A 102551-nucleotide genomic window follows, 5' to 3' on the forward strand; every position below is an offset into this window, starting at 1 on the left:
GTAAACAAATGGATTAGCGAATTAAAGCAAAGTATTCACAATAGTAAAATCGCTGAAACTAAGGTTAAGTTTCTTTTACGTAGGGTTGAACATGATGTGGAACGTGAAGAAGCTTTGATGGAGTTAATAACTTTATTAGATCAAAACGATGTCTCTACTACTGAAATTATAAATTCAGTAATGCTTGATATTGTAGACAAAACTGGAACATTTAATCGTGTAGCAATAAATTGTTTCAATTCAGCCTTGTATGAAGCTGTAGTACCTCTGTTAGAGAAATCATATTCTGTGGATCCTCAGGATGAAGACACTTTATTTAACTTGGGGTACATGTTGTTCAAATTTGGAGCTTTCAACGAGGCATTGGATTTTGTGAAGCAAATTCGTAAACCGGATGAGGAAATACTAAAATTGCAACATGATATTGAGGAGTGTATTAAACATGGATGAGAAGAAAATTTGTTTCATTACATGTCTCAACGATGAGGTTTTATATGAGGAGTCTGTTCGATATATTCACTCGCTAAATATACCCAATGGATTTCAAATTGAACTGATAGCAATTCGAGAAGCCAGAAGTATGGCTGAGGGATACAATCATGCGATGAAGCAGTCTGATGCAAAGTACAAGGTATATCTGCATCAAGACACATTCATTATTAACAAGGACTTTATTTTGGACATAGTAAATCTATTCAATAATTATCATAGCCTTGGAATGCTAGGGGTAATAGGGGCTAAAAATATACCTACAAACGGTGTATGGTGGAAATCAAGTGATCGTTATGGGAAGGTATATGATAATAGTCGCTACAATGAAATAGCAATCTTTCAGGGGAATTATGTTAGAGGAGACTATGAAACTGTTGATGCAGTAGACGGATTAATATTGATCACACAATATGATTTAGGCTGGAGAGAAGACTTATTTAAGGCTTGGCAAATGTATGATATGTCCCAAGCCTTTGAATTCAGGAGAGCAGGCTATGAAGTTGGTGTGGCGAAACAAAATGAATGCTGGTGTATTCATGATTGTAATTCATTAAAAACAGAGGAATATGAATACCAAAGAGAGGTTTTCCTAGAAGAGTATTCAAAAGATGTTTTTCCTTTAGTAAGTGTACTGATTCCAACCTACAACAGACCTGAATTGCTTCAACAAGCACTTGAGAGTGTGATAAATCAGACATATAAAAATATTGAAATTATTATATGCGATGATTCAACGAATTTTCTGACTTACACAATGATGCAAGCCTATATAAATAAATATCCTAATATAATCTACATAAAGAATGAGGAAAGACAAGAGATTAATAATTGGCAGAAATGCCTCGAGCTCGCTCAAGGAAAGTATATTAACTATTTAATGGATGACGACTTATTTGCCTTAACTAAGGTGGAAAAAATGGTGGATTATTTCTTGCGATTGCCAAATCTAAAATTGGCAACTTCATATAGAAGACTAATAGACGAATTTAACAATGAATTACCTGATAGAAGAGCTAATGTATCCCCTTTCCAAGAAGACACTGTAATAAAGGGTTATGCACTAGGCAATGTTGTACTCAAGAATTTAAATAACATGATAGGCGAACCTTCGACTGTTATGTTCAAAAGGGAAGATGTGGAGTTTTTTGGAAAGTTTAAAAACAAAAGCTTCTTTATGTTAAATGACCTTGCTACTTGGTTAGCGCTGCTTTCAAAAGGCACAGCTGTATATATAGCTGAACCGCTAAGTTATTTTAGGCAGCACGCTGGTCAAAACCAAAGAAATCTAAAATACCTGGGCAAAAGTATTCCTGACTGGTATAACCTTATAGATTCTGCCCATTCCAGTGTTTATCTGAAGAATATTAAAGATTATAAAACAACACTTCAGAATTATATTACTCACATGATGAGTATTGTTCAAGTTTACAATCAAGAGCATTCTTCTCAAATGCTCTTAGAGATAAACGCAGCTAGTTATATTAGTACAGCCGCAAATAAACTATTGGAGTATCCAGATACGTATTGTTGTAATTTTTGTGAAAGTAATTTTGATGAATTTAAGGCTTGGTCAGATAAATTTGACTCAGATCGCTATGATTACGAAATGTATAATAAATTTACCGCTATATGTCCCGTGTGTGGATGCTTTGATAGAGAGCGGCTAATTAGATTTTATATAGATCAACTTGCAAGCGGCATAGATAACAAACATAAATTACTTCATATCGCTCCGGAGAGTAACTTAAGAAGATGGCTGGAAAATGAAGTCAATACTTATATAGCTGGCGATTTGTTCCCGTCCGATTTGGAAACCCAAAAAATAGACATTACGGATATTAGCTATGAGAATGATAGTTTTGATGTTGTAATATGTAGTCATGTTCTAGAACATGTTCCTGATGACACAAGAGCATTAAAAGAGTTCTATCGTGTATTAAAACCAGGTGGTTGGGGCATTCTCCAGGTGCCGATCGCCCTAAATATTGACAAAACATACGAAGATGCAAGCATAGTTACACCAGAAGATAGATTAGAAGCTTTTGGGCAGGAAGATCATGTGAGAATGTATGCTCGAGATTATGTAGATCGATTATTAGCTGTTGGTTTTTCTGTAGAAGTATTTAACATTTTTGACAGGTATGGTCTTAATGAAGCTATTAAGTATGGACTTTCAGAACAAGATAATTTGTATGTTGTACACAAATAATTAATGTGCAAATGGGGCCAATTCATATGATTAATGTGACAAAAACTTATCTTCCGGACCGTGAAAAATTCAAGCAGTATGTGGATCGGATTTTTGACTCGGGATGGATTACTAATAATGGAGAATTGGTTAAAATACTTCAGCAAAAACTTTCTGATTATCTTAAAGTTAAACATATACATTTAGTCTCAAATGGAACAACATCGCTCCAAATAGCTTACAAAGCACTTGGTTTAACAGGTGAAGTTATAACAACGCCATTTTCATTTGTTGCAACAACAAGTTCACTTGTTTGGGAGGGATTAACTCCTGTTTTCGTTGATATTGATGAACTAACTTACTGTATTAACACTGATAAAATTGAAGAGAAGATTACGGAAAGAACCTCTGCAATCGTTGCTACTCATGTTTTTGGAAATACATGTAATATTGAGGAGATAGAACGAATAGCCCGAAAATACAACTTAAGAGTAATATATGATGCAGCGCATTCTTTTGGAGTTAAGTACAAGGGCAGAAGTGTATATAGCTACGGGGATATCTCTATAGCAAGCTTCCACAGCACCAAAGTATTTCACACGATTGAAGGCGGCGCTCTTATTATGAATGATGATACAGTATATGAAAAAGTAAAAAATATGAGTAATTTTGGGATAACTGGACCTGAGCAAATAATTGGACTAGGTATCAACGCCAAGATTAATGAGTTCGAGGCGGCAATGGGCTTATGCTTGCTTGATGAAATTGATGAAAATATAAGGAGAAGAGAGAGGGTCTACTCTCTCTATAGAGATACATTCGTTGAAGAACCTCGTATTAAATTGCAAGAATGGAATGCAGATGGCAGTTATAATTATGGATATTTCCCCTTAGTGTTCGAGAATGAGGAGATTTTGTTAAAGGTAATTTCAGCTTTAAACGAAAAAGGAATAAACCCGAGAAGATATTTTTATCCTTCATTAGACAGACTTTCATATATTGACAGTGATTATATGAAAGTTTCCAATTCTATTGCTGAACGAATTATTTGTTTGCCTCTGTATGAAACCTTGTCTTTCAGGGATCAAATGAATATTATACAAACAATTCAAGAGGCATTAGATTAAAGGGGCGTTATTAAGGGGAGCATTAAATATGAATGAGTATAAAATATGTTTTATTACATGTTTAAATGATAAGATTTTGTATAGTGAGACGGTTCGATATATAAGATCTCTTTCTGTTCCTAACGGATACGAGGTGGAATTGGTATCAATATGTGATTATAGGTGTTTGAGTGAAGGATATGATAGGGGGATGCGTCAATCTGATGCTAAATATAAAGTTTATCTACATCAGGACACCCTTATTATAAATAAAAGCTTTATTTCGGATATTTTGAGTATTTTTTTAAATAATTCCAAATTAGGAATGTTAGGTGTTCTTGGAGCGAAAAAACTACCTCCCAATGGATTTTTTAGTGATGCAAAAGAGTGCTATGGAATGGTTTGTGAAAGTAATGGTCCTAGTGGAATTAAGATCTTGAATGCGAACGAAGTATTGAGTGATTACGAACCTGTTGAGGCAATAGACGGATTAATAATGGTAACTCAGTATGATGTTACATGGAGGAGTGATTTGTTTCTAGATTGGCATATGTATGATATATCACAAGCAATAGAATTTAAGCGGGCTGGTTATGAGGTCGGCGTTCCAAGACAAGAAAGTTCTTGGTGTATGCACGATCGGAGTCTATTAGATTATACTGGATATGAGGAGGAGAGATTAGCCTTTCTTAAGGAATACTCGGAGGATCTTTTTCCACTAGTAAGTATATTGATTCCTGCTTGCAATAAGCCATACCATTTGGAACTCGCTTTGCAAAGTGTATTATATCAATCTTATCATAATGTTGAGATTATTATAGGTGATGATAGCACTAACGATGAAGTGCAAAAAATCGTGGAACCTTATCTGGAAAGATATAAAAGAATAACATATTACAGAAATGAAAAAAAACCAGGTGCGGTAAATTTATATAAACTATATTCTCTAGCCAGAGGAGAATTTATCAATTTTCTGATGGATGATGATTTGTTCGTATATGACAAAATAGAGAAAATGGTAATGCAATTTTATAAACATGACACTATTTCTTTAGTTACATCGCGTAGACAACTAATAGATGAGAATGGAGAGTTCTTAAACCTAAAAAACTACTCCGAGGTAATCTTTAGTGAAAATACAATTCTGAATGGTATGGAATTGGGTTCCCAGTTGCTAAGTAAAAGTTCAAATTTGATAGGTGAACCAACTACAGGAATGTTTAGAAGAAAGGAAATAGAAAAGTACGGATTTTATTATGATAAAGATTTCAATGCTTTAAACGATGTTGCTACCTGGATAACTTTGATGGAAAAAGGGGATGTTTTGTATCTAGCCGAGTCTTTAAGTTATTCTAGACAATATTCTGAACAAAACAAGGTGACTTCCCAATACAAAATTCTTGGTATGGATGAATGGCTAAGATTAATTATAGAATCTAGAAAACATGGTTTTTTTAAAAATGATCTGATGTACAAGGAAGCGATTTCAAATTATTTGAAGCTAACTTTGGATGTCGTTTCATCTTTTCATAAGGAAGAATTAATTCAAACGTTAGATGTATCATATATTCAAGAAAATTTTGATAGGGCTATGAAGGAGTTTCTGGCATATCAAACTTAAAAAGAAATATCAAAGATATTAAGGAGTTATTTAAGATTTCAGTTGGATATCCGTAGTTGCAAAAAATGAAAGCATTGACTTTGTGTATTGGTGAATTAAACGCTGTTAACTTAGTTCTATTGGGAGAATTTATAGATGAATCATAAAAGACGCCTTGCTGTTATAGATACGAAGTTCCCCTGGATGATGAGCGGTTTTCGCTATTGGGAAAATTTTTATATAAATCAAGAACGGCCGGATACATTCTTTTTTGCTGTACAACCGCATTCTGATCCATTTCCAGCAAAAGTTTACCATTTGGAAGAATTCGAGAGTGTGGTAATAAGACATGGAATCACTGATGTATATTGTGTATTCTTAAACTTGACGCTAAGTTTACTTGGAGAAAACGTTAGAGGAAATGATAAAATACCAGGCTCGAATTCTTCATGGTCTATCAAAGAAATTATTGAAAAATATAATCTTAAACTTCATACTACGCTCTATCCCGGTGGAGGTTTGGAACCTAGTACTCCAGAAGAATATATTGAGCGCGCAGGTCGTAGCTGTGAAACGGTATTTACGAATATAAACGAGGTGTCTGATTTAATCCCGAAAAGTATATATAATCCTGGTATTATTAACAGTGAATTTTACAAAATGCAAGAGAAGGAAAATCAATTTCCGATACAACTAATATTTTGCGCGGGTAACGCCATACGAAAGGGTTTTCCTACATTAGTCGAAGCCTTTAATCGATTGAATGATGACTTTCACTTGCATATAGTGGGGAACTGGAGTAATGAATTAAGCAGCTTTACTAATCGTAATTTTACTTTTCATGGCTCATTAAATCCGTTACAACTTAGACAATTATATAAAAAATGTCATGTTTTTATTAGTTGTAGCACTCAAGATAATTTGGCGCTAGATGGTTTTCCAACAACAGCTGCTGCTGAGGCGATGGCGACAGGCTGTATTCTAGTAAGTACCAATGCAAGAAAAGACGAGAGAATGTTTCAGGCAGAGAAAGATTATTATGAGATTAAGGAAAATAGTCCAGAAATTCTTTATGAAACCTTGAACCGTATTCGTAATGATTTTCCTGCTATACAACAAATGGGGTATCGAGCAGCAAGAAAGAATCAATCTTTACTAGATGCTAAAATGAATGTTAGGAAAAAATTAGAGATAATTTTAGCGGACTCTTAATAAATAGGGGGCTATATGAAGAGAGCTATTGTAAAAGCAATAGAATATTATGTTCCTGAGAAGTATGAGGAAAACTCTACGGAAGATAGCATTACTGGTAAGATTGGAATACTCCAAAGGCCTATTACTGGGGTAGATGAATTCGCTTCTGACTTGGCAATTTTTGCTGTGAATAAGCTTTTTGATAACAATTCCACTTTACAAAAGAGTGCAGTAGATATGCTTATTTATTGTACACAATCTCCAGATTATATTCTTCCTACAACAGCATGCGTGCTCCAAGACGCTTTAGATTTGCCGCGAAATTGTGCTGCGTTTGATGTGAACTTAGGATGCTCAGGATATGTATATGGACTGTCAATTGCAAAGGCATTTATCGAATCTGGAATTGCTAACAATATTTTATTAATAACCTCTGATACGTACAGTAAGTATATTAATGAGAATGATAGAAGCGTTAAAGTTCTTTTTGGGGATGGGGCCAGTGCAACGCTTGTATCCTGGGTTGATTCAGAGCATGAACTTATTGGGCCGTTCATTTTTGGTACAGACGGAGGCGGTAAAGATAGTTTAATTATTAAGGCTGGAGGTTTAAAAGAACCCATATCTAATGAATCTGGAATTGAGGAGTTAGATGCATACGGAAATTTGAGGTCAAGGAAAAATTTATACATGAACGGTTCAGCTATCTTTAATTTTGCGTTAAAAGAAATACCAACTGCAATTGGAGATCTATTAAAATTATCAGGAACAATCCTGGAAGAATATGATCGATTTGTATTTCATCAGGCTAACAAATATATGAATGAAAGTTTAAGGAGGAGGTTGAAAATCCCAGAAGAAAAGTTCTCATTAAACATAGAACTATTTGGGAACACTGTCTCTTCCAGTATTCCGATTGCGATATGCGAAGATATTAAAAATAATAAGATCATAGGAAATAACAAGCTAATGTTAGTTGGTTTTGGTGTGGGATATTCATGGGCGGCGTGTAACCTTATAATTAATCTTTAAAAAAAGAGAGGAAAATGAAAATGAATACAGTTGAATTTGTGCAACAATTAGAAGATCAGGTAATCATGCCAGATGAAGAGGGGATGATTTCTTTAGAAACTAACCTCGATGACCTTACTGAGTGGGATTCATTAGCGAAAATCGCATTTTTAGCTTTTGCCGATAGAGAACTTGATTCCAATATAACTCCCACACAACTCGAAAACTGTAAAACAATACTTGATCTTTACAATTTAGTATCTGAAAAAAATGAGAATTAAGAAATGTTGATTAAGACAAAAAATGTTTCCATACGGGGAGTTTACGCTGCTTTACCTAATAATGAAATTGATTTGAGTGCGGATTCTCCGCATTTCAGTAATAAAGAAATCAAAAAGACTTTAAATATGATCGGAACAAAAAAAGTTTTTAGAGCAACCGACAAACAAACCACAAGTGACCTATGCTTTTCTGCCGCCGAACATTTATTGCGAGATATGGGTTGGGAAAAAGAAAGTGTAGATGCAATTATTCTCGTGACTCAGACACCGGATTTTATACTGCCTTCAACATCTTGTATTCTGCAAAGTAAATTGGGACTTTCACCAAAATGCATAGCTTTTGATATTTCGTTAGGTTGTTCTGGATATATATATGGAATGTATATTGTTTCACAACTTATTCAATCGGGAGCAATAAAACGTGCTTTGCTTCTAGTTGGAGACACTATATCCAAAATGGTATCTCCCTCTGACCGCTCTGTTTCTTTATTGTTTGGTGATGCAGGAACTGCAACAGCTATGGAGTATTGTCCAAATGCAGAAAGCATCTCCTTCTCGCTTGGAACTGACGGAAATGGAGCACAGCACTTGATCGTACCTTCTGGAGGTTATAGACAACCGAGGGACGATACATCTAATCATCGATTACTCCAAGAAGATGGTCACATAAGATCTATGGAAGATTTATTTATGAACGGGACGGAGGTCTTTAACTTTACAACTGAAACTGTTCCTGTTTTATTGAAAGAAATTACTGATTATTGCGCGTGGGAAGAGGAAGACGTTGATTTCTATTTACTTCATCAGGCAAACAGATTTATGTTAGACTTCCTTAGGAGAAAAAGTGGCATTAGCTCAGAAAAATTACTAATTAATATAGAAAAGTTTGGTAATACAAGCTCCGCATCTATTCCTTTACTATTATGCGATTTTGGAGATGTTTTTAGTAAAGACGAGAAAAGAAATATAGTTTTATGCGGGTTTGGTGTAGGTCTTTCTTGGGGGGCAGCAGCCCTGTCAATAGACAACCTCACTACATCAATTATCTATGTGTAGAGAGTGGTGATATCTTGAACAAGAGTCCTTATAGTTTAGAAGGGAGAATTATCTTAGTAACAGGTGCATCTTCTGGAATAGGGAGAGTGATAGCACGAGTTCTAGATCAATTTGGTGCTAGGCTTATTTTAATGGGGAGAAATGAACAAGCGTTGACGAGAACGCTAGAGAGTTTGGATTCGAATAAAAAGCATCTTGTGGCTCCGTTTGATTTAAATGATTTACATGAAATAAAAAAATGGATGAGTGAATTTACAGTTAAGCATTCAATCAAATTGGATGGAGCGGTACATTCAGCAGGTATTCAGTATACTTTACCTTTACGTATTAATGATATTGATCATTACGAAGACATTATACGAATAAATTTTAAGGCTGGGGCGGCTTTGTTGCAAAGTATGCTTAACAGAAAACATGCTAATTCTAAATTTTCTTTTATTTTTATTAGCTCGGTGATGGGAAGTGTCGGTGAAGCTGGAATTACTGCATATGCTTCCTCAAAAGGTGCTATTAATTCCTTTGTGAAATCTGCAGCTTTGGAAGTAGCAGCTCAAAAAGGAAGAGTTAATGCTATTGCTCCTGGGTTTGTTGTATCAGAAATGTCAGATGAATTATTTTCCAAGCTTACAGAAGAGCAGCGTAGAAAAATAATAGCTAAACACCCATTAGGAATAGGCAGTTCAGAAGATGTTGCATATGGAGTTGTCTACTTGCTTTCAGAGGCAGCTAAATGGATAACAGGAACTGTATTAACCGTTGACGGAGGGTACACATGTCATTAAGAAAACGTCTTGTTATTGTAGGTGCTGGCGTTTTAGGGAAACAGGTGTGGTGTTGGGCTAATGATACACCCTGTAATTCTAAAGATTGGGATTCTGTAGTTTTTATTAATGACGAAATAGAAAATGCACAAAAAGAGCTTTATAACTCTAATATACCCGGTCTAATTATTTCGACAATTGATGATTATGCACCGCAGTGTAACGATGTGTGCATATGTGCTATTGTTCAGCCAAAAAGAAAACTGAATGTAGTTGAACAATTGGAGAAAGAAGGGGCTGAATTTATCAATATATTCCATCCAACGGCCATTATTGGCAAGGGTTGTAGATTGGGAACTGGTATTATTTTGTGCCCTTATACTGTGTTGACCGTGAATGTTACATTAGGCAGTCATGTAATTGTCGATATTGCATCTTCAATTGGTCATGATTCTAAGATTGGTGAAGGAGTTACAATAGATTCTCATTGCGACATAACAGGATACTGTGAGATACAAAGGGGCTCTTTCATTGGTGCCGGTACAAGTGTCCTTCCCAATAGTATAGTTGAAGAGAATGCAGAGGTATGTGCTGGAAGTGTTGTGTTAAAGAAAGTTAGAGCAAACAGGATGGTTATTGGTAACCCAGCTTATTATGTTGATAAAAAGGTATTAGAATATAAATAAAGCATGTAGATAAATAGGAGAATTATTATATTTTTTAATAATAAGCAAATAAATCTATTTATTTGACGATAAATAATGATACTCAATTTAATCTTAAGTGCCCTGGTAATTATGAGCAGTGTGCTTTCGAATTTCTCGAGTCAGACCTTGTTTAAATATGAAGAGTAGCAGTATGAATTGAAATAGCTACCGATCAGGAGTGATATATTGGGGAAACGTCTTGTTATAGCCGGAGCTGGAAGTTTTGGAAGAGAGGTATGGCAGTGGTCAGAACATATTGCAATAGAAAATAAAAGCTGGGATTCAGTAGTGTTTATTAATGACATAGATACTAGTGAGAAAATCGCTGAATCTCAGATCGATTGTCCAATTATATCTAATATTGACGATTATACGCCTCTAGAAAATGATGTAGTCGTATGCGCTGTTGGAAATCCAATAGGTAAGTTGAACATAGTGAATAGGCTAAAAGAGAAAAATGTTCAATTTACGAATATAATACATCCTACAGTGATAATTGGTAGTGGAGTTCAATTAGGAATAGGAATTGTGCTTTGTCCCTATACAACTGTCTCTGTCAATGCTCAATTAAGAGATCATGTCGCTGTAAATATTTGTTGCACAATAGGTCATGATTCAAAAATAGGAGAAGGTGCAGTTATTAGTGCCCACTGTGATATAACAGGTTTTTGTGAGATTGATGATGGAGTGTTTTTGGGTTCGGGAGCAAGATTGCTTCCCAATAGCAATGTAGGCTCATTTGCAACGGTCGGGGCAGGGTGTGTAGTTCTGAAAGAAGTAGAGGCATACAAAACAGTTGTAGGTGTTCCAGCAAGATACATTTAGTGTACTTGAGTTATTTAGTGGGCTTATGGAGGTAGGATTATGGAATGCTTCAATCAAGGGAATGTTGAAAAATCTCGAAATAGTAAATTCAATCCATTCAATTATAGATAATGAAGATAACTATGCTATCGCCATAAATTCAATTGTCACTGAGTTTCTTACTCTTAATAGCTATATTAGGGAGCGTTCAGATAATTATATTTTACTTGAGGAAAAAATTATTGATCTGTTAGTAAGCATTATTGATTTGTTTAACCGAAGAGAATATGAAATATTAACTCGAAAATCGAAGCAGTTGATAGAGAACGTTTAGTAACGGTCGATAATAGTTTAAAGGGAAATAACTATTTCAGCGGTAATAGTGTGTATAAATTATTTCACCTCAAAAGTAGCCTGAGTCCTTAGAGATAATAACTATAATATTGTAGCCTATGTAGATAACACAAAAGCAATTGCAGGAGAAAATATAGGTAGTTATTCAATAATCTCGGAAGATGATCTTAAATATTATGAATTCGATTTTCTGCTGATCTTGAAGAAAGAGGATCTGAGTGATTCTTTCAAAGATAAAAATCTTTCCCAGTGCGTTGATTACTATTCTTATGGAATGCGTTATATAGATAAGTACTACGAATTGTTTAGAACAAGAATTTACATAGTATGTTGTATTCTCAATTAGAAGAGTCAAAATATAATAAAAAATTATGGGAATTTCCTATACGCAACGTGGAATTGATGAAAGATACTTTTCAAGAAACACTCTGAAACTATGTAATAGTTCTCAGGACTTGTATTTTGACTACCGAGTACAGTAAAAATAACTTTAAACATTGTATGTTAGGTCTTTCTTATTATTCATTTAATTACGACCTTTCATTGTCCAAATCACAAGAATCTTTAGTAAGGGAATTATATTATTCGGACTATTAGATTCCCACCATTTAGAGATTCAAAACGTAGACCACATTCCTATTGGTCTAGAAAGCATAGATAAAATAATACCCACCCAAGTTCTTCACGAATAAAATTCTATTTAAGGCTTTTATTAAGCACCATAGTGAGGATGAGATTTCTCGAATAGATGATAAATTTTGGAGTAATCCCACCGAAGAAAGAATAGCGGAAATCTATGATATTTTGGGTGAAGTAAGGTTGGAATATGATTTTCAGCTGATAGATATCTTTTCTTCGGCAATTATCAAGGAAGAAGATTTCTCAGATGGTGACCATCTAAATAAAAGTGGAGCAAGAAAGATGACACAATATCTTGGGCGCAATATTTTCTGGTAGGTATGCTTCATAAGTAGGAAGTTTATGGTTATCAAGATAGAAGCTCTTTTAAAAATGTTGAAATTGGGAATTATAGAATCCAGCTTAATGAAAGGGTTGACTAGATGTATCCCCTAAAAACAAGCATCATCCTCCTAACTTACAACAAACTTCAATATACGCAGGCTTGTATAGAAAGCATTCGCAAGTACACCCAAAAAGGTACCTATCAACTAATCGTTGTAGACAATTTGTCGACTGATGGAACACGTGATTGGCTAGCGGATCAGACGGATATTCTTACTATATTTAATGAAGAAAATGTTGGTTTCCCTAAAGGGTGTAATCAGGGGATTGAAATTGCTACAGGTGACAACATTCTTCTGTTAAATAATGATGTACTTGTAACCGAGAACTGGTTAAGTTTAATGAGTGAATGTTTGTACAGCTCCAATGATATTGGAGCAGTTGGGCCTGTCTCAAATAGCGCATACGGTGATCAGGAAATTGATACACCTTATTCTACACTTGATGAGATGTGGAGCTTTGCCAATAAGTACAACCTTTCTACAGCACCCGATTGGGAGCAGAAAATAAAACTGATTGGATTTTGTATGCTAATCAAAAAAGAGGTCGTTGATCAAATCGGACTCTTAGATGAGATATTTAGCCCAGGAATGTGCGAGGACGGGGATTATTCATTACGCATTATTCAGGCGGGATATAAACTGATGGTATGTCGAAATATATTTATCCATCATTTTGGATCTACTTCTTTCGGAGAGATGCCTGAACAACGCCAACAATTATGGGCACGAAACAGACAGAAATTCGCAGAAAAGTGGGGCTTCCCTACGGCATACGGCTCAAAAGAAGAACTCATTCAGTTGATTGATGAACCTGATCGGCAAAAAAATATTAGGGTACTGGACGTCAACTGTGGGAGTGGAAGCGCGTTATTAAATATTAAATACAATTACCCTGCTGCTGAAATATATGGTATTGACGAGAATGAGAAGGCCGCTGAAATTACAGGGACATTTGCCAATATTAAAGTAGGGAAGGCTGAAGAGGTTAAACTGGAAGAGAACTTCTATGATTATATTATTCTCAGTGATGTTATTGAGCGGATGGTTAACCCATGGAACTACATTTTTAATGTTAAAAGTGCTCTAAAGACAAATGGGAAAATACTTGCTAGCATTTCAAATGCCTCTCACTATGGATTTTTATTTTCTTTGTTAAAGAATAAATCTCTTTATGGGGACAATGATATATTGAGTAACACTCAATTACGCGTATTCACATTGGCCGAAATTGAAAATCTTTTTACCCAAACTGGATTTGGCCAAATCGAGTATGCGCAAGAACAGAATCATATCTCGGAAGTAGAGCAACAATTTATTGATCAGTTAGCAAGATTGAGTGGATTAAATAATTCGGATCATCTTAGAACAGCACGATATATCATAAAGGCAACGAAGCAGACATCTATATTATCCATAGATACGATCAAGAATTTATTGGAGCAACTGAGCGAAAGTAATGGACAAGGACAATCTTTAATTACTGAGCTAATTGGCATGATTAATGAGCAATCGTTAGACTCATCAATGATCATTGAAGCGATGGGGTTTCTAAATATTGATAAACAGCGTGTCTATAATTTCTTGGCTAATAAATTCTTTGAGCATGGTTTATACAATTATATTGTACCGCTTCTGAATGCGTCATTGGAAATAAATCCCAAACATCATGATACTTTATATAACTATGCATTTATTCTCTATAGCGTAGGTGCAAACGACGCCGCCTTACAATATCTGAATTTAATAGATTCTAGTGATGAAGAGACATCAAGACTTTTACAAAAAGTCCTTCAAAACCTGGAGGGAGTATAATGAGATTATCATTGGTGATGATTGTTAAAAATGGGGAATCGACTTTAAGACGTTGCCTGGAAAGTGCGGCTAAGTACGTTGATGAAATTATAATTGTTGATACCGGTTCAACAGATAACACGAAGTTAATTGCTCTCGATTACCAATCGAGAGTTTTTGATTATGAATGGACAAATGACTTTGGAGCAGCCCGCAATTATGCATTGGATAAGTCAACATGTGAGTGGAGCCTAGTTCTGGATGCGGACGAATATATATCAAATGATTGTAGAGAAGCTCTGACAAATCATTTGCATAGCGTCCCCGCTATTGGAAAGGTTAAACTGATCGATAAATTCATGGGTAAGGATGGGATCAATCATGAGCAAACATATATTTCGAGATTATTTCCTACCAATTGCCGGTATACAGGGAGAATCCATGAACAGATCGTATCGGATCTTCCACGCCATAAAGTAGATATAGAAATTCAACATGATGGTTATTTTCAAAAGGAAAAGTCTTCAAGAAATGTTCCGATATTGATTGATGAAATTTTAGACCACCCTGAAGATCCATATTTTCATTATCAGATTGCCAAAGAGTATCGAGGGATGGGGAATCATGAGGAAGCATACTCTCATCTTAGTACAGCCTACAGTAAAATCACGAGGAGAGAAGGATATGCTCCAAGTATAATTATTAATCTTATGTATTCAATAATTTCTACAGGCCATCTAGAAGAAGGCTTACATATTATTGAAAGTGAACAGAAATTTATGTGGAATTCATCTGATTTTTATTTTGTTTCTGCTCTTTTTCTGCTCGAACTTATCAATAGTAATTTAGAGATCTATGGCGAATTGCTGCCATTGATTGAGGATTATTACTTGCGGGCGTTGGAGATTGGAGATAATGAACAGGAAGGAAGCGTTATAGGAACGGGTAGCTTTGCTGCTCATCATAATTTGGGTGTCTATTACGAGGTTACAGGAAGTATTAATAAGGCACAAGAGCAGTACAGAAAAGCAGCTTTCTATAACTATGAACCATCTTTAGAACGGTTGAAAGAGCTTAAATGAGAGACATTAGTTATAACGGACAAAAGTGAAAGCAGGTATGAACATGAACAAAACAAGTATTGTCATATTGACGTATAATAAGCTTGAGTTTACCATCGATTGTATTGAAAGCATTAGAGAGTATACTACTCAGGGTACATATGAAATCATTGTGGTAGACAACGCCTCAACAGATGGAAGCAGGGAATGGCTGTCAGAACAAATGGATATTATTACGATCTTTAATGATGAGAATTATGGTTTCCCTAAGGGATGTAATCAAGGAATAGAGGTAGCTACTGGGGAGAACATTCTATTACTAAATAATGACGTCATTGTTACAACTAATTGGCTGGATAATCTATTGCTTGCGCTGAATAGTTCTGCTGAGGTGGGGGCTGTTGGAGCAATCAGTAACGAATGTACATATTATCAGAACATTAGTGTTAATTATACCAATATAGAAGAAATGCAAGAATTCGCAAAAAAGATCAATATACATAATCCGAGTGAATGGGAACAACGGATAAAACTCGTTGGTTTTTGCATGTTGATAAAACGAGGAGTTATTAATGAAATTGGAATACTTGACGAGATATTTTCACCAGGAAATTTTGAGGACGATGATTACTCTTTCCGAATAATGCAAGCTGGTTACAGGCTATTGTTATGCAAGGACACGTTCGTTCATCATCATGGGCATGCGACTTTCTCTGTCGATTCCAGAAGTTTTTATAATATTTTGGAGCAAAATGCATTGAAATTTAAAGAAAAATGGAATTTTGACTCCAGTGACTCTGCCAATATCAGATTCGATGTTGTTCAATTAGTGGATACAAGTCCATTAGAGCCTATAAAAGTATTGGAAGTTGGCTGTGGCTGTGGAGGGACCTTGCTTGAGATTAAAAATAGGTATAAGGATGCGGATTTGTATGGCATTGAGTTGAATGGAAATTCAGCAGCCATAGCCTCTCTTTTTGCAAATGTAAGTTCCTCAAATGTAGAACATCAATTGGAATATCCTGAGAATTTCTTTGACTATATAATCCTTCCTGATATTCTGGAACACCTGATTGATCCATGGTCTGTTCTGAAAAACCTGAAAAAGCATCTGAAGAATAAAGGTAAGTTGATCACCAGCATTCCTAATGTGATGCATTATAGTGTATTACGTGATACTTTACAGGGAAGATGGAAATATACAGAAGCCGGTCTTTTAGAGCGGACCCACTTACGGTTTTTCACAATATATGAAATTCAAGAAATGTTCCAAGATGCAGGTTTTGTCGATCTGAGTTATAAGGGAAATATCATTCCTATCCCAGAAGAAGATGAAGAATTCATATTAAAACTGGGTAATCTAGGAGGCTCATCCTTCGAACAACAATATAGGGTCTATCAATGGTTGGTGAAGGCGGAGAAAAATGATCCCATTTATACTATAGGGAATTCAGTAAAGGGTGTAGACCTAACATCTCTACAAGAGATGGATTTCACAGAGATTGTGGTGTTGATAAAAACAAACAACTTGAGTTCTTCAGAGATTATTACAGTAGTGGAAGAGTATGCTCAGGAGAAACAGGCGACCTATAACTTGTTAGCGATAAGCTTGTACAATGAGAGAATGTTTGATCATATTATTCCTTTATTATCACAATCCTTATCTATTGATTCATCGCATATGGAGACATTGTATAACTTGGGACATATACTCTACGAAGCCAACGAAAAAGAATTAGCTTTAGAATACCTCCAGCAAATAGCAGTTAAGGACAAAGCTACACAAGATTTAATTAACGAGATAATGTCCTTATATTAATTTATAGTGGGAAAATAAAATGTGGTAAATTTAGATATTAAGGGAGCTAGAGAACTGATTGAATCAATAATTATTAGCTATTAATATAGGGATGCAAGCCGAAATAAATCTATCAGAGATTATCACATCAGTTAAAAGCGATAAACTGAACTGTGAAACGTTAATAAATATTACTCCCTTTTTAAATGCATCTCTTGAAATTGATATTACTCATCAGCTAACATTATTTAATTACGCGTCTATACTTCATCAAATAGGAGCAAATGATAAAGCTATAGTGTTTTTAAATATGATCAAAGAAAAAGATAGTGAATCTGAACAGTTGCTATCTAAAGTAAGTGAACATCTTCATAGCATTCGATGAGAATCAGTTAAGAATTATCCCTAGATATTTATAATGTTTGTTTCAAAGTTCATCCTGCTGGTTAAATATTCTTAATCGAAATTCTATACCGCTTGTTGATAACGTCTTTTGTAGAAAAATGTAGAAAATGATTACTGAATATTGTAGTGGTAATTTATTGAATGTAATCATTTTCTTTTCCAATTGACAATTGAGAAGCAGCGATGGTATAGTCGAGTTGTGAGCAAGACTCACGTTCATCTGATGACGAAGGGAATGTTTAATCAATGGAAGGTAAAGTAAAATGGTTTAATGCAGAAAAAGGTTATGGTTTTATCGAAACTGCAGACGGTGGGGACGTATTTGTACACTTTTCCGCGATTCAAACAGACGGTTTCAAGACATTGGATGAGGGTCAATCCGTAGAATTTGATATCGTTGAAGGTGCACGTGGACCACAAGCAGCTAACGTAATCAAATTATAATCATCCGGCGAAGCCGACCTACATATATGGTAGATGGTTAGCAATTGATACAACGCTAGCGAGAACCTTGGGAATATTCCCAAGGTTCTTTTTATTGTATACGCAATCATTGGACAGTTAAGCGTACATAGATGGTTTTATATAGCTATAATTTTCCATAAAAAGGTTTCGTCCTCCCGATACTCGGGTAATGGCTTACGTTGAGCTTTTTATCTTACCTCGACGCACACTAATACTTTCTGTAGGAGGATGAACTGCAAAATGAAAAAGATGTGGCGCGGTCTTATGACCGGAATGCTGGGAGTGAGCATGTTGCTCGGCTCTCTAGGCAGTGTATCTGCAGCCCCTGTGCCCAAAGATATTCAGGGACACTGGGCTCAGGCGCAATTGCAGCAATGGCTTGATAAGGGCTATCTTGGGGGATACCCTGACGGTACAGTTAAGCCCAATAATGCGATTACACGTGCAGAATATGTTGCCTTCGTAAACCGTCTGTTCGGATTCACTGAGACAGGAACTGTTAACTTCACGGATCTTAAGGCCTCGAATTGGTCCTACCTTGAAGTAGCTAAGGCTGTCAGAGCGGGATACATTGGAGGGTATGAAAATAATACGTTCCGTCCTAATAATCCCTTAACCAGACAGGAGGCAGCTGTGATTACTGCCAAGCTGTTGAAGCTGAATACGAATGCATCTACTACTAAATTTAAAGACAACAGTCAGTTTGCCGCATGGAGCCGTGGAGCCATCGCAGCAGCTGCAGATAAGAAGATCATAAACGGCTATCCAGACGGAACATTCGGTCCTAAAAAAGCGCTGACCCGCGCCGAGGCAGTAGGTATCATAAGCAACTCGGTAGTGTATAAACCGACAGCACCAGGCGGTGTGAATCCTACGCCAGTACCTACACCAACACCGTCGGCTACACCTGTACCTACAGCCAGTCCTACCCCAGTTCCTACATCTGTTCCAGGTGGGGGCAGCGGAGGCGGCGGCGGTGGTGGCGGTGGCGGGACCATCACCACTCCAACGGTTACTGGTGCCACCTATGGTCATGTCGGATCGGTTACTGCAGATGTGTACCTCACACCTTCAGTAACAGGTGAAGTATATTATGTTGTGGTTCCATATACCAGCACGCTGATAACACCAAGTGTGGCGGAAGTAAAAGATGGACAGGGTGGTGCTGGTGTAACGGTTGTAAACCATGGAACCAAGGCAACCGCCGCTAACACAACAGTCTCCTTCTCCGTTTATGGCCTGCAAGCCAACACAGAATATGCTACATTCGCTGTAGTTACGGACACTTCCGGCAATTGGTCCTCCGTAGCAAAAGTGCAGTTGAAGACAGCCCCAGCCAATGCAGATGCCATTACGCTGGCACAACCGGGACAGATTGGAACCGTAACAGCTGATGTGTACTTCAAGTATGGACAGGCTGGCGGAACGACCCAGCAGGTTAAATACGTAGTACTTCCTGAGAACGATGCTGTACCAAGTGCTGCACAGGTGGCAGCCGGTCAGAATAGTGCAGGTACCACGCTGGCAGCACCATGGACAGGTACTGTGTCTGTGCTTCCAGGGGCAGGTCACACGCACACCTTAACTGGACTTACTGCGGGAACAGGTTATAAGGTTTATCTGGTTAGCGGCTCCGGCAGCAACTGGTCATCCGTAGAGGTTGTCCGCTTGCATACAAAGCAGCCATAGCAGAAGGGATTCAGGTAGCAGATTCATAAGTGATGAATTTAGTTACACTGACTGTGCATGAGCAATTATAGTCTGTAGCAGAATAGAATTGTAATCGTCCGGAAAGGGTCGTTTCTATGCTCTTTCCGGACTTCTTTTTTAAAGACGAATATCTTGTAGGGAATTTGTTAGCTTAATGTAAAGGCTGTCATGATTTGTTTTTTACTTAGCTCTAACAATTTGGTATAATGGAGCTGTAAACAAAGGAGGAGTGCCCCATGCAATTTAGCATTCGAGGTCAACAAATTGAAGTGACCGACGCTTTGAGAGACTATGTTGATAAGAAGCTCAGCAGACTTGAGAAGTATTTCGATGCACCCCCTACCTCAGAAGGATATGTAACGCTTAGCGTTGTACGCGGCCTTCATACAGTGGAAGTAACGATTCCGCTTGCAGGTGTGACGCTTCGTGCGGAAGATCGCAGCGATGACATGTATTCATCCATTGATGCCGTAGTGGACAAGCTGGAACGCCAAATTCGTAAACACAAGACCAAATTGAACCGTAAGTTCCGTCAGGAAGGCAGCCTGAAGACATTATTCGTGGAAGGCAATGGTAGCTCTGTAGCTGTAGAAGAACAGGATACGGACGATGATTTGGAGGTTGTACGGAACAAGCGCTTTACTCTGAAACCTATGGATGTGGAGGAAGCTATCCTGCAAATGAATATGGTAGGACATAACTTCTTTGTCTTCTCCAATATCGATACATCCGAAGTGAGTGTTGTTTACAAACGTAACGATGGTAAATACGGACTGATTGAACAGAACTAAACTTCAGCCAATTTCAATAATTGCTGCGATTTAGAAGGGATTATTATCAGTCAGATGTGAAAAATTAAACGAGCCCTTATTCGCGTGAAGCGAATAGGGCTCTTATGCGTATATATAGTTATGTATGAAAATGTGCCAAGTATTTGCTTGTATTGCGGCATCTCTTACAAACTGTTACAATTTATGAAGCAGCGGAATCGATTCTGCATTTTGGCCCTTTCAATTTAAGTGGGGATGGGCTAAGGTTCCACCATCTGTGTTGCATGAAAGGGGTTAACCATGCTAGGACTTGTAAAGAAAATTTTTGGTGATACTAATGATCGTGATGTTAAACGACTCTCGAAAACAGTCGAAATTATTAATGGATTGGAGCCGGATTTTGCGGCGCTTTCGGATGAAGCACTGAAGGGAAAGACGGAAGAATTCCGCGCCCGGATCGAAAAGGGTGAGACGCTGGAAGAGCTTCTGCCCGAAGCTTTTGCTACAGTTCGTGAAGCATCCAAGCGGGTGCTGGGCAAGCGTCATTATGACGTGCAGCTTATTGGTGGTATGGCACTGCATGAAGGCCGTATCGCTGAGATGAAGACAGGTGAAGGGAAGACCCTTGTAGGTACACTTCCTGTTTACTTGAACGCATTGCTCGGTAAAGGCGTTCATGTCGTTACAGTCAATGACTACCTGGCTCAGCGCGACAGCGCCGAAATGGGACAAATCTATAATTTTCTGGGCATGACGGTCGGGGTCAACCTGAGCGGCATGGACCATGCTTATAAACAAGATGCGTATGCCAACGATATTACGTATGGTACGAACAATGAGTTTGGTTTTGACTACTTGCGGGATAACATGGTGCTCTATAAGGAGCAAATGGTTCAGCGTCCGCTCTATTTCTGTATAATTGACGAAGTGGACTCCATCCTGATCGATGAGGCCCGTACACCGCTGATTATTTCGGGGCAAGCTGAGAAGTCGACAGAACTGTACTATGCGGCTGACCGGTTTGTGAAGAAATTAAAGGCAGAAGAAGACTACACAGTCGACATTAAGGTGAAATCCGTTGCCTTGACTGAAAAAGGTGTGGCTGTGGCTGAACGTGCTTTTGGCGTAGAGAACTTGTATGACCACAGCAATGTAACGCTGAACCATCATATCGTACAGGCACTCAAGGCGAATGTTATCATGCGCCGTGACGTGGATTATGTAGTGAATGAAGAAGAAGTGGTTATCGTTGACGAATTCACAGGCCGGCTGATGGCGGGCCGCCGTTATAGCGATGGTCTGCACCAGGCGATTGAAGCCAAGGAAGAAATTCAGGTACAGAACGAGAGCATGACGCTCGCAACGATCACCTTCCAGAACTACTTCCGGATGTACCGTAAGCTGGCTGGGATGACTGGTACAGCGAAGACGGAAGAAGAGGAATTCAAGAAGATTTATGGTCTTGAGGTTCTTCAAGTTCCAACGAATAAAGTGAATCAGCGTCAGGATATGCCGGATGTGGTCTATAAGTCCGAGAACGGTAAATTCAACGCTGTTGTGACTGAGATTGTGGAGCGTCACAAGAAGAATCAGCCGGTGTTGGTGGGTACCGTTTCAATCGAAAACTCCGAACTTCTCTCTGAAATGCTGAAGCGCAAAGGTGTTAGACACCAGGTGTTAAACGCGAAGCATCACGCGACGGAAGCGGAAATTATCACTCATGCAGGACAACCAGGTACGGTTACGATCGCTACCAATATGGCGGGTCGTGGTACAGATATTATTCTGGGTGAAGGTGTATCCGAACTCGGTGGATTGCATATCATTGGTACAGAGCGCCATGAATCACGGCGGATTGACAATCAGCTTCGCGGACGTGCAGGACGTCAGGGCGACCCTGGCTCCACACAGTTCTACCTGTCCCTCGGCGATGAACTGATGAAGCGTTTTGGTGCAGATAATGTACTGAACATGATGGACCGTCTTGGATTTGAAGAAGATCAGCCGATCGAGAGCCGGATGATTACCCGTGCTGTCGAGTCCGCTCAGAAACGGGTGGAAGGCAATAACTTTGACATTCGTAAAGTGGTCCTCCAGTATGATGATGTAATGAACCAACAGCGCGAAATCATCTACAAGCAGCGTCGTGAAATTCTGGAATCAGAGAACATCAAGGATATTGTAATGGAAATGATCAAACCGGTCGTGGACCGGGTAGTTCGTGCCCATTGTAGCGACGATATTCCTGAGAACTGGGAACTTCAGGAAGTTGCGGATTATGTGAACAGCAAATTGCTGGATGAAGGTACATTGACTCGTGATGATCTGTGGGGCAAAGAAGTTGAGGAGATCACTGACTATATCTTCGATCGTGTACTGGAGAAGTATGCAGCCCGCGAAGAACGTCTTGGCTCAGAGCTGGTTCGTGAATTCGAGAAGGTTATTGTACTTCGTTCCGTAGATAGCAAATGGATGGATCATATTGATGCGATGGACCAACTGCGTCAAGGGATTCACCTTCGTGCATACGGCGGTACAGATCCGCTTCGCGAATACCAGTTCGAAGGCTTCGAAATGTTTAATGAAATGACCGCCAACATTCAGGAAGAAGTGGCGACTTATATTATGAAGGCACACATCGAGACGAATCAGGAACGTCAATCTGTAGTGGAAGAAGATAAAATCTCCACCAACGGTGAGCCGGCTGAGAAGCGTCCGGTGCATGTGGAAGAAGCGATCGGCCGCAACGATCCTTGTCCTTGCGGAAGCGGCAAGAAATACAAGAACTGCCACGGCCAGAACGCGTAAGCTAACAAGGGACCGTGTATATACTCTTATAGTGCGTGCGGTATCAGACAATTAATGAGGATGTCTTAAATGAGAGACAGTTATCGTTACAGTGTCTGCTATACATTTTCTAGAGGGTATAATAACAACAAAGAGCGGCTGGGCCCGGGGATTCCCCGTTACGGTCGGCCGCTCTTTTGGGTACTTTTTTTGTGAATGTTAATGTAGAGGGTTATTGGAACTGGAGAAGCGTCAGCGTTCGCCTTTATCACCGGATTCTTACTGCTAAATGCATTATAATTCATGGAATCTGGTGATAACAGCGGTCGGAAGTCCAATAATCTTGGAATGGCCGATATTCACCAAACTTGTACTCAAATAAGCGAAGCTGATAACTCATTTTTGAAAGGTGAAGTGACATATGATAGATCCAAATGTAAAGCAGGACCTGCGGGAAATCGGCAAGAAATTAACCAACCTTAGGGGGTCTCTTTGACTTAGACCTTAAGCAAGAGATGATTGCTAACTTCGAAGAGAAGATGGCGGCTCCCGGATTCTGGGATGACAGCGAGCAGGCTCAGGGCATTATTGCCGAGATGAATGCTGTTAAATCTTCGGTAGATCAGTATGAGAAGCAGAAGCAGGATTATGATGATGCTGCGATGATGGCTGAGTTGGCCGATGAAGAGGGCGATGAGGAACTGGCGGCTGAGGTTGCTGGCAACATCCGCGCTCTGGCCGGTAAAGTGGATGAGTTCGAGCTGCAGCTGCTGCTGAACCAGCCATATGACAAGATGAATGCTATCCTTGAGCTGCATCCGGGCGCAGGCGGCACCGAGTCCCAAGACTGGGGACAAATGCTGCTGCGGATGTATACGCGCTGGGCCGAGAAACGCGGCTTCAAGGTCGAGGTGCTTGATTATCTTCCAGGGGATGAGGCAGGAATCAAGAGTGTGACCCTGCTAATCAAAGGCTTTAACGCTTATGGTTACTTGAAGGTAGAGAAGGGCGTACACCGATTGGTACGTATCTCGCCTTTTGACTCCTCCGGCAGACGCCATACTTCATTCGTATCCTGTGATGTGGTACCAGAAATATCGGATGATGTGGAAGTTGAAATCTGTACAGAGGATCTTAAAATCGATACTTACCGGGCAAGTGGTGCCGGTGGTCAGCATATCAATACGACAGACTCGGCGGTGCGGATCACGCACTTACCAACTGGTGTGGTTGTGACTTGTCAGAATGAACGTTCTCAGATCAAGAACCGTGAACGGGCGATGACAATGCTTCGTTCCAAGCTGTATGAGCGCAAGCTGCAAGAGCAGCAGCAACAGCTGGATGAAATCCGAGGAGAACAGTCGGATATTGCCTGGGGTAGCCAGATTCGCTCCTATGTGTTCCATCCCTATAGTATGGTAAAGGATCACCGCACTTCCGTGGAAACCGGAAACGTGGGTGCTGTAATGGATGGCGATCTGGACGCATTTATTGATGGATATTTGCGCAGCCAAATCAAGACTGAAGCTGAATAAGTACAAATGAATTCCTACGCTTCCTCGGAGGCCGTAGGAATTTTTGGCGTCAAGAGAAAAGATAAAGTTACTTTGAAGGAGAGCCTTTCATGCAAAAGATCAACTCACGCAATAAGCCGCCGTTCATTCCGTTGAATGGACCCCTGCGCCATGCAGTGGATTTAGGACTGATTCTGTTGGGGTCACTGATTACGGCGCTTGCGTTCAATTTATTTTTCCTGCCGAACCGGATTGCTTCCGGAGGGGTATCCGGTCTATCCGTACTGGCCGAAGCCTGGTTTGGGGCAGAGCCTGCTTTTACCCAGTGGGCATTGAATATTCCACTCTTCGTGATGGGGGTAGTATTGCTGGGCAAGCAGTATGGAATGCGCTCTTTGCTGGGCAGCTTCGTGCTGCCGTTGTTTATTTTTTTGACCAAAGATGGCCCTGTTCCGACTACTAATCCTCTCCTTGCTTCTATATATGGAGGGATTGGGGTAGGTCTTGGCCTTGGGCTGGTCTTCCGTGGACGCGGCTCGACAGGCGGTCTCTCGATCTTGGCCCAGATTATTCAGAAGTTCTCCGGTCTGAGCTTCTCCATGTCAGTTGTGCTGCTGGATGGTACGGTGATTACGCTGGCGGCGTTTGTACTGGGGATGGAGCAGGCGATGTATGCGCTGATTGGTTTATTCGTTACCGGCCGGGTCATTAACGCGCTGGAGGTTGGCTTTAGCTATACCAAGGTCGCGTATATTATCTCGGAGCAGACAGAGGAGATCACACAGGCGATATTGAATGATCTCGACCGCGGACTGACCAAGCTGAACGCCCAAGGCGGCTATACAGGCGATGATCGCACTGTGCTTATGGTTGTGGTCGGCCAGAACGAAATCACAAGACTTAAAGCAATTGTCCGTTCGGTTGATCCGGGCGCGTTCGTAATTATTACAGAGGCCCATGAAGTGCTGGGCGAAGGATTTAAAAGAGAAGCGTGAACTCTCCTGCGCGGGGAGTCGCGCTTCTTTTTTTATACCGAAACTATGTACAAAGTTAACTTAACATGTTGTATTTATATTAATTGAGTCGTATAATAATACATATTTCAGAGCGGCTATACAATAGACTGAATATCAGGCAAGACCAGATAGATTAGAGTATCAACATCAAGCAGAAAGTGGGGATGACAGTGGAGGGCAAGCTGAGGGCGGCAATTGTGGGTTCAACGGGATACGGAGGCGTGGAGCTGATCAGGCTGCTGCAAAGTCATCCTAAGGTGGAGATCACATCAGTGATTTCCTCATCTAGCGCAGGGGTGCCTATTGAAGAAGGATTCCCGCATCTGACCGGGGTAGTGGAGCTAAAGCTGGACGGAGTGGATGCAGCAGAGATTGCCGGGAAGGCGGATGTTGTATTCACAGCTACCCCGTCGGGGGTAAGCGCAAAGCTGGTCCCACAGCTGCTTGAGGCAGGACTCAAGGTTGTGGATCTGTCGGGTGATTTTCGCTTGAAGGACGGCGCAGCTTATGAGCAGTGGTATAAACACCCGGCACCGGCCGAAGCTTATCTGGAGCAGGCGGTATACGGGCTGTGCGAGGTGTATGGAGAGCGGGCGGCGGGAGTTGATTTTATATCGAATCCAGGCTGTTATCCTACAGCTACGCTGCTGGGGTTGGTTCCGGCCATTGAAGCGGGCTGGATCAAGCATGATAGCATCATTATTGATGCGAAATCAGGGGTGTCTGGAGCAGGTCGTGGAACGAGCCTGATGGTGCATTTTTCAGAGATGAATGAGAATTTCAAAGCTTATAAGATCAATAAGCATCAACATATCCCGGAAATTGAGCAGACGCTTTCGGACGTTGCAGGGAAGGATGTTACGGTGACATTCACCACACACCTTGTCCCTATGACACGGGGCATTATGAGTACGATGTATGCGGGAATGAGCGGGCAATATACGGAACAGGATTTTGTGGACTTATATCGTAAGTATTATGCAGGCAGACCTTATGTGCGCGTGCGCGACGCGGGAGTGATCCCGGCGACGAAGGAAGTTAGCGGCTCCAACTATTGTGATATTGGCTTTGCGACAGATGCCCGTACCGGGCGCATTACGATCGTATCCGTTATTGATAACATCGTGAAGGGTGCAGCTGGGCAGGCAATACAGAACCTCAATTTGATGATGGGATGGGAGGAAACCCTTGGCCTCGGCTATACACCTGTGTATCCGTAGAGTTCAGTGGTAAAAGAGACAATGAGCGAGAAGCAAACATATACCGTCGTGGAAGGCGGCAGCATCACAACACCTAAGGGCTTCAAAGCAGGAGGTCTGCACTGTGGCTTGAAAAAAACAGACCGAAACGACCTCGGCGCCATCCTGTGTGAGGTGCCTGCTACAGCGGCGGGAGTATATACAACGAATGTATTTCAGGCTGCTCCACTGAAGGTGACCCGGGAAAGTCTGGTGAATGGAACGCTACAGGCGCTTGTCGTGAACAGCGGCAATGCCAATGCCTGCACAGGGGAACAAGGGGAAGCAGATGCGTATGAGATGCGTGCCGCTACTGCCCGTCAGCTGAATGTGGCGGAAGAGAATGTGGCCGTTGCTTCAACTGGTGTGATTGGGGAACTGCTCAAGATGGATGCTGTGCGGAGCGGGATTGCCGGATTACCGGAGAAGCTGGATGGAGGAGCTGCTGGAGCAGAAGAGTTCTGCCAAGCGATTTTAACTACAGATCTGGTGAAAAAAGAGTGCTGCGTAAAAGTGTCCGTAGGCGGTGAAGAGGTCGTGATTGCTGGAGCCGCGAAGGGCTCCGGGATGATTCACCCCAACATGGCAACGATGCTCGGCTTTATGACTACAGACGCAGCCATTGACGGTGAGGACTTGCTGAATCTGCTGCGCGCTGCTACGAATGTTACTTTTAATATGATAACTGTTGATGGTGATACTAGTACGAATGATATGCTCGTGGCGATGGCCAGCGGGCTTGCTGGAAATAGTAAGCTGAACCGGCTGCACCCGGATTGGGATAACTTTGCCGCAGCGTTCACACATGTATGCCAGAGTCTGGCAAAGTCGATTGCCCGTGACGGTGAAGGCGCAACGAAGCTGATCGAGGTTCGGGTCAGCGGGGCAGTGAACGATGAAGCTGCTGCTGCCATTGCGAAGACGGTGGTCGGTTCCAGTCTGGTGAAATCGGCGATTTTCGGCGCGGATGCGAACTGGGGACGGATTATTGCTGCTGTAGGGCGTGCTGGAGTTCCGGTTTCACCGGAACGGGTGGACATCTCGCTGGGAGCAATTGAAGTATTGCTACAGTCGAAGCCGGTTGCTTTTGATGAAGAGCAGGCTTTGGTCTACTTGCAGAAGAGTGACACGGTTCTGATTACAGTAAAGCTGCATGATGGAGAGGGAACGGCCACTGCGTGGGGCTGCGATCTTACTTACGATTATGTGCGCATTAATGCTGCATACCGCACCTAACCCTGCGGGCATGGCTGCTGAAGTGCTTCGGGGAGGGCTTGAATAATGGTACAGGATGCAATAGATAGAGATGCGAAGGCGACCGCTCGGTTGTTCGTGATGAAGTGCGGTGGCAGTACGCTTGCGGCGCTTCCGGATTCGTTCTTTGAGGAGCTGCGTGACCTGCAAGCGGACGGGATTCAGCCTGTGATCGTACATGGGGGTGGACCGGCTATTTCAGAGAACCTGACTAAGCTGGGCATCGAGAGCAGCTTCGTAAACGGCCTGCGAGTGACCACAGAAGAAGTGCTGGACGTTGTGGAGATGACGCTGGCGGGCAGCATTAATAAAGCGATCGTACGTCGGATTCAAGGCAGCGGGGGGCTTGCGCTTGGATTGTCCGGCGTGGATGGCAACTTGATTACCGTTCGTCCGGTAGACAATAGCGCTGAGGTAGGGCTGGTCGGAGAAGTAACCGGGGTGAAGGCAGAGATTGTGACGGGTATCCTCGCCTTGGGTTATATTCCTGTGATTGCCCCGATCGGGGTGGATGCGGGAAGCCAGCGTTACAATATTAATGCAGATACGGCAGCGGGAGCTGTGGCTTCTCATATTGATTCACCGCAAATGATCGTAGTGACGGATGTTCCCGGTATTATGCGGACCATAGACGGGGAGAAGGTGGTTCTCCCCTCGGTGACGGTACAGGAAATTGAAGCGTTGATTGCCAGCGGCGAAATCTATGGCGGTATGATCCCCAAAGTTCGTGCAGCGATCGATTGCATCCAGGGTAATGTGTCTGAGGTGGTTATCGTGGACGGTAAGGAGCCGCATGTGTTGGGACGGGTACTACAGGGAGAAGATATCGGAACGCGTATCGTCCGATAAAGAGTACATGTATCTTGGACGTATTCAAGTTCACTATAAATAGGCAGCCCATTAGCGGCGCAGATGACAGGAGAGTGACAATGGAATGAGCAAGCTTACACAAGTGGAAGAAGGTAAAGTGGCAGGTGGCGCGGCAGGACAAGAGGAGCCGGCAGAGAAGCTGAGCGCAGTGTTCCCATCCTATGCCAGATTCGATATCAGCCTCGTTAAAGGTAAGGGCAGCTGGGTGTGGGACGACAAAGGGAACAAGTATCTGGATTTCACCTCCGGACTGGCAGTGACTAGTTTGGGTCATGCTCCGGAGAAAGTCGGCGCCAAGCTGAAGGAGCAGATCGATACACTATGGCATGTCTCCAATCTGTTCCATATTCCGGGACAGGACAAGGTAGCCAAGCTGCTTACCGAGAACAGCTGCGCAGACCAAGTCTTCTTCTGCAACAGCGGGGCGGAAGCTAATGAAGCGGCTATCAAGCTGGCACGTCGTTACCAGCAGAAGATCAAGGGTGTGGACCGTTACGAGGTTATCACTTTCGAGCAGTCCTTCCATGGCCGCACATTGGCAACACTGACCGCTACCGGGCAGCAAAAGGTCAAGGAAGGCTTCCTGCCGCTTCCGGCAGGCTTCAAAACCGTGCCACTACATGATTTGTCTGCGCTGGGGGCGGCAATCGGCGAGCATACAGCAGCGATCATGATTGAAATGATTTTGGCCGAGGGTGGCGTGCTTGAGGTACAACCAGAGTTTCTCGAAGCCGTGGCTGCACTTTGTAAAGAGCATGGACTGCTGTTGATTGTAGATGAAGTACAGACTGGCATGGGACGTACAGGCAAGCTGTTCGGTCATCAGCACTACAATATTGAGCCGGATATTTTCACATTGGCTAAAGGCGTGGCAAGCGGCTTCCCGGCAGGGTTGATGCTGGGCAAAGGTTATCTGCGCGAAGCGTTCTCGCCTGGCAGCCATGCGACTACTTTCGGGGGAACGCCTCTGGCGGCAGCAGTTATGTCCGCGACCATTGAGACAATGCTTGAAGAAAATGTACCGCAGCTTGCGGCTGAATCGGGCAGCTACCTGGTCGGACAGCTGAAAGAAAAGCTGGCGGATGTTCCTTTTATTACTGAAATTCGCGGTAAGGGTCTGCTGATCGGTATTGAATGCAAGGGTCCTGTAGGCGATATTGTGCTGGCTGGACAGAAAAAGGGGCTGCTGTTCGTAACAGCTGGACCCAATGTCATCCGGTTGCTGCCGAACTTGTATGTCAGTAAAGAGGAAATCGATCAGGCGGTGGACATCCTTTCGGAACTCATTCATACTTATGCTACAGAAGCAAACGGGGAGGCCTAGTTCATGAATCAGGTTATACCAAGTGAAACACAGGATATTGCCAAGAAGCTGAAGGGGCGCGACCTTCTGGAACTGAATGATTACAGCCCGGAGGAGATTACGTACCTGATTGAGCTGGCGATTGAACTGAAGAAGAAGCAGAAGAACGGCGAGGTCTATCAGCCGCTGAAGGGCAAGACGATCGGTCTTATTTTTGAAAAATCATCCACGCGTACCCGCGTATCGTTCGAAGTTGGCATGTTCCAGTTGGGTGGTCATGCGTTATTCCTGAGCAAAAATGACATTCAGCTCGGACGTGGCGAGACCGTTGGCGATACAGCACAAGTGATGTCCCGTTATCTGGACGGTATTATGATCCGGACCTTCGGCCATGACAAGGTAGAGGAGTTGGCTAAGTACGCTTCGGTGCCGGTGATCAACGGCTTGAGTGACCTAGCGCATCCTTGCCAGGTGCTGGCAGACTACCAGACTGTATACGAGCACAAGGGTCGCTTGAAGGGCTTGAAACTGGCTTATATCGGTGACGGGAACAACATGGCCCATTCCCTGCTCATCGGCGGAGCCAAGCTGGGCGTGCATGTATCGATAGCGGGCCCGCAAGGCTATGAGCCGGATGCAGCAGTAGTGGCAGAGGCACGCGAGATTGCCAAGGAGACTGGCGCAGAGATCGTGGTGACAACTAGCCCGCAGGAAGCGGTGCAGGATGCCGATGTCATTTACACGGATGTATGGGCCAGCATGGGCTTCGAAGAAGAGCAATTGGCGCGTGAAGCGGCGTTCAAGGACTATCAGGTTAATGAGGAACTGGTGAAGGGTGCGAAGAGCGACTATCTGTTCCTGCACTGCTTGCCAGCACACCGTGAGGAAGAAGTGAGCACAGGTGTGATCGACGGCCCCAACTCGGTGATTTTTGATCAAGCAGAGAACCGCCTGCATGCGCAGAAAGCGCTGATGGCTGCCCTAATGGGTTAAGGAAAAGGATCTTATTAAAAATATAATTATCTATATAAGATGGATTTGATAGTGGCATCTTGATGCTTGTGAGGAAGTAACGTAGTGGAAGTTTGGAACTGGAGAAGCGTCAGCGGTCGTCTTTATCATCAGATTTCATCCGCAAAATGCGGCTTAAATAATAGAAATCTGATGATAACAACGATCGGAAGTCCAAACATTCCGCGCAGTTACGACCAGACGCGAGACTTCAAAGGTGCTCGTATTCAATACATCTTATATAGCCCACACGAAAGGAAGTTGCTTGTTCATGGCTAAGGAAAAAATTGTACTCGCCTATTCTGGCGGACTCGATACATCAGTTATTCTGAAATGGCTGAAAGAGACTTATGATGCGGAGATCATCGCGTTCACAGCCGATATCGGCCAGAAGGAAGAACTCGATGGCTTGGAGGAAAAAGCGCTCGCTACCGGCGCGTCCAAGGTATACATCGACGACCTGCGTGATGAATTCGCGAGTGACTTTATCTATCCAATGTTCCAATCGGGCGCGTTGTATGAAGGCCAGTACCTCTTGGGTACGAGTATCGCTCGTCCACTGATTGCCAAGCGGATGGTGGATATCGCCATCGCTGAAGGCGCAACAGCCATCGCGCATGGCGCGACCGGCAAAGGCAACGATCAGGTGCGTTTTGAGCTGAATGCTGCTGCATTGGCGCCTGGCATCCAGGTAATTGCACCTTGGCGTCTGGAAGAATTCCGTAACCAGTTCCCGGGCCGTGCGGAAATGATCGCATACGCAGAAGCTAATGATATCCCGGTTCAGGCCTCGGCAGCGAAGCCGTATTCCATGGACCGCAACCTGCTGCACATCAGCTATGAGAGCGGCGTACTGGAAGATCCTTGGTTTGATCCGAGCGCTCCAGAAAACAAAGGGATGTTCCTGCTGAGCAATGCGCCTGAGGATGCACCGGATGAGCCGGAATATCTGGAGCTTGAATTCCTGAAAGGCGACTGTGTAGCCCTGAATGGCGAGTCATTGTCTCCGCTTCAGGTAATGGAGAAGCTGAACGAACTGGGCGGCAAGCACGGCATCGGTCGTGTGGATATGGTTGAGAACCGTTTTGTCGGCATGAAGAGCCGCGGCGTCTATGAGACCCCGGGCGGAACCATTCTGTTCACAGCGCATCGGAAAATGGAGTCCATCACAATGGACCGCGAGGTCATGAACCTGCGCGACAGCCTGATTACCCGTTACAGCACGTTGGTATACAACGGCTTCTGGTTTGCTCCTGAGCGCAAGGCGCTGCAAGCATTGGTTACCGAGAGCCAGCAAAACGTCACAGGTACAGTGCGCGTCAAGCTCTACAAAGGCAACATTATCGGTGCCGGCGTGAAGAGCCCAGTGAGCTTGTACAATCCTGAGATCGCGACTATGGAAGCTGATCCAACGCAGGCTTACGACCAAGGGGATGCAACAGGCTTTATCCGCCTGAATGCCCTGCGTCTTAAAGTATCTTCTGGCGTGGCAGAATCGAATAAATAAGTAGAGAGTACGTTCAGATAGAGCAATCAAACAAGCGGACCGTTCAGTGGGCCGTTCCTCCCGCAAGGACAGGAGCGGCTCTCTGGCGTCCAAGGAGGAGGAGTCGACAGGTGAGCAAGCTGTGGGGCGGAAGATTTACCAAAGGGACGAACAAGCTGGTGGAGGAATATACAGCATCCATCGGGTTTGATAAGGCATTGGCGGAAGAAGATGTGCAGGGCAGTCTGGCCCATGTCACCATGCTGGGCAAATGCGGAATTTTGCCGCAGGAGGATGTTGAGACGATCAAGGCGGGTTTGAACAAAGTGCTGGATAAGGTTCGTGCGGGAGAGGTCGTTTTCTCGGTATCGGATGAAGACATTCACATGAACATTGAGAAGCATTTGATTGAAGAAATCGGTCCAGTCGGCGGCAAGCTGCATACCGGACGTAGCCGTAACGACCAAGTGGCGACGGATATGCATCTTTATCTGCGCAACCGCGTGGTGGAATTGGTGGGCCTACTCCACAACCTTCAGGAATCCCTGATTGAGCAGGCAAAAGATAATGTAGAGACGATTATCCCTGGCTACACGCATTTGCAGCGGGCACAACCGATTCTGTTCGCCCATCATTTGCTGGCCTATGTGTCCATGTTCCGCCGCGATGCGGAGCGCCTGACGGATAGCTACAAACGGATCAATGTGCTGCCGCTGGGAGCAGGTGCGCTGGCGGGAACGACGTTCCCGATCGACCGTCATTTTGTGGCGGAGCAGCTCGGCTTTGACAGTGTGTACGAGAACAGTCTGGATGCTGTCAGCGACCGCGACTTTATCGTAGAGTTTCTGGCCAATGCTTCGCTTGTGATGACACATTTGTCTCGGCTGAGTGAGGAACTGGTACTGTGGAGCAGCACTGAGTTCAGCTTCGTCGAACTGGATGATGCCTTCTGCACCGGCAGCAGTATCATGCCGCAGAAGAAAAATCCCGATGTTCCGGAACTGGTCCGGGGCAAAACAGGCCGCGTATACGGCAACCTGATCGGTCTGTTGACCGTGCTGAAGTCGCTTCCGCTGGCCTATAATAAGGACATGCAGGAAGACAAGGAAGGCATGTTCGATACGGTGACTACATTGACAGGGGCGCTGCAGTTGTTCGCTCCAATGATCGCTACGATGAAGGTGAACAAAGGCCGCATGCGCGAAGCGGTGAACACCGACTTCTCCAACGCGACCGATATCGCCGATTTCCTGGTGGGCAAAGGATTGCCGTTCCGTCAGGCACATGAAGTCATCGGCAAGACTGTGTTGTACTGTATCAACGAGGGCAAGTTCCTGCTGGATCTCACGCTCGATGAGTTCAAGCAATTCTCGCCGTTGTTCGATGAGAGCATCTATGCGGTACTGCAGCCGGAAGCTGTTGTGAACGCACGTAATGTATACGGTGGCACAGCTACCGTGCAGGTGAAGGCTGCCATCGAACGGGCCGAAGCTGCCCTGCATGAAGCGAATGAGTGGGTTGTAAAGCACGGCAACGCTGTTTTGTAGGTTGTTATTACAGATGACCCTACGATAGGCGCGAATATTCCTGAACATGACAAAGACTGTCTATCCCTGGCTACTGGAGCACGGGAGAGACAGTCTTTTTTTGCAAAATAAAATCTATTTATTTGAGTGGCAGCCAGGCCAGCACATCGCGGATCTTGGCATCCCAATAACCCCATTCATGCTCTCCTGGGCCTTCGTCGTAAGTTAGCGACAGAGAAGTCTTACGGCAGGCGTCCCGGAATGACAGATTGTTCTCATACAGAAAGTCCTCTGTTCCACAGCATTGATAAAAGGCCGGTTTCGGCCCTTGTGATTGATCTAGTTCCTTCAAGAGCCACAGGAGATCGTCTGGTGTGCCTGCAACGTCTTTTTCGCCGAAAATCATCTGATACCCTCTCTTGGCAGCCGGATCATCCGTATTTTTGAAATGCTGTGCGATATCCAGTGAACCTGACAGACTGGCCACGGCTGCGAAGCTTTCGGGCTTGCGCAGTCCTAACTTGAATGCCCCATAGCCGCCCATAGATAATCCCGCTACAAAGTTGTCCTCACGTTTATGCGAGAGTGGAAAAAAGGAGCGTGCCAGCGCAGGTAATTCCTCGCTGATGAAGGTCCAGTATTGGCCACCCATGGCCATATCTGTATAAAAGCTGTGATGCACCTGGGGCATCACCACTGCAATCCCCATTTCAGCAACATATCGTTCGATCGAGCTCCGGCGTAGCCAGATGGAGTCGTCATCCGACAAGCCGTGCAATAAGTACAACGTAGGGTGCAGCTCACCACGCGTTACATTGCTCATGCCGATCTGTGAGGTTGTTTTTTGCGGCAAAATAACAGTCATGGAGGTGCTGAGACCTAACACTTCCGAATAAAATCTACATTCAATTAAAGCCATTGTATATCCTCCTCCCAGCACAAATCATAGCATAGTCCCCAAATGGTATGGAACATCGAAAGCTCTGATTAGCGTTTTCATTGGCTCATGGATTGGGTATTTTAGCTTACGGGGTGTAATAAGCATCTTTAAGCGCACTTTTATGACTAATTTTGAAAAGGAGGAAATACAAGATGAATAAAAAATGGATGATTGGCACATTGGCTCTTTCCCTTGGACTACTGTCGGCCGGAGGAGGGGCGATAGCCGCTTCGACACCTACAGCAAACACTATAGCAAAAACGGTGGGGGCCTCGATACCAGGCAAGGAAGGTCCGGCAACGATTAACAATTTGACCGAGAAAAGCATCATTCCGCTACTAGTACATGCGCAGGCTATCTTTTCCTATGCCAGCCAGGGCGGGGGCGATTACAAACGGGAGATTTTTCAGTACAAAGGCGACGAATACCGTTATCTCTCCAGCGACATTGGAACAGAGCAGAAACTGCTGAATTACATAAAAAAGGCATTTACCCACAATGCAGCGGTTTATTATGCCCGGTCACAATTTATGGATCATGAAGGACGGATGACACAAGTGAACCGGGATTATGGGACATCACTGGATTTTGGAAAGGCTACTGCCCGGATGGTCTCCAAAAATGCGTTATCCGCAGTATTTGAATTGACAGTTCCCTATAAGAATCAAGGGGCTAACAAGGATGTAATCGTAAAGCTGAAGAAGGTGGAGGGATACTGGAGGATTGATGTGTCACCTAATGCGCTTTTTTAAAAGAGAGACTGCAGTGGAGAGCGGAGAATAGGCAGTACAAATAAAAAAAGCTCTACTGCAGGCAGCGGAGCAGATCGGACGGATAGGCAACGCCGGCATATTTTCCGTTACGAGTGACAATCACGCAATCATCCTTGGATTCATCCGGACGGTTGGTAGCCGCCGCCATCACGGTCTCCAGAGGGGCTTCAATGTCCAGCATTAGCGGAGTCTTGTTCATCAGCTTCAGAACTGGTTCGCCGTAGAAGGGATCTGCGCCCATCCGGCCGGTAGCACGTAGGAAGAAACGTTCACTCATTAGCAGTCCCAACGGTTCGTTAGCTGCGTTACAGACGACAATGCTTTTGGCTTCGGGATGCTGGAACATCACGCGCAGCGTTTCGCGGCAAGTACGGGAAGCATAGACAGCGGGCTCAGTGCGAATCAGTCCTGCAAGATCATTGATAACAGCTGTAGTCATTCTAAGTCATCCTTTCGAAATCGGGTGTATTCCTACTGTACTCCTGAATCGTAAACTGCGATGGTTCTCTGCGTAATGTACCCGTAAAAACAGGCAGACTGCATGTACACGAATATGAAAATAAAACGGTCGAACCTTCACGGGTCCGGCCGTTTTTGATAGATGTGATAAGCGCCCTGCATATCGCCTGGCGCAATCAAAGCAATTACGATGGCTGCGGTGCGCGTTATGGTGCTGCGGCTGCTGCGGATGACGTTCTAGTAAGGGCTGGTGCCGTGGCTGTTAGTTACTATTGACTGCTGCGCACGCCATCCTCCATAAAAGGACGCTCTGTAGCTTCTGGAGTCGGGTTCCGGCCCGCCCCGGGTTGATTGGCCGCGATGAGTCGTTTTTGCGCGGGGTAGACGTCGCGGGACAATTGGGTAGTCTCCACGGCTTTGCCATCCACATAGCGGGTGATGTGAGTCTCGACTACATATCCTGTTTTACCCTGCTGGATTACACGGGAGCTTCCAGGCGACAGAGAGGCATCGCGAATGAAAACATCCTTCGGTGGCAGAATCTCCACCGTTTTCGACTGGATATCATAGCTGATATTCTTAGGGAACGTGCCGAATAGCTTAACAGTCAAGGCACGCCCCTGAACCTCGGCTTGGATAATGATGTACTTGCCGGTATTATTCCGAAACCGGAAGTTGATATATCCTTCGGCGAACGTAGCGTCCTGTCCTTTTGGCAAATAATTGACGGGGACGGAATGATTGCGCCGCTCCACAATCTCAAGTCCAGTACGCAGCGCAGCGTTGTACAGTGTACTGGATACCTGACAAATTCCGCCGCCCATGCCGGGCTGCAGCCTGCCGCCGACGATGACCGGCGCTTCCCGGAAGCCATATTCCTGACGGGCTTTTTCAATGGCTTTGCCATAATCAAACACAGCATCTGGCGGGAGAATGGTTCCGTTAACGGCTTTGGCAGCGGCATCTACGTTATGTGTACGGCCGGGTCCGCTGCTGCCGAGGGAAGTGCTGAATTGTGTGATTTTCCGCTCGATACCCTGATCTTTTAATTCTTTCAGGGTGATCGCTGGCTCCAGCACGGTTAAGGGGACTTCCAGAATAAGGGGATTATTCTGTAGATCCTCCAGCTGTTGGAAGTCTGTAGGGACTGCTGCCAGCAAAGTAGTCTCCAGGGCGGTCCAGTTCACCTCGCGTGAATTAGTTCCCGGTGTGTAGACCACCTGGTCGCCAGGGGTAATGACCCGGGTGGCATCCACCGGGACGCCGAAGGCGGATCTCTCCCATGCGGGGCTGAGAATATCTTTGAGCTGTTTGATATCCAGACGAGAGGCTAGGCTCCAACTACGGGGAAAGTTGCGGCGGGCGTTGAAGCGGTCCCACAGATTTCCTTCCTTAAGCCCCTGGAGGGCTTGCAGGAAAGCCGGGGCTTTGTAGGTTAACCCGGCCTGCTTTAGGGTGGGCGAAAGATCCGCAGCGCCATCCGCCTTCAGAATAAGGGGAAGGGCTTCGAGTGCGCGAAGCCGCTGCTCTAGACCGGATTGAACATCATCGATATTCATGCCGCCAATCTCCCAGCCGGCAAGGTTGATTTCGTCAGGCAATGTGCGCTGACTCGTATAGAGTTGAAGCCCGCCGATGACAAGCGAACCTACTAATATAAGGCTGATCAATGCAATGAGAGCTGCGTGGATTTTTTTCATAGGAATCTCCTCTTAAGGGGTTGAATTGGTTAGGAAAGCCGTGATATTTCAAGTATATGTGCGGTCAATGTAAAACTTTCGGGTACTCAAGCCCTATCGGATTTGTTACAATAGAGACGCCTGCTGTAAAGTGCAGTTTATGGAAGTCTGGGCTGGACCCTGTCGAAGACTTCACGGCGGAATATGTCATAATCGGGAAGTGATAGAGTGATTGAAATGCAGGATGTATGGAAGACGTACCCCAATGGCACTCATGCGCTGCAGGGCGTGTCCGTCAAGATTGATCGAAACGAATTCGTATATGTTGTCGGTCCGTCTGGCGCTGGGAAGTCGACTTTCATGAAATTAATTTATAGAGAAGAGATGCCGACCAAAGGTCAGATTTCCGTGGGCGGTTTCAATATAGGCAAGCTCAAACCGCGCAAAATCCCTTATGTGCGCCGGAACATTGGCGTAATCTTTCAGGATTTTCGGCTGCTCCCGAAGCTGACGGCCTTTGAGAACGTTGCTTTTGCAATGGAGGTTATTGAAGCGCCGAAGAAAATTATCAAGAAGCGGGTCAATGAAGTACTAGATCTGGTCGGTCTGAAGAACAAAGCCAACCGCGAGCCTTCACAGCTCTCTGGCGGTGAGCAGCAGCGGATAGCCATTGCCCGGGCGATCGTTAATAATCCGTCGGTTATTATTGCGGACGAGCCGACGGGTAACCTTGACCCAGAGACCTCCTGGGATATTATGCAGCTGCTGGACGAGATCAATTTTCGTGGCACTACGATTGTCATGGCTACGCATAACCGTGACATTGTTAACAAAATGCGCAAGCGGGTTCTGGCCATCGAGAACGGCAACATTGTGAGAGACCAAGTGAGAGGGGAATACGGTTATGAGTTTTAAGACCTTCTTGCGACACGTGCGGGAAGGCTTCAAAAACGTATTCCGCAACGGCTGGATGTCCATAGCCTCCATTACCTCGATTGTCGTCTCGTTGTTCGTGCTAGGTGTCTTTATTCTGCTTGTACTTAATGTGAACGCTATCGCCGATAAGGCGGACAGTCAGGTCCAGATCAATGTGCATCTGGCGCTTAACACCGACCAGAAGCTACGTGAGACGGTGGAGAATGAGATCGGCAGCATGCCGGAGGTCAGCAAGATTACTTTTGTCTCCAAGGAGCAGGGTCTCAAGGAATTCCGTGAAGATATGGGTGCGGACGCCGCCGAACTTCTTGAAGGGTTCGATGAGGACAACAATCCGCTGCCGGACAAGCTGGTAATAGAAGTCATTGAGCCGACCACTGTCCCTTTTGTGGCTGAGAAAATCCAGGCGCTGAACGAGACTCACGAAGAGCAGCCTATTTATAAAGTCAATTACGGAAAAGGCTCGATCGAGACGCTGTTTAAAGTGACGCGTGCCGTGCGCAATATTGGTTTTATTTTTGTAGCAGGACTGGGCCTGATGTCCATGTTCCTGATCTCCAACACGATTCGCGTAACCATTTTGGCCCGTCGCAAAGAGATCGGCATTATGAAGCTGGTTGGAGCGACAAATTATTTTATTCGCTGGCCTTTCTTTATAGAAGGGGCACTGATCGGATTAATTGGTTCACTGGTTACCTCAGGCCTGCTGTACGCAGGTTACACCAGTCTGTTGTCTTCTGTGCAGGGTGACCCGATGCTGGGGCTGAAGCTGATTCCGTTCGGTGAGATCTGGATGCTACTGTGTGGTCTGTTGGTTGGACTGGGTATGCTGATCGGCATTTGGGGAAGTACCGTGTCCATTCGCAAGTTCTTGAAGGTATAACGAGATTTCGAAGGTTCAAGTCTGGCTTTTTATTTTAATTTTGATTTTGGATAAAGGATGGGGAGTGCGAGTTGAAGAAGATTGCTGCCGGGTTAGCCGTATTATTGCTGACTGTCACTATGTTCGGGCCCTCTGAAGGATATGCTAACAAAAAGAGTGTCGCCGAAATCGACAAGCAGCTCAAGAAGCTGCAGCAAGAAGTTAAGGAAGCCAAAGAGCAGCAGGTAAAAGCTGCTTCGCGCAATCAGGAAGCACAGCACTATAAGAACAAGACTAATATGAATTTGCAGTATGTGCTGGGGCAAGTAGATATGGTTAAAGGGAAGATGAAGGATATTTCTGGCAAAATCGCCGATACAGAGAAGTCGCTGAATCAGACGGCTGTTCAATTGGATGAAGCGGAAGCGCGTATTGCTTCTCGGGAAAAGGTTCTGGAGTCCCGGGTACGCCTTATGTATACGGACGGAGCCGTATCCTACCTGGATGTGCTGCTCTCGTCTAACAGCTTCACCGACTTCCTGGACCGGGCGGATTCTCTGAAGCTGATCGTGGATCAGGATCAGGATCTTCTGGTGCAGCATAAGGTGGACAAGCAGCTTGTCATCGACAAGAAGCAAGAGCTGGAAGGAAAGTACGCCCAAGCCAAGCAGCTCTACACCGATTTGGAGGAGCAGCGCAGCTTGCTGAAAGAGAAGGAAAAGGATAAACAGGAACTTATCGCTTACTATGACAAGGAAATTCAGGACTCTGATGATATCAGTGAGGAGCAGAATGCGAAGCTTGTAGAGCTGGCCAGTCAGCGTTCTAACTTGGAGAAGGAAAAGGATAAGCTTAAAGCAGAGGAAGCGGCGAGAAAGGCAGCTGCTGCCAAGGCTGAAGCTGCCCGCAGAGAGGCTGAGGCCAAGAAGAAAGCGGCGAAGGCAGCGGCTTCTACAAGCTCTACAGCTTATGCAGGCGGAGACGGTCCGCTCCTGAGACCTGTAGGTGCAGCACGGATTTCTTCCCCTTATGGCTACCGAACTCATCCAGTAACGGGAGAAGTGGGCAAGCTGCATACCGGAACGGACTTTGCCGTTGCGCAGGGAACCAGCATTCATGCTGCAGATTCCGGCACGGTGCTGGTAGCGGAATGGTGGAATGGGTACGGCAACTGTGTGATTATTGATCATGGCGGCGGTATGTGGACATTGTATGGCCATATTCGTGACGGCGGAATCAAAGTTAAGGCTGGTGATCACGTGAGTCGTGGACAGGTTATCGCGGAGTCCGGTTCTACCGGGCGTTCTACGGGTCCCCATCTTCACTTTGAAGTTCGGATCGACGGTAAGCCTGTTAATCCGATGCCATACTTGTAATTTTCGGACTTATAAATATTAATTGCACATAGGGCATATACTGGAAGAGATACCGTTCTATGCTGAACGGGTAAACCGAGGTTCGAGAGAGGGACAAGAAGGGACGGTGGGAACTGATGTTGAAGAAAAGCACAGCGGCGTTTTTAATGATCGCCGCCCTACTGTGCGGCAGCTTGCTGACCCTGAGTGTGACCGGTTATATGCAGATTTCCGGACAAGCTGCAGGGCAAGGAGCAATTTCCTCTGCGCTGAACGGAAGCAGTGGCCTGGATCAGAAGGAAGCCAAGAAGCTGGGTACGGCTCTTGGTTTGATTGAGGGGAATTACTATGAAACTGTAGATCGGAACAAGCTGATCGACGGTGCTGTCAATGGGATGATGGAAGCGCTGGGCGATCCGTATTCCAATTATATGGGTAAAGAAACGGCAGAGAAATTCGAGGAGAGCATCGAAGGCTCATTCTCCGGAATTGGAGCCGAAGTCTCCTCGGAGAATGGCAAGGTTGTCGTTGTGTCTCCGATCAAAGGATCACCTGCTGAGAAAGCGGGCATTCAGGCCAAAGACGTGATTCTTTCCGTTAACGGTGAGTCTTTGGAAGGTCTGGAGCTGAATGCAGCGGTTGCTAAAATTCGCGGTCCTAAGGGCAGCAAGGCTACGCTCAAAATTCAGCGTGCCGGCTCCGCAGAGCCGTTGGAGTTTGCCATCACCCGTGATGACGTGAAACTGGAGACCGTCTACGCCAGGCTGGAAAAAGGCGATGTCGGTGTCATTGAGGTGACTCAATTCTCCATGAATACAGCAGAGCGGTTCAAGGAAGAGCTGGACAGGCTGGAGAAGCAAGGCATGAAGGGATTGGTCATCGATGTCCGTAACGATCCTGGTGGTGTGCTTCCTGTAGTGATTCAGATGGCGGAGCAGTTCGTTCCGTCAGGTAAAACTATTGTGCAAGTTGAAGATAAGAACAAAAATCGTGAGCTTAGTAAATCCAAAGGATCCAGCAAAGCATATCCGGTTGTTGTTCTAATGAATAAAGGCAGCGCAAGTGCATCGGAAATTCTAGCAGGTGCCTTGCAGCAATCGGCAGGCGCCAAGCTGATCGGTGATAATTCATTCGGCAAGGGTACGGTGCAGACCAGCTTTGACAAGCAGCTCGGAGACGGCAGTTTGCTGAAGATCACGATTGCCAAATGGCTGACGCCTGACGGCACTTGGATTCACGGCAAAGGCATCAAGCCAGATATTGCAGTGGCTCAGCCCGACTATTTCTCGGTAGCTCCGATCAATAAGAGCGCGACCTTGCAATACAACATGAACAGCGCAGATGTGAAAAGTGCGCAGATTATGCTGGATGGACTAGGCTATAAGCCGGGCCGCAAAGATGGATATTTTGACGCAGCTACCAAAGAAGCAGTGAAGAAATTCCAGAGCACAGCCAAGCTAACGGTCACAGGCATTATCGATGCCAAGACTGCGGAGACCCTGGAAGCGGCATTGATCAAGGCTATCCAGAATCCGGCCAATGATAATCAACGGAATAAGGGAATTGAAGAGATTCAGAAGGAAATCAAGTCGGCATCGTCGAACAAGTAAGAAGGCTGAATTCAGCCTTCTTTTTTCTTTGATTTTAGAGAAATGTAGTAGCCGGACGAAAAGGAGCGTGACGAACGGTTGAATGTGATGCTGGAACTGTTGGGAAGCTTGGGCAAGGCAGCGCTGAATTTGCTAATCCAGCCCTATTACTATATTGCTCTTATCTTTGTTGCCCTGTATTACCGAAGACAGGTAGCCCTGGAACGGAAGCTAATTCATGTGAAGCTGCACAGTCCGGGTCAGGAAATCTGGCGTACGGTCTGGAGTGGCCTGGTTATGGGACTTCTGGTATCCGTAGCTGCTGTCTTACTGGGGGTTTCGATCTCTGGCCCAGCAGTAGCCTGTATTTGGATTGTTACTCTGCTTCTACTGCTGATTCGTGTTCGTTATCTATGTTTTGCCTATGCTATCGGCATACTAGGCATTATACAATTCGTGTTTTCTTTCTTTCCGAATGCTTTCCAGACGGGGACAATCGGAACTCTAGTTACCGGTCTGCGGGAAATGGACATTCCAGCTTTGCTGGTGCTGGCCGCTTTGTTGCATCTGGCCGAGGCCCTGCTGGCTCGTTGGCAGGGCCCCGGATTGGCTTCGCCGCTCTTCCTGAAAGGCAAGCGCGGCAAGGTGGTCGGTGGCTTTCAGCTGCAGGCCTTCTGGCCGCTGCCGCTGTTCTTGCTGGTTCCTGCCGCTGCGGGAACCGGAGATCTGCCATGGCAGCCGCTGCTGGGCGGCGGGCTGGGCATCGTGTCCCTGCCCGTCATCATCGGCTTTAGCGAGATGACGCACAGCCTGCTGCCGGGGCGCAAGGCGGCCCGTACGGCAGGGCGGCTGCTGATCTACAGCGGCGTCCTGCTGGGCCTCAGCCTGCTGGCCTTCTGGTGGAGCCCGCTGACGCTGCTCGCGGCGCTCGCAGCGGTCCTTCTGCACGAAGGGCTGTCCTGGTACAGCGCTCTGGAAGAGCGCAGCAGCAGTCCCATCTTCGTGCATCCCCCGCACGGCCGCAAAGTGCTGGCCGTGCTGCCGGGCAGCCCCGGGCAGGAGCTGGGCATCCTGCCCGGCGAGGTCTTGCTCAAGGTCAACGGGGTCCTGTTGACCGAAGCCGCGCAGCTGCATGAGGCGCTGCGCAAGAACCCGGCGTTCTGCAAGCTGGAGGTGCAGAACCGGGCAGGCGAGAGCAAGTACCTGCAGACCGCCATCTATGATGGTGATCATCACCAGCTCGGCATCATACTTGCGCCAGAGCCGGATGAGACGACCATCGCGCTGGCGAAGCCAACGAGCATCTTCGGCATCATCAGTCTGCGGGCCAGCCTCAGCCGCAGCAACCGCTCAGCGGCTAATGATCTTAAGCGGTCCAAATCCGCTGCCGAGTCCAAAGCGGATTAGGCCTTTGGCGATGCAGTTGGACAATTCATCCACGCTTACTTGCCTAAAAAAGCTGAATCCAAGGTTGGTAGATGCAGATAATCCTTGGCCGTGTAAGGTGCTTTAGAGCTGTGGAACAGCTAAGTCTTCTGAAGTTAGAACAAGAGACTAATGGGTCCTCCTGTCTAACTTTCACTTTATAGCAGTAGAAGGTCCGAGTTGTGCTTAACAGGAAATTATCCTGTTAAATAAAGTGAAATGAAATAAAGCGCCGGATTAACAGGATAAACTCCCGTTAATCCGGCGCTTTATTAGTTTTTCATGGCTATGGGGAGGAAATAACAGGATCTTTTCCAGTTATTCTTGCAAAACTATGATTTTACGGGCAGAATAACGGGAGTTTATCCAGTTGTTTCAGCGGGCTAAGTTATTTATCTGTTATGTAGAATGAAGTTAGGATTCTAACCTGGGGTTAGTCATGCAATGGCGGAACGTTGGGGATTTTAGTCGCTGCCACTCGCCATCACGTCTACCCGCGCAAGTCACACTCACCGCTCGCCATCACGTCTGCCAGCGCTAACCACGATCACCATTCGCGATCACGTCTGCCAGCGTAAGTCATCCTCACCACTCGCCATCACGTCTGCCAGCGCAAGTCACACTCACCGCTCGCCATCACGTCTGCCAGCACTAACCACGATCACCATTCGCGATCACGTCTGCCAGCGCTAAACACGATCACCACTCGCCATCACGTCTGCCAGCGCAAGTCACACTCACCGCTCGCCATCACGCCTGCCAGCACTAGTCATGATCACCACTCGCCAGGATTTTAACCAGCCTATCAGTCAACCTATAACCTCACTCCCGAATGTTCTTCAAATAAAAAATCGCAATCTGCGTGCGGTCGCGAAGGCTGAGCTTACTCAGGATGTCGGTGATGTAGTTCTTGACGGTGCCTTCGCTCAGGAATAAGGCACCGGCAATCTCCTTATTGGAGTGACCTTCGGCGATAGAAGCGACGATAGCTTGTTCCGCTTTGGTTAGCCCATAAGCTTCAAGGCATTGATCGGGTGTGTTTTCCTGTTGTGCCGCGGGCTTTAGGAAGGTAGTCAGCTTACGGGCAATATCGGGATGGATTAGCATGTTGCCTTCATGTACAGTTTTGATCCCCTGGATAATACGGTCTGGCGGGATGTTCTTGAGCAAGTATCCCTGTGCCCCGTTCCGGAGGGCCTCGATAATATATTCATCATCGTCGAAGGTGGTCAGCATCAACACCGAAATCTGTGGATAGCTTTCTTTTATCAGCCGTGTGCCTTCAACACCTCCGCAACCGGGCATGCGAATATCCATAAGCACGACGTCTACTGCCAATCCCCCCGACAGCAGAGCCAGTGCCTCATTGCCGTCTCCTGCTGTTCCAAGCACCTCTATAGTGCCATCCATGCCCAGCAGCACCTTCAGACTTTCACGGATAAATGAATCGTCGTCAACAATCATAACTTTGATCATAGCTTCAGCAGGTCTCCTTTAATCTGATTTTCGGCTAAAAGCCGTTCTTGCCGCCAGAGCTCTTTAAATTGTACTGGTATTCACGCATAAAACCTAGAAACAGCGTATGCTTTCTACATAGCTTTCCTAGGGAAAGCGTTTATCTATCACAAAATGAGTTCTTACTTCGCGCTTCGTTATGTAACGGACTCCAGAGACTTTATTGCCTATCGATTCAAGCACTCCGAAAGATAACGGACCCCAGAGCCCCTATGGGCAGAAATCCTGTTCATAATCAGCTGTTTAGGAGGGAATAACGTCATCTGAGTCCATTACATGTTCCAGGAGCAACTTGATGCGCAAATAAAGACGTTATGGTCCGTTAGCTCCCCTGAGTGAGCTTCAACCTGCTGAACCGGGTGTTATGAAGAAGTTGTTTTGGCAAAGCTCTGATTATGATATTGAGCCTCAACTTATATAGCTAAAGTATTTCAGGATGCTTATATACAGGTAGTCGAGTGATCAGGGTGAACTCTGGTTCCAGCCGCAGCTCCAAGGTGCCACCGACCAAGGAGGTTCTCTCTTCCATGCCTTTTAGCCCCATGCCGCTTCTACTCTGCAATCGGTTCTTATCATCGGGTACCAGGCCATTGTTGCTAATCTCCATGATTACCTCGTTGGGTGAATAGCCAAGTCTGATGGAAATCGCTGTGGCCTTGCCGTGTCGCAGCCCATTAGTGATAGCTTCGCGCGCATTTTTATAAAGCACGACTTGCAGACTTGGGTAGAGCTGGAACGGCATGCCTTCCACCTTGTAGGAGGTGACTATTCCGGTATCGCGGCCCGTCTCCTCCAGCAGTCTGTCCAGTGCGTAAGCACCTTCGAGCTGAGGCGCGTAGTTAATACGCCTAACAGCTGCACGCATATCATCCATGCTGGCTGCGAGCTGGTCGCGAATCTGAACCATGAGGGCCATTCCAGTGTCAGGGGAAGAAGGGAGCGTATGAATGGCTGCTTCCATCATCATTTTCACCCGAATCAGCCGATGTCCAATATCATCGTGCAATTGGCGGGCGATCCGCACTCGTTCTTCGGATTGGGCGGTATTCTCGACTTGGGCCGCGAATTGCTGAAGCCGGGTTCGGGCCTCATCCAACTCGAAATGCCGCTTGCGCAGCTCATCATAGAGAAACAGCGTTTCGGCCTGCCCATGCTTGGCTCGGTGCAATAATACCATGAGACAAGCAGCCAGCAGGAAGGCGAGATTGATGGAAGCGATCGCAAGCTGTGAGCTAGAATGAAAGGCGGTGTTAAGTGCGATCAGGTGCACAGTAATAAAGACCACCGGCACCAGCCGCGGCTTAAGCTGTGAGTAGAGCAGTAGGGAAGATATAGCGGGAAAGATCATCAATGGGCCATATTGAATACACAGCCAGGCTGTGAATAACATCTCAATGCCGCTGAGCAATGCCCTAAAGGCTAGAGGCAGTTGTCCTTCCATCACGACCAGCAGCAAAAGAATCAGCAGGTGCAAAGTGAACAACTCGTAATCGGCATATTCCTGAATATGCATCGTTATCAGCGCAGGGATCACAATAAGTCCATAACGCAGCAATGTCAGCTCTCGGTTCACAGCGGTGCCTTCCTTTTGTTCATTTTATATTACTTAGCATAGCATACAGACTGTGAATTTCAGGAGATGACTTTAGTCACCTTCATAAAGTGACCTTCCGTACCTTAACTTCTATGCTTCCCGCGATACAATAAAGACATAACAGTTTGAATTGACAGGAGAGATGATGCATGGCACTTGCGGTACTGACCGATGTAGTGAAACGATATGACGGCAAATTGACAGTGGACCACTTGAACGTCAGCATTCAGGAGGGAGAAATCTTCGGCTTGCTAGGTCCGAATGGTGCAGGAAAAAGCACAACGATCAGTATGCTCTGCGGTCTCTTACCTATAGATAGCGGTAGTATCGAGGTAGATGGTATTTCGGTAGCAGCGAATCCTATTGAGGTGAAACGCAGAATCGGGCTAGTACCGCAGGACCTTGCACTCTATGATGTCATGACGGCAGCGGAGAATGTAACGTTCTTCGGTAAATTATACGGATTGCGCGGCAAGCTGTTGAAGGAACGTGTGGAAGAGGCATTGGCTTTTACCGGGCTAAGTGATCGGGCGAAGGATAAGCCGTCTTCTTTTTCCGGGGGAATGAAGCGCAGATTGAATATTGCCTGTGCCATTATGCATCGTCCGCGGCTGATTATTATGGATGAACCGACGGTGGGGATTGATCCCCAGTCACGCAATCATATTCTAGAATCGGTCAAGAAACTGAACCAGCTGGGTTCTACGGTGATTTATACCAGTCATTACATGGAAGAGGTCGCTGCTATTTGTGATCGGGTGGCGATCATGGATAAAGGCCATATCATCGCCTGCGGTACGGAGAAGGAGCTGCGGGAGCGGGTGGCGCGTGAAGAAAAAATCGTGATCAAAGCAAGCAATATCAACCCTGGGCTGATTCAGGAGCTTGGTCTGCATCCTCGGATCAACCGGGTAGAGGTTAGGGAGGATGTTGTGGAGATCTATCTGCCGTCCTCTCAAGGCGAACTTCAGGATATCTTGTTTATTTTCGCCAAGCACGAAGGAATTATCGCTTCTCTGCATGTCGACGAGCCTAATCTGGAGACACTGTTCCTGAGTCTGACCGGACGGTCACTACGGGATTAATGGAGGTGGGATAAAAGAATGAACACATGGACCATTATGACCTACGAGCTTCGCCGGCTGTTTCGTTCAAGATCGCTTCTGCTGAATCAGTTCTTGCTGCCCCTTCTGCTGATCTTTTTGCTCGGCACCTCATTGTCGGGGGTAGTAGGCAATCAAAGTAACCAGACCATCCACTCTGTTCGGGTTGGTGTAGTGAATCTACCGACCAAGAACACGTCAGAATCGGCACTCGTGGCGGATTTCCTGGCAACACCTGAGCTACAAGATATCATCATTCCTATATCTTTACCAAGCCGAGAGGCGGCAGAGAGCGGGCTCCGAGCGGGGAAATATGGATATGCCGTCATAGTACCCCCAGGTTTTGACCAGAAGGTACAGAACGGGGAGCAGGCTCAGCTGGAGTTTATCCTTGGCAAAGATCATACCAACAACCTGGTGGCCGGTACGGTGTTCGATAACTTCGTCGACCATATCAATGATATTCAGGCGGCTGCATCGATTTTGGGTCCAGAAAGTCTGGCGGCGTTTACCCCTTCGAATGAGGATACTCTGTCCCCCTTGAAGTTAGGAGAGCTTGGAGAGGACGGGGGCTCGTACAGCGCCACCCAGTTCTATGCGGTATCGATGCTTTTAATGTTCCTGCTCTATTGCGGCCTGACCGTTAATATTTCGTTGTTCAATGAAAAGGAAGAACATACATTGTTTCGTTTGAATTCCATGCCCGTCAAAGGCTCCCAGCTATTCATTGGAAAAATGCTTGGTGTGGGTACGGTCTCTATCGTACAATGTTCGGCTATTATTCTGCTATCGCATTGGCTGTATGGCGTGTATTGGGGTAACCGTCCAGTTCTGCTGATACTATTCTGTCTATTGATGATTATTGCGTCCATGACGCTATCTATCGTAGTGTCGATGTTTTTCAAAAGCGGTGCAAGTGCCCGCAGTGTGATTACAGTACTTACCGTCTGCATGACATTTCTGAGCGGAGGAATGGCTCCTCTCCCCGAATCCTGGGTCAACACTGTGGGGCCGTTCACGATTAACCATTGGATGATGCAGGCGATTCTAGGCATGATGCTGCATGTAGATGTATCCAAGATTATGCCCAATCTGTTAGCTATGGCGCTGATCTGTGTTGTCCTGTTTGGCGCCGCCCTGAGCTCATACCGGAAGGTGGGTTACCATGCGTAATATCATGACCATTGCCTGGAATATGGCGAAGCGGACCATCGGTTCCCGTTCCGGGCTGCTGATCTATATTATTTTGCCTTGTATTGTGGTGTCGGCAATTATAACGACCACAGGCAGCTCGGGTGAGGAACCTGCTATTGTGCTGTATGCCAATCTGGATAGTGGCGCAGGTGGACAGCATGTGATTGCGGAGCTTGCCGCTACCGGCGATTACAAGCTGGTCCAGACTTCTGGCGAAGCGGAGCTAAAGGCCAAGGTTACGGATCAAAAAGGAACGGCTGGCGTGTTCATTCCCCCTGGTTACACGGAGGACTTGCTTGCCGGGAAGAAGCCGCAGATCAGCTTCTACGAGTTAAAAATCTCGGAGAGCTCTATCATGCTCCAGCGCAAGGCCGAAGACATTGCCGGGCGGATGGGCAATACAGCTGAAGCTGTGCGGACGGCTAACGCAGCCGGCGGCAATGCTGAATCTAAGTTCTCCGCAGTACTGCAGCAGGCTGAACAGCACCAGGTCGGAAGTAAGCGCACCGATTATAATCTGTATCCCCGAGCGGAGCTGACTAGTGTCACCGGGTTTACATTGCTGTTCCTGATGGGGCTTGTGACCAGCTCCGTCTCCATCATTGTCAAAGACCGCAGAGACAGAACTATGATGAGAATGTTTAGTGCTCCAGTGCACGCTTATGAGATCGCTATAGGCAACTTCCTGGGTAGTTTCCTGGTCGGGCTCATTCAGATCATCACGTTACTTACGTTTACACGTGGAATCCTTGGGTATGATTTCGGGGTTCCACTATATCTCTACTTCCTGGTTTTGGCCGCTTTTATACTGGTATCTATGGGCATTGCCAGCACCATCACAGGGCTGGTTCGCAACCAGAACAACACCGGCATGCTGAACGCTCTCATCCTAACACCTACCTGCATGTTAGGTGGCTGCTTCTGGCCGATCTCCATCATGCCGGATTACATGCAGAAGATTGCTAACTTTGTTCCGCAAAAATGGGCAATGCAGGCGGTTAATGTCGCCGCAACCGGAGGTGGCTGGTCTGAATTATGGCTCCCGTTCGCCATTTTGGGCCTCATGGCTGCCATACTGCTAGCCATTGGATCAGCGACACTCCGACCTAATGAGGCGGGAAGCGGAGTGTAGTATAGGCTAACCACTCTAAACCGATAACTAACATACCGTTTCTCCTGAGAGATAACTTTTGGGGAGCGGTTTTTTTTCTTTTGAAGAAACAGGAAATTAAGGGTTTGACTTTTTAAATCTACAAATGTAATATTATCCCTGAGATTAGAATTACATTTGTAGATATAAAACAGAGGAGGCAACACCTATGACCCCTGTACCCAAAATATCCGAATCAGAGTGGGAGATTATGAAGATCATTTGGAGTGATCATCCCATCACAGCTGAACATATTGCCGCCACGCTGCCCGATGACATCCAGTGGAGTGAGCAGACCGTGCGTACGTTTATCACAAGGCTTCTAAAGAAGAAAGCCATTGGCTATAACAAAGAGGGTCGAACCTACCATTACTATCCCTTAGTTTCCGAGAAGGAATGTGTGAAGGCAGAAAGTCAGTCCTTCCTGCAACGGGTATTTGGCGGGGCTGCGGATCTGATGGTGACGAATTTTTTGGAAGAGGCCGTATTGTCCGAGCAGGAGATTGAAGAGCTGCAGCGGATTCTTACCGAGAAAAAAGACCGTAAAGGGAACACTTCAACGGGTGATAAAGGATGAACGTAGTCTATTCGGGCTTTTCAGCCCTAATGGAGTCCACCATTGCTGCCAGTATTGTCATACTCCTTATTCTGCTTATTCAGTCAGTGTTTCGAAAGGCACTTAGCGCCCGCATTCGTCACCTGCTGTGGCTGCTTGTCATTATTCGTTTGCTGGTGCCGGTGTTCCCGGAGAGCAGCTTGAGTATTTTCCACGTGTTGGACTATAGCCGTACGTTTCAAGAGAAGTTGTGGCACCAGAGTGAAAGGGCGGAGCTAGAAACGATAGTTCCTTCGCAACAGCTCTCCAAGTCGCCGCTTCCGCAAGCTAGTATCACAGAGGAGATCAATGCTATTTCGCCAGAAGAAGGAGAGCTGTTGCCGCCTAAAAGCTTTACAGAGACGGCAGCAGCAGGCACCGTACCGCTTGTCCTTAGAATTGCGACTATTATCTGGTGCATAGGGATGATTGTGCTGCTGCTTAATCTTTTGCTTTTCATGGGCTGGATGGCCCGTTTGCGCAAGCAATTGCTTCCGGTGAGCGATTCCGGCGTATTGGCAGTTCTGGACGAAGTCAGACGTCACTACAAGATAGCCAGGAATATTCCGCTCTATACAGGGCACTCCACTCCAAGTCCTTACTTATCTGGATTGCTGCGACCATGGATTTACATCCCGGAGCGGGCTATCCGTGAGATGAACTCAGCAGAGCTGTATCACATTCTGGCCCACGAGCTTGCACACTACAAGCGGAAGGATATGCTGTGGAATTACCTCGGGAGTTTGGCCGCCGCTATCCACTGGCCGAATCCGCTGATCTGGGTAGGTATGCGCCGTATGAAGGGAGATAGGGAACTGGCCTGTGATGCTTACGTGCTGGAGAAAGCGGGCGAAGAAGAGGCTGTGGCCTATGGGATGACGATGATCAGCTTTTTGCAGCGCTATTCTGCTACCGCAGAGCCCCGGGGGCTGCTGTACTTTTCCAATCCTCGCGGGCGACAAGAGCTCATTAGGAGGATTACGATGATCAAATATTATAAAAAGGGTTCGTATCGTATTTCGATGATAACGGTTCTATTAATTATTTTACTCAGTGCAATGACTCTGACTAATGCGTCAGGAAGTCCCATCAGTGAACCGGTAAAGGCCAATGACAAGCTTGCAGAGGCTGCTGATTTTATACGATATAATCGTCTTGACCGGATAGTGAAAGCAGCAGACTTTACCTTTGAAGCACCATCCGTACTCCCTCCCGGCTTTCAATTCGCTGAAGGAACGCTAATGAGGACAAAGACCTCTGAACTCTTTGAACGAGTAACGTTGACATTTGTAGATAAGAGGAAAGGCCAGCAGCAACAATTTTTGCTCGAAGCGGGCACATTTAAAGGCCCGGAGAAGATGACAGATATCACAATAGACAACATTAAAGAGCTTTACGGCAAGACCACATTAGAAATAGAACAAAAGGATTTGACGATTCAGGGACTGAAGGTTCGCCGAATCAACGCATCGATCAGGGGAGATATAAAGGACTCCTCGTACCTGTGGGAACGTGGTGGAGTAAGCTACAGGCTCAACTCAAGAACAGCCAAGCTCCTGGAACAGGAAATCCCTGCGTTGATTGCTTCCATGAAGCTTCCAGACGACAAAGTGAAAAGTTCGTATATCAATAAGGATTTGTTGACCGTTGATGTGATTCAAGGGGAGGATTTGAAGCTTGCTGCTGCTGAAATTGGCGCTGCTCCTAAATTCCCGTTGCAAGTATCTGATTTCACAGTAAAGTATTCTTTTATGACCAAAAAACTGAACTTCAGTGCTAAAAATGCCTCGGCACGGGTGCTGTTGAGCCAATATGAGAGTAAGGCCTCTGGTAACGGGGGCAACACGCAAGGCTTCACACTGCTTCAGGTCAAGGATGATGGACAGTTTGAGACCTTTAAAGCCAACAGGCAGGCTATATTTAACCGGATCGATGGTGGTGGAGAGCTAATTGTCCCAGTGTCGCTTGCCTCTATGAATGGGATGGAGGTACTGATAACGGCCCCCTATAACATAAGTCCTGATCTGGACCCGGGCAAGATGGTCACGGAGCGGACTTCATATTTCTGGCTAGACAGCGGTGTATGCTATCAGGTTGTGTTTAATACAGGACAGGTTAAGGATCGGGAATCTGTGGTCGCTGCACTAATCAAGATTCCGCCTATTCAATTCAAAGAGTAGGACTAACAACGGTAAAACGAGTTCATGTGAATATTAGGAGGCTTACGATGATCCAAACATTTAAAAAGGGCTCATATCGAATTTTTATCGCCACAGTTCTGTTTACTACCACGCTTAGTGTAGCAGTTAGTCTACCCTCTGCTTCTGGAAGCTCGCTGTCGGTTGCAGGCGTTAACACTCCCATTAAGTCTAACGACAAGCTCATACCGGAACCGGAATTCATCAATTATAATCGGCTTGACCGGGTAGTGAAACAAGCAGGCTTTACCTTTGAAGTACCATCCGTACTTCCTCCCGGCTTTTATTTCAATGAAGGGACGCTAGTAAAAAGTAAAGGGTCTGCAGCATTTGATCGGGTAGCGTTGACATTTAAAGCGAATAGCGGGAAATATCAGCAGCAACAGTTTGTACTCGAAGCAGGCAAATTTAAAGGTGCGGAGAACATGACAGATACGATCAAAGAAAATATTAAGGAGCTTTACGGCAGTTCCAAATTCGAAATAGAAGAGAAAGATTTGACGATCAAGGGACTAAACTTTCACCGGATTAATGTAACTATACAGGGAGTTGTGAAAGATTCCTCGTATCTGTGGGAACGTGGTGGAGTCAGCTATAGGTTGAACTCCAGAACGGTAGCTCTCTTGGAACAAGAGCTTGCAGTGTTGATTGCTTCCTTGAAGCTTCCAGATGACAAAATGAAGAGTACGTATATCAATAAAGATCTGTTAGCTGTCGATGTTGTTGATGGGGAGGATCTGAAGCTTGCTGCTTCCGCGATTGGCTTCACCCCGAAACTTCCATTAAAAGTGTCTGATTATAAGCTGAATGGGGCCCTTGTGACTAAGAAATTGAATTTCAGTGCCCCAAGAAATGCTAAAGACGCATTAACAAGGGTGCTGGTGAGTAGCTATGAGAACCCGGTTTCTTATGACGGGAAGAATCCGCAATGGTTCAAGCTGCTTCAAATTAAGGATGATGGCCAGTATGCAACCTTTAAGGCTAACAAGCAGGTGGTTTTCTATGAGGCCCCAGGAGAGCAGAATAAAGTCTCCGCGTCATTGGTAACTATTGCTGGTAAAGAGGTGCTCCGGACGGCTCCCTACCCAGTTGCAATGTTTGGTACGGAGGCGGTCGCTTATTTCTGGGTAGACAGCGGAGTGTGTTATCAAGCTGTGTTTAAAAAGGATCAGGTAAAAGATCCTCAAACTGTAGTGGCAGCACTGATTAAGACCCCGCCTGTTCAATTCAAAAAGTGAAGATAACAACTTATAATCAAGCTATTTTTCAGTTTGAGAGGAGCACGAAGCATTATGAATGCTATACGAATCATTTTCAAATCGGAATGGGAGAGTATCGAATGGAATACGTTGACGCTCAAGGAGAAGATCTTCCTCGGTGAGCAAGGATGAACGTACTCTATGCGGGATTTGCAGCTTTTCTCGAATCCACTCTCGCAGCCAGCGTAGTGATTCTTGTCGTACTGGTTCTTCGCAGGGTGTTCCGGCAAACGCTGGCCCCGCGCATTCGGCACTGGCTATGGTTGTTGGTCATTATCCGGTTGCTGCTGCCGGTATTTCCGGAGAGTCCAGTTAGTATTTTCAAAGTGGTGGACTATGGCCGGTACGTCAAGGAGACGCTACTACCTTCTGCAGAGCAGATGGGGCAACATCAAACTATGGGGGAAAGCCAGTTGTCTTTACCTTTGCCGGAAGAGGGGGTGCTAAATCAGCCGAGTGCTGCCTCACAGGAACAACAGGGAATTTATCAAGGCACTGGAAAAGATGAGAACGCTGCTTCTAAACAATTTTCAATGCTGATGAAGGTTATGGCGATCGTGTGGTCCTCGGGCACCCTCATCCTCTTAATCCATCTTGTGGTGTTCGCAAGACGTATGGACCGTAGGAGACAGCAGTTGATCCAGGTGACTGAGCCCCATATTCTGAATCTTCTTGATGAAGTAAGAGAGGTATTCAAGATATCCCGGCCCCTACCGCTCTATACGGGTACTTCTTTGGCAAGTCCCTATATTTCTGGTCTGCTGAAGCCGTGGATCTTTATTTCTCAGTCGTTGCTTCGGGAGATGGATTCAGCACAGTTATCCCATATTCTAGCGCATGAGTTGGCACATTATAAGCGTAAGGATATGCTGTGGAATCTGCTCGGAAGTATCGCCGCCGCGATTCATTGGCTCAATCCGCTGATCTGGTTCAGCATGAAGGCGATCAAGGCCGACAGAGAGCTGGCTTGTGACGCCTATGTACTGGAGACAATGGGCGAGGAGGAAGCTCCAGCCTACGGAATGACGATGGTTGCTTTTATGAAGCGTTACTCCGCTACAGGGCGTCCACCGACATTGCTCTATTACTCGAACTCCCGTCGCCGGCAAGAACTTGTCAGGAGGATCTCCATGATTAGCTCATTTAAAAAAGGGTCCTATAAAATCTCTATGACTGCCCTCTTATTCATCGTAATTCTTGGCGCAGTTACACTTACCAATGCTTCAGGAAGCGCGGTCCCTGTGGGAATTAACGATCCGAAGATCGTTAGTAATGATATACTTCCAGCTCATGGCAGCCGGCAGTATAACCGATTGGACAGAGCGGTAAAGAAAGCGGGATTTGCCTTTGAGGCGCCGGCTGTGCTCCCTATGGGTTATGGACTGAAGATGGCGCATCTCTCAGCAGCGGGTGCCAATAAAGGCACGGATCTTATGAATAGTGCTACCCTGACTTTTGAGGCCGGAAGTGGGAAATACAGGACAGGGCAAATTATCCTGGAGGCGTTAAAACAAGTGCCAAGCGAGGGGATATATACTCTTGAGGACATGGCAGAGAAGCTGAAGCAACGAATTAATGTTATTCGTGAAAATAAAGCTCAAATACAAGAACAGCAAATTGTAATTGGTGATTTAAATATTCTCCAGATCCATGCCACTGAGGATAATCGCTTGAAAGATATCTACTATTTGTGGGAGCGTAATGAAATCGGTTATAAGCTGGACCTTGGTGGTGCTTCGCTAACCGAAGAACAGTCGGAATCATTAATAGCTTCCATGAAGCTTCCTGATGAACGGATGAAAAATACTTACGTCAATAAAGATCTACTGATTGTTGATATCCTTGACGTGGAAGATCTGGAGCTGGCAGCTTCGTCCATAGGTTTTACACCTAAGTTTCCCTTGAAAGTATTGAACTATGAACTTGAACGTGCCAATGAGACCAGCAAAATCAACTTTAGTTATCCCGAGAATGAACAAGACGAGTTGTCACGAGTGCTCTACAACAGATATGTTGATGAAACATCAAGTGACAACGAGCATTCGGCACGGTTCACTTTTGCACAGATCAAGGATAATGGATTATATGCAAAGATGAGGAATAACGGGCAGGCCCTCTTTGAGCGAATTGATCGTGGCCAGGTTCAGGTACCGGTAACACCGGTCATTGTAGGGGGGCAAGAAGTATTGCAGACAGCTCCCTATAAAGTTGACGGAGAACTAAGCGCACCACACGAGCCTGATTTTATCAGCTACTTCTGGCTGGAGCAGGGAGTATGCTATCAGGCAGTATTTAGCAACGCGCAGGTACAGAATGAACAGGACATTGTGGCTGCATTGATCCGGTCCCGACCAGTGGATCTTGAAGAGCTAAGATAATAACGCACAGTCACTAAGGGAAGACAACGACAACGGCGTAAACTCATGTTATAATTAATGTACATGTATTTAATTGCATATTTTATTGCTATTAGGAGGAGCCTGTCACCAAGGGCTCCTCTTTGTCTTTTTTAGGACATCATTAATCTCATAGGAGGGGCCCGGACAGAGAAAAAAGGAGTGGGAGAAACCATGCAATTTATTCTTTATCTGATGTTGATTTTGTTATTTACTAAGTTGGCCGGGGATTTTTCTGTAAGACTGGGACAACCAGCAGTACTGGGCAAGCTGATCATCGGGATTGTTCTAGGACCTGCAGTGCTAGGTTGGGTACAGGATGGGGAGTTCATTCATTATATGTCGGAGATCGGCGTGCTGTTGCTGATGTTTATAGCCGGTCTGGAGACGGATCTGGAGCAGCTCCGCAAGAACTGGAAATCGGCTTTTGCTGTGGCAGTGGGTGGGATCATATTACCCTTTGCAGGTGGCTTTGCTATAGGAGAATGGTTCGGTTTTGCTGACCATAATGCCTTGTTTATGGGAGTCATTTTGAGTGCGACCTCTGTGAGCATCTCTGTTCAGGTTTTGAAGGACATGAACAAGTTGAATTCGGGCGAAGGTTCGACGATACTTGGCGCTGCCGTAGTGGATGATATTCTGGTAGTGATTTTACTGGCCGTGTTGATGAGCTTTTTCGGTACAGGGGCGGAAGTGTCTATCGGACTTCTAATTGGTAAAAAGGTACTGTTTTTTGCCATCGCAATCATCGCGGGTGCCTTCCTGGTTCCAAGGCTAATGAAATGGCTTGCTCCACTTAGAGTTACTGAGGCTACGATTACTGCAGCGCTCGTGATCTGCTTTGGTTATGCGTACTTTGCTGAATTGCTCGGGATGGCCGGGATTATCGGCGCTTTTGCTGCTGGTATTGCGATTGCCCAGACCTCATTCAAACATACGGTAGAGACCAAGATTGAGCCCATTGCATATTCAATTTTTGTACCGGTATTTTTTGTGAGTATCGGATTGAACGTAACCTTTGCTGGTGTAGGAGGACAGATTGGTTTTGTCGTGCTGCTTACTGTTGTCGCTATTCTGACCAAAATGCTGGGCGGAGGTCTTGGGGCGCGTTTGACCGGATTTAACACCCGTTCCTCGGCAATTATCGGCGCAGGTATGATTTCAAGGGGTGAAGTTGCCTTGATTATAGCGGCTACTGGACTGCAAAGTGGGCTGCTGCATCCAGAGTATTTCACATCCGTAATTATTGTAGTGATTGTGACAACCCTTGTCACTCCACCGCTACTGAAATACATGTTCCGTGAGCCCGAGAAGGTGACAGGTGAGTAAACGTAACTGTGAATAATTGCATATAAATGTTATAATTAAGAAAACTTTGCAAAAGGAGCTGACGTTATGTCCGATAATCACAACATACCGCCGCAGTCTCCACCAATGGACCCTTATGGAGCCAAAGCGAATTTTGATGTCAACGAAAAGAAATTGCATCTTGAAGGTCCTCCAGGGTTCATAAGACAAGTGACGAACCTCCTAATCCTGGCGGGAATTATCGCGTTTATTGTTTTTGTAGTGAGAATTTTGTGATGAAATCATCAACTGAATCTGAAGAGCGAACGGGTGTATGCCCGTTCGCTCTTTGTTGTTAAATGAATCTCTCGGTGCGATAACGTGCCTAAACCTTGAATCTGTCGATTTGACTATGTAACCGTTCAGCCATTTGGGATAGAGATGAAGCAGAGGAGAAGATTTCTTCCATAGAGGCCAGTTGCTCCTCTGTTGAAGTGGAGATCTCTTGAATGCCTGATGCGGATTCATGAGCGATCGTAGATATAAATTCCATTAAACCGTTGACTTGTTCTGAACTTGCAGACATCTCTTCTGCAGCAGCAGCAACCTCTTGAATTTGAGACAATACTCTTTGTACCGACTGATCGATATGTTCAAATGATGTGCCTGCCATATGTACCACAAGAATACCTTCATCCACTCCCTGTATGCTGGCTTCCATAGATTGTGCTGCGTCCTGTGTTTCCTGTTGTATAGTTGATATTAGTTCGGCAATCTGGCGTGAAGAATGGGAAGACTGTTCAGCTAGATTTCGAATTTGGCTTGCCACTACTGCAAATCCTCTGCCCTGTTCTCCTGCCCGTGCAGCTTCAATTGAAGCGTTTAATGCGAGCAAGTTTGTTTGTGCGGCGATACCGGTAATCATTTTAACAATTTCCCCAATGTCTTGGGATCTCTTCTCCAACCCATGAATCACGTTTGATAGATTTTTGATGGTTTGGTGGATGGAGCTCATCTGATCCATCACCCGCTGGATGACCTGGCTGCCTTCAAACGATTTTTCTGCGGCATCAGAGGCAGAGGAGGAGACATTTTGCGCATTGGCAGCAATATGCTGTGCGCCTGAGGACATTTCATTGACGGCTAGTACACTTTCTCTGACACTATGAGTCTGTTTGTTGGATCCGGTGGCCACTTCTTCTATGAAGGTAGCAATTTGTTCTGTCGCTACGTTGGTCTGTTGAGCGCTTGCTGTCAATTCTTCCGAAGCAGCGGCTAAATGCTCGGCGCTGGTAGTGGTCTGGGCAATCAGTTCCCGAAGGTTCGTTACCATTTGATTGAAGGATTTAGTTAAATCACCGACCTCATCCCGGTTCTTCGTCTCGATGGCTTTCATAGTCAGGTTGCCCGAAGCAATTTCTTTGGCAGCGTTAGCTATAGAAACAATGGGTTTGGAAATGATTCTGGAGATAAAGATTCCGACAAGAATAGCCAGAAGGAAGGCTGCGATACTAATAATCATAATTGCCCTTTTGATTGAGGCAACCATCGCCGAATTGTTTTGAGATCCCTCATCAACCAGCTTCTGCTGTCTGTCAGCGATAGTGTTTGCAAGCTCCTGCATATCCCGACCAATCTGAAGTACATCAGCAGAGGATTTTATTCCAGCTTCTTTATTTGAGTCTATTAATGCAGCAACCTTGGTAGCATCTGCGTTGAATTGTTGATTCAGTTCCTGCAATTTTTTGATGTCGTTTTTATCGATATCCCGCCGTACCATACTTAAAGTGGCGGTCGCTAGTTCTGACATTTTCCCATTCACATCATGCAGCTTATCAAGCTGCTCTTTGTCCTGGTTAAGCATATAATCGCGTAAACTGCTCATTTGCTGTATAGAGTCTGCTCGGATATCTTTGGAATTAGCTAAAATCTTCTCTCGCCTGCTAACCAGATCGGTGTACGATTCATCAATCTCCTGTAAATAGTAAAAAGATATGAAACTGATAAATCCTAAAAAAATTGCAATAATTAAAAAACCAGTTAATATTTTGTTGCTGATACTAAACTTCATAAGTCATCCCCTTTTGAAATCAACTATTCCTCACAATTCGACAATAACACGATTTTCCATTCTTGAAAAGTCGATTTATTAGGTTGTTATCGGAAATTATGAATGAGTTTAGATAGGGGTGATAATTCGCATTAGTGAAAAATTAGATCTTTATGCTCATAAAAATAGATGGGGTTGCTAATTAAGTATGAGAAAAGCTCCCGGCCGTTTAATAGGCGGCGCGGGAGCTTTTGTTACTTTCGTATATATACTATACCTGCATAAGTCCGTTATTTGCCCTGAAGCTGGCGCAGCACGATAATCTCTACGCGGCGGTTCTTCTGCCGTCCGGCTTCGGTAGAATTGTCGGACGCCGGGCGCGTATCGCCATAACCCGCGTATTGGAATGTACTCGGCGTTAGCCCTTCTTTGTCCACAAAGTAACGCAGGACAGAAAGGGCCCGGGCCCCGGACAACTCCCAGTTGTCGCTATAACGGGATAGCTTAGAGAGTGGCATGTTGTCGGTGTGGCCTTCAATGCTTATAGTAGCACCGATTCCGTGGAACAGACCTGACAGCTGCTTCAACGCAGGAAGGGCAGGGGCCTTAAGCGCCGCGTTGCCAGGATCGAATAGAAAACGGTCACTGAGTGTGATCGCGATGCCTTGCGGCTTATCAGCTACAAAGATCTGGTCGCCCAGATTATTGTCCTTTACATATTTGGTGATCACGCCCATCAGTTCGGCAAGCCGGGCTTCCTGCTCGCGAAAAGCCAGCTCTCGATCTGAAGGTTTCAAGTTGTCCGACTTCGTTGGGGAAGGTCCTTCGCTGGACTCGGCTCCGCCTGCGTCCTGCCCTTTTCCCGGTTCCGGACTACCTGGTTGCGACTGCCGGCCTGGGCTGGTGCCGTTTAATCCTTTTTGCCCATCCAGAAGACCGTTACCTCCGCCTGGTAAGGCACTCCCGTTCTTGAAGGTTTGGGATAACGAGCCAGTGACGACATTATACTTCTCCGTGTCCAGGCTGCTCATTGCATAAAGAACAACGAAAAAAATAAGCAGTAGCGTAATAAGGTCTGCGTAAGTGATCATCCAGCGGTCACGGCTGTCCTGTTCGGTTCCTCTCTGTTTTCGGCGATTTCGCTGTCTCATGAATGGCCTCTTGAGCGGATAGACTCAGCGGGAGCTGGAGCCGAATCATTAATGAAAGAATTCATCTTCTTGCGCACCAGTTGCTGATGTTCCCCGTTACGAAGTGCGAGGATACCGACGAGCAGCATTTCCATAACATGCAGCTGCTCCTGGCTGCGGGATTTGATTTTGGACGCAATGGGTAAAAAAATAAGATTGGCGCTGGCAACCCCATACAGCGTTGCCGTAAAGGCGACCGCGATGGAGGGACCTAGGCTTGAAGGATCAGTTAGACTTCCTAGTACGTGAATCAAACCCATCACCGTACCGATGATGCCCATAGTAGGCGCATAGCCTCCGGCTGCCTCAAAAATCTTGGCATAGCTTTCATGTTTGGCTTCCAGAGCGTCCATCTCCAGCTCCAGGATTTGCCGGACCTGCTCAGGGTCGGTACCGTCGATCATGAGTTGCAGGCCTTCGCGGGTGAAGGGGTCAGGATGCTCCTCTGCCCTTTTCTCCAGAGCAAGAACCCCGTTGCGCCGCGTAATCGCTGCCATTGCAATGATTTCTTCGGCTTTTTCTTCAGTGTTTCCGGCGTTTTTGCCAAAAGCCAGCGACAGCGCTGCAGGAAGGGTGCGCAATCTGGATGCCGGAAAGCTGATCAGTATAGCTGCAAACGTTCCTCCAAACACAATGAGGGCGGCATTCGGCTGTAGCAGGCCGGTGAGGCTTCCGCCTTCCCAGAAGAAGCCGCCGATCATGGCCGCGAGTCCGGCTACAATACCGATTATTGATGTAATATCCATGCTGCATGCTCCTTAAATTTCTATATATTATGGTTTGCAACGTTACCGTCAACACTGTATAATGAACGGGAACAAGTATTCTTATCTTCCAAATTTTATCACCATCGTATGAAGAGCTTATTTTCAGATAACAATAATATATTAATATATTTTAGTCGATAGAGGGGAGACGGGCAAATGAGTGATATTGTCCTCAGCACGAAGACTTTTGAACTGGAGTCCGAATATACACCCCAGGGCGATCAGCCTCATGCCATAGAGGAATTAGTAGAAGGCATCCGGCAGGGCAAGAGGCACCAGACGCTGCTGGGAGCGACAGGAACGGGAAAGACCTTTACCATCGCACAAATGATTTCGAAGCTTAACCGCCCCACACTGGTGATCGCACATAATAAGACATTGGCTGCACAGCTTGCGAGTGAGTTTAAGGAGTTCTTTCCTAGTAACTCGGTAGACTATTTTGTCAGCTACTACGATTACTATCAGCCTGAAGCCTATATTCCTTCCTCCGATACCTACATTGAGAAAGATTCCAGCATAAACGAAGAGATAGATAAGCTGCGTCACTCGGCGACCAGTTCTTTGTTCGAACGTCGTGATGTAATTATCGTGGCGAGTGTGTCGTGTATCTATGGCCTCGGCTCGCCGCAGGAATACGGTGGGTTGCTGCTATCGCTGCGGGTTGGCATGGAGAAGCCGCGAAACCAGATTCTGAGCCGGCTTGTGGATATTCAGTATCAGCGTAATGATATGAATTTTGTACGCGGCACCTTCCGTGTGCGGGGCGATGTCATCGAGATCTTCCCGGCGTCGCAAGGGGAGCATGCCATCCGTGTCGAATTGTTCGGCGATGAGATCGAGCGTATCACAGAGATTGATGTACTGACAGGTGAACTGATCGGTGAGCGCGATCATGTCGCTATTTTTCCGGCATCTCACTTTGTAACGAAGGAAGAGACTATGAGGGTGGCGCTCGTCAATATTGAGCGTGAACTGGAAGAGCGGCTGACTGTGCTGCGCGATGCAGGTAAGCTCTTGGAAGCACAGCGGTTAGAGCAGCGTACACGCTATGATATCGAGATGATGAAGGAAGTGGGCTTCTGCTCCGGGATCGAGAACTATTCTGGTCCGCTTACCTTCCGGGAACGGGGGGCGACCCCCTATACTCTATTGGATTATTTTCCGGATGACATGCTTATTGTCATAGATGAATCGCATGTGACGCTGCCACAAATCCGGGCGATGTACAATGGTGACCAAGCGCGCAAGAACGTTCTCGTAGACCACGGGTTCCGTTTGCCGTCTGCGCTTGATAACCGTCCGCTCAAATTTGAGGAGTTCGAGGGCAAGGCAAGCCAGCTTGTATATGTGTCGGCTACACCGGGACCGTATGAAAAGGAGCATTGCCCAACAATGGTGCAGCAGATTATCCGGCCTACAGGCCTGCTGGACCCTATTATTGAGGTTCGTCCAACCGAGGGTCAGATCGACGATCTGATCAGCGAGATTCACGATCGTATCGCCAAGGATGAACGGGTGCTCGTCACTACTCTCACTAAGAAAATGTCGGAGGATCTGACCGATTATCTTAAAGAAATCGGAATCAAGGTCCGCTATATGCACTCTGATATCAAAACCTTGGAGCGGATGGCCATTCTACGCGATCTCCGTCTGGGTACGTTCCATGTGCTCGTGGGGATTAACTTGCTGAGAGAAGGTCTGGACTTACCAGAAGTATCATTGGTTGCCATTCTCGATGCCGACAAGGAAGGGTTCCTTCGTTCGGAGCGGTCGCTCATTCAGACCATTGGTCGCGCCGCGCGGAACTCCGAAGGACGGGTACTGATGTACGGTGACCGAATCACGGACTCTATGGATAAGGCAATTAGTGAGACCCAGCGCCGTCGTTCCATTCAGATCGCTTATAATGAGCAACATGGTATTACACCAACAACGATCCATAAGCGGGTACGTGATGTCATCGAAGCAACGAAGGTTGCAGAATCGAAGGCTGACTATCTGACCGGAGCGGGTAGCAAGATGAACAAGAAAGAGCGTCAGTCTCTAATGCAGCGTCTCGAAGCCGAGATGAAGGATGCGGCCAAGAACCTACAGTTCGAACGTGCCGCAGAGCTTCGTGATGCCTTGTTGGAGCTGCGTGCCGAGTAGTGGTGTAAAGTCGCTCTTTTTTACGATAAAAGAATATTATTTGAACGGTGCTATCCCAGGCCGTTCTTTTTAGATCATTCCTCTGTACGGCTTTCAGTTCAGTCGATCCATTCCGCACAATCCCACCCATCACTACAGTTTCTTGAGCGATATCCTGAGAGTTTTAGCTGTTCGGGTCTAGCCGGAAGGTTAAGTGGGGTGGGTGAACTCTAGGAGGTTATAGTGTTGGCGAACGAAAATATTGTAATTAAAGGCGCTAGGGCGCACAATCTTAAAAATATAGACGTGACGATCCCCCGTGACCGCTTCGTCGTGCTGACGGGACTTAGTGGTTCCGGCAAATCGTCGCTGGCGTTCGACACGATTTATGCTGAAGGGCAGCGACGTTACGTTGAATCGCTGTCGGCCTACGCACGCCAGTTTCTGGGACAAATGGAGAAGCCAGATGTAGACTCCATCGATGGATTGTCGCCAGCAATCTCCATCGACCAGAAGACCACTAGCCGCAACCCTCGTTCCACGGTAGGGACGGTCACAGAAATCTATGATTACCTGCGGCTTTTGTTCGCACGTATCGGTCATCCGCATTGCCCGGACCATGGTATTGAAATCACTTCGCAGACAGTTGAACAGATGGTGGATCGTATTATGCAGTATCCAGAACGGACACGTCTGCAGATACTGGCTCCTGTGATTTCAGGACGTAAGGGAGAGCATAAAGGTCTTTTCACGGATATTTCCAAGCAAGGCTTTGTTCGCGTGCGCGTGGATGGTGAATTGCGTGATGTGAGCGAGGATATCGAGCTGGAGAAGAACAAGAAGCATACCATCGAAGTAGTTGTGGACCGGATTGTCATCAAGGAAGATATCGAGACCCGGCTGACAGATTCCATTGAGACTGCGCTGAAGTTGTCGGGCGGCAAAATCCTCGTTGATATTATTGACCAGGAAGAGTTGCTGTTCAGCTCCAACTTCGCATGCCCAGTCTGTGGATTTAGTATCGAAGAATTGGCGCCGCGGATGTTCTCTTTCAACAGCCCGTTTGGAGCTTGCGGTGAGTGCGATGGTCTTGGTGTGAAAATGGTGGTCGATCCTGATCTGTTGATTCCAGATACGGGGAAATCTATTGAAGACGGGGCCTTCCTGGCCTGGACCGGAAGTACCTCCAATTACTACCCGCAATTTTTGAAGTCTGTCTGTGAGCATTTTAATATTCCGCAAGACATACCGGTAAGCGAACTAACACCGGATCATATGGATAAGCTGTTGAACGGCACCGGTAGTGAGAAGATACGCTTCCGTTACGAGAATGATTTTGGGCAAAAGAAAGATGCTTTGGTTGCCTTTGAAGGTATCATTCCCAATCTGGAGCGTCGCTACCGCGAGACGGCTTCGGACGGGATCCGTGAGTTCATCGAAGGGTTTATGAGCGCGAAGCCTTGTCATGTCTGCAAAGGTAAACGCCTCAAGAGAGAGATTCTGGCAGTGACGATCAATGATCGCAATATTGCTGATGTTACGGATCTTTCTATTGGTGATTGCGAGCATTTCTTTGAACATGTTGTTCTTTCTGAGAAAGAGCAAGCGATTGCCAACTTGATTCTCAAAGAAATCAGCAGCCGTCTCGGCTTTTTGGTAAACGTAGGCCTGGATTACCTGACACTCAGCCGGGCAGCAGGCTCCTTGTCCGGAGGGGAAGCACAGCGTATCCGGCTGGCGACTCAGATTGGCTCCAGCCTCATGGGCGTACTGTATATTCTGGATGAGCCGAGTATTGGGTTGCACCAGCGTGATAATGATCGTTTGATTTCTACCCTTGCGCATATGCGTGATCTTGGCAACACCTTGATTGTGGTAGAGCATGATGAGGACACGATGATGGCTGCCGATTATATCATTGATATCGGCCCAGGTGCAGGGATTCATGGAGGACAAGTCATTGCTCAGGGTACGCCGGAAGAGATTATGAAGGACCCTAATTCCTTGACGGGAGAATATTTAAGCGGTCGGAAATTTATCCCTGTCACCTCCAAGCGTCGTCCGACGGATGATCGTTGGCTGGAGATCCGTGGTGCTAAAGAGAATAATCTGAAGAACGTCAATGTTAAAATCCCACTTGGTGTCTTTACGGCTGTAACAGGCGTATCGGGGTCCGGCAAGTCTTCGTTGGTCAATGAGATTTTGTATAAGAGTCTCGCTCGCCATCTGAACAAAGCAGTGAAGGTTCGTCCGGGACTGCACAAGGAGATCAGAGGGCTTGAGAATCTGGACAAGGTGATTGAAATTGACCAGTCGCCAATCGGACGGACTCCGCGTTCTAATCCGGCCACGTATACCGGCGTGTTCGATGACATTCGTGATCTGTTCGCCAAGACTAATGAGGCTAAAGTACGTGGCTTCCAGAAGGGACGTTTCAGCTTCAACGTCAAGGGTGGGCGTTGCGAGGCCTGCCGTGGGGACGGAATCATCAAGATCGAGATGCACTTCCTGCCTGACGTCTATGTGCCTTGTGAGGTCTGCAAAGGCAAGCGATATAATCGTGAGACTCTGGAAGTAAAATATAAAGGCAAAAATATTTCCGATGTGCTTGAAATGACTGTGGAGGATGCGACGGAATTCTTCGTTAACATTCCGCGTATTCACCGTAAAATGCAGACGTTGCTTGATGTTGGTCTCGGGTACATCAAGATTGGCCAGCCGGGAACGACACTGTCCGGCGGGGAAGCACAGCGTGTGAAGCTGGCTTCTGAATTGTACCGCCGCAGCACAGGCAAGACTCTGTATATCCTGGACGAGCCTACTACCGGGTTGCATGTGGATGACATCGGCCGCCTGCTGGAAGTGCTACACCGCCTTGTAGACTCCGGAGAATCTGTGCTGGTCATTGAGCATAATCTGGATGTCATCAAGACCGCCGATTATCTGATCGATATGGGACCAGAAGGCGGCAGCGGTGGAGGAACAGTGCTGGCTACAGGCACACCAGAGAAGTTGATTACTGTTGAGGCATCCTACACGGGCAGATACCTGAAGCCCATCCTGCTCCGGGACACGGAACGGACCGAAGCTCTGCGATTGGAGACATCGGATATTAGCTAGAGGATGTATATTAAGTAGAGGGCCACGCGATAGCGTGGCTCTTTTTACATAGCCAAAAGAAGGGTAAGCTTATACAAGCTGAACAAAAAAAGTAAAAGCAAGCGAGATGGCACAGAGGGGAGAGTTTGGGATCATCCCTTTTTGTAAATGATGAAAATCATCTCTTTTAAGTGAAAAATGGATGAAAATTATATTATTTATGACATTTACCTCATTTTTTGCACAATACCTCTTGCGCAGCCCAAATGGTAGCGATAACATAGAAGGGAATATGGGAATAGAGGCGCTTGCTTGACAAAACTTTTGAGGAGGTATCGCCATGCTGCTTGCAGAAGCTGCCGCGCAAGAACCGTCTAAATTTCATACCTTTGATGTATTCATGATTTTGTTCACGATCCTCATCTTGGTTGGGGTGGTACGGCTGCTGAAGGCTCCGCAGAAGAACAAATTCGCCATTGCTTTTGGTGCAGTGAGCTTGCTTGTCTTCGTCGTTTCCGATTATGCCATGGTGATGAACTGGTTGAGCTAGAATAAGGGAAATCCAGGATAACTGAAAAGTGAAGTCCGAAAGACTCCTTTACCGCCGTGGCGAAATAAAGGTGTCTTTTTATTTGCGATAGAAGCGGATTATGTACAATCGGGGTTATATTAAATATTGGCAAACACATGGCGAATAGGTGTGATTTTTGATACAATAAATAAGTTAAACGTATAGAAATGACCCGTCTTGGACGGTTTGGGAGGATATAAATGAAAGAGCAGGACATACGCAGAGAAGACGTGGAGTTGCTGGCTCCGGCTGGTGACTGGGACTGTATGCGGGCGGCTGTGGCGAACGGAGCGGACGCTGTCTTTTTTGGCGTAGAGAAATTTAATGCACGGGCTAGAGCGAACAACTTCCGCATGGACGAGCTGCCGGAGATTATGGCTTTTCTACACAGCTATGGTGTAAAAGGCTTTCTGACCTTTAATATACTTGTGTTTGAGAATGAACTACCTGAAGCAAAGGAACTGATCGATGCCTGCGTGGATGCGGGTGTTGATGCGGTGATTGTACAGGATTTGGGACTGGTTAAGCTGATCCGCGAGATCTCCCCGGATTTCCCGATTCATGGTTCCACGCAGATGACCATTACTTCGCCGGAGGCGGTTGAATTTACAAAGCCGTTCGGGATGGAACGTGTGGTACTGGGCCGCGAAAATAACTTGAAGCAGATTCGCATGATCGGTGATCAGGCGCGTTTGCCGATGGAAGTATTCGTTCATGGCGCGCTGTGCGTCTCCTATTCCGGTCAATGTCTGACCTCGGAAATGTGGGGCGGGCGCTCCGCCAACCGTGGGGAATGTGCTCAGGCCTGCCGTTTGCCATATGACCTGATGGTCGATGGTGAGATCAAACCGATGGGTGATGTGACTTACCTGCTCTCGCCGAAGGACTTGGCGGCTATCGAACTGATGCCAGAGTTGATTGAAGCGGGCGTAACGTCCTTTAAAATTGAAGGACGTCTTAAAACCCCTGAGTATGTAGCTAACGTGGTTAGCAAATACCGTAAGGCCATCGACCGTTACTTTGATGGTGAGTGGTCTGCGCCATCTAAGGAAGAAATGCGCGAGCTGCAGCAGAGCTTTTCGCGGGGCTTCACACATGGTTTCTTAGATGGGACGAACAATAAGAAGCTGGTTGACGGGACTTTCCCGAAAAGCCGTGGTGTCTACCTGGGTACGGTTGAACAAATTCTGCGCGACGGTGTAGTCTGCCGCATTCACGCACCGCTCAAACGCGGTGACGGGATTGTATTCGACGCAGGCGATCCAACAAAGAAGGAAGAAGGCGGACGTGTCTACGACTTGCGTCGTAAAGGCGTAAAGCTGGAAGGTGAAGCCGGTGAAGGCTGGGTTGTTGATATTATTGCTGGACGTAATGATGTGGATCTTCGCCGTCTGCATGTCGGTGACCGGATCTGGAAAACCAATGACCCAGCGCTGGACAAAGCGTTGCGTCAGTCTTACGAGACTGAGAAGCCATACCGGGTATTCCCGGTTCAGGTGAAGGTCAGTGGCCGCGCCGGTGAGAAGCTGGAGACTTGGTGGACGGACACGCAAAAGGGCGTGACAGTCCAGGTGGATTCGGAGCTTGCGCTGGAGACTGCGCAAAAGCGTCCGATGGACGCCGCCCTGCTGGAAGAACAATTCGGCCGCTTGGGCGGCACGGTGTTCCAGCTAGAGGCGCTGGAGTCGCATCTGGAAGGCGACGTCATCGTGCCTATGCGCGAGCTGAACAGCATCCGCCGCCGCGCGGTGGAGCTGCTTGCGGGCGAGCGCCCGAAACCGCCCGTCTACGTGAAACGGGCGGTAGAGGTCTACGGCGACGCGACCCGCAGGGGCGTCGCTGAAGCAGCCATCCCGGCTGTGCGGGATGGCTGGGGTGTGAGCGGCGCGGCAGGACTTACCGCGCTGTGCCGCAGCCTCCCGCAGGTTGAGGCTGCACTCAAGGCCGGCGTGAAGAACATTTACGCCGACTTTGAGTTCATCAAGCAGTTCCCGGCAGCCGTGGAGGCTGTGCGGGCTGCGGGCGCAAGCATTGCGCTGGCAACGCCGCGTATCCACATGCCGAACGAGAACGGCTACCATGCTAACATCCTGCGTCTTCAGCCGGATGCGGTGCTGGTGCGCAATACAGGCGCATTGTATTACTATCTGCGCCGCCGGATGGAACAGCCGGATGCTGTTCATCCACGATTGATTGGCGACTTCTCGCTGAATATCGCCAATCACAAGGCCGTTGACCTGTTCTTGGAAGCCGGATGCGATATGGTGACACCATCCTACGATCTGAACATTCAACAAATGGTGGATCTGCTAGGCCGCAGTGATACCTCGCGGATGGAGATCGTAATCCATCAGCATCTACCGATGTTCCACACTGAGCACTGCGTGTATTGTACCTTCATGAGCGAAGGAACAGACTACACGAACTGCGGACGGCCGTGCGAAGAGCATCGGGCGTCTCTCCAGGACCGGATCGGTATGTCCCACCCTGTACGTGTGGATGAGGGCTGCCGTAACACAGTGTATAACGCCGTAGAACAATCCGGTGCAGAGTATTTGAACAACTTCCGTGAGCTGGGAGTCTCCTCATACCGGGTAGAGTTCCTGGAAGAGACACCTGAACAGGTGGCTGAGGTAATCAGCTTGTACAGCCGTGCACTGCGTGGTGAAATCTCCGGCACCCAAGTATGGAAGAGCCTCAAGGCTACCAACCAGCTTGGTGTTACCCGCGGACAACTTGTGAATGCAAAATAATTAAAGATATACACAACAGGTGGACAAACACGGGAAATCTCCCGGATTGTCCGCCTGTTTTATTATAAGGGATTTGGGTGGATAGAGTATTCAGCAATTTTTAAGGAGCACTGAACTGCCATAAATGGGATATTACTGTTATAATTAAAAAATATATATGCTAATTCGTCATCTGCGAGATATCGAATTGATTATAATAGAAGGAGCCTATGTCATGAAGATTCGTAAGGCCATTATCCCGGCTGCCGGTCTCGGCACACGCTTTTTGCCTGCGACCAAGGCCATGCCCAAAGAAATGCTACCCATTGTAGATAAGCCAACTATCCAGTACATTGTAGAGGAAGCTGTAGCTTCCGGCATTGAGGACATTATTATCGTAACGGGGAAAGGCAAACGTGCGATTGAGGACCATTTTGACAATTCGTTCGAACTGGAGTTCAATTTGGCCGAGAAACAGAAGTGGGAACTGCTGGAATCTGTCCGCAAGTCATCCGAAATGGCTGACATCCACTATATTCGGCAAAAGGAACCGAGAGGTCTCGGTCATGCCATCTGGTGCGCACGCAAGTTCATCGGGGACGAGCCGTTCGCCGTTCTGCTCGGTGACGACATTGTCGAATCAAATAAGCCCTGTCTGAAACAAATGATTGAGGTCTATGACCAATATAAATCCTCTATTGTCGGTGTTCAACCTGTGCCTTGGGAAGAGGTGTCCCGATATGGCGTCGTGGATGCAGTTCCTATCGCTGATCGGGTCTACAAAGCCAACCGCCTTGTGGAGAAGCCTAAACGCGAGGATGCGCCCTCTAACCTGGCCATACTAGGCCGATATATCCTGACTCCACGGATATTCGATATGCTGGGTGAGCAACAGGTGGGTGTAGGCGGAGAAATCCAGCTTACCGATGCCATAGCACGCCTAAGTGAAGTGGAGCGGATTATTGCCTATGATTTTGAAGGCCACCGTCATGATGTTGGTGAGAAAATGGGCTTTATTCAAACCACAATACATTATGCACTCCAGCATGAAGATTTAAAAGACGATTTGCTTCTTTATCTCAAAGAGATCATAGAGAGTGAAGCAGCTAAAGCGACGAAATAGTCGACTTTCATCTACTAAATGCAAAACACGGGTAACTATCCTCTCAAGGAAGGTACCCGTGTTTTTGTGTAATGCATGTATTCAGGTATTTAGAATTGCGTGGCTACAATTTCATCGATTTGTGCTGCTTCTGTAGGCTCAGCAGCGATTAACTGATCGTATACTGCTTGATCCTGACCACCATTTTTCTTCAGTGCCGCCAAGTACCAGCGAGCAATTTCACGGTTGTTCAGATCGGTGTAATCTTGACCGAGACCAAGCTTTAGCGTTTCAGCTGCTGCCTCAATCTGTCCGGACATATATTGCATTTTACCGGCATTTAGCGCGATAACCGGAGTGACCGAGAACGGCCGTCCTTGCAGTTGTTCCGGAGGGAGTGTCTTAAGATGTTCTACACCAGCTACAACATGGTCATAGGCTGCCAGTCCTGTTTTGAAATATTCCTGTTCTTTTGCTGAATCCTTCTGGTTGTACGCTTCCTGACCGAGCGCGAAAGAATTGCTGATCAGCGCGCTGTACCATTCGATGTCCCAATTGAACTTGTCGGCATTATCCCGGTACACGGCTAGAGCCAGATCTTTTTGACCCTTGAGGTTGTAATAGGCCACCAGTTGGTTCAACAGATTCTTATTATACGGTTCATCCTTAAGCGCGCGGGTTACCAGGCTATAGGATTCGTTCAGGTACTGCTCATCCTGGGTTTGGTTATAGACTTGCTGATCCATTAAAGAGAGGTAAACTACCGATTCAGGATGAGTCGGACGGTTCTTCAAAGCTTTGGTAAGAGAGGCTTTGATCTCTTCATAGGATTGGCTGACACCCATAAGTCTCTTGGCACTGACTGCAGCATTGCTGGAGCTGATGTAGGTCACTGAGAGGAACAGTAGGAACAAGGAACCTAACGTAATTACCGCCAGATATCCTAGGCGAAGCCCAGCTTTGTTCCAATTCCGGCGTAGTGGTTTGCTGTCCATGACAGCAGCCATTCCGGCCAGGCCAAGAAACACAAGAATGCCCATAAACGCATAACTCATGTTGAAGTCCAGCAAGCTGTGAATAAGAATGGAAAGCGTAATAATGAGAAAGAAAAATCCGTTATTGAACTCATCTTTGTCCCGTCTCACATACCCACGAATATATTTATAGAAGATATAGAGAATGAAGCCCATGAATACAATGAAACCTAAAATACCAACCTCGATCAGGAACTGTAAAAAGAAGTTATGTACCTGACGGCTTGTATAAGGGTTGTTCTGGTAATGTTCATAAAGCGCAGACCATCCGCCACCGCCAGCACCAAGGATCGGATAATCCTTCACTACTTTGACAGCATCTTTGTAGAAGGTAAAGCGTTCAAGTACACTGTGCTGCTTAAAGTTGATATTTTCAAGACGTGTCTCGATATTGCCAGGCAAGATGCTCTTGGCGCTTGTACCAATAAGTAAGAACGCTATAAGACCAACCAGCACAACGGAACCCAGTGGAAGCCATAAGCCTGTCCATTTACGGGAAGCCCAGCTTCCGAGCTTTTCTTGCAGCCATGGAGCGGCAAAACGTTGGATGACCCAACCAAGACCCGCTACAACTACCGAAGCTCCAAGAAGGTAACCCCAGCCCTTGAGCGCTGCTGAAGAGGAGAAGGCAGTGTTTAATTCTATACCGAGATTCGTAACCTGGTTGGTAATGACTAGAGAAATCAATCCGGCAATACCAAGATGGATGATCCACAGAATTTGCTGTGCAGGTTTTAAAAATAACAGAAGCAATATAAACACCACAGGCAACAGCACAAGACCGCCACGTGAAAGTGTTAGCAGCAGGGACACGATGATGGGAACCAACATAAAACCGTGAGTCATTGTACCATACCATTTGCGTGAGCGTACCAACGCGAACACCGCAACGAATAGAAACGCCATCAGAAAAGCTGCATAGGTATTAGCATATTGAAAAATGGAAGTTAATCGAAGACCGTTGGAATCTGTCATCACAGCATCCAAATATTTACCGTTGCGCACAGTATTGGAGAACCAACCCACTAGACTACCGGCCAGTTTCCCGCTTCCAAGCCAATTCAGGAGACCAAAGCCTACAATGAGATAAGCAATCGTAAGCACTGCGTTCTCAATGACAACATTTACTTGCTTTTGCTTCAAGAGATATAACGCTATAATGAATACAGCAGCGTACATGCTCTGAATAAAGAACATATTCATAGCCATATAATGCGAAACAGCGACAAACAGCGACAATGCGTAGGTAATGGGGAGAAACACGGCAAACACAGCTACCAGGTCCCGCTGCTCGTCCAACTTGAACTTCTTGAAGTCTAAGCCCACCCAAACAAGTAGCATAAGTGCTCCAAGCAATGCAGATACATAGATTGGTTTCTCAAAGTCTACTAACTGCCCATTAAACAATCCCACCTGAAACGGGGTCCAGAATAAAAATAAAATAAAACCAACAACTAATGCCCACACCGGGCCCGATATCTTTGCAGCATTTCTCGACTGCACAGCGTTTTTACCGTATACTGGTTTCGACACGTTATAATCTCCTTTTCCTGTAGGTACGACAATATTTTAGCATATGACTGATTTGAATTAAACTTATATCCTTTGTAAAGTTAAACTCAATGAAATAGTTAGGAGAAATTTTGTATGAAGTCCGTGAAATATCTTATTTTACTTGTTGTTACTATTTTCGTTTTCTTAGGTTCTTACCATTATATCAATCTGTACATTAACGACAATGCTAGAACATATTTGCAGTTGGATGTAAAATCTGAGGTTTTGGATGAGTACCAGCTTTTTTACTCCAAAACGAAAGACAGTTGGAGTGAAACTGACTCAATTCGTGAGCCCTATAATAAAAAGGGACAGTGGCAAACGTTAAAATTTGAGATACCTAAAGGGAATTCGTATATACGAATAGATCCAGGTAATAATGAAAAAGTTTTAATTTCTTTCAAAAATATTATTTTTCATAGTAACTCTACGGCAAAAGTGAATATTAAGGAACTAGATTACAAAATAAACGAATTAGTTCTGAAAAGTTCTCAAGAGAATGGAGAACAAGTGGAGTTTTACTCCACAGGGGGAGATCCTTCTCTGGGGGTTAGCATAAACTCATTAAATGAATTTTCTAAACAAAAAAGTAACACTACGGTGAATATTTTTACGACATTATTAAGTCTAATTATTTCAACGCTAGTTTATTTTATTATTAGATTTTCTAGAGAAGTGATCTACGTCATTAGAAGTTTTTTAGAACATAGACAACTCGTAATAAATCTAGCTAAGAATGATTTTAAAACCAAATATGCCTCTTCTTATTTAGGAGTATTGTGGGGATTTATTAGTCCACTATTAACAATTGTTACATATTGGTTTGTCTTTCAGGTGGGGCTCAGGAGCGGTGATGTAGGAAACATACCATTTATCGTATGGTTTATTGCCGGGATAATTCCCTGGTTTTTCTTTTCAGAGGCCCTCTCAAGTGCTACAAATGCATTTACAGAGTATAATTATTTAGTTAAAAAGGTTGTCTTTAAGATTGAATTGTTGCCTCTTGTTAAGATATTCTCTGCATTCTTTGTGCATTTATTTTTTATAGTCTTTATATTTATAATCTATGGTATGTATGGTTTTTATCCGAATTTATATAACTTCCAATTAATATATTATGTTTTTTGTATGGGCTTGTTGGTGGTTGCTTTATCTTTCATGACGTCTGCAGTAGTTTTGTTTTTTAAAGATTTAAATCAAATAATAGCTGTGGTACTACAAATGGGTTTTTGGTTTACTCCGATAGGTTGGTCTGTGTCTATGCTCTCGGATTTTTGGGCAAGAATCTTTAAATTGAACCCAATGTACTATATAGTTCAGGGTTTTAGAGATTCATTAATTGATCATGTATTGTTTTTCGAAAGGCCTTATCAAACGATATATTTTTGGGTCTTTTGTTTAGCGATTTTAACTATAAGTTTGAAAATATTTAAAAAACTTAAGCCGCATTTTTCTGATGTTCTCTAGGAGTGATGAGATGGAAAGTATTATTGAAATAAACGATATAGTTAAATCTTATAAGCTTTATGATAAACCAATGGATCGCTTTAAAGAGGCGATCCATCCTCTTAAGAAGGTGTATCATAAAGAGTTTACAGCATTAAATGGGATTACATTGTCGGTGAAAAAAGGCGATGCAATAGGAATATTGGGGAAGAATGGATCAGGAAAATCGACATTACTCAAACTGATAACTGGTGTATTGACACCCTCCAATGGTCAAATTCGTATAAACGGGAAAATTTCTGCTATTTTGGAGTTGGGGGCTGGTTTTAATCCTGAATATACAGGCAGAGAAAACATTTATTTAAATGGATTGATGATGGGATTTAGCAGGGAGCAAATGGAAGATAAAATAGATTCGATTATTGAATTTGCTGATATAGGTGTTTTTATAGATCAGGCAGTCAAAGTTTATTCAAGCGGAATGTTCGCCAGACTTGCTTTTGCCGTATCTATCAATGTAGAGCCGGATATCTTAATAGTGGATGAAGCCTTGGCTGTCGGTGATACAAGATTTCAGACAAAGTGTATAGATAAAATGAAAGAATTAAAGAATAAAGGCACGACTATTCTTTTCGTATCGCATGCTTCTGAACAGGTTAAACGCTTTTGCAACAAAGCTATATGGATTAAAGATGGGAAGATTGAAGCAGAAGGAGATTCTAGTGAGGTTGTTGATTTATATGAAGACTACATGAAGTACTACAATGTAGAAAAAGATGAAATTATCAGCGAGTCCACTGAACTTGATCAACTAGATACTCCCAATGAAGAACTTCTACTTCCGAGTAATCCAGATATTCTGTCATCAATAACCAAAGTGAATATTAATTCAAATAAGGTTAAAACGTTTGATCAGATAGAAATTGAGGTTGAATATGAGGTGTATGAAAAGGTGATTGTTGACCTGTTATTGGGAGTAGCTCTTTATACTCCTGACAGGGAATACATTTTTGGTCCTAATACTCATCTTGAGAAGGTCGAGGTTCCGAATGCTAGAGGTAGACATGTAGTTAAATATATAATACCCCGAATACCACTACTCGGGGGGACTTTTCAAATAGATGTTGGTCTTTTTAATAACGAGGGCATAGTTTGTCTTGATTATAAACAAGACATTGTCAGTTTCAAAATAGTTAATAAGTACTTCTCAGAAGGTCTTGTTTATATAAATCATAAATGGGAAGTAATAAAGTGATTCTCTTCTATAAAATAGATTGGAGTGTTTAAACATGGTTGTTCCATTTGATCAATATCAAAGATATAAGAATGCTTCTGATATTGTTAATGCTGTGCGGGAAGAAAATAAGGCGTATTCAATTTTGGAAGTTGGAGCTAATGAGCATAAAAACTTGGAGAGTTTTCTTTCTTCGGATAAAATAACTTATTTAGATATTGTGGTACCAGAAGAGTTAAAAACTGATCCTTCATATATTGAAGGAGATGCTACTAATATGCCTATTGAAACTAACGCATATGATTTTGTAATTGCACTGGATGTATTTGAACATATTGAGCCTTCTCGCAGACGGAATTTCGTCTCTGAGTTAATGAGGGTGTCAAAGTATGGTTGTATATTGGCAGCTCCCTTTAACACTCCAGAGGTAGAGAGTGCAGAGATTCGAGCTAACCAATACTTTAAGACTATGTATGGATTCGATTACAAATGGCTTGAGGAGCATCGTATAAATGGTCTTCCAGAAATAGCGCAAGTTGTTGGCATGATTAAAGAAGAAAAATGGGATCACTTGCACTTCGCCCATGGAAGTCTTGAATTATGGGAGAGAATGATTAAAATTCATTTTTTAGCAGCAGGTAGAGAATCCCTTTATGATTATCGGGAAACTATTGACGAATATTACAACACACATATATATAAAATTGATAGAAGTAGATTTTGCTATAGAAATTTCTTCTTCATATCTGAAAGTACCAATATGATTAATGCAGCAAAAAATATGATTGATAGTAGAAATGAATATCAGATTAATAGAGCTGTAGTGGACAAACTTGAACTATTTGAAAAAGACTTAAATAATTTGAGTAATTACGATCTTACATTTAAGGAGATAATATCTAAAAATCAAGAAATAGTATCTAAAAATGAAGAAATAGCATCTAAAAATGAAGAAATAGCATCTAAAAATCAAGAAATAACTCAAAAGAATGAACTGGTTCAAATGCTTTCAAAAGAAGCGGAAAGAAATGCTGAATTACTAAAAGAAACGGAAGAAAAATTGGAAAGGTTGGAAGAGGAATACGAACAGAACAAAGATGAATATGAGTGGAATAAAAAAGAATATGAACAGCACAAAAAGGAATTAGTTACTAAAAACGAAGAAATAAATACATTGTTGATAGCCAAATGTGAGCAATACGATTATAGAGAAAACCAGCTTGAGATTGTAAGTAAGGAAATAGAGCAACTAAAACAGGATAATTTCCAAAAACAAAATATGATTACTGATAAAGATAATTATATTGAACAATTGGAATTAATGTCTCAACAACTTAGGATGAAAAATAGAATTAAAAAAATAGTACCAAAGAAATTAAGAACAAAGATCAAGTATGGTTTATCCGTTGCGAAGAAGGTGAAAGACAATCCTTCTTTAGCGAAAAAAGGATTGAATGAGCTTAAGCGTAATGGCCTTCGTTCTCTTAATAATAGAATACAGTCTACTTTGACTGTAAATGAGCTGACTGCTAATTACGAACACGAAGACATTAATTTGAATGAGACTGAGCGCATTAAAGAAGAAATCAAAGATTTTGCGTATAGTCCTTTAATATCAATTATTATCCCTGTGTATAATGTCAAACCTAAATGGCTTGAATTAGCAATTAAGTCAGTACAGGAGCAACTCTATCCTTTCTGGGAAATCTGTATAGTAGATGATTGTTCTAAAAATAAGGATACAATCGAATGCTTAGCGAAAATAGATGATCCAAGAATAAAAGTTAAAACTCTGACAACGAATTCGGGTATTTCGAATGCTTCTAATGAGGCCATTTCAATGTCGGAGGGAGAGTATATAGCTTTATTAGATAATGATGATGAAATTACTAAAGATGCATTATTTGAAGTAGTCAAAGCAATTAACAAAAGTAACGCAGACTTATTATATTCTGATGAAGATAAAATAGATGAAGAGGGCAATAGAAAATGTCCGCTTTATAAACCGGATTGGTCCCCTGATTTACTAAGATCCCAAATGTATATCGGCCATTTTTTAGTTTTTAAAAAGAAGTTATTCGATCAAGTTGGAGGGTTTAGGGAGGAATTTAACGGAAGCCAGGATTATGATCTAGTATTAAGAATGAGTGAAGTTGCAGCGAAAATAGAGCATATTCCCAAAGTGCTTTATTCTTGGAGAGAACTTGAAACTTCAACTGCATTGAATCCTTATTCGAAACCGTATGCTCATTCAGCAGGCTTAGCGGCTTTGAATGAACACCTAGCAAGAGTGTTTGGAGAAGGAAGAGCTTACGCGAATGAAGATGAACATTTATTTGTTTATGATTCCAGGTATTTATTGGAACCAATTAAGGCTAGCATTATTATTCCAACAAAAGACAAAATCGATTTACTAAAACCTTGTATATCTAGTATTTTAGAAATAACTAATTTTCCTGATTATGAGATTATAATCGTTAATAATAATTCTGTTGAGCAAGAAACCTTTAATTGGTTTGAAGATATACAAAAAGAAAAAAATGTAAAAGTTGTTGATGCTAACTATGAATTTAACTGGTCAAAACTTAATAATCATGGGATAGCTGAGGCTAATGGTGAAGTGTTTGTATTTTTAAACAATGATACAGTCATTATTAGTGAAGACTGGTTACAGCGTTTGGTTGAAAAGGCACAACGTGACGATGTTGGAACAGTTGGTGGCCTGCTATTGTATGAAGACAGAACGATTCAACATGCAGGTGTTGTAATCGGTTTAGGTGGGTGGGCTGATCATATCTTTAAAGGAATGAATCCAAACCACTTTGGATCACCGTATGTTTCTCCTATGGTTACAAGAAATGTTATTGCCTCAACTGGTGCGTGTCTTGCAATATCAAAAAAGACTCTAGACGTAATAGGGTTATTTAATGAGGACTTTATCATATGTGGTAGTGATGTTGAAATTTCTCTTAGAGCACTTCAACATAACTTAGTGAATATTTATGATCCTCATGTGAGGTTGTTGCACTTAGAGTCAAAATCTAGATCTTCCTATATACCGCCAATTGATTTTGAATTATCGGCCTTGCACTACGGACCTTATTTAAAATCAGGAGATCCTTATTTCAACAAAAACTTAAAATTAGATAGTCTTGTACCCAAAATAGCGCAAGGAGAATGATAAAAAATGTCTAGGCTAATCGAGTATATTGCCCGAAAAGCGAAAAATAATAAAACTATAAAAAAGGCTTATCATTCTACAGTTAGTTCGTATTTGAATAGCCATATTGGAGAGATCACTCCTTTAAACGCTAGACCATCTTCATTTGAAAACAAAAGAATTAATTTACTAGTTCCTTCGATAAATCAAGAGCATTTGTTTGGTGGTATTTCGACTGCGTTGAATTTTTTCGATCAATTATATGCAAGTGGAAAAGAATTTTCAAGACGCATTGTTACTACTGATGCCGCTCCAGGTACTGAGGACTTATACAAGTTTTCTGAGTATAAATGCGTCTCCAATGAAGATGATATACCGGTGGATTCTCAAATAGTTCCTTTCAATGACAGATATAATAAAATGATTCCTATTGGAAGAGAAGATATATTCATTGCAACATCATGGTGGACGGCTTATTTTGCTCAAAGAATTGTTGATTGGCAAGCTAAACATTATAATCAGGCTCCTAAAAAAATTATATATTTTATTCAGGATTTTGAGCCGGGCTTTTATTCTTGGTCAAGTCAGTATTCGCTAGCACTGAGTACCTATTTATACCAAGGGGAACAGTTAGCTATTTTTAATTCGAGTTTATTGAAGGATTACTTTAATAAACATGGATACAAATTTTCTGAAGAGTATTATTTTGAGCCTAAGCTTAATACTTCACTAAAAAAGCTACTAGTCCCTTTCGAACAAATGAAAAAAAAGAAGAAAATCCTGATATATGGAAGGCCCTCTGTTGCAAGAAATGCGTTTACTCTTATAATAGAAGCTCTTAGGGCATGGGTATGGCTTCAACCAAATGTGAGCGAGTGGGAGGTGATTTCAGCGGGGGAGCAACACATTAATATAGAATTAGGCAATGGAGTGACAATAATCTCAAAAGGGAAGATGTCACTTGAGGAATATGCTAATGAATTAAAAGAAAGTGCAGTTGGTCTTTCTTTAATGATATCACCGCATCCAAGCTATCCCCCCTTGGAAATGGCCCATTTTGGAATGCTGGTATTAACTAACACTTATGAAAATAAGGATTTATCGAATTTGCATAAAAATATTTATTCACTTGATGGTTTGGCCCCGGACTTAATTGCCAAGGAGTTAAGGAACTTATGTGTTAAATTCGAAGCAGATAAATCTGTAGGTGATTCTGTAGGAATTAGTAATTATTTAGAGGAAAGTAAACAATTCGAATTCATAAGCTCGATAATAGAAAAGTTATGAAATATATTTTAGTGATGCAACTAGGAGGGGAGAGATGGTAAACAAAAACATTAATTTTTAGTACTATTGATGTTTTTGTAATCAGTTTTCTTTTGCTGCCGTGTTCCTGAAATAGAGTTAACTAAGAAGAATGATACTGGCTTTGATTATATGACAAACAAGTAATTTAAAACGAAATTGATGATCCATTGAGTTATCTAGTCAATTAATTGTAAGGAGAGGGAATAATGAAAGGCATAATTCTAGCAGGGGGTACTGGCTCACGCTTATACCCATTAACAAAGGTAACCAATAAACATCTTCTTCCGGTAGGCAAATATCCGATGATTTTTCATTCCGTTTATAAATTAAAGCAAGCTGATGTAACAGATATACTCATTGTTACTGGTAAAGATCATATGGGAGATGTGGTCAATCTTCTAGGTAGCGGCCGTGAAATGGGTGTCTCCTTTACTTACAAAGTACAAGATGAAGCAGGCGGAATTGCGCAGGCTTTGGATTTGGCTGAGCAATTTGTTGGAAACGATCAAATGATTGTTATCCTGGGAGACAATGTATTCTCGGATGATATAGCACCTTACGTAAGCAATTTCCGTGAGCAAAAAACTGGCGCGAAAATTTTGATTCAAGAAGTTTCTGATCCTAAGCGTTTTGGTGTACCGGAACTAGATGGAAATCAAATTGTTTCGATTGAAGAAAAACCAGCTTTGCCTAAATCAAACTATGCAGTAACAGGAATTTATATGTTTGATAGTGAAGTGTTTAATATCATTAAAACAATAACTCCTTCTGCAAGGGGAGAGTTGGAGATTACTGATGTTAACAATGCATATATTAATCGTGGCGAATTAACATTTGATGTACTGCAAGGTTGGTGGACTGATGCTGGGACGCATGCGTCTTTGGCTAGAGCTAACGGATTAGCGCAAGATATTTTATTTGGTGAAGAGTTTGGAAAACTGAAAATATAGAAATAAAGGAGCTTTGTAATATGAAAGTCACACCATTGAAATTGCAAGGCGCAAGCCTATTAGAGCCTGTTGTTCACGGTGATTCCCGCGGTTTTTTTATGGAGAGCTACAACGAACAAACAATGCACTCTCTTGGTATCACGCATAACTTTATCCAAGATAATCACTCCCTTTCGGCTGAAGTAGGAGTGTTAAGGGGATTGCACTATCAATTGAATCCGAAAGCTCAGACAAAACTTATTCGTGTATTGTCCGGCGTGATCTACGACGTTATCGTAGATGTTCGCCGCAACTCGCCGACCTTTGGTCAATGGGTTGGGGTTATTTTGAGTGAACATAACAAGCGTCAACTTCTTGTGCCCAAGGGCTTTGCCCATGGTTTCTGCACACTTGTACCTAACACCCAAGTATTATATAAGGTGGACGAATACTACTCACCGCAGCATGACTGTGGCATATTATGGAATGATCCAGCGCTGGGGATTGATTGGCCGGTGACCAATCCGATCTTGTCCGATAAAGACCAGCGTCATCCGTTACTTAAAGATGCTGAGCTCAACTTTGATTAAATCCAATTGGATTGATTCTGTGAGAAGCAGATGAATAGAATACCAATTAATAATTGTATAAGAAGGTGGCCATTTTCATGAAACTACTCGTTACTGGCGGTGCCGGCTTTATCGGCAGCAATTTTGTAATATACATGCTTAAGCAACATCCGGAGTATAAGATCGTCAATGTGGATTCACTAACATATGCTGGAAACCTGGAGAACCTGAAATCTGTTGAAGGTAACCCGAACTATTCGTTCGTAAAAGCCGATATTACGGATGTCCAAGCAATGGATGCACTGTTTAGCCAAGGCGTTGATGTAGTTGTTAACTTCGCGGCAGAGTCACACGTAGACAGAAGTATCTTGGAGCCGGATGTGTTTGTGAAAACGAACGTGCTTGGTACACAGGTTCTACTAGATGCAGCGAAAAAATACAGTGTCACTAAGTTTGTTCAAGTGTCTACGGATGAGGTATACGGTACGCTGGGAGCCACTGGCTTGTTCACTGAGGAGACTCCGCTAACTCCTAATAGTCCATATTCTGCGAGTAAGGCAGGCGGGGATCTGCTGGTGCGTGCATACCATGAAACGTTTGGATTGCCGGTGAACATCACCCGTTGTTCAAACAACTATGGCCCTTACCAGTTCCCGGAGAAACTCATTCCACTAATGATCTCCCGTGCGCTAGCTGATCAGGCACTACCCGTGTATGGTGATGGCTTGAACATTCGTGATTGGCTGTATGTAGAAGATCATTGCAGTGCGATTGATCTTGTCATTCACGAAGGCGTGAATGGTGAAGTGTACAATATTGGTGGCAACAATGAACGGACGAATGTGCACATCGTGAACACTGTACTCCAGGAGCTTGGCAAACCGGACTCCTTGATTACTTATGTGCAGGATCGTCCAGGTCATGACCGTCGTTATGGCATCGATCCAACCAAGATTACCAATGAACTGGGTTGGAAGCCTAAGCATACCTTTGAAACAGGGATTAAAGAGACGATCCAATGGTACTTGAATAATCGCGAGTGGTGGACCCGTATTCAGTCTGGTGAATACCAAAAGTATGCCGAGCTGCAATATGGAAGTCGCTTAGGCGATTCATTGTAGGATCGATAAGTAACTTACGGAGGTTTACAATGAAAGTATTAGTTACAGGTGCTGCAGGACAACTGGGGCAGGACGTTGTTCTATTGCTGCAAAAAGAAGGTCATGAGGTATTTGGTTGTGACCGCAAAGAAATGGACATCACCGATCTGGAACAAACGGTAAAAGTGCTTGGTGACTTTAACCCTGATGCGGTTATTCATTGTGCTGCATATACGGCGGTAGACGCTGCAGAGAGCGATGTGGATGGTGCTTATTTAATTAATGCCACTGGTAGCCGCAATGTAGCTCTTGCATCCGAAAAAGCCGGTGCGAAGCTGGTGTACATCAGTACGGATTATGTTTTTGAAGGGCTGGGTTCAGAGCCGTACCATGAATATGACAATACCGCCCCGCGGAGCATCTATGGCAAATCCAAACGAGCTGGAGAAAATTTAGTACAAAGCTTATCCAGCAAGTATTTTATCGTACGTACGGCTTGGGTATACGGCAAGTATGGCAAAAATTTTGTGAAGACGATGCTGAAATTTGGTCAGGAAAAGCCATTACTTAAGGTTGTAGATGATCAGAAGGGTTCCCCAACATACACGGTGGATTTGGCCAGCTTTGTACTGGAATTGATCCAGACTGAAAAGTATGGAGTATATCATGCCACCAACAGTGGGTCTTGTACTTGGTATGAATTTACTGGGGCCATTTTTGAAGACGCTCATGATATTCTGGGGTTGGATTTCACAGCCAAGCTTGAGCCTTGTACTACAGAGGAGTTCCCATTGCCTGCCCCTCGACCGCATAACTCTGTATTAGAGCATCTATCTATCCGTACCAATGGATTTGAAGATATTCGGCATTGGCGTGAAGGATTAAGGGATTTCTTGCTTGAGTTAAAAGAATAACAAATTAAACTTCCGAACCGACAGACGGTACGGGAGTTTTTTTTATTTTTTAGCTATAATAGAACAATAGTCTGTGAAGTGAAAAATAAAGATTCGAGGATCCTTATGAATAACAAAAAAGTTAGCGTACATATTGTTACTTATAATAGTGGAGAGGATATCCTAGAATGTCTGGATGCAGTTTTGGCGCAGGATTATCCTCTTGAACAAATTGTGGTGATTGATAACGCATCCGGAGATGGAACAGCGGAAAGGGTTAAGAACTATATCATACAAAGTGGACATAGCGACCCAGTTAAGCTCCTTGAACGGATACAGCTTATTCAAAATTCGGTTAACACTGGCTTTGCCCCTGCGCATAATCAGGCCATTTCTCTAACCAATACGGATTATGTCCTTGTGCTTAACCCGGATCTGACGCTGGCACCTGATTATGTCAGTAGACTGATTGAAGATATGGAAGCCAACCCACAGATCGGGAGTGCAACGGGAAAGCTTTTATTAAAAGCAGATCCTGGTCTGGTTGACAGTACAGGACTCAGAATGAACAGAGCGCGTCGTGCCTTTGACCGGGGAGCAGGAGAAGCAGCAGCAAACTGGCAGGAGTCTGGTCCAGTGTTTGGCGTATCGGGTGCCGCTGCGATGTATTCCAGAAGAATGATAGATGATATAATTATCGACGGCGAGTTTTTTGATGCGGACTTTTTCGCATATAAGGAAGATGTTGATGTAGCCTGGAGGGCGCAATTGCTGGGATGGCAAGGTTACTATGATACAGAAGCTCTTGGATATCATGAGCGTGGCTGGAAGACTTCCGGGAGAAGCGGGAAATCAATGTTCATTAGGCGGATATCCTATATCAACAGATATAAGATGATGTATAAAAATGAACATAGCCGTACTTTGCTGGCGACCTTGCTCGTTTCAATGCCCTATGAAATTGCCGCGCATGGATATATGCTTCTAAAAGAGCCCGGGTTATTTAAAGCGTGGAAGTCCTTTTTCTCGCAGCTGCCTGCCCTTAAGGAGAAGCGTAAGGCCGTACAGAGTAAGGTGAAGGATAGGGAGAGAAGTAGATATTAAGCGGAAAGTGGATGATCTTAAGGAACGAAGGGGAGGGTTTGGAACTGTAGGAGCGAAAGCGCTCGCCTAAAAGCTTTCCGCAGCAAAGCTCGCGTCGGAAGCTAAGCTGTATCCAGATTTTCAACCGCTAAAAGCGGCTTATAAAAAAGAAAGCTGGATACAACATCGACCAGAAATCCAAACATTCACCGTAGTGACGACCGAGCTTTAAGCGGAAATCTTAAGTTCGCCTTAAATAGAAGTAGCGTAATCAATATAAATCTAAAATCAGATTCCAGTTTAACAATAATATAGGATATATTATACAAAACCTCCCTGCCAAGGCCACGCCTTTCTTGGAGGTTTTGTGTTATACTATTTGTCGAGAGATTACTATATTTGTCAGGAGAGTAATAGCATTGAGTGTGGATGTAAGTATATTGATAGTCAATTACAACACCTGTCGCCTGACGATGGATTGTCTAAGGTCGGTATATGATTCGGAGACGAAGTTTTCCTATGAGATTATTCTAATAGACAATAATTCCCACGATGGATCCGTAGAGGCCATAAGTAGAGAGTTTCCGAATGTCACTTTGATAGCCAATGAGCAGAATACAGGGTTTGCTCGGGCCAATAATCAGGGCATGGAGATTGCTTCCGGACGTTTTGTACTGTTGCTGAATTCCGATACGGTCGTACGTAAAGATACGCTGGAGACGATGATTACCTTTATGGATAGCCGCCCGGACGTTGGGGCTTCTGGCTGCAAAATCATTTTGCCCGACGGATCGCTGGACAAGGCCTGCAAACGTGGTTTCCCTACACCTTCGGCCTCTTTTTATTATGCCTTTGGTTTCAGCAAGCTGTTTCCCAATAATCCCCGCTTCAACGGCTACCAGTTAGGTTATCTGGACCCGGATAAGAATTACCCTGTCGATTGTCTGGTTGGTGCGTTCATGCTGCTCCGGCGGGAGACGATTGAACATGTCGGTGGTCTGGATGAAGAGTTCTTTATGTACGGGGAAGACTTGGACTGGTGTTACCGCATCAAGGAAGCGGGATGGAAAATTTACTACTATTCGAGGACTTCTATTATCCATCTTAAAGGCGGTAGTGCACGTCGCAGACCGTTCAAGATTGTGTATGAATTTCATCGGGCAATGATTTTATTTCATCGTAAGCATTATCGCCAGCAGTACAACAGTATGATTAATGGAATGGTTTATGCTGGAGTGGGTCTCAAATTTGTATTATCGCTGGTGCGGAACGCTATGATATCACCGAGAAAAGTACCTCTTCCAGCTCAGAGTCTGTCGGCTTCCGGCGATGCCGGTACACGCACCGAATCGAAAGCTGAGGTGAGATTATGATTCGCCGTAATCAACAATTTTTAACGCAAATGTATATGGTCGCGGATTTTCTGGTTATTCAGATATCTTTTCTGGCCGCATGGTGGCTTAAGTTTGAAAGTGAATGGATGGATTACGAAAAGTCGCTATCCTTACAGTCATATGCCTATTGGAGCATGATTTATGGCGGGATTGCCGTACTGATTGGGATTATGATGTCTCTCTATCTGCCGAAGCGCAAGAAGCGCTTTGTCGATGAATTTATGAAGATTTTTCAGGTGCATGCGATAGCTATTTTTATCCTGCTTGGCCTCATGTTCTTCGTAAAAGAAATCAATATCTCACGTACGTATCTGGCGATCTATATGGGTTTCAATATATTTGCCATTATGCTGTACCGTTATTTGCTCAAATCCATGCTTAAATCCATTCGCCAAAAAGGCCTCAACCGTCAATTTGTACTTATTCTAGGAGCCGGGACTCTCGGCAAAAGATTCTATAATAACCTAGAGCAATACCCCGAACTGGGCTATGAAGCCATTGGCTTCCTGGATGATTACCATACCTGGGACGGAATCGAGGAACAGCGCTACAAACCTATCCTGGGAACGATAGACCAGTTATCCGGGATGCTGGAGATGTTGCCTGTGGATGAAGTGATCTTGGCGCTGCCGCTGGATGCCCACTCGAAGTATCCTTCGATCATTGCCGCTTGCGAAAAAGCGGGTGTGCGCACGCTCATCATCCCCGACTTCTTCGATTATTTGCCGGCTAGGCCATACTTCGATAATTTTGCGGGCATGCCGATGATCAATGTACGGGATATTCCGTTGGATATGGCAGGCAACAAGCTGGCCAAGCGGATGTTTGACATCGTGTTCTCGCTGTTTGCGATTGTGATGATGCTCCCGGTAATGCTGCTGGTTGCGCTGGGAGTGCGTCTTACCTCACCAGGTCCGGTTATTTTTAAGCAGGAGCGGGTGGGATTGAACCGTCGCAACTTCATGATGTACAAGTTTCGCTCCATGAAGATGCAGGTGGATACCGGAGAAGATACGGGCTGGAGTACACGCGAAGATCCGCGCAGAACCAGATTCGGTACCTTTATCCGCAAGACCAGCCTGGATGAGCTGCCACAGTTTTTCAATGTGCTGCTGGGTCATATGAGCGTAGTGGGTCCGCGTCCAGAGCGGCCATATTATGTACAGCAGTTCCGCGACGAGATTCCGAAGTATATGGTGAAGCACCATGTGCGTCCGGGAATTACAGGCTGGGCTCAGAGCAATGGATTGCGTGGCGACACCTCGATCGAGGAGCGCATCAAGCATGATATTTTCTATATTGAGAACTGGTCACTGCTGTTCGACATTCGGATTATATTTAAGACGATTCGTAACGGATTTATGAATAAGAATGCCTACTAAACCAAACCGCCTGGTGAACGTATGAGAGATACCCCGTTTTGCCTCCGGCAAAGCGGGGTATTGTGTTTAAATACCTCCAATCTTACTACTAAAAGGAAACTTTTATATGAACAAAAAAAAGAAGATTGTGGCTTCTGTAATCATGATTTTGGCGCTAGGACTCTTAGTTATATTCACAGTTGGACAGAAACAGGAACAGCCTGGCTCGGGCTTTGCCGCTCACCGGGTCGTTGCCCATGCGATGGGCGGCATTGGGGGGCATACGTATACCAATGCCTTTGAAGCATTTATAGCGAATTATGAACAGGGCACCCGAGTCTTTGAGACGGATCTGTTGTTAAGCACGGATAATCAGCTAATTGCCAGACATGAGTGGACGGCAAATATGAGCAAGCTGCTGGGTCAGACCGAAATTCTTTCATCCGCCAAGGTAGGGGCACCGTTGAGCCACGATGAGTTTATGAATAGCCCGATAATGAATATCTATTCGCCATTGGATTTAGAGAAGATTCTGGATTTAATGCAGCACTATACAGATGCGTACATAGTTACAGATACCAAGGAGTTTGACTCCGGGTTAATCATGCAGCAGTTCGAGATGCTGACCGAAGCGGCCCGAACAAGAGATCCCACGTTATTGGAGCGGATCGTTCCCCAGATTTACAGCCGTGATATGCTGGACGAACTTAACAAGATACACATGTTTCCAAATATAATTTATACCCTTTACACCTCCAAGGATACTAATGATGAGGTCATTGAATTTGTGCAGAACAATAAGGTGGATATAACAATGCCGGCCAGCAGGGCTAACAGAGATTTTGTGCAGAAGCTCAAAAAGGCCGGGGCGCGGGTATACGTTCACACCGTGAACGAGGAAGAGCAGATTGTGAAGCTGTACCGGATGGGCGTAGACGGATTTTATACTGATTTTGTTGCTGAGAATGATCTGAACCGGATCAAGGGACTGCGCAGCAGTCTGTAGTCTTTCATATGGTAAAAAAGCGAAAAAATGTTCGTATTTTTTACTGTCTTTAAATTGACACCCCCCTTCCCGCTGGCATAGACTAGAGTTATATCTTTAGCGGAGGCAGGGGGGATTTTGTCCTGCCTAAATGACTGATGAGGGATGGAAGAACATGAGAGCAGTGCAGCAGATGATCAAGCCGTGGCGGCATGTATTCAAGCTGGATCCGGACCGTGAGCTGGGTGATGGAGAGCTGGAGGCATTATGTTTGTCAGGAACGGATGCCATAATGGTAGGTGGCTCCTCAGGAGTCACTTATGAGAATACTGTGGACCTAATGTCCAGAATCAGACGCTACGCGCTGCCAGTGGCCCTGGAGGTATCGGATCTGGAAGCGGCTGTCCCGGGATTTGATCTGTACATGATCCCTATGGTGCTTAATACGCCGGACCCGACCTGGATCGTCGGCCATCACCGCCGGGCGATTGAACGCTACGGCTATTTGATTCCTTGGGACATGCTGCTGACTGAGGGGTACATTGTGCTGAACGACAATTCTACTGTGGCTAGACTTACGGGAGCTGATACGGATCTTCAAGCTGAAGAGGCTGCAGCCTACGCGCAGGTTGCGGACAAGCTGATGTCTCTGCCTGTGGTATATCTGGAGTATAGCGGCAGATTCGGAGAGGTGGAAACTGTGCGGACCGTACGGGAGGCTGTGGAGCATAGTCAACTTTTTTATGGCGGGGGAATTACTTCCGAAGCGGAGGCTGTGCAGATGGCAGCACTATGTGATACGGTTGTGGTCGGCAATATCATCTATCAGGATTTAGAGCAGGCACTGCTGACGGTTCAGGCGGTAAAGAATACACAGCAAATGCACTTTGAGTAGTCTTTATAGGAGAACTACTTCAATGTTGTAATTCATATGAATGAAGAAAGGAGCATGTTATACATGCAACCTGTTAACATACAAGAGGCCGTTAGTCGGCTCAATCCTCCGCAGCGGCAGGCTGTGGAGACTACTGAAGGACCACTGCTGATTATGGCTGGTGCGGGCAGCGGCAAGACGCGGGTGCTGACGCACCGAATTGCGTGGCTTATTGCTAATCGCAAGGCGCCGCCTTGGGCGATTTTGGCCATCACATTTACGAATAAAGCAGCGCGTGAGATGCAGGAGCGTGTATCCAAACTTGTCGGGCCGGAGGGCCGCGATATTTGGGTCTCGACCTTCCACTCCATGTGCGTACGGATTTTACGGAAGGATATCGAGCGGATCGGCTTTACTTCCAACTTCTCGATTCTGGATTCGACGGACCAGCTGTCCGTAATCCGTAACTGTATGAAGGAACTGAATATCGATACGAAGAAGTTCGAGCCGAAGGCTGTTCAGTCTGTGATCAGTACGGCGAAGAATGAGCTGGTAACCCCTGCTCAGTATGAGCAGAAGGTCGGCGATTATTTTGAAGGATTGATTGCCAAGGTCTATACCATGTACCAGAAGCGTCTGAAGAGCAATAACTCTTTGGATTTTGATGATCTGATCATGGCTACGATTCAACTGTTCAAGGAAGTACCAGAGGTTCTGGATTTTTATCAGAAGAAATTCAAGTACATTCATGTGGACGAGTATCAGGATACGAACCGTGCGCAGTACATGCTGTGCCGGATGCTGGCTGACAGCCACCACCGGATTTGTGTAGTCGGTGACAGTGACCAGTCGATTTATCGCTGGCGCGGAGCGGATATCACCAACATTCTTAATTTTGAAGAAGATTATCCTGAAGCCAAAACTATCCTGCTGGAGCAGAACTATCGTTCCACCTCTAATATCTTGAATGCAGCCAATGGTGTCATTGCGCTCAATACCGGACGCAAGCCCAAGAAGCTGTGGACGGACTCGGATGAAGGTGCGAAGATTAAGGTTTATCGCGGGGATTCTGAGCATGATGAGGGATATTTTGTTACCGGAGAAATCAGTAAGAATGTGAAAACAGGTCAAGCCTACCAAAATCACGCCATTCTGTACCGGACGAACGCCCAATCCCGGGTTATCGAGGAAATTCTGATCAAGTCGGATATTCCCTATCAGATCGTAGGCGGCATCAAGTTCTACGACCGTAAAGAAATCAAGGATATTCTGGCGTATCTGCGCCTGTTGTCCAACCCGGATGATGATATCAGTTTGACGCGGATTATCAACGTGCCAAAGCGCGGGCTAGGCGATACGACCGTTGGTAAGCTTGCCGTTGCTGCAGCCGAACGAGGCGTATCGATCTTCCGTGTTCTGGAGACGGTGGATGATTTGGGCTTTGCCGGACGTACCCGGAATGCGCTGGTGGAATTCTACGACATGATCGAAGCGCTGCACCGGATGGTGGAATTCCTGTCGGTGACTGAACTGACGGAGAAAGTGCTGGAATTGTCGCAATACCGCTTGGAGCTGCAAAATGAGAACACGCTCGAATCCCGCTCCAGACTGGAGAATATTGACGAGTTCTTGTCGGTAACGATGGAGTTTGAGAAAAACAATGAGGATAAGTCGCTGGTCTCCTTCCTGACAGACCTTGCGCTGATCGCGGACATTGACAGCATGAATGATGAAGAGGAAGATCGCAGCGATGCGGTGGTGCTGATGACGATGCACAGCGCCAAGGGTCTGGAGTTCCCGACAGTGTTCATTGTCGGGATGGAGGAAGGTGTCTTCCCGCACAGCCGGGCCTTCCAGGACAATGATGAACTGGAAGAGGAGCGACGGCTGGCCTATGTCGGCATTACCCGCGCCGAGAAACAACTGTTTCTCTCCTGCGCGCGGGTGCGCACGCTCTTCGGACGGACGACGGCCAACCCGCCGTCCCGCTTCCTGGAGGAGATTCCGGAGGAGCTGAAGGAAGACACCGCCCCTGCCCACGACCGATTCCGCCGCGGCGGGTCGGATGTGGGCGGAGCCTATGGCGGCCGCGGCTTCGCCAGCGGCGGCCGGGGCAATTTCGGCGGCCGGGGCGGGGCCGCCGGATCTACGCCGAATGCCGCAGGCTTCGGCGGAAGCACGGCCACGGCCGCAGCTGGCCAGGGCCGCGTGTCCGTGACCTCCGGCGGGGCGAAGCCCGCAGCCGGAGCAGGATCTTCAGCGTCCGCCGATTTCAAGGCGGGCGACAAGGTATCCCACGGCAAATGGGGCACAGGCACCATTGTGTCCGTCAAAGGCACCGGCAACGATACGGAGCTGCAGATTGCTTTTCCGGCGCCGGTGGGCGTGAAACGGCTGCTCGCAGGCTTTGCGCCGATCGCCAAGGTGGAATAGATCGACTACGATTAACGATTGTCTTTTTGGACGACGCTAACCGTAGGACACTTATTGACGGAGGGATATACCTGTATGGATGTTATGCATACAATGGAAGAGCTCGTAGCAGAGCTTCAGAAATATAACTATCATTATTACACGCTCGACACACCGCTCGTTAGCGACAAAGAGTACGATGTTCTCTATGACAAGCTAGTAGCGCTGGAGGCGGAGAGCGGCATTGTGCTTCCGCATTCACCAACACAGCGGGTGGGTGGAGAATTGCTCAAGGGCTTTACGCCCCATCGCCATCTGGCTCCTCTGTGGAGTTTGGATAAGGCGCAGAATATTGAACAGCTGCGGAGCTGGAATGCCCGCGTACTGAAGCTGGTCAATGATTATAACACCAAGAACCCGGATACCCCATTGCCAGAGCCATGTTATGCCGTTGAGCTCAAATTTGACGGGCTGACGCTGAACCTGACGTACCGTAATGGCGTGCTGGAGCAAGCTGCCACGCGCGGAAACGGGGTAACAGGCGAGGGTATTCTGGCCCAAGTGAAGACGATTAAGTCCGTTCCGTTGACCATTCCGTTCAAGGAAGGTCTGATTGAGGTGCAGGGCGAGGGGATTATGAATCTCTCGGTACTGGCGGATTATAATACCCGGGCAGCCGAGCCGCTGAAGAACGCGCGTAACGGCGCGGCCGGTGCTCTGCGGAATCTAAACCCTAAGACGACGGCCGAGCGGCGGCTAAACGCCTTTTTCTACAATATAGGCTACTCAGAGGGTGTGCAGTTTAGCGATCATCAGGAGATGATGAATTTCCTGCGGAATAATCAGTTCAAGGTGAACCCTTATCTGACTTACTACGATAAATTTGACGATGTGACTGAGCAACTGGCAGAGATTGAAGAGAAACGTGCCTCCCTGGATTACCTCATAGACGGAGCCGTGATCAAGGTCACGGATTTCCGGATTAGGGAAGTTCTAGGCTATACGGACAAATTCCCGCGTTGGGCAGTCGCCTACAAGTTCGAGGCAGAAGAGACGACGACGATTCTCGAATCCGTCAGCTGGAATGTGGGACGGACCGGCAAAGTCACGCCGCTGGCGCGAGTTGAGGCGGTTGAACTGGCCGGTGTTACTGTCCAGAATTGTACACTGAACAATGTGGGCGATATCGAACGGAAGAACCTGAAGCATGCGCTCGGCACAAGAGTCTTCATCCGTCGTTCCAATGATGTGATCCCGGAAATTCTGGGCAAAGTGACTGAGGAGAGTGACGGAGGGGAGATTATTTTCCCGGACAAGTGCCCTGCGTGCGGTTTCCCGCTGGAAATGCGCGGTGCACATCTCTTCTGCAACAACAAGCTGGACTGCAAGCCGCAGATCGTCAGCCGGATTACGCATTTTGCTTCACGGGACGCCATGGACATTGAGACCTTTAGCGAGAAGACGGCAGGACAGCTCTATGAAGAGCTAAGTGTCCGTGAGCCGGCCGATCTCTATGAGCTAACTTTTGAGCAGCTAGTGGAGTTGGATCGCTTCGGTGAGAAAAAAGCGCGTAATCTTCTTCAGGCACTGGAAGACAGCAAGGGACGGGATTTGGCCTCCTTCCTGTACGCACTGGGCATCCCTAACACAGGGAAGGCTACGACTCGTACATTGGCCGATCATTTCCGTGATTTGGGAGCAGTGATGAAGGCGACAGCCGAACAACTCGCTGAACTTCCAGATATTGGCGGTATTGTGGCTGAGAGCATCGTAGGATTCTTTGCTGATCCGTTCGTGGTGACAGGGATTGACCGCATGCTGGCGCTAGGCGTCGAGGCTAAGGCCCCTGAAGCCCCACGCCCGGTAAGTACAGATTCCTTCTTCAGCGGCAAAACCGTTGTTCTTACCGGTACGTTGCATAAGTTGACGCGCGAGGAAGCGGCAGAACGTCTGGAAGCGCTGGGAGCGAAGGTAACCGGCAGTGTCTCCAAGAAGACGGACCTAGTCATTGCCGGCGAGAAGGCAGGCAGCAAATTGGCCAAAGCACAGCAGCTCGGTATTCAGGTCATTGAGGACGAGGAAGAACTGATTCGGTTGTTGGAGAGCTAAAAGCATAGTGGAATAAGCGCTGCGGCCCAGGCCCAGCATAATATTATAGATCCCGGTTAATTTGCATAGGCGAATTGGCCGGGATCTTTTGTTAGAATAAGGAAGGAACGTTAACAAAAGAACTGGAAAGGATGTACTTTCGGTGAAACCTGAAACGATATTGCTGGTAGACGATGAGAAAGAGATCGTGGACCTGCTGGATATTTATTTTCGCAACGAGGGCTATCGGCTGCTCAAGGCTTATGATGGACTGGAAGCCCTGGAGTGCCTGAACAATGAAGAGGTGGATCTAATTATCCTGGATGTGATGATGCCAAAGCTGGATGGTGTGGCCGCCTGTATGAAAATACGTGAGGAACGGAACATGCCGATCATTATGCTATCCGCGAAAAATACCGATATGGACAAAATCGCCGGACTCAGTATCGGGGCGGATGACTATGTAGGCAAGCCCTTTAACCCGCTGGAGCTGGTGGCCCGGGCCAAATCGCAGCTGCGTCGTTACCATAAACTGAATACAGGCGGTCCTACGCGCCGTAACGAGAATGAACTAGTGTTTGAGGATTTGATCATCGATACTGCGAAGCATGAAGTCAGCGTGGATAGCCGTAAAGTCAAGCTTACACCTCGGGAGTTTGCCATTCTGGAGTTATTAGCAAGGCATCAGGGTCAGGTGCTCAGCATGGAACAGATTTATCGTAACCTCTGGAATGAGCCTTTTCTTGATGGGGGCAATACAGTAATGGTGCATATTCGTAATATCCGTGAAAAAATCGAGCTTGACCCCAAGCAGCCCCGTTATGTACAGACCGTATGGGGTATTGGCTACAAACTGGACGGGCCTTCCTGATCGGCCGGAGGTGATGAATTTTGAACTCCAAATATATCAGTACCATCCGTTGGAAGTTTATATGGGCTTTCTTGTTGAGCGTATTCTCTGGCGGTATCCTGCTCGCAGCATGCTATCAGTTGGTGAACTCTATGGTGTATCTAAACCCGGCCCCGCCTTCTGCTCCTTACTCTTTAATTCTGAAATGGATTATTAACCATGTCGGTTCAGCTCCGCTTATGGCTGCGGCTGGAATCGTCAGCTTTTTGCTATTCTTTTTCATCTATACCCGTAAAATCATTTCCTACCTTGAAGAGATCACCAAAGGGATTCAACAAATCACTAAGCTCGGGGAGTCACACCGAATTGAAGTCCGGTCAGGGGATGAACTGGGTGTGCTAGCCGAGAACATCAACATTATGTCTGATCGTCTTCAGCATTCCTTATTGGAAGAGCGGAAAGCAGTAACCGCTAAAAATGAGTTGATTACGGGTGTATCACACGATCTTCGTACTCCGTTAACCTCCGTGTTAGGCTATCTGGAATACATTGAGCAGGACCGCTGCCGGGATGAGACAGAAATGCGTTATTACGTAGGCATTGCTTACCAGAAATCACTGGTGCTAAGAAAGCTGATTGATGACTTATTTGAATATACACGGGTGAATAGTGGTGGTATACCGTTTGTACTCGCGCCTTTGGATCTCAAAGCATTTATGCGGCAGTTGGCAGAGGAAGCTGTACCCGCACTGACTGCGGCTGGTATGACGTATGAGATTGAAGACGATACCGAATCGCTATGGATACAGGGGGCTCCGTATGAGCTGGTTCGTGCTTTTGATAATCTGATCACCAATGGAATCCGGTATGGTCGTGACGGCAAGAAGCTGCAGATCGGCCTGAGCCGGGAGGGAGACGAAGCCGTGGTGCGAGTCAGCAATTTCGGAGAAATGATAGCGGAAGGCGATCTTCCGTATATCTTTGAACGCTTTTATCGGGCGGAGCGTTCTCGTTCACAGCACACCGGAGGTTCTGGATTGGGGCTGGCGATTGCCAAGGGGATCATTGAACTGCATGGCGGTGTTATTTTGGCCGTAAGCGGCAGACAACGTACGGACTTTATCGTCCGTCTTCCGCTTTCACAAACGTAGCTTTTGTCTGCTCTCCTTATTGTTTCTTCAGAAAATCTTAAGAAGTTATGGAGTCATTCTTAAGATTTCCTCCTTATCCTTGTGTCAGAGGGGGATTATCCCCTTCTGAAAGGAGGGATTGGCATTGAGGAAGCGGCGGACCGTAAGACTGGGGTATCTATATATTTTTGGCGGAAGCACACTCTTGAGTGCTGCTGTTCTTTTCGTGTTATACCGACTGTTCGTATGGACGTATTCCCGTCACAGCCAGGATTCGGGCGCTTTAGTTGTGACGCTTGCCCACTGGATTATCAATCATATTGGCAAAGCCCCCTTTGCCGCCATGTTATTTGTACTGGTATTCTCGGGGTTCTTTTTGCTGCGCTCACAGAAGCCGGCACAGGATATGCAATCACTGCTGCAGGCAGCGGAAAAGCTCGCCAATCACGGTTCTTTCACGGAACTGAAGGTGCTATCCGCCGGGGAATTGCAAGCATTAGCTGGACATCTGGAGCGGATTAACAGCAACAGGAGAGGTGTAGGCACGCAACATAAAGCGCAAAAGGGAGAAGATCCAATGGAGCTCTCAGCAGCAGTTGCAGGGGATTTGAATTCTAGCTTAACTTCTGGTTCCTCCCCGGTGCTGGATACCGAAGATACCATGGCCCTGATCCTTAGGGTTAAAGCTACACTCCGTTGTCTTCATAAGGCTGAAGCTGCGGGGGAAGATAGCAATACTATGCTTCGCCTTCTCGTGAATGCCAGAGAGGAAGCAACCGGGATGGAGCAGGCGTTGGAGCGTCTGATTACAGGGTCATGAGCAGTCCACGGGAGAGGCGACCCCATGAGAACTTCTATAGAAGGATTCACTGGTCTAACATGCGTGACAGGGTCTTGCGCATCCTGTATACGTTGTTTGATCTTGGAGTAATCGTAGTCCTGCTAATGTTAGCTGGTCTTGTGTACATTCATGAATATGGAAGCACCGTAGTCAGCCGTTATTCTGACAAGTTAATTTTACCGGAGTCTAGTATAATGCTGGCTTCAGATGGATCTTTATTACGCAAAGTCCCCATTCCAGGATCCGGCTACAGGACCTCCCTACCGCTTAGGGAGATGCCTAAGCTATTAACAGCTACTTTTCTGGCAGTGGAAGACCGCCGCTTTTATACCCATGACGGGCTGGATTACAAAGGAATACTGCGGGCACTTGTAGCAAATGCAGCGAATATGGAAATAGCCGAGGGAGGGAGCAGTATCACCCAGCAGCTGGCCCGGAATCTGTATCTGAACAGAGATAAGAACCTCTTACGCAAGGTGAACGAGGCGTCTATTGCCTTGGAGCTGGAGCGGCGTTTGTCCAAAAGTGAGATTCTGGAGTTATATCTCAACCAGTTGTACATGGGGCGAGGTCAGTATGGAATCAAGGCCGCAGCTGAGCGGTATTTTGGCATTAGCGATCCCAATAAGCTGGAGATCTGGCAAATTGCTACGCTTGCAGCGATTCCTAAAGGGCCCTCGATCTACAACCCTGTGGATGATCCCGAGCGGTCTGCCGAAAGACGTAAGCTTGTTCTACATATAATGGAGCAGCGGGGTTTGATATCTCATGCACAGCTGAATGCTGCACTGCTTCAAGAATATCAGGCTCCACCGGTGGAACCGCAGCTTTCGGCTGCTGGAATATCTTATGGCGATGCCGCGCTTCAGGAAGCGTCCAGGCTGACTGGCAAATCCAGAGAAGAACTGCAGAGTGGCGGCTATACGATTGTTACAGCGATGAATGTGCATGCCCAGAGTGTGCTCGAGAAGACCTTTTTGCAACCCGATTCTTTCCCACCGGATGGGAAGGACCGGCAAGTGGAAGCGTCTATGGTGATTATGGACCATCGTAACGGAGAGGTTGTAGCGCTTATGGGAGGGCGGGAGCCGAAGGCAGGGGGGCTGAACAGGGCTATTATGGATGCCAGACAGCCGGGGTCTTCTTTTAAACCAATCATTGATTACGGACCTGCGCTGGAAAGTGGAAAATTCACTCCAGATAGTCTGTTGTCTGATCGGCGGGCGGCCTATGGAAACTATCAGCCGGAGAATCTGAACGGGGATTATCGTGGCCAGGTAACTATGCAGACGGCGATCAAACAGTCTATCAATGCGCCGGCGGTGTGGCTGCTGCAGCAGGTAGGCATAGGTCAGGCGCGTAAGTTTGCGGCCAAGCTGGGGATTGAATTAACAGAGGGGGACAATAATCTCGCAATCGCATTAGGCGGCCTGCACAAAGGCATTTCTCCGCTAAAAATGTCCCAGGCCTACAGCGTGTTCGCAAACGGGGGCAAATTCAATGAGGGGCATCTGGTACGGATGGTGAAGAATGCCCGCGGAGAAGTCATCTATAAGCACACGTCATCTTCAGCTCAGGTGATCTCTCCAGTTACAGCAGACAGGATGACCACAATGCTTCGGAGTGTAGTTAATGAAGGTACCGGAAAAAAGGCTCAGATGAACCGCCCAGTAGCGGGGAAAACCGGGACGACCCAATTGGATCTGCCCGGAGTGAGCCGTAAGGGGAATCGGGATCTCTGGTTTGTCGGGTATACACCGGAATGGACCGGAGCGGTATGGATCGGTTTTGACCGGACGGATGAGCAGAATTATATGACGGCTGGAAGCGGGATGGCGGCAGCACTATTTTCTAAGGTAATGACCCAAGCTCTGGCGCAGGCTGGAAAATAAAAAAAGCTCATCTGTCCTCTAAGTAGAGAACGGATGAGCTACCTATCAGGATTGGGGCCTTACTCGGCCGCCCATTCCTCCAGTTTGTTGTCTCCTGGGAGCAATAGTGCCAATAATCCGAGCAGAGGCAGGAATCCGCAGGCCACAAATACTTTTGTAATGCCAATAACGTCAATAAGATTGCCAATCACGAGTGAGCCGATACCACCAAGCCCAAATGCAAGCCCGGTGATCAGCCCTGACACGGTTCCGATATTGCCGGGATACAGCATCTGTGCATAAATTACGGTAACCGAGAAGCTGGACAGAAGTACGAAGCCGCCAATCAGCAGCAGCACCGCGGCCCAGAAGTGACTGACGAAAGGCAGCGCCAATGCAAAGGGAACCGTACCTACCATAGAAAAGAGAATCAAGTTACGCCGCCCGAAACGGTCTGCGAGCGGTCCGCCGAAGAACGTACCTACGGCACCGGCTGCCAGGTACATAAAGATATACACCTGTGCACTATCCAGAGACATCCGGTATTTATCCATTAAGTAGAATGCATAATAACTGCCGATGGAAGCCCCGTACCAGGATCTCACGAACACCAGGAAGACAAGAATGATAGTTGCATTCCGAATGCTTTTGCGCCTTGCAGGGTCCATTAACTTGGCCGCGGCCTTTTTACGGAAGGTATAGCCGGAATCAAGCATTTCACGATACCAGCGAGCTACATAGGTCTGCACGGCGATTCCTGCAGCAGCAACGATGGTGAAGCCGAGTGCGCCAATTTGCCCGAAAGGAATGAAAATCCACTTCGTCAGCATGGGTCCGAGCGATTGCCCGGCATTCCCTCCTACCTGAAAAATAGACTGGGACAGTCCTTTGCGAAGTCCTGCAGCCATATGGGCAACACGCATGCCTTCCGGGTGAAAGGCAGCCGATCCGAATCCGACAAGCACAACGGAAAATAGCACGAGTATATAATTGTTGGCATACGCCAGCAAAAAGACCCCGGCAAAGGTACAGCACATCCCCAGGGGGAGCAGAATCGGACGCGGCTTGCGATCGGCGGCATAGCCGATAACAGGCTGAATGACCGAGGAAGTTACATTCAAGGCAAATGAAATCCAGCCGATCTGAGCAAAGGAAAGCAGCAGGTTGTCTTTGAGAATCGGGAAAATCGCCGGAATGACTGCTTGAATAGAATCATTAAACAAATGAACAAAGCTGACAGCGAGTAGGATGCGGTAAATCGTGGCCTGTTGCGTATTGCGCTGCTCTGCAGCCGGAAGATCTGGCTTAGGGGCGGCGGTTGTTGAGTTGTTCTTCATCATGGCTCCTCTCCATATTGTGTGCTAGTATTCTTTTTTAATGTTTACGATAGATCCTATTTTAGCCATATGCAATGGATTATGGGAAACAATTTGTGCTGTAGGGGTGGGAAATATACGTGCGATAGATTATTTTCAAAAAAGTGTTGCAATCATGAGATCTGCATGGTATATTATCTCTTGTGCTTATGAGACATCGCCTAACGGAAACGAGGGCGTTGAAAAAATAAGTTGACAAAGAATAAAGAAACATGATAAGATATAATTCCTGTGCAAGACATACATAATGAATTGCAAGGGAACAAGTTCTTTGAAAACTGAACAAATGGAACACGTTGATTTAACAAGATTCATTTAATGAATCGTCAGTTTCAAAATGAGCAATCGCTCTTTTCAATAATTTTTCGGATGGTTATTTTCTCGGAGTAATTCGGGGGAGTGATCGTTCGAAAAAACCTATTTGGAGAGTTTGATCCTGGCTCAGGACGAACGCTGGCGGCGTGCCTAATACATGCAAGTCGAGCGGACTTGATGGAGTGCTTGCACTCCTGATGGTTAGCGGCGGAC

77 protein-coding genes, 1 rRNA gene and 1 pseudogene (1 of these 79 only partly in view) are annotated in these 102551 nt (G+C 45.6%); 69 read left to right on the forward strand and 10 right to left on the reverse strand.

The window, feature by feature from the left end; all coding sequences use genetic code 11:
- The 28 genes and pseudogenes from HPT30_RS11285 to argH form a co-directional block, all read left to right on the forward strand.
- Positions 1–450, forward strand: partial view of a glycosyltransferase gene (locus HPT30_RS11285; protein WP_175371490.1) — the 3' end only. Its footprint begins 1575 nt before the window's first position; the window shows 450 of its 2025 coding nt (coding positions 1576–2025); its start codon lies off the left edge, out of view; it ends in the stop codon at positions 448–450.
- On the forward strand, positions 443–2701 hold the full coding sequence (locus HPT30_RS11290; protein ID WP_246317037.1) for a glycosyltransferase: 2259 nt from the start codon (positions 443–445) through the stop codon (positions 2699–2701). Before HPT30_RS11285 ends, HPT30_RS11290 begins: the two co-directional genes overlap by 8 nt.
- A 26-nt stretch (positions 2702–2727) precedes the next feature.
- A complete protein-coding gene (locus HPT30_RS11295; protein ID WP_175371492.1) occupies positions 2728–3807 on the forward strand; it encodes a DegT/DnrJ/EryC1/StrS family aminotransferase in 1080 nt (359 codons plus the stop codon).
- A 28-nt stretch (positions 3808–3835) separates the two neighbouring features.
- A complete protein-coding gene (locus tag HPT30_RS11300) occupies positions 3836–5407 on the forward strand; it encodes a glycosyltransferase (RefSeq protein ID WP_175371493.1) in 1572 nt (523 codons plus the stop codon).
- A gap of 135 nt (positions 5408–5542) precedes the next feature.
- A complete protein-coding gene (locus tag HPT30_RS11305) occupies positions 5543–6598 on the forward strand; it encodes a glycosyltransferase (protein WP_175371494.1) in 1056 nt (351 codons plus the stop codon).
- Positions 6599–6613: 15 nt separating this feature from the next.
- Complete coding sequence (locus tag HPT30_RS11310; protein WP_175371495.1) at positions 6614–7612, forward strand: 3-oxoacyl-ACP synthase III family protein; 999 nt, start codon at positions 6614–6616, stop codon at positions 7610–7612.
- A 20-nt stretch (positions 7613–7632) separates the two neighbouring features.
- The gene (locus HPT30_RS11315) at positions 7633–7872 is read left to right on the forward strand and encodes a phosphopantetheine-binding protein (RefSeq protein ID WP_175371496.1); all 240 of its coding nucleotides are present in this window, start codon (positions 7633–7635) and stop codon (positions 7870–7872) included.
- A gap of 3 nt (positions 7873–7875) precedes the next feature.
- Complete coding sequence (locus tag HPT30_RS11320; protein ID WP_175371497.1) at positions 7876–8928, forward strand: ketoacyl-ACP synthase III; 1053 nt, start codon at positions 7876–7878, stop codon at positions 8926–8928.
- Positions 8929–8942: 14 nt separating this feature from the next.
- Positions 8943–9710 (forward strand): SDR family NAD(P)-dependent oxidoreductase, encoded by a 768-nt coding sequence (locus tag HPT30_RS11325; protein WP_175371498.1) that lies wholly within the window; start codon positions 8943–8945, stop codon positions 9708–9710.
- A complete protein-coding gene (locus HPT30_RS11330) occupies positions 9701–10375 on the forward strand; it encodes an LbetaH domain-containing protein (protein ID WP_175371499.1) in 675 nt (224 codons plus the stop codon). The genes HPT30_RS11325 and HPT30_RS11330 overlap by 10 nt, the downstream gene beginning before the upstream one ends.
- A 207-nt stretch (positions 10376–10582) precedes the next feature.
- Entirely contained in the window at positions 10583–11221 is a 639-nt protein-coding gene (locus tag HPT30_RS11335; RefSeq protein WP_175371500.1) for an acetyltransferase, read from the forward strand.
- Positions 11222–11633: 412 nt separating this feature from the next.
- Positions 11634–11900, forward strand: a pseudogene (locus tag HPT30_RS31335) (hypothetical protein); the annotation flags it as partial.
- 715 nt (positions 11901–12615) lie between these two features.
- Complete coding sequence (locus HPT30_RS11340) at positions 12616–14391, forward strand: glycosyltransferase (protein ID WP_175371501.1); 1776 nt, start codon at positions 12616–12618, stop codon at positions 14389–14391.
- The gene (locus HPT30_RS11345; RefSeq protein WP_175371502.1) at positions 14391–15452 is read left to right on the forward strand and encodes a glycosyltransferase family 2 protein; all 1062 of its coding nucleotides are present in this window, start codon (positions 14391–14393) and stop codon (positions 15450–15452) included. Before HPT30_RS11340 ends, HPT30_RS11345 begins: the two co-directional genes overlap by 1 nt.
- A 43-nt stretch (positions 15453–15495) precedes the next feature.
- Positions 15496–17250, forward strand: coding sequence for a glycosyltransferase (locus HPT30_RS11350; protein WP_246317038.1), 1755 nt, complete (start codon positions 15496–15498; stop codon positions 17248–17250).
- Between the two features lie 630 nt (positions 17251–17880).
- Positions 17881–18078 (forward strand): cold shock domain-containing protein, encoded by a 198-nt coding sequence (locus HPT30_RS11355; RefSeq protein ID WP_019915069.1) that lies wholly within the window; start codon positions 17881–17883, stop codon positions 18076–18078.
- A gap of 261 nt (positions 18079–18339) precedes the next feature.
- A complete protein-coding gene (locus tag HPT30_RS11360) occupies positions 18340–19788 on the forward strand; it encodes an S-layer homology domain-containing protein (RefSeq protein WP_175371504.1) in 1449 nt (482 codons plus the stop codon).
- Between the two features lie 257 nt (positions 19789–20045).
- A complete protein-coding gene (hpf, locus tag HPT30_RS11365) occupies positions 20046–20600 on the forward strand; it encodes a ribosome hibernation-promoting factor, HPF/YfiA family (RefSeq protein WP_175371505.1) in 555 nt (184 codons plus the stop codon).
- A 279-nt stretch (positions 20601–20879) separates the two neighbouring features.
- A complete protein-coding gene (secA, locus tag HPT30_RS11370; protein WP_175371506.1) occupies positions 20880–23387 on the forward strand; it encodes a preprotein translocase subunit SecA in 2508 nt (835 codons plus the stop codon).
- 400 nt (positions 23388–23787) lie between these two features.
- Positions 23788–24901 (forward strand): peptide chain release factor 2 gene (gene prfB / locus HPT30_RS11375; protein ID WP_175371507.1). Its coding sequence is split into 2 segments (ribosomal slippage): positions 23788–23859 and positions 23861–24901, totalling 1113 coding nucleotides; the frame shifts between segments, so codons are not numbered across the junction.
- A gap of 89 nt (positions 24902–24990) precedes the next feature.
- Positions 24991–25875, forward strand: a complete 885-nt coding sequence (locus HPT30_RS11380) for a YitT family protein (protein ID WP_175371508.1) — start codon at positions 24991–24993, stop codon at positions 25873–25875.
- A gap of 185 nt (positions 25876–26060) precedes the next feature.
- On the forward strand, positions 26061–27116 hold the full coding sequence (gene argC / locus HPT30_RS11385) for an N-acetyl-gamma-glutamyl-phosphate reductase (RefSeq protein WP_175371509.1): 1056 nt from the start codon (positions 26061–26063) through the stop codon (positions 27114–27116).
- Positions 27117–27137: 21 nt separating this feature from the next.
- Positions 27138–28370, forward strand: coding sequence for a bifunctional ornithine acetyltransferase/N-acetylglutamate synthase (argJ, locus tag HPT30_RS11390; RefSeq protein ID WP_175371510.1), 1233 nt, complete (start codon positions 27138–27140; stop codon positions 28368–28370).
- Between the two features lie 45 nt (positions 28371–28415).
- A complete protein-coding gene (argB, locus tag HPT30_RS11395) occupies positions 28416–29237 on the forward strand; it encodes an acetylglutamate kinase (protein ID WP_175371511.1) in 822 nt (273 codons plus the stop codon).
- Between the two features lie 85 nt (positions 29238–29322).
- On the forward strand, positions 29323–30582 hold the full coding sequence (locus tag HPT30_RS11400; protein WP_175371512.1) for an aspartate aminotransferase family protein: 1260 nt from the start codon (positions 29323–29325) through the stop codon (positions 30580–30582).
- A 3-nt stretch (positions 30583–30585) separates the two neighbouring features.
- A complete protein-coding gene (argF, locus tag HPT30_RS11405) occupies positions 30586–31554 on the forward strand; it encodes an ornithine carbamoyltransferase (RefSeq protein ID WP_175371513.1) in 969 nt (322 codons plus the stop codon).
- 289 nt (positions 31555–31843) lie between these two features.
- Positions 31844–33079: an argininosuccinate synthase gene (locus HPT30_RS11410; RefSeq protein ID WP_066378771.1), complete on the forward strand. Its 1236-nt coding sequence runs from the start codon at positions 31844–31846 to the stop codon at positions 33077–33079.
- Between the two features lie 110 nt (positions 33080–33189).
- A complete protein-coding gene (gene argH, locus HPT30_RS11415) occupies positions 33190–34605 on the forward strand; it encodes an argininosuccinate lyase (RefSeq protein WP_175371514.1) in 1416 nt (471 codons plus the stop codon).
- A 118-nt stretch (positions 34606–34723) separates the two neighbouring features.
- Here argH and HPT30_RS11420 read toward each other — a convergent pair whose 3' ends face one another.
- Positions 34724–35503, reverse strand: a complete 780-nt coding sequence (locus tag HPT30_RS11420; protein ID WP_175371515.1) for an alpha/beta hydrolase — start codon at positions 35501–35503, stop codon at positions 34724–34726.
- Positions 35504–35676: 173 nt separating this feature from the next.
- Here HPT30_RS11420 and HPT30_RS11425 point away from each other — a divergent pair, with 173 nt between their 5' ends.
- Complete coding sequence (locus HPT30_RS11425) at positions 35677–36276, forward strand: DL-endopeptidase inhibitor IseA family protein (RefSeq protein ID WP_175371516.1); 600 nt, start codon at positions 35677–35679, stop codon at positions 36274–36276.
- Between the two features lie 52 nt (positions 36277–36328).
- Here HPT30_RS11425 and HPT30_RS11430 read toward each other — a convergent pair whose 3' ends face one another.
- Positions 36329–36736 carry a CBS domain-containing protein gene (locus HPT30_RS11430; RefSeq protein WP_175371517.1) on the reverse strand — a complete coding sequence of 136 codons (408 nt, stop codon included), beginning with the start codon at positions 36734–36736 and terminating at the stop codon, positions 36329–36331.
- 155 nt (positions 36737–36891) lie between these two features.
- On the opposite strand from HPT30_RS11430, the gene HPT30_RS11435 reads away from it, so the two are divergent.
- A complete protein-coding gene (locus tag HPT30_RS11435; RefSeq protein ID WP_175371518.1) occupies positions 36892–37032 on the forward strand; it encodes a hypothetical protein in 141 nt (46 codons plus the stop codon).
- Here the strand turns inward: HPT30_RS11435 and HPT30_RS11440 are convergent.
- Positions 37026–38456, reverse strand: a complete 1431-nt coding sequence (locus HPT30_RS11440) for a VanW family protein (RefSeq protein WP_175371519.1) — start codon at positions 38454–38456, stop codon at positions 37026–37028. The genes HPT30_RS11435 and HPT30_RS11440 overlap by 7 nt on opposite strands.
- Positions 38457–38663: 207 nt before the next feature.
- Here HPT30_RS11440 and ftsE point away from each other — a divergent pair, with 207 nt between their 5' ends.
- The 5 genes from ftsE to HPT30_RS11465 all read left to right on the forward strand — a co-directional run bounded on the left by ftsE (position 38664) and on the right by HPT30_RS11465 (position 44584).
- Positions 38664–39350: a cell division ATP-binding protein FtsE gene (gene ftsE / locus HPT30_RS11445; protein WP_066378748.1), complete on the forward strand. Its 687-nt coding sequence runs from the start codon at positions 38664–38666 to the stop codon at positions 39348–39350.
- Positions 39340–40254: a permease-like cell division protein FtsX gene (ftsX, locus tag HPT30_RS11450; protein WP_066378746.1), complete on the forward strand. Its 915-nt coding sequence runs from the start codon at positions 39340–39342 to the stop codon at positions 40252–40254. Before ftsE ends, ftsX begins: the two co-directional genes overlap by 11 nt.
- 71 nt (positions 40255–40325) lie before the next feature.
- Positions 40326–41609: a murein hydrolase activator EnvC family protein gene (locus HPT30_RS11455; protein WP_246317039.1), complete on the forward strand. Its 1284-nt coding sequence runs from the start codon at positions 40326–40328 to the stop codon at positions 41607–41609.
- A 116-nt stretch (positions 41610–41725) separates the two neighbouring features.
- Complete coding sequence (locus HPT30_RS11460) at positions 41726–43198, forward strand: S41 family peptidase (RefSeq protein ID WP_175371520.1); 1473 nt, start codon at positions 41726–41728, stop codon at positions 43196–43198.
- A 78-nt stretch (positions 43199–43276) separates the two neighbouring features.
- Positions 43277–44584, forward strand: coding sequence for a PDZ domain-containing protein (locus HPT30_RS11465; protein ID WP_376767029.1), 1308 nt, complete (start codon positions 43277–43279; stop codon positions 44582–44584).
- Between the two features lie 840 nt (positions 44585–45424).
- Here HPT30_RS11465 and HPT30_RS11470 read toward each other — a convergent pair.
- A complete protein-coding gene (locus HPT30_RS11470; protein ID WP_175371521.1) occupies positions 45425–46078 on the reverse strand; it encodes a response regulator transcription factor in 654 nt (217 codons plus the stop codon).
- A 460-nt stretch (positions 46079–46538) separates the two neighbouring features.
- On the reverse strand, positions 46539–47690 hold the full coding sequence (locus HPT30_RS11475; protein WP_175371522.1) for a sensor histidine kinase: 1152 nt from the start codon (positions 47688–47690) through the stop codon (positions 46539–46541).
- Between the two features lie 170 nt (positions 47691–47860).
- Here HPT30_RS11475 and HPT30_RS11480 point away from each other — a divergent pair, with 170 nt between their 5' ends.
- The 9 genes from HPT30_RS11480 (at position 47861) to HPT30_RS11520 (ending at position 59190) form a co-directional block, all read left to right on the forward strand.
- Positions 47861–48796 carry an ABC transporter ATP-binding protein gene (locus HPT30_RS11480; RefSeq protein ID WP_175371523.1) on the forward strand — a complete coding sequence of 312 codons (936 nt, stop codon included), beginning with the start codon at positions 47861–47863 and terminating at the stop codon, positions 48794–48796.
- Positions 48797–48814: 18 nt separating this feature from the next.
- Complete coding sequence (locus HPT30_RS11485) at positions 48815–49987, forward strand: ABC transporter permease (protein WP_175371524.1); 1173 nt, start codon at positions 48815–48817, stop codon at positions 49985–49987.
- Complete coding sequence (locus HPT30_RS11490; protein ID WP_175371525.1) at positions 49980–51140, forward strand: ABC transporter permease; 1161 nt, start codon at positions 49980–49982, stop codon at positions 51138–51140. Before HPT30_RS11485 ends, HPT30_RS11490 begins: the two co-directional genes overlap by 8 nt.
- Positions 51141–51327: 187 nt before the next feature.
- Positions 51328–51735: a BlaI/MecI/CopY family transcriptional regulator gene (locus tag HPT30_RS11495; RefSeq protein ID WP_175371526.1), complete on the forward strand. Its 408-nt coding sequence runs from the start codon at positions 51328–51330 to the stop codon at positions 51733–51735.
- Positions 51732–53933, forward strand: a complete 2202-nt coding sequence (locus tag HPT30_RS11500; protein WP_175371527.1) for a M56 family metallopeptidase — start codon at positions 51732–51734, stop codon at positions 53931–53933. The genes HPT30_RS11495 and HPT30_RS11500 overlap by 4 nt, the downstream gene beginning before the upstream one ends.
- 47 nt (positions 53934–53980) lie before the next feature.
- A complete protein-coding gene (locus tag HPT30_RS11505) occupies positions 53981–55189 on the forward strand; it encodes a hypothetical protein (RefSeq protein WP_175371528.1) in 1209 nt (402 codons plus the stop codon).
- Between the two features lie 149 nt (positions 55190–55338).
- Positions 55339–57588: a M56 family metallopeptidase gene (locus HPT30_RS11510; RefSeq protein ID WP_175371529.1), complete on the forward strand. Its 2250-nt coding sequence runs from the start codon at positions 55339–55341 to the stop codon at positions 57586–57588.
- 192 nt (positions 57589–57780) lie between these two features.
- Positions 57781–58935: a cation:proton antiporter gene (locus HPT30_RS11515; protein ID WP_175371530.1), complete on the forward strand. Its 1155-nt coding sequence runs from the start codon at positions 57781–57783 to the stop codon at positions 58933–58935.
- Positions 58936–59001: 66 nt separating this feature from the next.
- The gene (locus HPT30_RS11520; protein WP_175371531.1) at positions 59002–59190 is read left to right on the forward strand and encodes a hypothetical protein; all 189 of its coding nucleotides are present in this window, start codon (positions 59002–59004) and stop codon (positions 59188–59190) included.
- Between the two features lie 88 nt (positions 59191–59278).
- On the opposite strand, the gene HPT30_RS11525 is transcribed toward HPT30_RS11520, so the two are convergent.
- The 3 genes from HPT30_RS11525 to HPT30_RS11535 form a co-directional block, all read right to left on the reverse strand.
- Positions 59279–60964 (reverse strand): methyl-accepting chemotaxis protein, encoded by a 1686-nt coding sequence (locus HPT30_RS11525; protein WP_175371532.1) that lies wholly within the window; start codon positions 60962–60964, stop codon positions 59279–59281.
- 269 nt (positions 60965–61233) lie between these two features.
- Positions 61234–62094: a flagellar motor protein MotB gene (locus HPT30_RS11530; protein WP_175371533.1), complete on the reverse strand. Its 861-nt coding sequence runs from the start codon at positions 62092–62094 to the stop codon at positions 61234–61236.
- Positions 62091–62879, reverse strand: coding sequence for a flagellar motor protein (locus tag HPT30_RS11535; protein WP_175371534.1), 789 nt, complete (start codon positions 62877–62879; stop codon positions 62091–62093). Before HPT30_RS11535 ends, HPT30_RS11530 begins: the two co-directional genes overlap by 4 nt.
- A 177-nt stretch (positions 62880–63056) precedes the next feature.
- Here HPT30_RS11535 and uvrB point away from each other — a divergent pair, with 177 nt between their 5' ends.
- The 5 genes from uvrB to galU all read left to right on the forward strand — a co-directional run bounded on the left by uvrB (position 63057) and on the right by galU (position 72552).
- Positions 63057–65048: an excinuclease ABC subunit UvrB gene (uvrB, locus tag HPT30_RS11540; RefSeq protein WP_175371535.1), complete on the forward strand. Its 1992-nt coding sequence runs from the start codon at positions 63057–63059 to the stop codon at positions 65046–65048.
- 225 nt (positions 65049–65273) lie between these two features.
- Positions 65274–68147 carry an excinuclease ABC subunit UvrA gene (gene uvrA / locus HPT30_RS11545; protein ID WP_175371536.1) on the forward strand — a complete coding sequence of 958 codons (2874 nt, stop codon included), beginning with the start codon at positions 65274–65276 and terminating at the stop codon, positions 68145–68147.
- A 319-nt stretch (positions 68148–68466) separates the two neighbouring features.
- Positions 68467–68676 (forward strand): DUF2759 family protein, encoded by a 210-nt coding sequence (locus HPT30_RS11550; protein ID WP_066378701.1) that lies wholly within the window; start codon positions 68467–68469, stop codon positions 68674–68676.
- A 221-nt stretch (positions 68677–68897) separates the two neighbouring features.
- Positions 68898–71450 (forward strand): U32 family peptidase, encoded by a 2553-nt coding sequence (locus tag HPT30_RS11555; protein ID WP_175371537.1) that lies wholly within the window; start codon positions 68898–68900, stop codon positions 71448–71450.
- A 214-nt stretch (positions 71451–71664) separates the two neighbouring features.
- Positions 71665–72552: a UTP--glucose-1-phosphate uridylyltransferase GalU gene (galU, locus tag HPT30_RS11560; protein ID WP_175371538.1), complete on the forward strand. Its 888-nt coding sequence runs from the start codon at positions 71665–71667 to the stop codon at positions 72550–72552.
- A gap of 89 nt (positions 72553–72641) precedes the next feature.
- Here the strand turns inward: galU and HPT30_RS11565 are convergent, their stop codons facing one another.
- A complete protein-coding gene (locus HPT30_RS11565; RefSeq protein ID WP_175371539.1) occupies positions 72642–75098 on the reverse strand; it encodes an O-antigen ligase family protein in 2457 nt (818 codons plus the stop codon).
- Positions 75099–75212: 114 nt separating this feature from the next.
- Between HPT30_RS11565 and HPT30_RS11570 the strand changes: the two genes are divergently transcribed.
- The 19 genes from HPT30_RS11570 (at position 75213) to HPT30_RS11660 (ending at position 100668) form a co-directional block, all read left to right on the forward strand.
- Entirely contained in the window at positions 75213–76586 is a 1374-nt protein-coding gene (locus tag HPT30_RS11570) for an ABC transporter permease (protein ID WP_175371540.1), read from the forward strand.
- 10 nt (positions 76587–76596) lie between these two features.
- The gene (locus tag HPT30_RS11575; protein ID WP_175371541.1) at positions 76597–77820 is read left to right on the forward strand and encodes an ABC transporter ATP-binding protein; all 1224 of its coding nucleotides are present in this window, start codon (positions 76597–76599) and stop codon (positions 77818–77820) included.
- 34 nt (positions 77821–77854) lie between these two features.
- The gene (locus tag HPT30_RS11580) at positions 77855–80980 is read left to right on the forward strand and encodes a glycosyltransferase (protein ID WP_175371542.1); all 3126 of its coding nucleotides are present in this window, start codon (positions 77855–77857) and stop codon (positions 80978–80980) included.
- Positions 80981–80986: 6 nt separating this feature from the next.
- Positions 80987–82246 (forward strand): rhamnosyltransferase WsaF family glycosyltransferase, encoded by a 1260-nt coding sequence (locus HPT30_RS11585; protein WP_175371543.1) that lies wholly within the window; start codon positions 80987–80989, stop codon positions 82244–82246.
- Between the two features lie 227 nt (positions 82247–82473).
- Positions 82474–83217, forward strand: coding sequence for a sugar phosphate nucleotidyltransferase (locus tag HPT30_RS11590; protein ID WP_175371544.1), 744 nt, complete (start codon positions 82474–82476; stop codon positions 83215–83217).
- Positions 83218–83237: 20 nt separating this feature from the next.
- Positions 83238–83786 carry a dTDP-4-dehydrorhamnose 3,5-epimerase gene (rfbC, locus tag HPT30_RS11595; RefSeq protein ID WP_175371545.1) on the forward strand — a complete coding sequence of 183 codons (549 nt, stop codon included), beginning with the start codon at positions 83238–83240 and terminating at the stop codon, positions 83784–83786.
- A gap of 77 nt (positions 83787–83863) precedes the next feature.
- A complete protein-coding gene (gene rfbB, locus HPT30_RS11600; protein WP_175371546.1) occupies positions 83864–84886 on the forward strand; it encodes a dTDP-glucose 4,6-dehydratase in 1023 nt (340 codons plus the stop codon).
- A 29-nt stretch (positions 84887–84915) separates the two neighbouring features.
- Positions 84916–85779, forward strand: a complete 864-nt coding sequence (gene rfbD / locus HPT30_RS11605) for a dTDP-4-dehydrorhamnose reductase (RefSeq protein ID WP_175371547.1) — start codon at positions 84916–84918, stop codon at positions 85777–85779.
- Between the two features lie 105 nt (positions 85780–85884).
- A complete protein-coding gene (locus HPT30_RS11610; protein WP_175371548.1) occupies positions 85885–86862 on the forward strand; it encodes a glycosyltransferase family 2 protein in 978 nt (325 codons plus the stop codon).
- A 404-nt stretch (positions 86863–87266) separates the two neighbouring features.
- Entirely contained in the window at positions 87267–88214 is a 948-nt protein-coding gene (locus HPT30_RS11615; protein ID WP_175371563.1) for a glycosyltransferase family 2 protein, read from the forward strand.
- Positions 88211–89617 (forward strand): undecaprenyl-phosphate glucose phosphotransferase, encoded by a 1407-nt coding sequence (locus HPT30_RS11620; RefSeq protein WP_175371549.1) that lies wholly within the window; start codon positions 88211–88213, stop codon positions 89615–89617. Before HPT30_RS11615 ends, HPT30_RS11620 begins: the two co-directional genes overlap by 4 nt.
- Before the next feature lie 106 nt (positions 89618–89723).
- Positions 89724–90602 carry a phosphatidylinositol-specific phospholipase C/glycerophosphodiester phosphodiesterase family protein gene (locus HPT30_RS11625; RefSeq protein ID WP_175371550.1) on the forward strand — a complete coding sequence of 293 codons (879 nt, stop codon included), beginning with the start codon at positions 89724–89726 and terminating at the stop codon, positions 90600–90602.
- 154 nt (positions 90603–90756) lie between these two features.
- Complete coding sequence (gene pcrB / locus HPT30_RS11630; protein WP_175371551.1) at positions 90757–91476, forward strand: heptaprenylglyceryl phosphate synthase; 720 nt, start codon at positions 90757–90759, stop codon at positions 91474–91476.
- A gap of 63 nt (positions 91477–91539) precedes the next feature.
- Positions 91540–93888 (forward strand): DNA helicase PcrA, encoded by a 2349-nt coding sequence (gene pcrA / locus HPT30_RS11635; RefSeq protein WP_175371552.1) that lies wholly within the window; start codon positions 91540–91542, stop codon positions 93886–93888.
- Positions 93889–93963: 75 nt separating this feature from the next.
- On the forward strand, positions 93964–95976 hold the full coding sequence (ligA, locus tag HPT30_RS11640) for an NAD-dependent DNA ligase LigA (RefSeq protein ID WP_175371553.1): 2013 nt from the start codon (positions 93964–93966) through the stop codon (positions 95974–95976).
- Between the two features lie 142 nt (positions 95977–96118).
- Positions 96119–96826, forward strand: coding sequence for a response regulator transcription factor (locus HPT30_RS11645; RefSeq protein ID WP_175371554.1), 708 nt, complete (start codon positions 96119–96121; stop codon positions 96824–96826).
- Positions 96827–96846: 20 nt separating this feature from the next.
- Positions 96847–97956 (forward strand): sensor histidine kinase, encoded by a 1110-nt coding sequence (locus HPT30_RS11650; RefSeq protein ID WP_246317040.1) that lies wholly within the window; start codon positions 96847–96849, stop codon positions 97954–97956.
- Positions 97957–98080: 124 nt separating this feature from the next.
- Positions 98081–98755 carry a hypothetical protein gene (locus tag HPT30_RS11655; protein WP_175371555.1) on the forward strand — a complete coding sequence of 225 codons (675 nt, stop codon included), beginning with the start codon at positions 98081–98083 and terminating at the stop codon, positions 98753–98755.
- Positions 98756–98814: 59 nt separating this feature from the next.
- Positions 98815–100668, forward strand: coding sequence for a transglycosylase domain-containing protein (locus tag HPT30_RS11660; protein ID WP_175371556.1), 1854 nt, complete (start codon positions 98815–98817; stop codon positions 100666–100668).
- Between the two features lie 59 nt (positions 100669–100727).
- On the opposite strand, the gene HPT30_RS11665 is transcribed toward HPT30_RS11660, so the two are convergent.
- Positions 100728–101984: an MFS transporter gene (locus tag HPT30_RS11665; RefSeq protein WP_175371565.1), complete on the reverse strand. Its 1257-nt coding sequence runs from the start codon at positions 101982–101984 to the stop codon at positions 100728–100730.
- Between the two features lie 457 nt (positions 101985–102441).
- Between HPT30_RS11665 and HPT30_RS11670 the strand changes: the two genes are divergently transcribed.
- Positions 102442–102551, forward strand: a 16S ribosomal RNA gene (locus tag HPT30_RS11670); the annotation flags it as partial.

It is taken from the genome of Paenibacillus agri (assembly GCF_013359945.1).
GTDB classification, from domain to species: domain Bacteria; phylum Bacillota; class Bacilli; order Paenibacillales; family Paenibacillaceae; genus Paenibacillus_AQ; species Paenibacillus_AQ agri.

Coding starts and splice junctions, on each gene's coding strand:
- HPT30_RS11290 (WP_246317037.1), top strand. CDS start 443: ATGGATGAGAAGAAAATTTGTTTCATTACATGTCTCAACGATGAGGTT.
- HPT30_RS11295 (WP_175371492.1), top strand. CDS start 2,728: ATGATTAATGTGACAAAAACTTATCTTCCGGACCGTGAAAAATTCAAG.
- HPT30_RS11300 (WP_175371493.1), top strand. CDS start 3,836: ATGAATGAGTATAAAATATGTTTTATTACATGTTTAAATGATAAGATT.
- HPT30_RS11305 (WP_175371494.1), top strand. CDS start 5,543: ATGAATCATAAAAGACGCCTTGCTGTTATAGATACGAAGTTCCCCTGG.
- HPT30_RS11310 (WP_175371495.1), top strand. CDS start 6,614: ATGAAGAGAGCTATTGTAAAAGCAATAGAATATTATGTTCCTGAGAAG.
- HPT30_RS11315 (WP_175371496.1), top strand. CDS start 7,633: ATGAATACAGTTGAATTTGTGCAACAATTAGAAGATCAGGTAATCATG.
- HPT30_RS11320 (WP_175371497.1), top strand. CDS start 7,876: ATGTTGATTAAGACAAAAAATGTTTCCATACGGGGAGTTTACGCTGCT.
- HPT30_RS11330 (WP_175371499.1), top strand. CDS start 9,701: ATGTCATTAAGAAAACGTCTTGTTATTGTAGGTGCTGGCGTTTTAGGG.
- HPT30_RS11340 (WP_175371501.1), top strand. CDS start 12,616: ATGTATCCCCTAAAAACAAGCATCATCCTCCTAACTTACAACAAACTT.
- HPT30_RS11345 (WP_175371502.1), top strand. CDS start 14,391: ATGAGATTATCATTGGTGATGATTGTTAAAAATGGGGAATCGACTTTA.
- HPT30_RS11350 (WP_246317038.1), top strand. CDS start 15,496: ATGAACAAAACAAGTATTGTCATATTGACGTATAATAAGCTTGAGTTT.
- HPT30_RS11355 (WP_019915069.1), top strand. CDS start 17,881: ATGGAAGGTAAAGTAAAATGGTTTAATGCAGAAAAAGGTTATGGTTTT.
- HPT30_RS11360 (WP_175371504.1), top strand. CDS start 18,340: ATGAAAAAGATGTGGCGCGGTCTTATGACCGGAATGCTGGGAGTGAGC.
- hpf (WP_175371505.1), top strand. CDS start 20,046: ATGCAATTTAGCATTCGAGGTCAACAAATTGAAGTGACCGACGCTTTG.
- secA (WP_175371506.1), top strand. CDS start 20,880: ATGCTAGGACTTGTAAAGAAAATTTTTGGTGATACTAATGATCGTGAT.
- HPT30_RS11380 (WP_175371508.1), top strand. CDS start 24,991: ATGCAAAAGATCAACTCACGCAATAAGCCGCCGTTCATTCCGTTGAAT.
- argC (WP_175371509.1), top strand. CDS start 26,061: ATGACAGTGGAGGGCAAGCTGAGGGCGGCAATTGTGGGTTCAACGGGA.
- argJ (WP_175371510.1), top strand. CDS start 27,138: ATGAGCGAGAAGCAAACATATACCGTCGTGGAAGGCGGCAGCATCACA.
- argB (WP_175371511.1), top strand. CDS start 28,416: ATGGTACAGGATGCAATAGATAGAGATGCGAAGGCGACCGCTCGGTTG.
- HPT30_RS11400 (WP_175371512.1), top strand. CDS start 29,323: ATGAGCAAGCTTACACAAGTGGAAGAAGGTAAAGTGGCAGGTGGCGCG.
- argF (WP_175371513.1), top strand. CDS start 30,586: ATGAATCAGGTTATACCAAGTGAAACACAGGATATTGCCAAGAAGCTG.
- HPT30_RS11410 (WP_066378771.1), top strand. CDS start 31,844: ATGGCTAAGGAAAAAATTGTACTCGCCTATTCTGGCGGACTCGATACA.
- HPT30_RS11420 (WP_175371515.1), bottom strand. CDS start 35,503: ATGGCTTTAATTGAATGTAGATTTTATTCGGAAGTGTTAGGTCTCAGC.
- HPT30_RS11425 (WP_175371516.1), top strand. CDS start 35,677: ATGAATAAAAAATGGATGATTGGCACATTGGCTCTTTCCCTTGGACTA.
- HPT30_RS11430 (WP_175371517.1), bottom strand. CDS start 36,736: ATGACTACAGCTGTTATCAATGATCTTGCAGGACTGATTCGCACTGAG.
- HPT30_RS11440 (WP_175371519.1), bottom strand. CDS start 38,456: ATGAAAAAAATCCACGCAGCTCTCATTGCATTGATCAGCCTTATATTA.
- ftsX (WP_066378746.1), top strand. CDS start 39,340: ATGAGTTTTAAGACCTTCTTGCGACACGTGCGGGAAGGCTTCAAAAAC.
- HPT30_RS11460 (WP_175371520.1), top strand. CDS start 41,726: ATGTTGAAGAAAAGCACAGCGGCGTTTTTAATGATCGCCGCCCTACTG.
- HPT30_RS11470 (WP_175371521.1), bottom strand. CDS start 46,078: ATGATCAAAGTTATGATTGTTGACGACGATTCATTTATCCGTGAAAGT.
- HPT30_RS11480 (WP_175371523.1), top strand. CDS start 47,861: ATGGCACTTGCGGTACTGACCGATGTAGTGAAACGATATGACGGCAAA.
- HPT30_RS11485 (WP_175371524.1), top strand. CDS start 48,815: ATGAACACATGGACCATTATGACCTACGAGCTTCGCCGGCTGTTTCGT.
- HPT30_RS11490 (WP_175371525.1), top strand. CDS start 49,980: ATGCGTAATATCATGACCATTGCCTGGAATATGGCGAAGCGGACCATC.
- HPT30_RS11495 (WP_175371526.1), top strand. CDS start 51,328: ATGACCCCTGTACCCAAAATATCCGAATCAGAGTGGGAGATTATGAAG.
- HPT30_RS11500 (WP_175371527.1), top strand. CDS start 51,732: ATGAACGTAGTCTATTCGGGCTTTTCAGCCCTAATGGAGTCCACCATT.
- HPT30_RS11505 (WP_175371528.1), top strand. CDS start 53,981: ATGATCCAAACATTTAAAAAGGGCTCATATCGAATTTTTATCGCCACA.
- HPT30_RS11510 (WP_175371529.1), top strand. CDS start 55,339: ATGAACGTACTCTATGCGGGATTTGCAGCTTTTCTCGAATCCACTCTC.
- HPT30_RS11515 (WP_175371530.1), top strand. CDS start 57,781: ATGCAATTTATTCTTTATCTGATGTTGATTTTGTTATTTACTAAGTTG.
- HPT30_RS11520 (WP_175371531.1), top strand. CDS start 59,002: ATGTCCGATAATCACAACATACCGCCGCAGTCTCCACCAATGGACCCT.
- HPT30_RS11525 (WP_175371532.1), bottom strand. CDS start 60,964: ATGAAGTTTAGTATCAGCAACAAAATATTAACTGGTTTTTTAATTATT.
- HPT30_RS11530 (WP_175371533.1), bottom strand. CDS start 62,094: ATGAGACAGCGAAATCGCCGAAAACAGAGAGGAACCGAACAGGACAGC.
- HPT30_RS11535 (WP_175371534.1), bottom strand. CDS start 62,879: ATGGATATTACATCAATAATCGGTATTGTAGCCGGACTCGCGGCCATG.
- uvrB (WP_175371535.1), top strand. CDS start 63,057: ATGAGTGATATTGTCCTCAGCACGAAGACTTTTGAACTGGAGTCCGAA.
- HPT30_RS11550 (WP_066378701.1), top strand. CDS start 68,467: ATGCTGCTTGCAGAAGCTGCCGCGCAAGAACCGTCTAAATTTCATACC.
- HPT30_RS11555 (WP_175371537.1), top strand. CDS start 68,898: ATGAAAGAGCAGGACATACGCAGAGAAGACGTGGAGTTGCTGGCTCCG.
- galU (WP_175371538.1), top strand. CDS start 71,665: ATGAAGATTCGTAAGGCCATTATCCCGGCTGCCGGTCTCGGCACACGC.
- HPT30_RS11570 (WP_175371540.1), top strand. CDS start 75,213: ATGAAGTCCGTGAAATATCTTATTTTACTTGTTGTTACTATTTTCGTT.
- HPT30_RS11575 (WP_175371541.1), top strand. CDS start 76,597: ATGGAAAGTATTATTGAAATAAACGATATAGTTAAATCTTATAAGCTT.
- HPT30_RS11580 (WP_175371542.1), top strand. CDS start 77,855: ATGGTTGTTCCATTTGATCAATATCAAAGATATAAGAATGCTTCTGAT.
- HPT30_RS11585 (WP_175371543.1), top strand. CDS start 80,987: ATGTCTAGGCTAATCGAGTATATTGCCCGAAAAGCGAAAAATAATAAA.
- HPT30_RS11590 (WP_175371544.1), top strand. CDS start 82,474: ATGAAAGGCATAATTCTAGCAGGGGGTACTGGCTCACGCTTATACCCA.
- rfbC (WP_175371545.1), top strand. CDS start 83,238: ATGAAAGTCACACCATTGAAATTGCAAGGCGCAAGCCTATTAGAGCCT.
- rfbB (WP_175371546.1), top strand. CDS start 83,864: ATGAAACTACTCGTTACTGGCGGTGCCGGCTTTATCGGCAGCAATTTT.
- rfbD (WP_175371547.1), top strand. CDS start 84,916: ATGAAAGTATTAGTTACAGGTGCTGCAGGACAACTGGGGCAGGACGTT.
- HPT30_RS11610 (WP_175371548.1), top strand. CDS start 85,885: ATGAATAACAAAAAAGTTAGCGTACATATTGTTACTTATAATAGTGGA.
- HPT30_RS11620 (WP_175371549.1), top strand. CDS start 88,211: ATGATTCGCCGTAATCAACAATTTTTAACGCAAATGTATATGGTCGCG.
- HPT30_RS11625 (WP_175371550.1), top strand. CDS start 89,724: ATGAACAAAAAAAAGAAGATTGTGGCTTCTGTAATCATGATTTTGGCG.
- pcrB (WP_175371551.1), top strand. CDS start 90,757: ATGAGAGCAGTGCAGCAGATGATCAAGCCGTGGCGGCATGTATTCAAG.
- pcrA (WP_175371552.1), top strand. CDS start 91,540: ATGCAACCTGTTAACATACAAGAGGCCGTTAGTCGGCTCAATCCTCCG.
- ligA (WP_175371553.1), top strand. CDS start 93,964: ATGGATGTTATGCATACAATGGAAGAGCTCGTAGCAGAGCTTCAGAAA.
- HPT30_RS11660 (WP_175371556.1), top strand. CDS start 98,815: ATGCGTGACAGGGTCTTGCGCATCCTGTATACGTTGTTTGATCTTGGA.
- HPT30_RS11665 (WP_175371565.1), bottom strand. CDS start 101,984: ATGAAGAACAACTCAACAACCGCCGCCCCTAAGCCAGATCTTCCGGCT.